We start from the raw sequence: 115343 nt of genomic DNA on the forward strand, positions 1-115343 counted from the left end.
CAGGATGTAACGGGCAGCAGCGCCATACTTTACTTTTCGGTCGTCGGTGCCATAAGCTCCGTAGCCACTCAGTTCCAGCTTATCGCTAAAGCTGGCATTGGTTTTCAGTCCTGCCTGCAACCTGTGGCCTTCTACATTGTTATAAGCATAAGTATAAGGGTATGGCCCTATACTCACCTTCCCCACTTTTTTGTAGCCGGTAGCCAGCACCGTTGCAAGGTTAGTGAAGCGCTCTACTTTCGGAGAGGTTTTTATCGATTCAATGGTAGAATAGATCTGCTTGTCAGCCACACTGAGCGTGTCGTGCCGGTGTTGTTCCCAGTATGCTTCGGTGCTTGAGTTGGCTTTCACTTCCAGGGTGATCGGCTGATCGAAGAAAGCGGCTTTGTTCGGCTGATTTACCACTACGTTCCGGGCAGAAGTGGTCACTTTGGCAAAAACGCCCGGCCTGTTCTCGCTCAGCTTCGCGATCTTCATGCGTGCTTCTGTTTTCACCGGCAGCCAGGCCCCTGCTGCGGTTGGCAACGACTCCTGGAACAGGCGTATACTTTCTACAAAGTTGATATTGGCTGATTTGCTCACGGCCACATCTATTTTGCGGAGGGCGTAGCTCTTGCTTGTGATCCAGATGTGGCCGTTGAAGGCCAGGTCCTGCGGTCGCTTCTGCTCAACTTTTATTTTATAGCACCAGTCATCGCCCACATACATGCTGTCGAGCAGCTCGTAGTTATAGGACAACTTCCAGCCGTCCGCGATCGGGCTGATAAAGTCTTTCTGCAGCACGCTTACCCAGTTCTGGTAAAAATTGTAATCCTGGTAGGAGTTGCCGATGACCTGCGCAATCAGGCTGCCGTCCTGTATGCCGATGCCGGATATCTTTGATGCTTTGATGACCTCCTTTGTCTTTTTAGGATCGCGGTTGTAGTAAAAATCGGATAAGGATTCGGAAAGGAAGAAAGGCAGCACTTTTTTACCCTCTTCACCGGTCACAAACATGGACGTATCCACGATGGACGTAATAGCTGACTTTAGTCCTACTTTGCGTTTTTGCTTCGTCAGGTTGTCTACATCAAACTGCATTTTGGTGTAGGCTTCGTACTGGTAGGCGGTCAGTTTGCGCTTGTCATGCTGCTTCTTGTTGTCCACCACACGCCGCATAATTTCCCAGGCTGGGTTCTCGCCCGGTCGTATGACCACCTCCTGCAGTTTCAGGGCTCCGGAAGATAACTTGAAATCGATCACCTGCGCCTGCAATCCCTTTTTTACCGGCTGGCTTTGGGTCTGGTACCCAACATAAGAGACTGTAAGCGAATCGGGTACATTTGTGAGCCGGATGTTATAAACCCCGTTCTCGTCGGTAGAGGTGCCAATGGAGGTATGCCTGATGTAAACACCCACAAAAGGCAGTGCCTCGCCGGTAGTCGCGTCCGTTACCTTGCCCGAGATGCGCGTCTGGGCGTGGCTGGCAAGGGAAGTGAACAAGACAATCAGGAAAAGTATAGATTTATTCAAATCAATCAAAATTAAATGCGGGCGCAAAAGTAGTTTTTTGATTTCTGAAAAACTATAGTCCTAATCATGAACACCGGGTTGTATTTTTTCGATTTACACCCAGTTCTTTCTGTAAGCCAGCACAGCAGTTACAGCAACACTTTTAGAAAATTCTATTAACAATACTGCTCTCTGCGAGTTATACCAAAATACCTGTGCCGGTGCCCTGAAAGTGCTGTGGTAATGAGGAAGTAAAAATTAAATGTATAAACACGGATTTAAACAAAAAGCCTTACTTTTGCCGCCGAATGAACGTTCAATTGAATTAAGTTGCTAAACTTATGCTGATGGAAAACCCTGCTGAAAAGAAGAAGTTGATACTGGAGAGCACCTTGGAATTGGTGAAGGATTTCGGCTTTCATGGTACTCCCATGAGTGCAGTAGCCAAAAAAGCCGGCGTAGCTGCGGGCACCATTTACCACTACTTTGACAGCAAAGACACCCTGATCTGTGAGCTGTTTAACTACATCACGGGCAGCATCATCCGGTGTGTTTTCAGTAACGATGACGAAAGCCTGCCTTTTAAGGAGCGTTTCTTTCGTGTATGGAAGGGCCTTTTTTCTTTTTACAGGCACAACCCCAGCGTTCTGGTCTTTTTCGAGCAGTTTGTTAACTCCCCTTACAACAAGTACATCGAAGCTGCACCGCAGAGTATTTTCACTTCCCTGAATGCCTTCTTTCAGCAAGGTATAACGGACGGGTACCTGCAACCCGTAGCCCCTGAGATACTCACGGTGCTTACGCATGGAAGCATTACCAGCACTGCAAAAGTCACGATCAGGGGCAAGATTGAAATCGGTGAACCGGAACTACAGCAGATCATCGGTATACTTTGGCAGGGAATGGCCATAAAATAAAGTAAAGCAATTACATTAACATATTTAAAATCAGCGAGTAACTAAGCTGGTACAATTGTCACCTAAACCCTATACCATACATAAACTATGAATTAATATTTTACGTCGGAAACACATGACCCACGCAAGAAGATTACCAATTACCAAAAGCATCACACAAAGTACATGAGCATACCAACATACATAAGGCCTATAGTACTGGGCTTTCTTTTGTGGCCCTCCCTCCTGCTGGCCCAGTCAAAAGAACGCGTCCTTCCGGACAGCCTCACGCTGGAGCAGTGCATCGAATATGCGATCAGTAACAAACCCGATGTAAAACAAGCCAGAATAGATGAGGCCATCGGAGAGCGCGACATAAAAGCAAGCCTTTCCGACTGGTTACCACAGGTATCGGCACGATACACGCTGCTGCATAACATCAAGCAGCAAACGACCGTGTTTGGGGATAACGTAGTAACAATCGGCACAAAGCACAACTCCAATATCTTATTTGAGGCCAACCAGACCCTTTACAGCAACGATGTACTGCTCGCCTCCCGCTCGGCAAAGTACAACAGGCTGCAGCTCGACCAGAATACGCAGGATGTGAAGATCAATGCGGTGGTAGACGTGAGCAAAGCATTCTTTGACATTCTGCTTACCCAGGAGCAGCTTCGCATATATGACGAGAACATTGCCCGCGAGGAAAAGCAATACAAAGATGCTTTTGCCAGGTTCGAAAGTGGGCTTGTCGATAAAACCGACTACCAACGCGCAAGCATTACACTGGCTAACTCCCGGAGCCAGAGAAGAGGAACAGAAGAATCGCTGAAGGCCAAGTATACTTATCTGAAAGAGTTAATGGGCTTTCCGGCAAATGCAAAGCTGCAGCTTGTGTTTAACAATGCACTGATGCAGCAACAGATCCAGATCGATACTACCCAGCAAGTGGCATATGCCAACCGCGTGGAGTACCAACAACTGGAGGCGCAGCAGCATGTACTGAAGCTGAATACCAATTACTACCGTTATGGTTTTCTTCCTACTGTTAACGCCTTCATCAATTATAGTCCGGTATACTTTAATAACAACTTCAGCGATCTCTACAATACAGCCTATCCTACTTCTACGGTCGGGTTGCAGGCTTCCATTCCTATTTTTCAGGGCACCAGAAGAATCCAGAACCTGAAGCGGGCACAATTGCTGGAAGAGCGCCTGGTCATAAGCATGGAGGATACGCGCAACCGTATCAATACAGAATACCAGACAGCCCTTGCGAACTACAAAAGCGATCTTGTGGAATGGGAAACACAGCGGGAGAATGCCAAGCTTGCCGAAGAAGTTTACGACGTAATTAAGTTGCAGTACGACGAAGGTGTTAAGGCGTATGTAGATCTGATCGTGGCTGAGACCAGCCTGCGGGCTGCCCAATTAATCTATTACAATGCCCTCTATCGGGTGCTGGCCAGCAAGCTTGACCTCCAGAGAGCATTAGGAACTATAGAAGTACAATAAATTTATCGCAATTCACTCATACAGCATGAAGAGATATTTCTCACAGCTTTTAGTTTTCATTATTGCCCCGGCATTGCTTGCTTCCTGTGGCGATTCTAACTCTGCACAGCAACAGAACCCCGCCGCTACTGCGGTACCGGTTAATGCCTTTAAAGTAAACACTGAATCCGTAACAGGTAAAGACACTTACCCTGCAACTGTGGTTTCGCTCAATGAGGTAGAGCTGCGCCCGCAGGTATCCGGTTATATTACCAACATTTTTGTGCAGGATGGGCAGAAAGTAAAGAAAGGACAAGCTCTTTACGAGATAGACAGAAGCAAGTACCAGGCATCGTACCAGCAGGCAAACGCCAACCTGCAGAGCGCCCGAGCTAACCTGGCCCGAGCTCAGAAAGACCTGGAACGTTATGAACGTCTGGCAGCAAAGGAGGCTATTGCCACCCAGCAGGTAGATTATGCCCGTGCTGATGTGGTAGCTGCACAATCGCAGGTAAAGGCTGCCCAGGCACAGGTCCGAAGTGTCTCCACGGATCTGGGCTATTCCGTGATCAACGCGCCTTTCTCTGGTACCATCGGTATTTCGCAGGTAAGAGTAGGTGCTCAGGTGTCGCCGGGACAGCCGCTGCTCAATACCATCTCTTCCTCCGATCCTATTGCCGTTGATTTTGTGATCAACGAACAGGAGATCGGCCGCTTTGCTGACTTACAGCACGGCGATCAGCCGGATTCGCTGTTTACCATCCGCCTGAACAATGACATGATCTATCCCCATACCGGTAAGATCCTGGCAATTGACAGGGCCATTGGCCGCCGGACAGGTACAACCACTGTACGGGTGCAATTCCCCAACCCCGAAGGCATGCTGATACCTGGCATGACCGTAGACCTGCAGGTACTGAACCAGGACATTGGTAACCAGTTGGTAATCCCTTTCAAAGCAGTAACAGAGCAGCTCGGGGAGTATTATGTATATGTGATACAGGGCGATTCTGTGGTGCAGCAGAATGTAACACTGGGCACGCGCGTGAACGCGGATGTAGTGGTGCGCGAGGGCTTAAAGGAAGGCCAGCAGATTGTAGTGGAAGGCATACAGCGCCTGCGCCAGGGAGCCAAAGTACAGGTTGGTGCCGCACAGCCGCAGGCTGCCAGCAAATAATTATGGGCCAGTTTTCGAACAAGATCTAAGAGAAGTATGATTTCAGAAGTATTTATAAGAAGGCCCGTCACTGCCATGGTCATCTCAATTGTGATCGTGCTGGTAGGTTTGCTGGCCATGATGAACCTCCCGGTTACCCAGTATCCGGATATTTCACCGCCTACGGTTGCGGTATCTGCAAACTATACCGGCTCTGATGCGCAAACGGTGGAGCAGACAGTAGCCACTCCCGTCGAGACGCAGATCAACGGTACGCCGGGTATGGCTTATATCACCTCTACCAACACCAGTACCGGACAGATGAACATGTCTGTTACCTTTGATGTGGGCACCGACATAGATATTGCCACACTTGATGTACAGAACCGGGCAAGTATAGCCGAGCCCAGCCTTCCCGAAGAAGTAAGGCGACTGGGAGTAACGGTGCGCAAGCGAAACCCGAGTATCATGATGGTGGTGGGCATTTACTCGCCCAAGAAAAGCCACGACATTCAGTACCTGGACAACTATACCAATATTTTTGTGAAAGACGCCCTGATGCGTGTAGAGGGTGTTGGCGATATCGTTTCCATTGGCCAGGATTTCAGCATGCGCCTCTGGCTGCAGCCGGACAAACTGGCACAGTACAACATCAGTGCAAGTGAGGTAACGTCGGCCATTCAGGAGCAGAACCTGCAGGTGGCAGCCGGTACAGTCGGCAGCGCGCCGCAGTTTACGACGCAGGCTTTCCAGTACCCTATCACGGTAACCGGCCGTTTGCAAACGCAGGAAGAGTTTGGTGACATCATTGTGCGTACAAACCCTGCTGACGGCTCTGTTGTGTACCTGCGCGATGTGGCCCGGATCGAGTTTGGCCGGTTTGACTACGGCAGAGAAGCCAAAGTAAACGGAAACGAGGCTACGATGATGCTCATTTACCAGGCTCCGGGCAGCAATGCCCTGGAAACTGCTGATGGTATCTATGCTGCGCTTGAAGATTTGAAGAAGACCTTCCCTGCCGATGTCGATTACGTCGTTTCCTTTGAGTCTGTCTCGGTAGTGCAGGTGTCGATCGAAGAAGTGGTGCGCACGCTTGTAGAGGCCCTGATTCTGGTGATCATCGTAGTGTTCCTGTTCCTGCAGAGCTGGCGCGCAACGCTGGTTCCTGTACTGGCAATCCCAGTGTCTATTATCGGTACGTTCATCTTCTTCATCCCGCTTGGCTTCACCATCAACACGCTTACTTTGTTTGGCTTCGTGCTAACCATTGGTATTGTGGTGGACGATGCCATTGTGGTGGTGGAAGCGGTGCAGCATTATATTGACCATGAACGGCTTTCAGCGAAGGAAGCAACCCGCAAGGCCATGCGCGATATCACGGCACCGGTAATTGCCATTGCGCTTATACTTGCTGCGGTGTTCATTCCGGTTGGTTTTATACCTGGTATCGTGGGTCGCCTGTACCAGCAGTTTGCCATTACGATCGCGATCTCTGTACTTATATCGGCTTTTGTCGCGCTTAGCCTGACGCCGGCACTTTGCTCGCTGATGCTCAAGCCGATGAACGTGAACAGAAACTCCCGGGGCCTGAACAAATTTTTCTACAAATTCAATAACTGGTTTGCCCGAGCCACCCAGTCCTACTCCGGTGGCGTACGCAAAAGTATAAAAGCAGCTCCCCTGGTACTTATCCTGCTCATCTGTATCTATGTAGGCACGGCAGGCATGTTCGTAACCAAACCTTCGGGCTTTATTCCAACAGAGGACGAGGGACGTCTGTTTGTATCCATCGAATTACCGGAAGGAGCCTCCAGCGTCCGGACAAAAGCCATACTTTCCGAGATGGGAGATATCATGGCTACCGTGCCTGCCTTGCGGAATTATACTTCCATTGCTGGCCTGAACGCGATCAACTTTTCTTTTAAATCGAACAGCGGTACCTTTTTCATTCAGTTACAGCCCTGGGACAAGCGGAAAGACAAGGCAGATCAGCTTGCCGGTGTGATCGCCACGTTGCAGCAGAAGTTTTCCGTTATCAAAGAGGCGAACGTGTTTGTGGTATCTCCACCGGCCATACCTGGTCTGGGGCAGTCGGGCGGTTTCAGCTTTGTGCTGCAGCAGCGTAAAGCCGGCGACGTGAAGGAACTCGAGCAGGTGATGGGGCAGTTCCTGGCTGCTGCCAACCAGCGCCCCGAAATTGCCATGGCTTACAGCTTCTTTACGGCCAAAACACCAGGCTACCACATCGATGTAGACCGTGAGAAAGCAAAAAGGCTGGGCGTGAACGTAGCAGATATCTACACCACCATGTCGACCTACATGGGCAGCCGCTATGTAAACGACTTTACCCGCTACGGCAGAAGCTTCCGGGTGGTGGCCCAGGCAGATACGGCGTACCGGATGGACATCTCCAACCTGAAGCAATACTACGTGATGAACCGGCAAGGGGAAGCCGTACCGTTGAGTGCGCTTATTTCACACCGGATCGTAGAGAATGCGCCGGTTATTTCGCACTTCAACCTGTTCCGCTCTGTCGATATCAACGGAAACGCTGCGCCGGGTTACAGCAGCGGGCAGGCACTGCAGGCCTTGGAAGAAGTTGCGGCAGAGGTGCTACCGGCCGGGTATGGCTATGAGTTTACCGGCCTCAGCCGTGAAGAGAAAACAGCCGGAAGCAGCACGATCTATATCTTCTCGCTGTCGATTATACTTGTACTGCTGCTACTGGCCGCCTTGTACGAAAGCTGGTCAGTGCCGTTCTCTATCCTGTTTGCGATTCCGCTGGGTATGTTCGGAGCTATCCTTGCCTTAACCTTGCTGCCTAAACTGGATAATAACATCTATGCCCAGATCGGTATGATCACGCTGATCGGTCTGGCTGCAAAGAACGCGATCCTGATCGTGGAGTTTGCCAAAGAACGGGTGGACCATGGCATGGAGCTGATTGAAGCAACCATCGAGGCAGTGAAGCTGCGTCTGCGTCCGATCATCATGACCTCGCTTGCTTTTATACTTGGCGTGGTGCCACTGGCGCTGGCAGGTGGTGCCGGAGCGGTTGCCCGCCAGACCATTGGCTGGACTGTGATCGGTGGTATGCTGGCGGCGACCTTCCTGGCTATTTTTGTGGTGCCGGTGCTGTTTGTGGTAATTACCCGATTGGCTTATGGCAAACAAAAGCTGGCCGAGCTACAGGCCAACTACAAACCGGAAGACTACGACCACGACTTTACGTACGGCAGCTCACAGGAGTAACGTATAAGTATACTTTAGTTAATTATAGCGAGGCCCCGGGTAAAAATCCGGGGCCTGGTTGTTTTTAAGCACTAGATAGCAACCTCTCGCCTGCTCACTGAACTGCTATGGTATTCATTTTCAAGGTTATATTTCAAAATACTAATGGAAGTCAGGAAAAGAAGTGACGTAAATCACCGGGCCCTATGATGTCCATCATCTAAATTCCGGACGTGCAGGTGTTTATTTGTATCAACGAAAACATCTAACCCGGATCCTTATGAAAAGGTCATCTACACACAAATTGGTACAGCTATTAGCCGTGGGCATCTATGGCCTGGGCATATTAGCATCCTGTAGCTCTAAGGCTACAACAAACGCCGAAATTTTAAAATCAATCGAAGAGGCAAATCCGAAGGAGATGGCTGTTATAGAGGCAGAACTGACGGATGCTCCGTTGGTACCGGCTCCTATTACCCGCAAGACTCCTGCAAAAGTGGTAGTGCGCCTGGAAGTAACGGAAGTGGTTAAGAAGATGGCTGATGGCGTTGATTATACTTTCTGGACCTTTGGTGGTTCGGTGCCCGGTAAGTTTATCCGTATCAGGGAAAACGATGAAGTGGAGTTTCACCTGATGAACCACCCCGACAGCAAGAACCCACACAACATTGACCTGCACGCGGTAACCGGACCAGGTGGTGGCGCTGCTTCTACTTTTACTGCTCCCGGCCACGAGACTGTGTTCAATTTCAAGGCGCTGAATCCCGGCCTTTATGTATACCACTGCGCGACAGCCCCGGTAGGTATGCACATTGCCAACGGCATGTACGGGCTTATACTTGTAGAGCCTAAAGAAGGCCTGCCAAAAGTAGACAAAGAGTACTATGTAATGCAGGGCGACTTCTATACCAAGGGAGCTTTTGGTGCACCTGGCCTGCAGCCTTTCGATATGGAAAAAGCGCTGGATGAGAACCCTTCTTACGTGGTGTTCAACGGCTCTGTAGGTTCCCTGACCGGCGATAATGCCCTGACTGCCAAAGTAGGCGAAACCATCCGTTTGTTTGTAGGTAACGGCGGCCCTAACCTGGTTTCTTCCTTCCACGTGATCGGTGAGATCTTCGACAATGTGTACACTGAAGGTGGTACCAAAATACACAACAATGTGCAGACCACGCTGGTACCGGCAGGCGGCTCTGCCATTACAGAATTCAAAGCGGATGTACCCGGTAACTATGTGCTGGTTGACCACTCTATCTTCCGGGCATTTAACAAAGGTGCCTTGGGCATGCTGAAAGTAGAAGGCGGTGAAGACAAGAAATTATACTCCGGTCTGATCGAAGACAGGATTTACCAGCCGGAAGGCTCTACCGTGCAGGAAATGCCGCAATCAGCTACTCCTAAGGCTGCGATTGCCTCCAACAAAGACATGCGACTGGAACTTGGTAAAACGCTGTATGCCCAGAACTGCCAGGCTTGTCACCAGGCCGAGGGCCAGGGTATAAAAGGTGCCTTCCCTCCGCTTGCCAAATCCGACTTCCTCAATGCCGACGTGAATAGAGCCATCGGTGTAGTAGCTCACGGCCTGGAAGGACAGATCAAAGTAAACGGCGAGCTTTACAACAGCACCATGCCGAAGCTGAAGCTGACTGACGAGGAAATTGCCAATGTGATGACCTTTGTGATGAACAACTGGGGCAACAAAGGTGGTGAAGTAAACCTCGAGCACGTGAAGAAAGCAAAGGCTTCTTACAAGCACTAATCTAAAGTATAAAGCACCAACATCATGATCCGACGACTTCTCACAGCAATTCTGATGCTTGGAGCTTGTAGTATGGCTGCAGCACAAAAGGGCACTCCCACTGACATGGTTCAGGTAAAAGGAGGCACTTTTGTGCCGCTTTACGGCAGCGATGGTGCTGCTGTAACCGTGCAAAGCTTCCGGATGGACAAATACCCGGTTACCAATGCCGAGTTTGAAGCTTTCGTAGCCAAAAATCCGAAGTGGAAGAAAACAGCTGTGAAGAAGCTTTTCGCAGATGCCAATTACCTGCGCCACTGGACTTCAGAATCAGGTATAGGTGCCAATACTGATAAGTTAAAGAACAGCCCTGTAACCAATGTATCCTGGTTTGCTGCAAAAGCTTATTGCGAGTGCGAGGGCAAGCGCCTGCCAACCGTAAGCGAATGGGAGTTTGCTGCACTGGCCAGCGAAACAAAGGCAGACGCCTCCAGCGATCCGAAGTTTTACCAGCGCAGCCTGGACTGGTACAGCCAGCCTAACCCGAAATATCTGCCGCCGGTGCAGCAAAGCTTCCGCAACTACTACGGCCTGCACGGCATGATCGGGCTGGTGTGGGAATGGACCTCTGATTTTAACTCTGCCCTGATCATTGGAGAATCGAGAGCTAATGCCAGCCTCGACAGGCAGCTGTTCTGCGGGGCCGGATCAAATGGTGCCAGCGATGTGAAGAATTATGTGGCTTTTATGCGGTATGCCTTCCGCTCCAGCCTGAAAGCAAATTATACGGTTGCCAACCTTGGCTTCCGGTGTGTGCAGGACCAGAAAGTACAAACGATTGCTAAAAAGTAAAAGATGAATATGATGAAACGCTATACCGCCTCTGCCCTTTTGCTTTTAGCAATTGTAATTGGCGCCTGCCAGCAGGGAGAAAGTATTGACAACCTGGAAACTGAAAAAGCAGCCATTGCCTCTGTTTCAGGTACAGCTGAGTTATCGGATATGTCGCTCTATAACCTGGAGTCGGAATGGCAAAACCAGGAGAACGAAACTGTGAAGCTGCAGCACCTGCAGGGCAAGGTACAGCTGGTGGCCATGATCTATACCAGTTGCGAATACGCCTGCCCGCGCATTGTAGCTGATCTTAAGCGCATCGAATCTTCTTTGGAAGAAGTAAAGCGCGAAGATGTAGGCATTGTGCTGGTAACCATGGACCCGGTGCGTGATACACCGGAAAAGCTGAGCGCGTTTGCGGCAGAAAACAAACTCAGCTCCGACCGCTACGAGCTCCTCACCAGCAAGCAGGAAAACATCCAGGAACTGGCTGCTTTGCTGAACATGAAGTATAAAATGTCGCCTAACGGAGAGATCGCCCACTCCAACATCATCTCTGTGTTGAACGCACAAGGCGAGATCGTACACCAGCAGGAAGGCCTGGGCAAAGACCCTAATGAAACGGTTGAAGCTATTAAGGGTTTATTGAAAAAGATGTAGCAGGCCAGCCGGAACAGAAAACAAGAAAGGCTGCACTAATAAAAGTGCAGCCTTTCCTGCTGTTATATCCAGCGGTATAATCTTTACCTCTCTACCTTTCTAACTTTTTAACTCTCAACCCTGTCCTTTCCCTCGCATCTGTTTTTCCATGGCATCCCACATTTCCTGCGGAATCTGGTCGAAGGAGTTAAACTCGCCGGCGCCATAAAGCCATTCGCCGCCATCTATGGTCACTACTTCACCGTTCACAAACGATGCGTAGTCAGACACCAGGTAGGCAGCCAGGTTTGCCAGTTCCTGGTGCTCTCCGAACCTGCCCACCGGTATGCGTTTAACTGGATCAAGTTTATCGGCCAGTTGCTTTGGGAACAGGCGCGTCCAGGCGCCTTCTGTCGGGAAAGGCCCGGGTGCAATGGCGTTGGAGCGGATGCCATACTTTGCCCACTCGGATGCCAAGGAGCGTGTCAGGGCCAGCACACCAGCTTTGGCGCAGGCAGAAGGCACCACGTAGCCCGAGCCTGTCCAGGCATAGGTGGTAACGATGTTAAGTATAGTAGCCTGCTGTTTTTGCTCAATCCAGTGTTTGCCTAAGGCCAGTGTGCAGTTATAGCTGCCCTTCAGCACAATATCCGTAATCACGTCGAAAGCCTTGTGGCTGAGCCTTTCCGTAGGGCTCACAAAGTTACCAGCAGCATTATTTACCAGCACATCCACCCTGCCGAACTTGTCTAAGGTAGCCTGCAGCATGGCTTCGATCTCGTTATACTTGCGCACGTCGCAGGCGATTGGAAGCACCTGCCCGCCTGTTTCTTCCGTCAGTTCACGGGCAGTTTGTTCCAGCACTTCCATTTTGCGGCTGCTGATCACCGCGTTGGCGCCTAGCTCAAGAAAATACTTTACCATGGAGCGGCCAAGGCCAGTTCCGCCGCCTGTTACAATGATCGTTTTGCCTTTCAGGGCGCCTTCTTTCAACATGGGTTCTGCTTTCATACTTTTATTTTGTTTCTTACGATTTCGCATTGCCGGCTACAGGAGCAGGTGCATTTACATAAAGATAAGAATAGCGTAGTATATCCTTCAAGAAAAGTCGTATTCTTAACAGAAACAAATTGAAGCTATGGATATTAAACAAATTGAAGCCGAACTGAAAAAGGCATCGAATGGCTTGCTGATGATGAGCGAGACAGATGAGCCGTTTGAGTTCTATTATGATGAAGAACATGTTGCCAACAACCTGGATACAGAGAACGTGCTGAAACTCGCAGGTATGCCAGCTGAGTATCCGGCGGAAGTGGTTGACCTGGAATATTTTTTCAGGAACATGACGCGTCCAGATGTAGCCGGAGAGCAACAGGCACAGGGTTTTCAGCGCCTGCAAGCCACCCTGCACGAGCTGCTGCAGGATGTGAAAGTTTACCGTATTGGGGAGAACAGGATAACAGTTTTTATACTTGGTAAAACACCGGATGGCAAAATTGCCGGTCTTAAAACTGTTGTTGTAGAAACCTGATAAACGAAACTGACCATAAAAAAGCCTCTGCAGGAGAACCGGCAGAGGCTTTTCATGTGAACGATAGAAATTACTTATTGCGTCGGGCCGCTGTCAACGCGTGCCTCAATAACGCTCTGCACATCCGAAGCCACATTCGATAACAGGTTGTAGCCCATTTTGGCTTCAATGGCATCCACGGTGGTGCGGTAAGACCCCCAGCTGGTGCTGATAGAAGTGGAGTTCGGTGTATCAACGGCAATAACACGCGTACTCGTTGTAACGCGGCTCACGTCGCTGGTACCTACAGGCAATACCACAATCACTTTCCAGATACGGTTTGGTACAGTTACTTTGCCGCTGGCCAGCGTTTCTTTATACCCATTGCTGCCTGTTCCGCCTTTGCCATAGTTACCCATGATGATGTAGAGCTCGTTGCCCTGGCTAACCAACGTACGGCAGTAATTTTCCAGGTTTGCCCAGGTCTGCTGGTTATTTGTAGGCGCCTGCGGAATCATGTTCGACATCAGGAAAGTAGCCGAATTATCCATTACCGTAAGTGTTCTGTCTGCTGAAGGGGTGTTGTGCCCCCGGTCGAAGCCGCTGCCGGTATAGTCGGAAGGCTGTACCCGGTAAAAGCTACTCGGCAGTGAGTTGTCGGCACGAAAATCGTCCTGGCGGGGCGTGCTGCCGAGCCAGGCGCTGCTCAAATGCCAGCTCACCCAGTTCGGAGTGCCCCGGTAACTGTTGTAGGACATGGAATACTGGGCCTTGTTGATCAGGTAATTGGAATAGCTGGTACCTGCACTGCTCGGGTTACCCATCGCCATGTTGTTGTCCTGCGTGGCCGTGGCATTGGCTGCTACACTAATCGTAGCAATGTCACGATCATCGGGATGAACGTTGTCCTTAGAACAGGAAACCAGCATCCATCCGCCAACGGAGAGATACAAAAAGCGTCGTAAAAGTTTGTTCATAAAAAATATAGAGTTTGGTTATATAGCAAATATCTATATTCTTTATGGCTCAAACATTAACCAAAAGTTATATTTTATATACTTGGAAAAGATTCCTTAAGCCGCTATAAATGAAATGATTAAAGTGCAAGTATAAGATGTTTGCACATTGATAAGCTGCTCTCCGAAGTATACTTTACTGCGTGGGTCCATCGTCCTTTTTTGCCTCCAGTACATCCTGCATGTCATCGGGTACATTGCTCAGCAGGTCATAGCCGGTCTTTGCTTCGATAACATCCACAGTGGTGCGGTAGCTGCTCCAGTTTGTTCCCACTGAGTTGGCATTTGGCGTATCTACAGCAATAACGCGTGTACCAGTGTTGATCCGGTTTACATCGCCGGAGCCAAGGGGTAGCACTACGATCACTTTCCAGATCCGGTTAGGCACTGTTACCTTGCCGCCAGCCAACGTTTCTTTGTAGCCATTGCTGCCTTCTCCTCCTTTTCCATAGCTGCCCATGATGATGTACAGCTCGTTTCCTTGCTCTACCAGTTCCCGGCAATAGTTCTCCAGACCAGCCCAGTTTTTCTGGTTATTATTCGGAGCCTGCGGGATCATGTTCGTCATCAGGAAGGTAGCGGAATTATCTTCTACGCTGCCGGTCCGGTCAGCTGAGGGGGTATTATGGCCTCGGTCAAAACCACTGTTGGTGTAGTCGGAAGGTACTACTTTGTAGAAAGCAGATGGAAGCGTTTGATCAGCCCTGAAATCGTCCTGTCGTGGTGCTTCGCCGAGCCAGGCGCTGCTCAGGTGCCAGCTTACCCAATTAGGGGTGCCCCGGTAACTGTTGTAAGAGAGCGCATATTGTGGTTTCTCTACCAGGTAATTGGCATAGGCTTTATCGGCTTCGCTGGGGTTGCCCAGTGCCAGGTGGCTGTCGCGGGTGGCTGAGTTTGTCGGGCTTACCTCTTCCACGGAACAGGCAACGGCCATCCAGCTGATAAAGGAAAGGTAAGCGAAACGACGTAAGAATTTGTACATGAAAGAATTTATACTTTAGAGACTGCCTCATATTGCCTTCGAAACTGAAGCAGGCGATTATTTAACTGCACAAAAGTAGTTATAGTATAGCCGGAAAATAATTTATGTGCTTGTATAATTAGAGATGGTCCTGGGTAAGTTTGTGCACGGCTATGACCCCGCTGAGGCAAACACCCACTATTCCCTGCCCCGGGTAAACCGTATCGCCGCAGAGATAGGCACCTTTATGGTCGAGGCGTGCATCCTTCATCTGCCAGGGCTTCAGGTGCCGGTACTGCGGGTACCCTCCTACCATGCCAAATGCACGCTTTGTCCAGAATAACCAGGCTCCGGGCGTAGCTGCCTGTTTATACTTTATACTTTCGCGTTTGATGATCTTTTTCTCATCCAGCAGTTTTATCACAGCTTCCTCGATCTGTTCCTTATCGGTGATGTAGTTCTTGGCGGGATCCTTTACGTGCGTGCTGATGGAAACAACTGTTTCTCCGGCAGCAGCACGAGTAATATCGGCAGGATGGCTGAAGCTGATGAATATACTTTTGCTTCCGATCTGGGGCAGGCCTTCCGGTACATGCACCTGGTGATGCAGCACCTCCTGGGGCGGCGCATGCTCCAGTACCAGTCCCATCGTAAAAGCTCCGTTTAGTTTCTCAGACGGGAATACATACTTCTGAAGCTTCTGCAGTAACTGTTTATCCTTAAATAGTTGCAAAGTGTTATTCAGCGGAATGCCACTGATCAGGAACCTGCTTTCAAACTTGTCTTTTGAAGTATAAACAGTATAGCCTTCCGTTGTTGGTATAACCTGCTCTACCTCCTGCCGGTACAGCACCTCCGAGCCATTGGATTCGATGTACTGCACAACCGGTTTTACCAGGTTGATCAGGCCTCCGTTCACGTAGTAGTTGCTGTACAACGTATAGCAAAGCGCCGTAGCACCAAACAACTCATTCACCTCCTGCATGTGGTTCTGTGCTGTAATCAGCAGTTGCTCGTTCACAAAGTCTGCGAACAACTTATTCTGTAGCAGGTCATACTTTCGCAGCAGGTCTTCCATGGTACGGAAGGCAGCGGGTAGCAAGCTTATCTGTGCCGGTTTTACCTGTAAGGCCGATCGCAGCAGGTCTTTGATGCTGGAGAAAGGGAAATTGCGCTGCTGCAGCGAGGTGCGCCATACTTCCCTGCTCAGGCGGTAACAGTGTTCCCAGAAGGGCCGCTGGTTATACGTGCCGAACACCCGCTCTGCTTCTGCTATCCAGTCACTTAGCTTTGTATAGCGGGTAAGTGTTTGTCCATCCGGTAAATGCACCTGCATGGGCACATCCAACTTACGGAGCGGTACCTCTATGCCGGTTTCATCGAGTAGGTAACGCAATGGCATATGTTCGTCCAATCCTACCATGGTGGTGGCACCCGACTCAAAACAGTAACCTTTTCGTTTAAAGGATGAGGCGCAGCCGCCCGGGTACGCTGCCTGCTCCAGCACACATACCTTCAACCCTTTTTTCACCAGCAGGGCTGCTGCCGTAAGCGAGCCGAATCCGGAGCCAACAAGTACCACATCATACTTCATTATTTCGTTACTTTGCACGGGGCGCTACAGCTATTTATACTTTATCTCAAGCTAAACAGCAAGCCCTGCAGATTGTTAACGTATAGCTTGCTCTACCACAGGACAAGTATAAACAAGCAAACGAGTAATACAGGAAATGGAAGAAAAAGCTGATATCAGCATCATGGGTTGCGGCTGGCTGGGAATGCCGCTGGCAGACCGGTTCATAAACAGTGGTTACCGCGTAAAGGGCTCCACCACCACTCCTGACAAGCTTGCTACACTGCGCGAGAAGAAAATAGAACCCTACCTGCTAAACCTTGCCGGGGAAGAAACGGACCAAGAGGCACTTGCCGACTTCCTGAATGCCCGTGTACTGATCCTCAACATTCCGCCCCGTTTACGAACCGGCGATGGAGACAACTACCTGCAGCAGCTTCATCGCCTGCTCAAAGCCATGTGCGAGTCGCCTGTTAGCCGGGTGTTGTTTGTCAGCTCCACCTCTGTTTACCTGAACCTGAACCGCGTGGTAACGGAAGAAGACATTGCCTTTACCCAGGAGCAGGATCCTCATAATGCATTGCTGCAGGCTGAAAAAATGTTCCAGGACCGGGAAGACTGGGTGTGTACAGTGGTGCGGTTCGGAGGCTTGGTGGGGGGCAGCAGGCAGCCCGGTAAGTTTATGGCCGGCAGAAAACATCTGCCGGACGGAGACGCACCTGTTAACCTGATTCACCAGGACGATTGCATAGAGATCCTGTTCCGGATCGTGGAAGCGGAAAAATGGGGATATACTTTTAATGCCTGTGCCGACGAACACCCGCTCCGGAAAGATTTTTATACCAAGGCAGCACTCGCCCTGGAGATGGTTGCGCCTCAGTTTGATGCCATGGAAGAGACGCAGTTCAAACTGATCAACAGCCAGAAGCTGAAAGATGAACTGTCATATGTGTTCATCCACCCCGACCCTATGCTTTTCTTTTAGTAACTTTACAGAAACTTGTTGATTGCTTTTTGCTGGAGTTCGACAGGAGGTCTTTGGTGCCTTTGTTTACCAGAGATCAATTAGCAATCAAGTATCATCAATCAACTAAATGAAAGTAGTAGTTATAGGCGGCGGGGCGGCTGGCTTTTTTGGCGCCATTGCGTGTGCAGCAGCTAATCCAAAGCTCCAGGTTACCTTGCTGGAGAAGACAAACAAGCTGCTGTCTAAAGTGCGCGTATCCGGAGGTGGGCGCTGCAATGTTACTCACGATTGCCTGCAACCTACTGTTTTCTCACAAAACTATCCGCGCGGTGCCAAGCAGCTGAAAGAAGCCTTTAAACTGTTTGGTGCTGAAGAAACGATTCGGTGGTTTGAACAGCGGGGCGTCTCTTTAAAGACAGAAGCCGATGGCCGCATGTTTCCAACTACAGATAACTCAGAAACCATCATCGAATGCCTGCTTCGGGAAGCGCGGAAAGCTGGGGTTGAAGTAAGAACGGGAACGGGTGTAGAGCACATCACCCCACCACAGGCAACTGGCTCCGGCACCTTTATACTTCAGCTTACGAACGGGCAAACCATAACGGCAGATAAAGTACTCATCTGCACCGGCGGCAATCCGAAAAGCCAAGGTTATGACTGGCTCCGTGTACTCGGCCATACCATACAGGAACCGGTTCCTTCGCTCTTTACTTTCAACGTACCGGGTTCTCCTTTCCAAGAACTGCAGGGTGTGTCGGTGCCAAAGGCGCGGGTGCGTATTGCGGGCCTGAAACTGGAATACGAAGGGCCTTTGCTCATCACTCATTGGGGGTACAGTGGCCCAGCCGTGCTAAAGCTTTCTGCCTGGGGCGCCCGGGTGTTTCATGACCAGAACTACAACTTTACCGCGCTGATTAACTGGGTGCCCGAACTTACAGAAGAAAGCCTGCGGGAACAGCTGCAGCAATACCGGCAGGCTCATCCAAAGAAAGTAGTGGCCACGAACCCGCTCTTCGGCTTACCCCAGCGCTTGTGGAAAGCAATGGCTGCACTGGCCCAAGTACCGGCTGATACAAAATGGGCAGAATTGCCGGCTAAGAATACCAACAAATTAGTAGAGGCATTGCACCGTGCTCCTTTCGAGGTAAAAGGCAAAACCACTTTCAAGGAAGAGTTTGTAACTTGTGGCGGCGTTGACCTGAGCCAGGTGAACATGAAAACAATGGAAAGCAGGCTGCAGCCAGGTCTATACTTTGCCGGAGAGGTGCTGGATATTGATGGAATTACGGGAGGTTTTAATTTTCAGGCAGCATGGACAACCGGCTACCTGGCTGGCCAAGCCATTGCAGAATCAAGTATGAATCCATAGCAGGAAACAAAAAGTACCATTATGCAGTACATCAGCATATAAGAACTATAATATAGTAAGACTATGGAAATCAATAAAGAAGTATACTCAACAGTGCACCATCTCATTGAGCGATGCAAAGATGGGGCAAAAGGTTACGAAACAGCAGCAGAAGATATCGAGGATCAGGATCTGAAAGAACTGTTCAGAAAGTATGCTGTTCAGCGCGATAGTATGATCACGGAGCTGCAGGACCAGCTGCACCGCATGGGCAAAATGGATGATGAAACCGGATCGCTGGAGGGCACCATGCACCGCGCCTGGATCGATTTGAAATCAGCATTGACTGCCCGAGACAGAAAACGTGTGCTGGAAGAGTGCGAGCGCGGTGAAGATTACGCCGTAAAAGCGTATGAAGAAGCCTTAGCTAAGAATTTGCCTACACAACTGCATCAGATCGTGGAGCAACAGTACCGCGATGTAAAACACGCCCATGACCATATCCGCTCGCTACGTGATGCGGCAAGAAAGGCATCATAAAAAAACTATAAGTATAAACTAAAGGAGCTTCGGCTCCTTTTTTGTTTCCCTAATGAACAAGGAGGCACTTAAAAACAATAAACCTGGCATCCGTCTGACGCCAGGTTTATGTGCTCTATCTGCCAAGGACAGGTAGAAAATCTTCCAACCTTTTTATGATATCGTTTTTTACGGCGACTGCTTTTAAAAGTTACAGCCTTAAAAGCAAATAGGCCGACGTTTTAAGCCGGCCTATTCTAACAGCTTTAGAAGTTTTCATCCTTCTGGTCTGTTATAGTTTATTTTACGGAAGTAAAATGCTGTTGTTACGATTCTTAGAATCTTTTTCTACGGAAGCCACGGCTGTCTCCGCCACGGTCTCCGCCTCTGCGGTCGCCATCACGATCGCCACGGCCACCGAAGCGGCTACCGCCACCACCGTAACCACCTTCACGTCGGCCTCCACCGAAACCGCCTTCGCGACCTCCGCGGTCACCGCCGAAGCCTCTGCGGCCACCACCGTCTCTGTCACGGTCTCTTCCGCCAAAACCTCTTTCTTCTTTGGCACCGGCACCTTTCTTGTCCGATTTCTCAACTACAACCATGCGGCCGTCCACTTCGATGCGGCCTACTTTTTCAAGTATCTGGGCTGTATATTCAGAAGGTACTTCCACAAAGCTGAACTTGTCGTACAAGTCGATGTCGCCTACTTTGGAGGCAGGTATGTCGGAGTTCTGGCTTAGCAGATCGATCAGATCCTTCGGGTGTACACGGTCTTTTTTACCGATGGTAATGAACAAGCGGTCAAAGCCTTCTTTGGCAACACCCAGACCTTTTTCAGCTTCTTTGCCGGCTTCTTTTGCTTTTGCCTCTTTCAGGCTCATTTTCAGAAGTGCTGCGGCAATCTCAAGCGAAGTATAATCTTCGTTAACCAGCGATTCGATTTTGGCAATGTGCTTTGTAAGATTTCCTTTTTCCAGCACTTCGCGCACTTTGCCAAGGAACATGCTTGTTCTAAGCTCGTTTACGTCTTCGTAAGTAGGTACCTGCTGCAGCACAATATTCGCTTTGGTGTAGCGCATGATGTCTTTCAGCTTGTAGATGTCCTGACGTCCGGAAACGAAAGAGAAAGCCTTACCTGATTTACCGGCACGGCCAGTACGGCCAATGCGGTGCACGTAAGCTTCTTCGTCCTGTGGCAAGTCGTAGTTAAACACAGCTTCCACATTTTCAACGTCCAGACCACGGGCTGCTACGTCTGTAGCAACCAGTATCTCCAGCTGTCCGTTACGGAATTTGTTCATCACGTTGGTACGCTGGTTCTGGTTCAAATCGCCGTGCAAGGCATCAGCAAAGTAACCGCGCGCCTGCAGGCTGCTTACCAGCTCATCTACCATGCGTTTGGTATTACAGAAGATGATAACAGACTTCATGTTGTGCATATCCAGTACTCTGGAAAGCACTTCACCTTTCATGCTGTTACGCACTTCAAAGTATACCTGATCGATGTTGGTAACTGTAAGTTCTTTGTGAACTACCTTTACAATAACCGGGTCGGTTTGGTAGCGTTTGGTAAGCTCCATGATCGGCTTGGACATGGTAGCTGAAAAGAAGATCGTCTGGCGCTCTTCCGGCATCTGGCTCAGCACGAACTCAATGTCTTCACGGAAGCCCATGTCAAGCATTTCGTCTGCTTCGTCCAGGATGATCTTTTTTACTTTATCCAGCACAAGTGTACCGCGCTCGATGTGGTCCATTACACGACCCGGCGTACCGATAACAATCTGCACACCCTGCTTAAGCGCGCGCAGCTGGCGCTCGTAAGGCTGGCCACCGTAAATAGGAACTACGCTAATGCCTGTTTTATACTTGGCAAGTTTCTGAATCTCACCTGATACCTGGATGGCAAGTTCACGTGTCGGGCAAAGTACAAGCGCCTGTACGCTACGGTCGCGCTCGTCTATACTTTCTATGGTAGGAATGCCGAAGGCGGCAGTTTTACCGGTACCTGTCTGGGCCTGACCAATAATGTCGCGACCTTCTAAAACAACCGGAATAGCTTCTGTTTGAATGGGAGAAGCTTCTTCGAAACCCATGTCAGCGATAGCACGCTGTACTTCCGGCGATAGCGGAAGCTCATCAAATCTGATTTTGTTCATCTAAATACTTAATAACTAATTATGACACATCTGGAGGCAGCCTGTTTCCAATCTCGTCTCTTTTACGCTAAAGAGGACTCTTGACGACAAAGAGTGTAACTAAAAAACTAGGATAAGCCAACGACAGATGGTGTAGCCAGTTATAAAAGTGATCAGACTGATTCCAAATCGGCTGCAAAGGTACAAATTATTTCTGAGGATAGCACTACACCTTGTTTAACATTCCCCCTTTGCGTGCATTTCTTAACAACATCTGTAAAGCCATTTCTGGTTCAGAACCGATGCAATGTTTATTAGATAAATTTTTTTCAGAAAAAATTAGACTTTTTGTGCGATAATTATCTATATTACCACAATTAATTTATAAAAAATATAGGAATTAGTAACAACTCTGGTACTTTACTCGTAAAAAGAAATGTTTCGCCCTTAAAAACCAGCTATTTACTTCCAATTTAATTATAACAATAAAACTTTATAAAATTTACACGTAGTATACAACTCCAAGCCGAACCAAAACCTAAAGACTGCATTACCCTTATGAAAAATATAAACCACTTAGGAACATTCTGGTTTCCTTTATCCCTGGTGTATAACTCCGCGTGACGAGCCTTTACAAATGTGATTCGTTTTTGTTTCCCTGCTTTTCAGCAAAAGCCGGCAGTGTTTTTTGTGCAATTTCTTAGTCTAAATTCAACCAACTTAAACCTCTCATTATGCTACACTTCTCCAAGATCTCGACACAACAAGGAAAGGATTTTAATTTAATTGCTTCCGGGGCGTTAGCCTTTAAAATCCAGAACAAGATTCTGAAGGATGACACCTTCCTGCAGAACACAAAGGTCACCCGCAACCTGTTGCCTCCTAACGGGCAGCACACGCGCAACGCTTCACAGGATCAGAATAAAGTCTTTTATGTGATCATCTCTGACCTTGACAAGATCAACACCGAGGCTCTGTGCAAAATGATTTCACGTGAACGAGCAAACGGTAGCTATGCTGTGTGTCAGGTGATCCCGATGTACTACAATGAGCCTTCGTTTAAAGCCCTGAAAATGCTGCGCCAGAATTTTGATGAGGTATTGGAGCTGAACAAGTTTAACCTGGGTAGCAGCACAGCCCTCATGAATGCCGAACAACAGCATTGCGTTATCACAGATTATTCTATCTCGATGGCTCGTATCATGTACCACGTTTGCATAAAGGATTTTGCCACCAGCAAAACGGCTGAAGAGAGAAACACGGTATCTGCTTATGCATAAGGCATAGCCGTTGCACACCGGATAGAAAGCCCCATCCTGAACCTGTTCCGGAGGGGCTTCTTCTTTTATAAGCCATGGCTTCTGTGCTTGAGGCTAATATTGCTAAAAATTTTAGGTTTATACTTGGCAAAGGTGGACTGCACCTAGTATCTTTATATGCTCTGATATTACAGGCTTCCTTGTTATGCCCTCTACTTTTAAAATATACTCTTCGTCAGCCGGATCCGGTAAAACCTACCACCTTACGAAAGAATACCTGAAGCTGGCGCTGCACACGCAAGACCCCGACTATTACCGCTCTATTCTGGCAATCACGTTCACCAACGATGCGGCTGCCGAAATGAAGGAGCGTATACTGGGGGCACTTCGTGGCTTTAATGATCCGAACCAATCGGAGAAAGAAAAGGCGAAGAGCGAACAACTGCTGGAAGGTATAACAAAAGACCTGCAGGAAGAATACCCTGAGGAAGGCTTGACTGTGGAGATTATCCGGGAGCGTGCCGGCAAGCTTTTCACGCAGATACTTTACAATTACAGCGACTTCTCGGTCAGCACCATCGACAGCTTCGTGAACAAGATCGTGCAGGCTTTTACGCGCGAGCTGAACATCCCCTATAACTTTGAAGTTGACCTGGACTCGCAGACGCTGGTGAATACGGCCGTGCAGTTGCTGCTGGATAAGGTAACTAACTCCAAAGGCGATCTGTTGTCGGAGACACTGGAGCAGTATGCGCTGGAGAAAGCCCGCGAAGGCCGTAGCTGGAACACCCTGCCCGAAGACCTGGCGGATTTTGCCAAAAACCTGCTGAACGAACAGGTATACGAAGCGGTGACCGACATCCAGAGCCTGACGCTGGAGGACTTTAAAAGTATACGCGCCCAGCTGAAAGACTTGCAGAAAGGCATAGAAGAAGCCGTAGCTAATGACGCAGTCAAAGCCTTAGCTGCCATAGACAATGCCGGCCTCTCTCCTGCCGATTTCTTCCAGGGCAACCGCGGCATCTGGGGCTACTTCAACAAGTTCTCAAAGGAAGCAGACCTTACCTACGGCAACAACTACGCCCGCCAAAGTATAGAAGACGACAAGTGGTACGCCGGCAAAGCCAGTACTTATACCAAAAGCCAGATCGACAGTATCAGGCCGCAACTGACGGAGCTATACTATAACATCGAAAGTATAAAAGAGCAGTACGCCGCCTCCTTCACGCTCATCAATGCCATAGTGCCGCACCTGTATAAAGTATCAGTACTGAACGAGCTCGAAAAATGCCTGCAGGAGATTAAGCGCGACAAGAACACAGTACACATTTCGGAGTTCAACAAGCGCATTATTGATATTGTGTTGCAGGAGCCGGTGCCGTTTATTTATGAGCGCCTGGGCGAGAAGTATAACCACATCCTGATCGATGAGTTTCAGGATACTTCGGTGCTGCAATGGAACAACCTGCTGCCGCTTGTAGACAATGCGTTGGCTTCCGGCCACTTCAGCATGGTAGTAGGCGACGCCAAACAAGCTATTTACCGCTGGCGTGGTGGCGAGATGGAGCAGATCCTGCACCTTTACAAACGCAACACCGAAAAACTGTACCAGAACCGTCGCCACGGAAGTATAATCCGCGAACGTTACGAGTCGGTAAACCATGCCCTGGATCCCGATGATCTGCAGATCAATTACCGCAGCCGCGCTGAGATCATCGACTTCAACAACGAGCTTTTTACCTACATCAGCAAAGAGCACAAGGCGTTTGAAATGTTCGCCTCGATCTACGATGAGAAGTTTATACAGTATGTACCGGAGGGCGACAAAAGCGGCGGCCATATCCAGATCATGTTCACTTACCCGGATGATATCAACTATAAGTTTGACCTGAACGGCTGCACCCGCACCGAAGAATTGTACGAGGGCTATGCCCACGAGAAGATCCTGAGCTACGACGAAAGTATGCTGAACATGGTGCTGCAGCTGGTAAAGCAGGGACTGGAAGATGGTTATACGTTGAAGGACATGGCCATACTTTGCCGCACCAACAGCAAGAGTAAGCTCATTGCCAATTTCCTGAAGGAGCGCAAGTATGATATCATCTCGCAGGATTCGCTCTCGCTGCAGTTCGCTGAAGTGATCAACCTGATCATTGCACTGTTCCGGGTGTTCAATCGACCAAACGATACGCTGGCAAAGTCGGAGGCCTTATACTTAGTATGTGCCGTGGCGCTGGAAACGATTCCGGATACGGAGATGACGCAGACCATTGCCCGCATTGCCAACGAGAAAGATCCGCAGGCCTTCTTTGACCAGCTGCGCATATTGGGTTTTGATGTGAAAGAACGCGAAACCGGTAATCTTTCTATCTATGAGCTTACGGAACAACTGGTGCGCATTTTCGACCTGCTGGGCCACAACAACGAGTGCGAATACCTTTTCCGCTTCCTGGACCTGGTGCTGGAGTATAGCCTCAAGAACAGCAACAATCTGAACAATTTCCTGGCCTACTGGGAGGTGCAGAAAGAGCGCCTCAGTATAAACACGCCGAAAGACCGCAACGCCATTACCATTACCAGTATCCATAAATCCAAAGGCCTCGCCTACCCGATCGTGATCATCCCGTTTGCCGACTGGAGCACCGAGCCGCAGACACGGGCGCTGATGTGGAGCCAGCTGCCTGAAGAAGTGAGTGTAACAGGTAAGCTGCGCAGCGTGGCAGTTAACATAAGTTCTAAACTGGAGACAACAGTGCTGGGGCAGCAGTATAGCACCGAGATTGAGAAGACTTTTATCGAGAACCTGAACATGCTCTACGTGGCCCTCACCCGCCCCATCGACAGGCTATACCTGATCGGCAACGGCAAAGACCTGCAGGATGATAAAAAAGCAGCCAAAGCGCTGGAAGGCACTGCCAAAAACGTAAGCCACCTGCTTTACCGCTACCTGGTGTACAAGGAAATGTGGCAACCGGGGCAATTCTGTTACCAGCTGCACAAAGGCAAAGAACGCCAGCACCACACGCAGCTCAACACAGAAAACACTTACTTTCTGGAGCACCTGGTAACCACCGACTGGGCACAGCGCCTGCAACTGAAGCAGCACGCCAACAACGTGTTCGATTTTGAGACGCAGACCAAACAACGCGTACTGAATAAAAAGCTGCACTATGCTTTGTCGCGAATCATTACCACTCCGCAACTTGATACAGTGCTGCGCCAGATGGTGTATGAGGGTATCATCAGTGAAAGAGAAAAACCTGCACTACGCGAGCGTTTGCAGGAGGTGATCAATCATCCGAAGCTGCGATATTATTTCTCAGGCAAAGTGGTAGTAGAGCACAAAAAAGAGCTACTCGACGCCCGCGCTTACCTCTATAAACCAGATCGTGTGGTTTTTGACGGCAACCAGGTAGTGCTGATCGAGTTCAAGTTGCCGCCTCCGCAGGCCGAGCACCGGAATAAATTAGATCATTATGCCGTGCGCTTCAAGCAACTGGGCCACGAAAAGGTAAAATGTATACTTTACTATTTCGATACGGAAGAGATTCTGGAGTGGAGCTACGGCGGCAAGAGTTTGCAGATGGGGCTGGCGCTTTAGTTTATTACGAATTACAAATTATGAAAGAGTAGCCTTCAGCTATACTTTAATTTCAATCAATCAAGTTAAGTCTCTAAATAAAGGACTTCCCGCCTCAGACTACCTAGAACGCGAGTTCGAAACTAGCGAGCGTAGCTCTGAGGGGCCTGGAGTGGTTGGAAGATTACTCAATAAACAAACAAGTAGAAAATATTAAACCAGTATATGGAACAACGCATTACCCTTATAACCCTTGGTGTAAAAAACCTGCAGCGCTCAAAAGACTTTTACCAGAACATACTTGGCTGGAAGCCACTGGAGAGCAGCAACGAAAGTATCGTTTTCTTTCAGCTGAACGGTCTGCAACTGGCCCTCTTCCCACAGGAATCTCTAGCTGATGACGCAGGTGTTGAAGCTGACGGCAAAGGCTTCAGAGGCTTCTCGCTGGCATACAATGTACGCTCAGAAAAGGAAGTGGATGAAGTGGTAGCTTCTTTGGAAGCAAAAGGTGTGAAGGTGCTGAAACAACCTCAAAAAGTTTTCTGGGGCGGCTACAGCAGCTACATCGCTGACCCGGACGACAACCTGTGGGAGATCGCTTATAATCCATTTATGTCCTTGGATGTTAATGGTAATGTTTCGGAGTCTATAGATTAATATTATCAGTAGATCTATGATCTCGACTTATAGTTAGGCACTAAGACTTACATTAGCTACACCTATTATCCTACTTGCTACTTTGATATTAATGGGTGGTGGGCATGGATGGTATGAGCCTGCTATTCTTTTGCTGGCATTTGGATTTATAACTACCATCATGACAGACTCATTGAATGCTATGTCTGTTATACTGGCAGCCTTACAATTTCCACTATACGGTCTCATTATAGATATTGCGAAAAATAAAGGCAAACTAAAATGGGCAGTGCTGTTTATTGCTGTTTTGCATTTAGCACTCGCAATTTCAATACTTATACTTAGGGACGAAACCTGGAGCTAATTCACTCATTCACTCAATCACTCATTCAAAATTAATTCCGTGCAGACTTTCCTGGAGCTAACGGCGAAATACGTTTACGAGAAGTATAAAGAGAACATCAGCGAGCTGTGTATTATTCTGCCTTCACGTCGTGCGAGTTTCTTTTTTAAAAATGCGCTGGCGCAGGCGGTACCGGAGCCTATCTGGTCGCCTGAGGTGTTTGGTATGGAGGACTTTATTACGCGCCTTGCCAAAACCGATGTGCTGGAGCCGATCAACCTGCAGCTGGAGCTTTACGACCTCATGCGCGAACAGGATCCGACGCTGGATTTCGACCAATTCGTGACCTGGGGTGGCACCTTGCTCGCTGACTTCAGCCGGATAGACCAGAACATGGTGGATACCGGTAAGCTGTTTGAGTACCTGAGCGAGGCAAAGGCACTGGAGCGCTGGGACCCGAAGTACCTGGGCAAGGAGCTCTCTCCTACCATGAAAAAGTACTTCAGCCTCTGGGACAACATCGAGAAGACCTACCACAACCTGCGCAAGCGCCTGCTTAAAAACAAGCAAGCCTACACTGGTATGGCTTTCCGGAAGGTGGCGAATGACATTGAAAGTATAGCCAAAGAACCGGGTTGCGCGCAGTACATCTTCATTGGCCTCAATGCCCTTACCAGCTCTGAAGAAAAGATCATCAAAACCCTGCTGAAGCACGACAAGGCGGAGGTGCTTTTTGACAGCGATGATTTTTACATGGAAGAAGGCACACCTAACCGGGCGGGCAGCTTCCTGCGCAAGTATAAATCCGGATGGAAACTACCGGAATGGCGCTGGCAGCAAAATTTGCTGCTGACCGATGAGAAGGAGATCAACGTGATCGGAGTAGCCAATGCCAGTATGCAGGGCAAACTGGCCGGGCAGCTATTGCAGGAGATTCGTCAGCAGGACAAGCACGCGCAGGTGGCCATCATCATGCCCGACGAAACGCTCTTGTTGCCGGTGCTGCACTCCATACCGGATGAGGTACCGAATTATAACGTAACCATGGGTTTGAGCTTTAAAGGTACACCCCTTGCTAACCTCATCGACCTGCTGTTTGACGTGCACCTGACAGGCGTAACGCAGCTACAGGAGTCGGGCTACAAAGTATACCAGTACCACCATTTGTCAGTAACGAAGCTGCTCACGCACCCTTTCATCCGCAGGTATGAACTATACTTAAACGAGCAGCCGGAGCAAGTCAAATTTCATGGCTTTGTACAGAAGGTGCTCGACAAGATCGTGCAGGACAACCGGGTGCTAATTACGGCAAACGACCTGCTGGAAATGGGCAATCACCAGCCGCTATTCGAAACGCTTTTCAAAAGCTGGCGCGACTGCGACGACATCATTGCCTCGTTGTACAGCCTGATCGATATGCTGCGCGAAGTATACAGCCACCAGCCCAACACCATCGAGACGGAGTACCTGTACATTTTCTATACCATCGTTAAGCGCCTTGACACCATTTTCGACTGCCGTGAGCAGAAGATCTCGGTGCGCAGTTTTCGTAAGTTCCTGAACGAACTCATCGCCTCTACCCGACTGCCATTCAGCGGCGAGCCGATCTCGGAGGTGCAGATCATGGGTATGCTCGAGACGCGTGCGCTTGATTTTGAGAACGTGATCATCCTATCGGTGAACGAGAACACGCTGCCGGCACCAAAGCGGCACGAGTCGCTGATGCCCTACGACGTGCTGAAGCAATTTGGCCTGCCAACTTATGCCGAAACCGAAGGCGCTATGGCTTACAATTTCTACCGCCTGCTGCAGCGCGCCAAGCGCGTGAACCTGCTGTACGTGCTGCCTTCCGACACTTACGGCTCTGGTGAGAAAAGCCGGTTTATACTTCAGCTACAGAACGATCTGGCCCTGCGCAACCCAAACATCAGGTTCCGCGACCTGACGGCCGCTGTGAACCAGAAACAGACGAAGAAGTATGACGAGGACATTGTCATTCAGAAAGATGAGCAGACGCTGGAGCAACTGAAGAAAGAGCTGCAGCGTGGCCTCTACCCTTCGCATCTGAACATGTACATTAACTGTTCGCTGCAATATTACTTCAGCCGCATTGCCAAGTTAAAGGAGATTGACGAGGTGGAAGAACAATTGGGCGCCGACCAGTTTGGTACCATTGTGCACCAGGTGCTGGAAGATTTCTTCCGTCCATTTGAGCAAAGCGGAAAGCCCATTGAAAAGCCGCATGTAGAGCAAATGCTGGAGCAACTGCCAAAGCAGGTGGAGCTGGAATTCAGGAAAGTGACCCGTGGTGCCACGCCGGAACGCGGCATGAATTACCTGCTCTTTAAAGTAGCCGTGCAGGTGCTGGAGAAATACCTGGATAAGCTGAAGGATTCAGATGAATTGCCGCTGTACGTTTTGCGCCTGGAAGAGCAGATGGAGGCTATACTTCCGGTGCAGGTGGGCGACGAACTTATACCCGTGAAAGTAGCAGGTAAAGCCGACCGCATTGACCTGACAGGCCACGACCTGCGCGTGATCGATTACAAGACCGGTAAAGTTGAACAGAACCAACTGCGCATAAAGCCGGAGGAAGTAGAACTGCATTTCACCACCGATCCGAAGTATGACAAAGCTCGTCAATTGTGGCTGTACGAGTATATCCTGCACCGCACCTTGCAGCAAAATCCCGAAACTATACTGCGTAACGGCCAGCATGTAGATCCGAGAAGTATAAACCCGAAGTCAGGTATACTTTCGTTCCGTAACCTCGATGCCGGTGTGCTCTCGTCGGAGTTTCCGTTTGTGGCTTCTTCTGGAAAAGATTTTGTGGAGGCTTCAGAAGAGATACTATCTAACTTCGTGCGCCGCCTGCTGGACCCCGAAGAGCCGATCCATAAAACCAATGATCTGGATGTATGCCAGTACTGTCCGTACAGAGGGATTTGTGCGCGATAGAAAACTATAATAACAAAAAGAGCAGCCACACGAATGGGCTGCTCTTTTTGTTTACTGGCAGTTATAGGTTAGTTGCAGATGCCTTATATTACACATTCACGTTTTGCATTTGCTCCTCCCGGTACCTGCCGCCGGCCGCTACTCCCTTTGGAGCAATCTGCTCGATCTGTTGCAACTCTTCCACGGTCAGAGATACATCCAGTGCGCCCAGGTTTTCCTCCAGGTACTTTCTGCGTTTGGTACCCGGTATTGGTACAATATCATCGCCCTGAGCCAGCAACCACGCCAAAGCCAGTTGCGAAGGCGTGCATCCTTTCTGGCCGGCCAGTTCTTCAATCTTCTTCACCAAATCCAGATTCTTCTGGAAGTTTTCACCCTGAAAGCGTGGCGAGTGGCGCCTGTAATCGTCTTCAGCCAGGTCTTCAAAGCGCTTGAACTGTCCTGTCAGGAAACCCCTGCCCAGCGGACTGTACGGCACAAAACCTATTCCCAGTTCGCGGCAGGCAGGCAGTATTTCATCTTCCACATCGCGGCTCCAGAGCGAATATTCTGTCTGTAGCGCCGTGATTGGATGTACGGCATGTGCTTTTCTGATCGTTTGCACAGAAGCTTCGGATAAGCCTAAAAATCGCACTTTGCCTTCTTTTACAAGGTCTGCCATTGCTCCGACAGTTTCTTCAATGGAAGTATCCTTATCTACCCGGTGCTGGTAATACAGATCAATGTAATCGATTCCTAGGCGTTTCAGGCTGGCTTCGCAGGCTTTTTTTACATATTCAGGCTTGCCGCTGATCCCTAAAAAGCTGCCATCCTGCCCCCGCACGTTTCCAAACTTGGTGGCAACAATCACCTTATCCCTTCTGTCCTTAATGGCTTTTCCTACCAGCTTTTCATTTTCGCCTACCCCATACATGTCGGCTGTGTCAAGGAAATCCACTCCCAATTCGAGTGCCCGGTGTATGGTTGCCACAGATTCATCATCGTTGCGGTTGCTGTAAAAGTCAGACATGCCCATGCAGCCCAGGCCCAGTGCAGCTATTTCCAGGCCTTGTTTTCCTAGCTTTCTTTTGATCATAGTATAAGTTTTAAATTTTCCTGATTACCATATCCTGATTATGCTCAAGCCTCCTCATCGAATTTTGAACCAGCTTCAGCCAAGCCAGGCATACTGTTTCTGATACGAATGTCTGCGCCGGTGCGGGTAAAATTCATTTCGTATTGTACCGGCTTTGCTCAAACTATATGTAACCATAGCAACAAACAAGGCTTTATATCCGAACTAATAGGGCTTACAGTTGTAATCGGCATTTATGAAAAGATTTGTGATTTCGGATAGCCATGGTGGGTACAAGGCTTTGGTACAATGCCTGGAGCGGTCAGGTTTTGATGCAGCGCAGGACCAGCTTATTTTTATCGGTGATGTGGTGGATGGCTGGTCGCAGACAAAGGAAAGCATTGCGTTGCTGCTCTCGTTGAAGCACCTGGTATACCTGCTGGGCAACCACGACCAATGGGCTCTGGAGTACTACACCGGCAAACTAGACGACAATGGCTCTGTGCTTAGGAGCTGGCTCTGGCAGGGAGGTGCTGCCACCATCGAATCCTACGGGCTGGGTAAACCAATGCCGCCAGAACAGTTGAATCTCCTTCAAAATGCGAAACTCTATCTTGTTACAGAAGATAATATCCTGTTTGTGCATGCTGGCTTTGATACCCGGAAACCTGTTGAGAGTACGGACGCCTACACCTTGCTCTGGAGCAGGGATTTTATTGAAAGCAATTACCTGCAGTATACGCAGCATAAAACCATACACATCAGCCGGTATAAAGAAGTATACATCGGCCATACGCCTACAATCGCATTAAACAAGCATCAGAAAAAGCCTTTGCATATGGGAAATCTTACCTTAATGGACACGGGCGCAGCATTTACAGGCTGCTTGTCTATCATGGATATCGACAGCAAAGAAGTATGGCAGTCGGATCCGGTTATGACATTGTACCCGGACGAGCCCGGCAGAAACGGAATCAGTTGGAATGACAGTAAAAATCTGGAAGTATAAGGCTAAAATTACTATCTAAGGGAACAGATTTCTGTTCGTAATGTATTATAAAATTATATCTTCAAATTTGCGCAATCGGTAATGTCAGCATAAGTAAATTACAACACTTGAACATATTCATTTTATTTCTTTCCAGGCTCAGGCTATCGCTGCAGATCGTGAAAACGGCGCTGGCAGCTGCCATTTCGTGGTTTGTAGCTACCAACCTGCTTCATGCCGAGTACCCCTACTTTGCTGCGTTGGCTGCCATACTTACCGTGCAGGTAACTGTCGCCGACTCTGTCGAAAAAGCAACGCAACGCATCATCGGCATCATTGGGGGCGTGATGCTGAGTATGCTGATCGGGCACTGGTTCCAGATCGGAGGGCTCTCCATTTTTGTTGTGATCCTGCTTGGCATGTGGATCTCGAAGGCGCTCCGCATGAACCCTCAGATCATTTCGCAGGTGGCCGTGAGTTCTTTTCTTGTGCTGGCGTTCGGGCAATCTGAAGAAGGGTATGCCTTCGACCGGATCATAGAAACCATCATAGGGTCCGCTATAGCCGTTCTGATAAATGCCGTGATAGTCCCGCAGGATGCCATTCCGGAAGTAGAACAAAGTATACTGAGGTTGAGCAAAATAGCATCCAGCACCCTGAAAAGCCTGCACGTGATCCTGGACGTAAGCGGCAGCAGAAGAAAAACCGGAAGGTCGGAGGTAGACGCGCTTATACTTGAAACGGAAAACTGCCATAAAACCCTGAAGCTGGCCGAGCAAAGCCTGAAGTATAATATTTTCCTGACGCACAAGCGCACCCGGCTCAGCCGCCTGGCTGTAAGTATAAGCAAGCTGGAGCATATCACCGTTCAAATCAGGGGTATCCGGCGTGGTCTGGCAGATTTGCAGTTAGACGAGACCTTTCAGCTGGAGTTCTCGGATCTGCAACAGCTTAAACGGGCAATGGATGCCACAGCCAACTGCATAACGGCTTTCGGCGAAACCATGATACATGCCTCTGAAGCCAACCTGTTACAGCTCAGCAAAGCAATCGAGCTGGCCCGGTCAGAGCAGGCACTTTGCCTGCTTGAACTTAGAAATATTGCCTCTTTGGAGACGCTGCGCGATGTAGGAAGCGTACTTACCGACCTGAGCCGCATTGTTGCCGAAACCGAGCGCCAGAACCTGAGCCGGGAAATAGCCAAAGTGAAGTAAAGCTCCTGGTCCACGAAGTATAGTTTGATGATACTTTATCTTTTCCGGATAATTTCACCTGCTTAACTTGCCTGTGTAAGCTTTTATCAAATGGCCGAAGAATATTTACCCACTTACCAGATTCAGGACTTTGATGCCCGTCGGCAGAAGGAATGTTATTTTTATATCAGCTCTTTTGCTGCACACCTGAAAGCCCATAAGTTTATACAGAAACCGCACAAGCACAACTTCTTCATCGTGCTGATCATCACGCAGGGCACCGGCATCCATACGGTTGACTTTAAAGAGTACCAGGTGGAGCCCAATACAGTGTTCTTCATGGCACCCGGACAGGTACACAGCTGGCAGCTTTCTGATGATACGGATGGCTTTATCCTGTTCTTTACGCCTGAATTTTACTTGCTAACCTACCCGCACAAAAAGCTGTTTTCTTTTCCTTTTTTCAATGGCTTGCTGCACAGCCCGGTGCTTACATTTGGAATACCTGAGCGCGATTTGCTACTGGGGCTGGTAGGCAGTATGCAGCATGAATTTATACAGCAACAGTTGTTGAAAGAAGACGTGCTTCGGGATTACCTCGATATCCTGCTCATCTCCCTTACGCGCATGTACAGGTTGCACTACAAAGAGGAGTTCTTTGCCGTTTCCTCGCTTTCACAGTTACAACTACTCGAGAACCTGATTGATCGCTATTACAAAGAACATAAGCCGGTAAGCTTTTATGCTGAAGAATTGAACCTGACCGCTAAACAGCTCAACGAGATCAGCAAACGGAGCACAGGCAAAACCCCAACCGAACTGATACAGGAGCGCCTTGTACTGGAAGCGCAAAGGTTGCTGGTTCATTCCGACCTGACCGTGTCGCAGGTGGCCATGGAACTGGGATACTTTGATAATGCGTACTTCTTTCGCTTCTTTAAAAAGCATGTAGGCAAAACGCCAGAGCAATTCAGAAATACCCACAGCTGATTTATTTCCAGGGTTTCTGATGCACTTACCAGTTAAAACCGTACTGCTATGCGGAGGTACATTTGTGCAGTATTTGGGAGTATAAGTCCAGTACTTCCGGTATGATGCTTGCATACCTTTGTAGTACACTAGTTCTTGTAAGAGATGAGTTGGAGAGACACCACGCTTTATAGCATTCTGAATACCAAGTGCCCCCGTTGCCATGATGGTGACATGTTTCCGAAAGGCACGCTTTATAATTTTCGCAAGTTCTCAGACATGCATGAAAAATGCGACTGCTGCGGCCAGCCTTTTGAGCCGGAAACGGGCTTTTACTATGGGGCTATGTTTGTGAGTTACGGCTTCAGCACTGCTATCTTTATCGCAGTATGGATCGCGCTGAGCCTGCTTACAGAAGAAGTGACGATGTTTATGATGATCGTTGCGCTGGTAATATCTGTGGTTGCCTTGCTCCCGTTAAACTTCAGGCTGTCGCGCAGCATCTGGATCAATTTCTTTGTCCGGTACGCCGGCCCTTGTAAGCAACAAAAGGCTCAGCTATAATCCGGGTTGTTATTTACCCTGATAGCGGAGTTTTTCAGATAAAGCAATTATTACATTTTGCCTCCTCTCCAACTACAAGTTTTAGTTTGGGGGAGGCAATTTTTTTGTTTTTTTCTTTTGTTGCTACCTGCTTCAGAACGATTGAATTACGTCTGTTAACACCTTTTTTCTTCCCTCTTAGGCCCGTTTTCCTGTAATTCCCAGCTTAACCCTGCAGGGCAACTTCCGTAAAGGCGCAAGGGAGTAGCTGGCCTAGTAACCGCTTCATGAATATACTAAGCGCCAAATGTTCCCGTTAAACTTATAAATTACTATATTTGATATTATAACAGCAACGCCTCGTCGTAAGCACGTTGCTGCTTGGCTTCGATCTGTCTGATCCATCAATAAACATATATTGTTTTGCGAAAACTTTTACTTTTTTTATTTCTGATTGTTAGTACGCTGCAGGCTTATAGCCAGAGCAATTACCTGCATGTAATTGCCAAGCCTGGAGATGGAATTTATACGTTGCTTCGTCGCCACGGGCTCAATCCGTCGGAGCATTTAAAGCATTTTCTGGAGCTTAACCAGGATAAGATTGGTGACAACAATAGCCTGGTAGTAGGCAAAAAATATCTTCTACCGCCGGTAACTTCAGCAGCGGCAGGTTCAAAAACAAAACCTGTTACAGCCAAAACAGCCAGTGTAGAAACTTCCAACTCTTCACGCGTACTTAAAGTACCACTTTTTGGAGACAAGTATGAGCGGATAGAAGTAAGAAGCCAGGCATTGAAAGGTGCTGTGTACTACCTCTCTTCAGGCCACGGTGGTCCGGACCCTGGAGCGGTAGGCAAGTATGGCCCCTACGAGCTTGCTGAGGATGAGTATGCCTATGATGTAACCATCCGGCTGGCCCGCCGGCTGATGGAGTATGGCGCTACGGTTTACATGGTGGTGCAGGATGAGAACGACGGTATCCGGGACGAAGGCGTGCTTAAAATGGACTACGATGAGGAGCACCACGGAGGCAAAAAGATATCCACGAGCCAGAAGTACCGCTTACGCGAGCGCACTGCTGCCATCAACCAGTTATACTACAAACACAAAGGTGCTTACCAGCGCATGCTCTCAATCCATGTGGACAGCCGCAGCATAGGTAAAAACATCGACGTGTTCTTTTACCACCACGAGAACAGCGCGTCCGGCGAGAAACTGGCAAAAAGCATACATCAGGTATTTACGTCTAAGTACAAGCGCTACCAGCCCAACCGCGATTACTTTGGCAGCGTTTCGCATCGGAGTAGCCTCTACGAGGTTAAGTACAGCTACCCGCCCAATGTCTTTATTGAGCTAGGCAACATCCGCAACAGCCTCGACCAGCGCCGCTTCGTTATTGCCGATAACAGGCAGGCCCTGGCTAACTGGATCGCCGACGGCATCATCAACGACTATAAATCGAAGTAAAACAAAAAGAGCAGGATGAAGTACCTGCTCTTTTTGTTTTCAACTATGCGTTATTTCTTCTGCTGCTCCGCTTTCAGGAAATCATACTTCAGCAAGTTGATAATTGCGTTACGGTGCGCATCGGCCGACATTGTTTCGGCATCTTTGTTTACCATTTCGTCGGTGCCTATGAGCAGTTGCCGCTTCACATTATCCGGGTCTTTTTCTCTGGAGAAATACAGCGCTACATAATCGCGCTGGCCAAAATTTCCTTTCACCCCGATGCCCATTCCGTTCAGGATACCGTCCAGCACGTCTACAACGCCGGGCTCAGATTTTGAAGCAAAGCCAAAGTACTTAAAGCCTGCATCTGTTACCATTTTATGCCGTGGAAAGTCTTTAGCCAAGCCTTGCTCAAAGCTACGCTCCTGCTCTTTATCATCAAATCGATACAGTAATACAAAGTTGTTCATAGCTTATTATGGTTTAATTTACAAAAGAGTGTACTATACTTAGCTACGTGAGGCCCTCTCATTAGTTAGTCGCCCCGGAGCTATACTAACCCATACCTTGCTATTTAAAAGACTGATTCTGATTCGATTCCTGTTCTAACCGGCTTTATTTGATGCAATTTGAAAGACATTCGGGTCTATGTTTTATACTTACCCAGATAGCCAGACAAGAGCCTCTGACAAATCATCCAGTAAATAATATACCCGAAATGCTACCTACAGCAGCTTTGTCACGTATTAAACCTCACCTAACCAATGCAATTTTGAAGCACCCGCTTTAACTTATTTTAATCAGTATTACCGCTTTTATGGCAAACAACACCTCTCCTATGCAGCTGCAGTTTATTGGTGCGGCTGGCGTTGTAACGGGTTCCAAGACCCTGCTGCAAACAGACAAGTATAAAATTCTGATCGACTGCGGTCTTTTTCAGGGAAATAAATCGGAGCGAAAGCTCAACAAAGTAAAGCGGCTACCTTTTAAGCCTTCTGAGTTGGATGCCGTTATCCTGACGCACGGCCACCTTGACCACACGGGCTATCTTCCGGCGCTGATAAAGAAAGGATTTACAGGTCCCATTTATGCCACCACTCCTACCCGCGACATCACCGAGATCATACTTCGAGATAGCGCTAAAATTCAGAAGGAAGATGCACGGGAAGCCAACAAACGGCTGCGGGAAGGAAAGAAACCGATCCGGCCCCTTTACCGCAATAAGCACGTTTCGCAGACGATGGAATTATTCCGAACCCATGAAGACGGCCAGTGGATCAGTATCAAAGATGATCTGAAGCTCCGTTTCCAGAAGAGCGGCCACATCATCGGTTCTGCTTCCGTTGAGTTGGAGTACCAGGAACGGAGATTCGTATTCTCCGGCGACATCGGCCAGCGCGACCCGCTTATACTTGACCCACCTTCCCGCATCCACACCGCAGATTACGTGGTGATGGAATCTACCTACGGAAATAAATTGCATGATAACAGTGTGTCTCCTTTCCAGGCGCTTCAGGATGTGGTAAACAAAGCACACGAAAAAGGAGGATCGCTGGTGATACCGAGCTTTGCTGTGGAACGGGCGCAGGAAATCATCATGCTGCTTAACAACCTGATGGACGAAAGGAGCATTCCGCGCCTGCCTATTTACTTCGACTCGCCGATGGGCAGCAACATCACCAAGGTTTTTCAGGAGCACGAAGATTGGCACAACCTCTCCGAGTCCGAAACAAACAAGCTCACTGAAAATGTACACATCGTGGAGAGCTTTAGCGAAACCCTTACCGTGCTGGATGAGAACGGACCTAAAAGCAAGATCATCATAGCCGGCAGCGGTATGGCAACTGGTGGCCGCGTACTGCATTACCTAAAGGAGCTGGTGGGCGACGAGAAAAATACCGTTTTGCTGGTAGGGCACCAGGCAGAGGGTACACGCGGACACCAACTGTGCAACAATGCAGCGGAGATCGAGATAGACAATGAGAAGTATAAAGTATGCGCAGAAGTATGCCAGATCGGTTCCCTTTCTGCCCACGGCGACCAGAAGGACCTGCTGTGGTGGCTGAAGCGTTTCAAAGAGGCGCCAAAGCAGCTGTTTCTCAACCACGGCGAAGGCGACGCTGCCGAAACGCTGAAGCAGAAAATAGAACAGGAGTTTGATTGGCCGGTAACGGTGGCGGAGATGAATAAAATATATGAGCTTTAATAAGCCCTACCTCCTTCTGCGTGCTTCCCGTGAAAAGAGGTAGATTTTATTCTTAAAAGTACTAGTGTCAGACCATCTCTCCGATCACCACTTTTCAGGCTACTGTCACTTGTTAGTAACCTATTGTCACTCAATTGTTTAAACATTAGGTATTACTTGCCGTTACAACGGTAAACAATATTAAAATGATGTTTAAGTAAAGCGGATGAGGGCGAGAGATTATGAGAACAATACTTTTACTCCTATTGCTGTTTACAGCTTCTACAAAGGCCATTTCACAGGATACCCTTCAACTACCCGCAACTTCAGCACCCGGTGAGGCAGACGTGTCCATAGCTAAAGGCAACTGGCTGGTAGGTGCCATAATTGGTTCAACTGGTTACAACTTCAGCACCGATACTTATAGTCTGCTTGTCAATCCGAGGGCTGGTTATTTCATTGGTCAAAACTTTGTTCTGGGCGCAGAATTTCTTGCAAACTTGGAGAGCCTTGATGAAGAAACTAACTTCCGGTACGGGATTACACCATTTGTTCGTTATTACTATACTCAGGGCGGTGGGCCATCGGGGCGTATTTTTCAGGAAGGCGTAGTCGGTATAGCTGGTAGCTCGGTTGAAGGTGCGGACGATGAGCCGGTTTCTTTTGTGATAGGTATCCGGTTTGGATATGCTCATTTTATTGCGCGAAATGTGTCTATAGAACCTATTCTAGGCTATACCTATACCAAAGCTGATATTGGTGATAGTTCTGGTGGCGGCGGTCTTGCTTTAGCTTTAGGTCTGCAGATTTACCTGCCTGGCAGAGGCACAAGCGGAGAATAAACAAAACAGTCCCGGTACCAAAAGAGCCACCTGCCTAACAGCGTGGCTCTTTTGGTTAAACAACACCCTTAACGGTAGTGCCTACTACCACCTCTCTTCTTAGAATTATATGTACGCAAGTGAAGTGTTCAGCTTAAAAGTATAACTTGCCCGTTATACTTTGTTTCACTTCAACTACATGTTCAACACAAAGCTTATACTTACCGCTGCCCTGCTGGCCGTCGGCGCCAGCGGCTTTGCCCAGGAGCAACTGCCCATGCCGCGCAATATCCAGCAGGCTTACGAAAAAGGCACCCGCTCCGCTAGCGGCGTACCCGGGCAAAACTACTGGCAGAACTCGGCCGATTATACGATCAAGCTCAATTTTGACCCGAATACCCGCCAGTTGTCCGGCACCGTTGCTATTGATTACGTGAACAACAGCCCCGATACGCTCCGGCAGATCTGGTTTAAGCTCTACCCGAACTTTTACAAGAAAGGAGCTGCCCGCGCCCGAAGTATAGATCCGAAAGATGTAACCGACGGCGTTCAGATCCAGCAACTAAGTATAAACCAGCAGGCCGAGGATGTTGCCAAGCTGCGCATCGACGGCACCAACATGCCGGTAACCATCAAACCGCTGGCTCCGAAAGGCAGAGCTAAAGTATCCATCACGTACAGTTATACTTTAAATGAGGGCTCGCATAACCGTACCGGTCAGGTAGACGAGGGTTCGCACTTTATCGCCTACTTCTTTCCGCGCATTGCCGTTTACGACGACATCGATGGCTGGAACCGCTTTGCCTACAACGGCTCACAGGAGTTTTACAACGACTTCAGCAACTTCAACTTTGAGGTGACGGTACCAAAGAATTTTGTGGTCTGGGCTACCGGCGATCTGAAGAATGCTTCGGAGGTGCTGCAGAAAAAGTATGTGAAACGCCTGCAGGAGGCTGAGAAAAAAGACAAGATCATCACCGTGATCGACAGCACCGATCTGAAGCGCAAAGACATCACAGCACAAAACGCCACCAACACTTGGAAGTTTGAAGCAAGAAATATAGTTGATTTTGCCTTTGCCACCAGCGACCGCTACATGTGGAAGTCGACCAGCCTGGTAGTGGACCCGAAAACCAAACGCCGCACCCGCGTAGATGCCGCTTTCCTGCCTAAGCAAAAGGACTTTTACGAAGTGGTAGACTTTGGCCGTAAAATCGTAGAGGCCATGAGCTATACGTTCCCGAAATGGCCTTTCCCATACTCGCATATCTCCGTGTTCCAGGGGCTGGACCAGATGGAGTACCCGATGATGGTAAACGACAACCCAATGGAGGATCGTGCTGATGTGATCATGCTTACCGACCACGAGATCTTCCACACGATGTTTCCATTTTACCTGGGCACAAACGAAACCAAGTATGGCTGGATGGATGAAGGCTGGGCCACGATAGGTGAGTGGATCATCTCTCCTATCATCGATCCGAAAATTGTAGACGACTACGGTGTGGCTCCCTATGGCGCTGCAGCAGGCACCGAGGTCGATTTACCGATCACGACGCTGACCACGCAGCAAAGCGGCACTTCCATGTTCCTCAACTCTTACCCTAAACCGGCGCTCGGCTACCTGTATGTAAAGGACATGCTGGGCGATGCGCTCTTCGAAAAGGCGCTGCATTTTTACATCGAAAAGTGGCAGGGCAAGCACCCGCAACCCTACGACTTCTTCAACGCCATAAACGCCGGCTCGGGCCGTAACCTTAACTGGTTCTGGCAACGCTGGTTCTTCGATGCAGGTTACCCCGATTTAGCAATTGCTAACGTGCAGCAGCAGAACGGCGAGTACCAGGTTACAGTGGAGTCTGTCGGCACCAAGCCGGTGCCGGTAGACCTGGTGATTACGTATGCCGATAACACCACTTTCACCATTCATAAAACGGTGGAGGTGTGGGAGAAAGGAAACAAAACCGTGCTGCTGAGCTTTAAACCACAGAAGGCTGTAAAACAGCTGGAACTGAAAGGCACCCATGTGCCGGACAGCAACAAGCGTAACAACTTATACCAGGTAACCCAACCGCAATAACCCCAGAAAAGCAGCTCCGAAAAGGCTGCTTTTTTGATGTACTTGTGCGCTGAAAGCGTATATTAGTTTATGCAATAAGCCACACCCAAAAGTATAAAACTATGATCGATACCTCCTCTTCTGTGCAGCTTCGGTTCTTAGGCGGTGCCGGTACCGTAACAGGCTCCAAAATCCTTGTTAAAACAGACAAGTACCAGATCCTCATCGACTGCGGCATGTTTCAGGGGCTCAAGCAACTGCGTTTGCTGAACTGGCAGAAGCTCCCGATAAATACAGAAGAGTTGGACGCGATCATTCTCACGCACGGTCACCTCGACCATTGCGGTTACCTGCCGGTGCTGGTGAAGAACGGCTACAACGGACCCATTTATGCCACCACGCCTACCCGCGACGTGACCGAAATCATACTTCGCGACAGTGCTAAAATTCAGGAAGAAGATGCTGCCGAAGCTAACCGAAAGGGCTTCTCAAAGCACCACCCGGCCAAGCCGCTCTATTCCCTGCCCGACGTTGACCTTACCATGCCGCTCTTCGAGACGCATGACGACAACGAGTGGGTGATCATTAACGAAGACTTTAAGTTCTGCTTCCGTAAAAGCGGCCATATACTGGGTTCGGCAATCGTAGAGCTCAGGTGTCAGGGCCGCAAATTTGTTTTCTCCGGCGACCTGGGCCGGCGTACGCCGATCCTGATGGACCCGCCTGTTTTCATAAAGGAAGCTGATTACCTGGTGCTGGAGTCTACCTACGGTGACCGATTGCACGAGCAGGTCTCGCCTTATGATGAGTTGCAGGAGGTAGTAAACCATACCATTGAGAAAGGAGGCGTACTGGTGATTCCGAGCTTTGCGGTGGAGCGGGCGCAGGAATTGCTTCTATTATTGAATACTTTGCGCGAAGACCGCAGCATCCCTCCTATCCCTATTTACCTGGACACTCCCATGGGCATCGACGTTACCGAGCTCTACCTGCACCACCGCGACTGGCACAATTTGTCGGATGCCGAGTGCCGCACCATGATGCACAACGTGCATGTGATCCGGGAATTTGAGCAGACCCTGCACGTGCTTGATAAAGCCGGTCCTAAGATCATTATAGCGGGTAGCGGCATGGTGACAGGCGGCCGCGTACTCTATTACCTGGAGCAGCTGTTAGGGGATTCCAAAAACACAGTCTTATTAGTTGGCTACCAGGCGCCGGGCACACGCGGCAACCTGCTGCGCAGTGGAGCAACCGAGATCAAGATGCAGGGCGGTTACTACCAGGTGCAGGCCGAAATCCGGCAGATATCTACGCTCTCGGCACACGGCGACCAGTCGGACCTGCTCTGGTGGCTGTCGCATTTTAAGGAAGCGCCGCAGCAGGTGTTTCTCAATCACGGCGAAGCGCAGGCACTGGAGGCGTTGCGTCTGAAAATTACCGACACCCTGGGCTGGCCGGTAACAATTGCTGAAATGGGGACGACTTACGAACTATAGCCATCGGTATGAAAACATTTGAAACAGACGAGATCAAACTCATCCCGCTTACCGAGGCGCAGGTGGTTGTGTTTAACAAGGAGCCGGAGAAGATCATAGCCGATCTGGGCGTGAACAACAAAACCCTCTTTAACCCGGACGTGCTGCAGGAGATAAATGACAAGGTGGTTCTGCCACGCTTAAGGGCTGCAACTGCTGAGGAGGCTGTCTTCCACACGCGTTGGCTGGCTGTAGATAAGGCTACAAACCAGGTGGTGGCTGAGCTGATGGTAAAGCAGGGACCGGATGCGACAGGAGCAATTGAGATTGGATATGGGGTTTACCCGGAGTTTGCAGGACAAGGCTGGATGACCAAAATAGTGGCTGCATTCCTGCAATGGGCAAAGCAACACCCTAAAGTTAAACTTGTATGGGCTGAAACAGCCAAAGATAACCTCTCCTCTATCCGGGTGCTGGAAAAGAACGGCTTTGCTAAATTTCGGGAGAATAGTTTGTTCTACTACTGGCGTGTAAGTATTGAGAAGTAGACATGATTCAAGTATAAACTGCTACTTAATAAACAGCCGCTTATCGAACTCAAACGGAATTGTGTCGACCACCTGTACTTTGCTGAATTCGCGGTGTCTTGGGTTGATGAGGTAGTTGTGCGTTCCCTGTACAGTAGCAGAGGGCACTTTCAGCACCAGGTGCTCGAAAGCAGCCACAAAGTTATCGCCCATTTCCTGTGTTACGTTCGGGTGCGGAAACGACTTCCACTCGACAGGCAATGTATCTTCTCTGATCTCCGAGATAGACACATCATCCGGAATCTCGATCTGCACCAGGTGGTAATCTTTCGGCACTATACCCAAGGGCATGTGCACGGCCACTTCCACGGTACAAAGGGCTATCGACTCGCTGGTGTAGAGCATGGCCACTCCTTTGCTGTTCCAGCGGCCGCCAGCCAGTTCGGCGCCTTTTCCGGAGAGGTCGTTGCGGTACATGCCTTTGCTGAGGCGGTATACGATCATGCCAATACGCCGTGCTCGATACGCATCAGTTCATCGCGAAGCAGGCCGATGCCAAAGGTACTGTCCAGCAACTCTTTTGGCCGGATACCGCCCAAGGCAACATTTTTGGCTTCCAGCCAGGCGTCAAAGTTGTCTTTATCGCCAAACACCTCAATACCTTTATTGTAAACCAGTGTAATCTCCAGTATCTTCTCGGAATGGAGCGGATCGAAGGTGCGCTTCTCTTTTTTGTAACGCTGAAAGGTGCGTTCAGACAGGTGCAGGTAATTAGACCACTCACTGGTGCTGAAAGGGCTCTTGTCGGCAATGTTCTGGAACATGTTATACTTTATCCCTTCCCGTACCGTGCTGATCAGCATAAATACATCTTTATCGTCGATGAGCTTATAGCTGAGGCTATCGCTTGTTTTTAATGCTCGTCCCATGCCTGTGGTGTTTGTTTTATCAAATATACGAAAGTTGTCGATTAAATAACGCCAATTGTCGCAATAAAAGTTTTGGGGGAGCAGGAAGTATAAGTAGAAAACAGTACCAACCTGGAAAGCTATGGCAAGTATGGCATCAAACGCAGTTGCACCTTCATTATAGAAAGTATTTGCTCCTGTCTTGCCGTTTGCTGTACTTTAGCAGCCGCTGTGTCGTTACTAGTGCTAAACTACAGACAAACATGCACAACTGGATAGTGGCAGTTCTGATCATACTTGGTATCAGCGCCTGCAACACCCACCATACTCTACAGAAAAAAAGCCAGTGGCCCAGCAGGGAGAAGGTAACAATGGCACAGATTGTAGCCCTCGAAAAACCTAAAACCCCAAAGGCACGGCAACAGCAGGACCGGTTTATAAAAACAAACATTAAACGTTTTAAATCGCGGCACAAAGCAGGTGCCTACTACGTGGCAAATGCAAAGCGCACGTTTAACGAACACAAGCTCGATTCGGCACACTACCTGTTTGGCCGCGCCTGGCTGATCGACAGCACGAATAAAGATATTTACTGGGGCTATGGGTTGGTTTATGGAGAGCAAAAGCAATACGACAAAGCGCTGTTTGTGCTCTACAAAGCCCTCGAGCAGGACAAGCAGAATCCACGCCTGCTCACAGACATCGCTACCAGTCACCTGGGCAGGTTTTATGTAGATAGTAACCCCAAAGACCTCCTGCAAAGCAAAAAGCTGCTCGAAAAAGCCGTTAAACTCTCCCCGGATAGAGCTGACGCTTATTACAAACTGGCCATCAGCAATTACTATCTACGTGATTACAGCAAGGCCTGGGAGTATCTGCACAAGAGCCTAAAGCAGGACCAGCAGGCGGCCGACAGGACTTTTATCGCTGCGCTTTTGCAGAAACAACAGGATCCGCTGGGGGTGTACGACCGCAAGAGCGTCAGGTAATCTTGCAATTGTATCGTTTTTAGGTTATTTTTAGCGTTCAACTTACGCACTAGTAGAACCTAACCTACCTGACCTTTACATGAAGAAGTTATTTTTTTCGGCTGTGGCCTTCCTGATTGCCACTACCTTTACGCTGGCCCAGGAACAACAGGCCCAGCCTGACCCGAAGGTGCTGCCAATGTTTGGCAAGATCCAGAAAACCGAAGAGCAGCAACTGAAAGACCAGCGCTTTCTGGCCAGCTGTGATGCCAGCTTTACCACCCGCCAGGAGGCAAGCAACTTCTTTATGCAGCGTGGCTGGGAGTTCTTTAACGAAGGCCAGGTAGATACAGCCGTTTACCGTTTTAACCTTGCCTGGCTCCTGAACCAGGATAACAGCGATACCTACTGGGCTTTTGGCCTGGTAACGGCTGCTAAAGGCAAGTCGGCAGAGGCAATAGAATATTACGAAAAGGCGCTAACGCTCCAGCCATCCAATTCGTTGCTCTTATCTGATGTTGCTTCTGCGCACCTGACACTTTACACAGAGAAGAACAAGAAAAAGAACCTCAAGCAGGCCAAATCATACCTGGAGCGGGCTATTGCGGCAGATGCTAAAAATGCGTACGCGCTGTACACGCTCTCCAGGGAACAGTATTACGAGAAGAAGTATGACGAGGCCTGGAAACTCCTGCATCAGGCCCGCGAAATAGACCTGTCGCACCTGGATTATGCTTACCTGGGCCAGTTGATGGAGAAAATGCCGGACCCCACCGGCCTGTTCAAAAATAATTAGTGATCTAAACTTCTTTAGAAAAAGCGCCTCAGAAACGGGCGCTTTTTTTATTGTTTACAGCTCTCCCTGTAGAGTCGGGTAAGTGTAGGTGGGAGAAATCAGATAACGACTTTTTAATTATACATACTTTACTATATTTGTTCTGATAGTAACTGGAAATCAGTATTTATTGGATATATGAAAAAAAATCTATTTAAAGCATCAGTCTACCTGCTGGCAGGTACCATGGCACTCTCTTCGTGCGTTGTATCAAAGAAAAAATACGAGGATTTGCTGGCCCGTAAAAATGCGCTGGAGGTAGATAAATCTGGTCTGGAGCAACAGAAGCAATCGCTGGAAGAAGAAAAAGCAAGACTGGAGCAGGAACGTGCAGAGCTGGAACGCCAGAAAGCAGAATACGAGCAAAGCCTGCAGCAGGCACTGAAAGAAGGAAAAGCCCTGGGCGAGAACCTGAACCTGAGCAAAACCCAGATCGATAAGCTGAACGCAGACCTGAAAGTACGCGAAGATCGCCTGAAGGAACTGCAGCGTATCCTGGATGAAAAAGACCGTGCTGTAAACGCACTGCGCTCTAAAGTGAGCAATGCCCTGCTCGGCTTCAACGACAAAGACCTGACAGTAAATATCCGTAACGGCAAAGTATACGTGTCGCTGGCTGAGCAATTGCTCTTTAATTCCGGCTCTACTAAAGTGGACCCGAAAGGTGTGGAAGCGCTGAAGAAGCTGGCTGCTGTACTGAAAGAGCAGAACGACGTGAACGTGGTAGTGGAAGGCCATACCGATGATGTTCCGATCGCGAAAGGCACCGTAGGCATGCAGGACAACTGGGACCTGAGCGTACTCCGTGCTACCGAAATCACCCGTATCCTGACGCAATCTGGTGTGCAGCCGGAGCGCGTAACGCCATCCGGCCGCAGCCTCTACGTGCCACTGGATAACGCCAGAACCAAAGAAGCACGCCAGAAGAACCGCCGTACCGAAATTATCCTGACGCCGAAACTGGATGAGCTGTTCCAGATACTGGAGTCAGCGTAAACTATACTTAAATCAAACAGAAAAGCCAGCTTCCTGAGAGGCTGGCTTTTCTGATTATATAGCTAATAGATAGATTTTTACGCAATACGGTATAAGGTTATACTTTACATACTTTTCTGGTAAAGGGATTATACCTGAGCCTTAGCAGCCGGTACATCAGCAACAGCATCCGGCTTAGGCAACACCTTATGCAGCAACGGTAATAAAAGGTAATAAAGCAGCACACCGACCGGCAGCGCCAGTAGCGCCCAAACCAGTATACCTGCCAGATTCGCGAACCATAATTGATTCAGTGCTTCCAGCCAGTCCATCCGGAACATGGAGATCATTTCATCGAGCGAGAGCTTTAGTTCGTTCAGTCCCAGCAAATAGATTCCCGCCTTCACAAAAGGGATTAATAAGATCAACTGGAGCGGTTGCACCAGGTAACTGATCAGCACGGTGGCGGCAATGTTCAACCGGAAGCGGGCAGCAAGAGCCGTGCCCATCACCGTGGTCACGCCCAGAGCGGGCACTACTCCTACCACTGTACCTAACGCCACTGTCACCGCCAGCTTATGGGGCGTCATGCCCTGTTTTAGCAGGTTAAGTATGGGCTGCAAAATTCTACGCCTGAAAAATCCGGAGATAACGCTGGTAAACAATTTCGTGATGGTAGGAAAGTATAAATTATTAAAAATAACCTGCAGGCTTTTTAAGCAAGACGCCGCTCAAAGCGAAACAGTTGCATGTGCTGTTAAATAAAAACTGCTCTGGAGCTTACCTCTTTTAATACCTGCTTAGCGCCATTGTAACCTGACAAAATCAATTATGTTTTGAGTTTTATAAAATATATATTTAGATGAAAACAAGGGCACAACCAGAAAGCATACGGAACACTCGCTTGCCTTTTAGTATACATTTAACGTGATAATCATTATGTATTGTAAACCACCTAAATATAACAATGGTAGGTTTTTGGGTGCAATGGCGGTTAAGTATCTGTAATCCTTCAGGTAGTCTGAACGTACATGTTATAGAAGCCGCTTCATCCTTTGAATTTAAGCCATACTTTTTCCATTAACCTGCCAAACAGTAGCGCTATGGTAAATTTCGACTTCTCAAATAAGATCGTATTGGTAACCGGAGGTAGCTCCGGCTTAGGGTTTGCCACAGCAAGGGCCTTTGCAGAAAGTGGTGCCACCGTTGTGATTGCTTCCCGAAATCCGCAGAAAGCACAGCAGGCACTTAGTGCTATCCGGGGTGAGGTCGAATACATACAAACCAACCTGGAGCAGCTAGCAGATGTCCGGTATCTGTTTGAACAAATAGAGGCACGCTTTAACCGCCTGGATATTGCGGTAAACTGTGCTGCTGCTGAAAGCGGTGTAGGCAAACCGCTAACGGACTTTACCGAAGCTGAATTTGACAGCACCATTAATATCAATCTCAAAAGCTTGTGGCTCTGCATGAAGTATGAAATTGAACTGATGGGGAAAGATCCCGAGGCCAACACGCACATCGTAAACGTATCTTCTGTGAACGGTTTGGGTGGGGTGGAATACGGCGCCTTGTATGCGGCTTCCAAAGCAGGTGTGATTGCCTTGTCAAAATCTGCTGCGCTGGAATTGGTGAAGACCAATATCAGTGTGGATGTAATAGTGCCGGGTGCTTTTGATACGCCGATGCTGCTTAAAGCCATGGAGATGCAGACGGGAGGAGACCCCAATAAGCTTTCTGCTGTGAGGCAACAGTATGAGCAGATGATACCAATGGGACGTGTTGGTTACCCCGACGAATTTGCAGATACCGTGCTGTGGATGTGCTCAACCAAAAGCCCTTACCTGCTAGGCCATACGTTTATTATAGATGGAGGCTATAGCAGCAGGGTAAGGTAGTACAGGCTGAAGTATAAATCATCAGTTCGTCAGAAAACTCACTGATGGGTTTAAACTAGACTGGCAGCGGAAGTCGTTTGTGTAAAAGGTAAAACAACAGGGGACTGCAATACTTTGGTAAACAGAGTACCCTCCTGACCAGCATAGGCAAGTATAAAAAAGCCTCATAACTTTTTAGCAGGGTTATGAGGCTTTTATTCCTGATTTCTTTCAGACTAGTTTTTGTTTCAATTTGATGCGTCTCCAGGAAAGCTGCCGTTCAGGTATACTGTACAACACAAGTCCTCCTGTTACCACAAGCATACCCAGTGTACCGATCCAGTTAGGCCAGGCGATGCCAAGTAGCAGCACCTCCCCGATCATGGTCATCAGGATCTCCACTGCCTGTGTTGCCTCCACAGCTGCCAGCCCGTGTCCGTCGGCTCTGGTAATATGCATGGCCTTGAAAAACAGGATACAACCAATTACTCCGGAACTGACAGCAATGGTAAGTATGCCGAGCAGTTGTTGCTGGTCAGGCAGGCCTGCCTGCGAATAGCCGTACCCCATGAGCAGAAACTGTACTGGTATGCTGCCGATGGCAGTGCCTGCTACCCGTTGCATGGCGTTGAGTTCAAACCCATGTTTCTCCACATGCAGCATCAGTTTGCGGTTTGCCAGCGGCCACAGAAAAGCTGTTGCCAGCACCAGTACCACGCAAAGCAGGAGTTGCTCCAAGGTATAGCTGCCGCCTTTCTGGCTCCACTGCATCAGGGCAATGCCGGCAAGTATAACTATAGATAGCAGCAAAGCCCGCATCGGGATCTTAGCACGGTGGTCTTTGTAAATGAACGGCGACAGCAGGATGCCGGCTACGATCGTGAACTGAAAAACGCCTGCAATCAGCCAGCCGGGACCAAAAGAGGCCGCATAGGTCAGGAACAAATAAGTAACGCCAAATGCTATGCCTCCCCACAGCACCCAGGTCCGGATGTGCTGCTGCATCACCTGTAAAAGTGGTTTTAACTGGCCCTTCACCTGTAACATGGCCCCTAGCATCAGCACCAGGAAGAACGAGCGCATCCCGGCCGTCCAGGCCCAATGACCGCCATTTACAGCCAGGAAGCTGTTTACAATATAGGTAGAGCTGAAAAACACACTGGCCAGGGAGCCAATGGCAATCGCTTTCAAATTATCCGTCTTCTGCATAGCTATCCGAAATTTATGTAAAAGTACAGCTTCGTCAGGTTCAGGTCACGGGACGTTCACCTGTATGAATGGTACTTTCGGAACCACTATGGCGCAACTGAGCAGGCGTTGTTCCCGTCATGCGCTTAAAAAAGCGAACAAAATACGAATCATCTTCAAAGCCTAAAGTATAGGCAATCTCTTTTACCGACAGGCTGCTGAAGTATAAGAGGCGCTTGCTTTCCACAAGTATGCGTTCGTGCTGCATGTCGGCAACGGTGGTTTGCAGGTACTGGCGGCACAAACTGTTGAGGTGCTTGGGGGTAATACCCAGTAGGTCAGCATAGAAAGAAATGCTTCGGTGATCCCGGTAATGGCTCTCGATCAGGCTGCTCAGTTTAAAAAGGCGTTCGCTGTGGCGGGCGGGCGTCAGCTTTTCGATCTGGTAATAGCACTCCCGAAGCAGGTGCTGCAACAGGATATAGAGGTAGCGCGAAAGGATCGCCATACTTGGTTGGGGCTCCTGAAGTTCCTGCTGCATAAGTGCCACCAACTGCAGGAATGTTCTCTTTAGTTTGTCGTGCAGGTCCAGATAGGGGTGCTGGTACACCGAACTGAAGATCACGAAGGCATCCTGCACGCTGATACCGGTGGTTTGCAGGAACTCTTCGGAAAAGGAAACAAGTATGCCCCGCTCCTGCTTAGCCGTCCGCTGGTGGGCCTGCCCCGGGCGCAGCATGAACAATCTGTCTGCTACCAGCGGGTAGCGCCGGAAGTCGATCAGGTTTTCTCCTCCCCGGGTCTCCTCCACCAGCATCAGCATGTAAGCGTCGTGCCGGTGAGGCACCTCAGAGAGTTCGCTCGAGTAACCTTCCAGCGACACAATGTTCAGCGGCTGCTGGTTCAGCAGGTCCTGGGTAGGAAGTTGGTTGCCACCAGGTATTTTCATCTGTATGGGTTATGCCAAAGCAATATAAAGTAAATTCAACTTATAGCTAGCGAAGCAGCCGTTATCGAATGTATACTTGTGATTGGAACAAGCATAAGTATACATTCTTTAGAAGTCTTAACTGAATCTGGGTTCTTCAATTACATTGATGATGTTTCGGATAGGGACGTAGGTTATAATACAGTAAAGCATTTTCAGTGCAGATTTATACTTCGAGCCAGGGCATCTTAAAGTAAACTCAATCCCTTTTCAGACTAGATTACAAGAACAGATTGGGCGGTTCTTGATTTAAATAATTACGATAATAAAGTATAAGTATGTTTCTGTTTTGTAGCTGCTTACCACTTAACTAAGTGGGTTTACTATCCAATGTATACTATTGGCTCAAATACCAATAGGGGCACCAACAATTGTGCGCTTACGATGACTTATTTGTAAACTCCTGATGTTCTATCGTATGACCCAATATGCTGATAACTTAAAAGTTATCAGCGCTTTTCCTCCCCGCTTGCCCTTATTACAGGGGTTTATGCTTTGCCATGTTTCTACAACCTATCTATTTATTCCATTATGAAAAAAAACATGGGAACAACCGACCGGGTCATTCGAGCTACTATCTCGGTAATTTTTCTGATCCTCTACATCACTGGCATGGTTACCGGCACCCTCGGTATCGTACTGCTGCTTGTTGCAGGTATGTTCTTGTTGACTAGTATAACTGCCTACTGCCCTATGTATGCCCTCTTTGGGTTGAGCACCATCCCTGGCGAAAGAAAACACAGGCATGTTGTATAAATTTTCCCTGTAAAGGCGAACGGGCCTTTACAGGGAAAAAATTAAACTCGAACAGGTATACTTTCCTTGTTAACATCCGCTGCATTTAGATAGAATGCATTTATAAGTATAAAATAAGCCTGGGAGTACGAACATCAATGATTTGGTTTAAAACTGGGATGTAGCTCCCGTGCTTAGCTTACTTAGATGTAAGGTATGGGACGGTTAAGACGCAAATCTGCGTACCTTTGTAACTGACCATTATCAACCATGCCCACATTTAAAGATCTGCAACTCCGCCCTGCCCTGTTGCAACGCCTCCAGGAACTGAATTACCATACCCCTACTTCTATTCAGGAAGCTGCCATTCCGTTTATACTTGCCGGAAGCGATATTGCAGGCCAGGCCGAGACCGGCAGCGGTAAAACAGCAGCTTACGGTCTTCCCGTTCTGCAAAGTATAAACACAGACCTGCAGCAGATACAGGCGCTTGTGGTGGTGCCTACACGGGAACTGGCGGTGCAGGTAAGGCATGAGCTAAAACAATACGCCCAGCAGTTGCCCAACCTCAAAATAAGCGCTTTTTACGGAGGGCACGCTTTTTCGCAGGAACGCGCATCGCTGGCATTCCCCCCGCAGGTGCTGGTAGGTACGCCCGGCCGCCTCGTTGACCACCTCAACCGCAAAACGCTCACCTTAGGACAAGTAAAGCAGCTGGTGCTCGACGAGGCTGACAAATTGCTGGAGATGGGCTTTCAGGAGGAACTGGATCAAATCATAGACGCACTGCCCCAAAAGCGGCAGGTGATACTTTTCTCGGCTACCATGCCCGAGCCGGTAAAGGAACTCATAGCTGATTCACTCCAGGAACCACAATTTATAGAAGCCACTGCCAATGCCATACCCGGGCAGGTGAAGCTGATTGGTATAAAGGTGGAGCAGCAGGAAAAGCAGGCAATACTCTCGGGGCTGCTGCGTACCCTGCAACAACCCGGTATTGTGGTGTTTGTGAACACGCGCAAAGCTGCCGATGATGTGACGGATTACCTGCAAACGCAGCAGGTTGCGGCAAAGGCTTTGCACGGCGGCATGGAGCAACAGGACCGGGACAGAGCCATGACGCTTTTCCGAAACGGCACTACCAACGTGCTGGTAGCTTCAGACCTGGCAGCTCGTGGCCTCGATATAGCAAACCTAGCCACCATAATTCAATACGAGCTTCCCGACAACGAAGCAGCCTTCCTGCATCGGAGCGGACGCACGGGACGTGCAGGTAAAAGTGGCACCGTTTATACGTTGATCTCTACGCAAGACGAACGGCAGTTCCGTGACTGGAAACAAACGCAGATCGATGAATGGCTGCCGGCAGATCGCCTCAAAAATCAACAGGTACAGAAAACACAGCCAGCTGCTACGGCTTTTGCTACCCTGCACATCAATGCCGGTCGCAAAGATAAACTAAGCCCGCGCGACATTGTGGGTGCACTGATTGCAGAGGGTGGCCTGAAAGCGAATGAGATCGGGAAGATAGAGGTGCAGGACCGCCAAAGTTTTGTAGCTGTACCAGGCGACCAAGCTAATGTACTGGCCGGTAAGTTGAGCAATGGCAAAATCAAAGGCCGCAAGTATAAAGTAACCCTGGTAAGATAGACCGGGGTAAAGGTATACTTGATTATAAGAATTATAGCCTCTCTACTATTGAGGGATTTATACTTGTATTCGTAAGTATAGTTTCTGCTAATTGCTGTTTTAGAAACGCCCTCCAATGGTTATTAAATACGAAGTAAAGCAATATACTTCCGCCATAATCATCGAACCAAAGTATAACGAGGTTAGTCTGCTAAAACTAATTTTATTAGCAAAACAGTAGCGGTAAATACTAAAAAAGTATACCTTTACCCTATGGAGATAATCGTAGCGATAGCCGCCTTTCTGGCTGGGATAGTAATTGCCTTACTGGCATCCAGATCGAAGATGAATGCGTTGCAGCACACAGCCAACCAGGCTGCTGTTGCGCAGGGGGTGCTACAAGGGCAGCTGCAGGACAAACTTAATGAACTACATATTGTAAAGGAAAGCCTGAAGCAGGAAAACGCAAAGGTGATCGATCTGCATGCTGAGCTCACGAAAGTTGAGACCGATCATTATCACCTGAAGCAGCGCCTGGATGAGCAGAAGCTGGAGCTGGAACAACTCCGTGAGAAGTTCCTGCAGCAGTTCCAGAGTGTATCCAACCAGGTACTGGTATCCAATGCCGAGCACTTCAAAAAAGCTTCTGCCGAAAACCTGGAGCAAATCCTTTCTCCCTTAAAAGAGCGCATCCGCGAGTTTGAAGCAAAGGTTGATCAAACCTATGAAAAGACTTTAAAAGAAAGCGTATCACTGAAAGAGCAGATCACGCAGCTTGCCTCCCTGAACCAGCAAATGAGCCAGGATGCCCTGAACCTGACCAAAGCATTGAAGGGCGAAAGCAAAACACAGGGCAACTGGGGCGAATACCTGCTCGAAAGCCTGCTCGAAAAATCAGGCCTCCGAAAAGGCGTGCATTTTGAGCGGGAAGAAGTGCTGCTCAACGATGAGCGACAAGTATACCGCCCGGATGTCATCATTCGTCTGCCCGAAGGCAAGCACCTGGTGATCGACTCTAAGCTTTCTCTGGTGGCCTACGAAGCTTATTGCAGCTGCGAGGACGATAGCCAGCTGGAAGTATACCTGCGCAGCCATATCAACTCCATCCGAACACACTTCACCGATCTGGGGCGTAAAAATTACCACCGCCTCAACGGCATCAATTCCCCGGATTTCGTGATGATGTATATCCCGATTGAGCCTGCCTTTAACCTGGCTCTGCAGCACGATCGCGACATCTTTACCGATGCTTTTGATAAGAACATTGTGCTGGTAACCACATCTACCCTGCTGGCTACACTACGCACCGTGGCAGGCGTGTGGCGACAGGAAGACCAGAAACGGAACGTGCTCCGCATAGCCGAGGAAAGTGGCAAGCTGTACGATAAGTTTGTGGGTTTTGTAGAAGACCTTAAAACAATAGGCAAGCACCTGGAAAACAGCCAGAGTTCTTACAACGCTGCCATGAACAAACTTACGGATGGCAAAGGCAACCTGATCCGCCGGGTGGAGATTCTGAAAGAGCTGGGGGCCAAAACCAGTAAGAACATTGATGATAACCTCCTGCAGGAAGCGCAGGTTACCGGCCAGATTGCTGAATCAAATACCTGATCAAAAGGCTCCCATTAAAATCTATAAGTATAAAAGATTGTCAGCACTTTGAGCTTGGGTAAAAAAGAGGCGCCCCTCTCAGAAGGGCGCCTCAACTTTTATAGTTAATGAACAGGTTTCGAAAGACTTCTTACATTAGTTGCAGTCGCTACCAACAGAAACAGTTCTTGTAACCTCGAACGGAGTAGAAGCCATGCCTGCATTGCCTTTTACAATACCACTAACTGTAACAGTATAAGTACCAGCACCCAGGTTGTAATGTAATTGATCAACCTTCGCAACAGAGGCGTTACCGCAGGCAGAAGTGCTGCTGTAAGCGTTTTTAGCAATGATTTCACCCATCGTCATGTCAGTCAACAATGAACTGGTGGCACGGCCGAAAGTACCAGCGTTTGCTGTGTAAAATACATCTGCCAGGCAATTGTTGGTTTCATCACCCACAACAACACCAAAAGCAGGATTGATCACATCTTCCTGTCCGGTAACCTGTACTTTCAGGTCGCTGATGCGGGGATTGCCCTCACTATCCAGTAAAGTGAAGGAGTATTTGGCGTTGCCTTTATTCACCACTACCGACTGACCAGCAATCGTAATATCTACAGTTACGTCAGAAGTAGAAGCACCACCAGTTGTCGTATACGACCAGGCAGTTTTTGGAGCAACAGTTCCGTCGCCAACAGGTGTAACTGTTACTTTGCCATAACTTTTTGCTTCCAGAACACCTCCGTTATAGAAAGTACATTTCTGGCTTTGTGCAGCAGCATTTCTAAGTTGTGGAGTACCCCCTGTAAAATAAGTATCAGCCGTAACATTGTCGAAATGCCAGGTTCCGTCTGCTTCAATAACAGGGGCATTTACTGCAATGTCCAACATGATGGACTGGGCCGTTTCGGCAGCAGCTTTAGAGGCTTCACTTACTGCGCTTGCTGTCAAAGCATTGTCATCCAGTTCTTTTTCGCAGCTGCCAAGTACGAACATAGAGGCTACAAGAGCCGCAATAAAAGATGAATTACGATAAAATTTTTTCATTGTAATGTTAGATTATAATAGTTGGGTTATAAGAAGTTAGATAAAAAAAGCCCATGAAATAAAAGAGTTGAGAAACATGCAAGATGTGCTGCCAGAGCACATTTGTAGCATCCTATTCAAGTGAAACTGTCTTTAAGTTTATGTGAAAGAAGGGAAAGGGAGTCTACTTAACACCTGTAAAGTGGTATTCTTTAAAAGAATTACACAAATATACGGAGTATTAAATATAAAGATACAGTTATATTAAAATATTTATTTATTATAAGATAAATAGATGACAGGACGTCCCTGATATTTCTAGGATTGTCTCATTCTCAGGTAAAACACAGGGTTAGTAGATAAAAAGCAGAGGGAACTTATATCACAATAGAATACGAATAACCAATGTTATGACAAATTTCTTAGTGAGTGCGCTTCCATTAATTACATTTTGCAGAGCTGTCATTTCAGGTAACTTAATCACTTGGAAACATTTCTTGTATACTTCGTTAAAAGATGGTTAATTCAGCTTAAGCTTAACAAGAGGTAAATCACCCGTAAACATTCTAACAGACCAACTCAAAGCATGAAAAGAATATTTGTTACCGGCATGACTGCAGCCATACTGCTTTCCTGCTCTACTCAGAAAACCACCTCCACCACAGACACAACAAGCACCACTACCCAAACGCAAGCACCTGAGGCTCCTGATCTAAAGCAACAGGCCCAAACGTTTATCGATAACTATTCAAAGCAATTCCAGCAGCTTTATACAGCTTCGGCAGAGGCAGAGTGGCGCTCCAACACCCACATTGTGGAAGGCGATGCCACAAATGCAGCGGCCACACGTAGGGCTAACGAAGCACTGGCTGCTTTCACGGGTAGCACGGAAAACATTCAGCAGGCGCGTACATTTATGGAACAGAAAAACCAGCTGGATGACCTGCAGGTTAAGCAACTGGAAGCTATACTTTATGCAGCCGCCAACAACCCGCAAACAGTGCCCGATGTAGTTAAAGCGCGCATCAAAGCTGAAACGGAGCAAACTGAAAAGCTATACGGCTACGACTACAAACTAAACGGCAAGTCCGTCTCCACCAACGACATCGACAACATCCTGAAGAATGAAAAGGATGTGAAGAAGCGTCTGGCGGCATGGCAAACCAGCAAGGAAGTAGGTAAGAACCTGCGCGAAGGCATCCTGAACCTCCGCGATCTGCGCAACAAGACCGTGCAAAGCCTTGGCTACGATGATTACTTCAGCTACCAGGCTTCTGATTATGACATGAGCCGGGAGGAAATGATGAGCCTGATGCAAAAGATAAACGAGGAGCTTCGCCCGCTCTACCGTGAACTGCACACGTACGCCCGTTATGAGCTGGCTAAAAAGTATGGCGTAAAGCAGGTGCCGGATTACTTGCCTGCCCACTGGCTGCCAAATCGCTGGGGCCAGGACTGGAGCCCGATGGTAGAAGTAAAAGGCCTTGACCTGGACGCCGCTTTGAAGCCGAAGGGCGAAGAATGGCAGGTAAAACAGGCAGAGCGGTTCTATGTTAGCTTGGGCTTCCCGAATCTGCCAGCTTCTTTTTACGAGAAATCAAGCCTCTACCCTTTGCCGGCTAATGCCAAGTATAAAAAGAATAACCACGCTTCTGCCTGGCACATGAACCTGGAGGATGATGTGCGCTGCCTGATGAGCGTTGAGCCAAATGCCGAATGGTATGAGACCACCCATCACGAGCTGGGCCATATCTATTATTACATGACATACACCAATCCGGATGTGCCGGTATTGCTTCGTGGTGGAGCAAACCGCGCCTATCATGAGGGAATCGGCAGCTTAATGGGGCTTGCAGCCATGCAGAAACCGTTCCTGGCTAACCTGAACCTGATCGATAAGAATGCTAAGACAGATGAGATACAGACCCTGCTGAAAGAGGCCTTAAGCTACGTAACTTTTATACCTTTTTCTGCGGGCGTAATGAGTGAGTGGGAACACGACTTTTATGCTAAAAACCTTCCGGCAGACCAGCTGAATAAGCGTTGGTGGGAACTTGTAAAGAAGTACCAGGGTATTGTGCCGCCAGCGGAGCGTGGTGAACAGTTCACCGATGCCACTACCAAAACGCACATCAACGATGACCCGGCTCAGTACTATGACTATGCTATGTCGTACGTGATCCTGTTCCAACTACACGACCACATCGCAAAAAACATCCTGAAGCAGGACCCGCACGCGACCAATTATTATGGCAACAAGGAAGTAGGAAATTTCCTCCGCGACATCATGTACCCGGGTGCCTCTGCTGACTGGCGCAAGATGCTCAAAGACAAAACAGGAGAAGAGCTTAGTGCACGCGCCATGGTAGCTTATTTCCAGCCGCTGATCGATTACCTGAAGGAGCAAAACAAAGGCCGTAAGTATACGATCTAAACGAAAGCTTTAAATATACTTCATACTGCAATGCTTAAGCAAACAAAAGGGGCGATGGTATATATCGCCCCTTTTGTTTATACTTTAAGTAAGTGGTTGCTACATATTATACCTCAGTAATTTACTTCCAGCGCAGGCACGTCTACAAGGATAAGGGATGCTGCAGAAGTAGCATGGATTGAGACTACTTCCTGGTCATCAAGACGTATCTGATCATGCCGGTCTGCCTCAATGCTGTTGATCACCAAGCTTCCGTCGAGCACATAGATCAGAGATCTTCGGATCTTGAACGTACGGAAATCTATATTCTCGCCCTGGCCCAGAGTAGCGTGGTATACCGTAGAATTGGAGTTCATGAAAAGTACATCTTCCAGCACTTTTTGCCCGGTTACCAGCGGAACGAGTTTGTTTTTAGTATCCGGGAAGTCCACCTTCATCTGTTCATAAGAGGGTGCCAAACCGCGTTTGTTCGGCAGAAACCACAACTGCAGTAAATGTGCTTCCTTGTCCGATTCGTTGGTGATGGAATGCGTGACGCCAGTACCGGCTGTGATTCGCTGTACTTCGCCAGCAGCAAGCCTCGATTCGTTACCCAAACTGTCTTTGTGGGTCATCTCTCCGTCCAGCAAAATGGTCACAATTTCCATGTCGGCGTGCGGGTGCAGCGGAAAGCCTGAATGAGACGAAACAATGTCATCATTGAACACACGTAGCGGACCGAACTGCACATTAGACGGGTCGTAGTAATCGGCGAAAGAGAACAGGTAAGCTGACTGCAGCCAGTCTCCTACACGGGCTTCGTGGCGTTCGGAAGCGTTTATAAGTTTTATCATGCGCTTTCTGGTAAAGGTTTGGCGATAGGTTATCTCCTTTGGATAATGTTGCTGCTATGCCTTTACGCATAAACCGCTTACTTGTTAAGAAACATGCTGTGTGGGCCGCGTAGAGGGTATAAAAGCAGAGATCCTGCACATTGCTGAGCAGGATCCCTCTTTAATTCAGAAGTATGATTAATCTACTTTCTTCAGTTTCTGTACTTCCTTCTGCAGGTCCAGCACGATGGAAGAGAGTTTATCGAGCGACAGATCTGCAATAGGGAAAGTGGAGCTGATGTAGGATTTTGCTTCCCATATCTCCAGGATGTCTTCTACGTGCAGTTCATAAGGCGCATAAACCGGGTTGTCTGAATGCAGGCGCAGCGAAGATGCTTCCTGTATCTTATTATAAACCCTTTTGAAGACCACGCCCTCTTTCTGGCTTACAATGATACAGGGAGTACCATCTTTTATACTGCTCCAGTCTTCGATGTAGCGGCCAACTATGACAGTGCCCGAAGCAATTGGCAGCATGGAATCACCACTGATTTCAAAGGCGCGGAATGTGCCGCTATTGCCGAGCATTGGAAGCCGGAACCGGGGTAGTTCTTCTATAAACTCCGGATCAGCATAACCATTCAAGTAACCGGCACTTGCTTTGTGCGGCACCAGCTCAATGTTTTCTTTCTGATCCTCGTCCACTGTAATGGCCAATACCCGAAGCTTGCCTCCGGTAGCACCAGCCGATCCCACAGATTTTCCTGTTGAACTGGAAAGATCTGCAGTTATCAGTTCATCCAGTGATATATTAAAAAGCTTTGCAATATTTACCAGCGTACTTAGCTTCGGCTCAGCTCTCCCCTCTTCGTATGCGCCTACCAGCGAACGCTTTATCTCCAGTTTTTCGGCCAATTGTGCCTGTGTATAACCTGCATTTTTTCGCAGATGCCTTATGTTGGAAGTTACCATATCCACTGCTTTGCCAAATAAATTAGTTATGTTTTTAGCTCATACTTGTAAATGAGCTGATTAGATGTAAATATACTAAAAACATGTAATATATACTAATCTTTTTAGCAACAAAAGTTTATTTGTAGCATTTTATTGCAGTAATATTCCTTAAATATTGTTAAAGTAGATTTATCTTTCTTTAAATAGTTATATTCAAAGATTGTATTCTTTTCAGAGGATTTAATTTGCTAGATAGATACAAATTAAATTAAATTTAGAGGAGCATCTCAAGATATGTGTACAAAGAATATGCGCTAATAATGCGTCTATAGGGCACTCTATGTGTTCAATGGCCTCTTATTAGCTTTAAAAGCATTGTTCTTGCTAAGAAAGGTGCAATAAGGCGTTGTTCTAAACCAATTTTCAAGGAGCAAAAATTTATTTTTCCTAATTCTTCAAAGTATGAACTAATTGAGAATTGATAAGGTTACGGTAACTGTCAAAAAAAAGTTAAACGATAAAGAAATTTTTCAACTTAAGCCAAAATCTATGAGTACGTTTACAAAAGCTATGTCTTGCGTTGTGCTTGCTTCTGCATTAGCATTGACAGGATGCCAGAAAGAAGAATTAATGGATGAGCAGTTTGCTTCGGCTGCTGTGGCATCAGAGAATGGAAAGGCTATCGAAGGCCAGTACATTGTAGTTTTCAAAAATGGAAACGGCCTGAGCGCGGTTAATGTAGGGAACTTATCGACCGGCGAGCGTGCCGCATTCTCAAGCCTTCGTGAAAGTCTTCTGGAAAGTATAGCGTTGGATAAAACATCGCTTCAGCAAACGTACGAAGGAGCTGTTAATGGCTTCGCTGCCCGTTTAAGTGCTGCGCAGGTCGAAAAACTTCGCAGAAACCCGGAAGTAGCGTATGTAGAGCAAGACCGTATTATCACACTTGCTAAACCAACTACTACTTCTGGTTCTACAAAAGGTGGAGGCAGTACCAAAGGCGGTAAAAAAACAACCGAGCCTGCTCCAACTCAGCCAACGGATACTACCACCACAACTACTCCTACTCCAACACCAACCGAGCCGGTACCCACCGAACCAACTCCTACAGAACCGGTAGCTTCTTATACCAAGATCACTCCGGTGGCTGGCGAGCATTTGCCATGGAGTGTGAGCATGACCGGTTACGGTGATGGAACCGGTAAAACGGTTTGGGTAATCGACTCTGGTGTTGACACGGATCATCCGGACCTGAACATTGACCTGGCTCGCAGCAAATCGTTTATCTATGATGTTGCTTCCATTGAAGACGGATACGGCCATGGCACTTCTGTAGCTGGTGTAATCGCAGCAAAGAACAATGGGAGCGGCGTGCTTGGTGTGGCTTCTAATGCCACGATCATTGCTCTTCGCGTATTCGACGATGCTGGTGCAGGTACGGTTTCGCGCGCCATCAACGCTGTTAACCATGTAATTTCAAACGCTAAAGCCGGTGATGTGGTAAACATGAGCCTTGGTACAGGTATATCTTCTACACTGGACAATGCGGTAATGACAGCAGCTGGAAAAGGCATCTTGTTCTCACTTGCTGCCGGTAACAGCGCTGTAGATTGCTCCGGTACTTCCCCTGCTCGAGTAAACGCACCTGGTGTGTACACTATTTCTGCTATGGATAGCTATCAGCGTCTGTGGTCTGGCTCTAACTATGGCTCAGGTGTTGATTTTGCAGCCCCTGGGGTTAACATTACAGTAGCTGTAGTTGGCGGTGCATTTGCAAGCGGTGCTAACGGTACTTCCTTCGCAGCCCCTCACGTAGCTGGCATCCTGTTGCTAAGAGGTAATGTGTATGCAAAAGGTACCATCACTGGCGATAAGGATTCTACTCCGGACCCAATCGCTTCTGTAGAATAAGCGTAACTTTATAATAATAAACAGAGCGGCCACCCGTATTATGGGTGGCCGCTCTGTTTTTATACTTTATACTTCAAAATAAAAAGCTGTAATTACCAGGCGTATTGCTTTTTATACATAGCCACAGATAACCTGATTTTAAAGTACTCATATCTTTCTTCCAGATGCTCAAACAGGTCTTTTAGTTTCGCCTCAGGCCCTAATGCTTCGATTGCTTCTACAATCGCTTTATACTCCCGTTTCGATACAAAGTCCTGCACCGGCACATCGTAGCCCTGCTCCAGTAAGGTGGCCAGGTGCGAATAGATGGTGATCGGGTTAAGGTTGCGCTGCTGTGCTATTTGTTCCGGTGTATAGCCCTGCTGGTACGCTTCCCAGGTGAGCAAGTGCGTGGCGCCTTTAAGTTTGCTGCCTTTTGCCTGCTCTTCGGTTACAAAGCTGATGATCTCGTTGATGAAGTCATGGCCGTAGCGCTCAAACTTCTGCGCACCTACCCCGCTGATAGCCAGCATGGCGATGCGATTGGAAGGCTTTTCGACTGCCATCTCCTGCAGCGTTGTATCGGTAAACACCACATAAGGCGGCACGTTGTGTTGATCGGCAATACGCTTGCGCAACGCACGCAGCCGCTCAAACAGGGCATCTTTGAGTACCTCTTTTTTCGGGCGCGCCTTTATTTGTGGTTCTTCCTGCTGTTTTACCTCTTCAAACTTCACCAGATTGACCCTGCGACCATCAAACAGCACCTGTTTGCTCTGCTCGGTCAGTTTTAAAGTATAATTCTGATCATAGGCCAGATCTATCAGGCCGGCGTTGAGCATCTGGTGCAGGTACCGTTGCCAGTCCATGGTGCTCACGTCGCGGCCGGCTCCGTAGGTCTTGATCTTATCAAAACCGGCAGAAAGCACCTGGCTGTTTCGGGAGCCGCGCAGCACGTCTATCAGCAAGCCCATGTTGGCCTGTTCCTGGGTACGGGCAATGGCAGAAAGCGCTTTCTGTACTATAACGGTTCCATCAAAAGTGGTGGGCGGGTTACGGCAGATGTCGCAGTTGCCGCAGTCTTTCTCCATAGTCTCGCCGAAGTACTGCAACAGGATACGGCGCCTGCAGATCGAGGCTTCGGCATACTGCTGCATGCGGTCCAGCTTTACGAGTTGCAGTTCCTGCTGGCCTTTCTCTCCTTCGGTCAGCATCGAGCGCAGGTTCATCACATCCGCGAAACTGTAAAACAGCAGCGCCTCCGAATTAGCGCCATCCCGACCGGCACGACCGATCTCCTGGTAATAACTCTCTATGTTTTTAGGCAGGTTGTAGTGGATCACCCACCGCACGTTCGACTTATCGATGCCCATACCGAAAGCAATGGTAGCGCATACAATCTGAACGTTATCGCGAAGAAAAGCTTCCTGTGCTTTGGCACGCTCCTGCGGCGACATACCGGCATGATAGAACGTAGCACTGAAGCCGTTCGATTTCAGTTTAGCCGCCAGGCTCTCCGTCGCTTTACGGCTTAGGCAATAAATGATGCCCGGTTGCTTGTGATGACGCTCCAAAAAATCAGTGATCTTGTTGAAGCGGTTCTGTCCGGGCTTCACTGTTAGATTAATGTTGGGCCTGTCGAAGGAGGCGACAAATACTTTGGGATCTTGTAAGTATAGCTGCTCCTGGATATCTTTTTGCGTGAGCCTGTCGGCGGTAGCGGTAAGCGCTATTACCGGCACCTGCGGAAACTGCTGCTTCAGAACTTTCAGTTGAGTATACTCCGGTCGGAAATCATGGCCCCAGGCCGAGATACAGTGGGCCTCGTCTACAGCAAAGAGCGAAACCTTGATGTGCTTCAGGAAAGAGAAAAAGCCCGGCGAAAGCAGTTTCTCCGGAGACACATACAGCAGCTTCATCTTACCGGCCACACACTGGCTTTCGATCTGGCGCTGTTCTTCCGCTCCCTGCGAGCTGTTCAGGTAAGCAGCCGGTATACCGTTTGCAAGCAGCGCTTCTACCTGGTCTTTCATCAGCGCGATCAGCGGCGATACGACCACGCAAATGCCTGGTTTTACAACCGCAGGCACCTGGTAACAAACCGACTTGCCACCACCTGTCGGCATGAGCACCACCACGTCCCTGCCCTGCAGTACGTGGGTGATGATCTGCTCCTGCATGGGCCGGAACTGTTCGTATCCAAAGTATAACTTAAGTGCTTCGCGCGCCTCTCTGATATCCATAGGTAAAGTTTAATTGCAAGCGCCGGGAATGCCAGCTACTTGTCTTTTTCAATATTCAAAGTTAACCATAAAATCTGTGATCCGGGTTCAGAAACGGTACCTGAAAGCAGATCAAAATAACTAACTCCCCCTGACCCCGTATTTTTAAATCATTGATAACCTATAAAGTATAAACTATGAAATCTGAGAGAACCAACCAACTGGAGCACATCCTTGTAAAATGTATGACAGCATGCGAGACGTGCGCTACCATGTGCCTCCAGGAAGACGATGTAAAAATGATGGCACGCTGCATCATGCTGGACCGCGACTGTTCTGATATCTGTACCATTACTGCGCGTTTTGTTGCCCGCGACTCGGCGCATGCCAAGCACGTAATGAGAGAGTGTATCGAGATTTGCAGATTGTGCGAGGAAGAGTGCCGCAAGCACAAGCACGACCACTGCCAGAAATGCGCCGACGCCTGTGCCGAATGTGCAGAAGCCTGTGAAGCCTGGATGGCAGGCCGCTAAGTATAAGCTATACTGATAACTCTATAAAAGCAGCAGGGCCGGAAGTATAACCTCCGGCCCTGCTGCTTTAAGTATAAATCTTATTAAAAGATCAGGTCAAGTATAGCTCCGATCACCGACATGACCAAACTAAAGATCAGCGCCCAGATAAATCCATCGACATCAAAGCCTGCCACCAGGTAATCTGCCAGCAGTATGATGAGCGCGTTGATAACGAGCAGGAACAGACCCAGTGTCAGTATCGTGACAGGTATGGTCAGGAAGATCAGAATAGGTCTGACGATCGCATTAAGCACTGCCAGCACTAGGGCCAATATCAAGGCAGTTACAAACCCGTCGATCTGAACGCCCGGTAAAATATAGGCAGCCAGCATGGCGGCTACACCTGTCAGTAATAGTTTTACAATAAATCCCATAGTCTTATCTTTCAGATATATAGTGTAAGTATAGTATATTCTTACTGCAATATACGGAAAGGCAAGCTGTAAGGATCAGAAACCAAGCTGTAAGGATCAGAAACTATGCTTCCAGTCGCTTCTGCGATACAGCCATCCAATTGCAAAGCTTGTACAGCAAGCGGGCTCCTACGTTACCGTTCCACTCCGTGTCGCCTGGTGCTACTTCGCAAAGGTCAAACCCGATGATCTCACGGCCCGATTTTACCAATGCTTTGATCAGGTACACAGCCTGCTCAAACTCCAGGCCACCCGGAACCGGTGTTCCCGTGCCAGGGCATAGCTTCGGATCAAGGCCATCGATATCGAAGCTGATGTATACTTTCTGAGGCAGTTGCGCGATTATCTTTTTGCACTCTTTTTTCCAGCTGTCGCCCTCGTACTGGTTTTCCTTCATCACAGCATCGTAGAAGATCGTAACACGACCATTTGACTGTTCGGCCAGTTCTGCCTCAGATTGCGCCAGGTCACGAATACCTACCTGTACCAATTTTTTTACCTGCGGCAGCTTCAGGGCATTGAACATGATGGAAGCGTGCGAATACGTGAACCCTTCGTAAGCATCGCGCAAATCGGCATGGGCATCGATCTGAAGTATACCATACTCTTCGTGCTTCTCAGCAAGTGCATGCATCAGGCCCAGTGGCGTGCTGTGGTCTCCCCCGATCACACCTACCAATTTACCCTGCTCCAGGTATGCCAACGATTTTTTCTTCAGCCACTGCAGCAATTCCTCTCCATGCCGGGTTACTTCAGCTCCCAGGTTTTCAAATTGTTCTTTGCTTTCCTCCGGGCTACCCTCTTCCAGCCAATTGATGTAGGCTTCTGCTTTCAGGCGCAGTTCCGTGCTGAGCCCTTCCCACTCTTCGGAGATCTCTTCCATGGCTATGCCCAGCTTCCAGGCATCTTTTATACCTGGTTCGAAAAGGTCAAGCTGCGGGGAGGCTTCCATAATAGCCTGTGGCCCACCGGCCGTACCGGCGCTGTAGGAAACCGTTACTTCCCACGGAATCGGGATCAACACAACTTCCGCTTCGTCTATTGTAAAAGGAAGGCCAAAAAGACCCGCATTCACGTCACCTACTCCGTTCGGGTCGAAGCTGGCAATTTTCTGTTCTTTGCTCTTAGTTGGTTGGTTCTGCGGAGTATTCATCGGTAACGTTCGTTGGTTTTGAATTTAACAGCTCGCGCACAAAGTTCGGCAGTGCGAAAGCGGCCATGTGTATGTCTTCGTTATAGTACTTGAGTCCGTGCGTTTGTGAGAAACGGGCGGCTGCTTCGCGGTCGTAGCGCAGCGGGTGTGCCTCTCCTTTAGATGAGTAAGAGAAGCTCCAGGTACCGGTCGGATACGTTGGAATAGCAGCCAGGTAGCAATGCACCTTTTCTGATCCGAAGATCTGCTTGTAGGTGTCGTATATCTCAACAAACACGCCTGAATTGAAACGTGGTGACTCGCTTTGCGTGATCATTACGCCATCTTTGGTGAGACAGCGGTATACTTCCTGGTAGAAAGAGGCCGTGAACAAGCCTTCGCCAGGGCCTACCGGATCGGCAGAGTCGATAATGATCAGGTCGTATTGCTCGTCTGCGCAGTCTTTGATGTATTTTATACCATCCTCAACCAGCAGGTTAAGGCGCGGGTTATCAAATGCGACAGCTGTTTCAGGCAAGTGCAGTTTGCAGGCTTCGATCACAAGTTCGTCAATCTCTACCAGCGTAACTTCTTCGAGTTGCTCGTAACGCAATAGCTCACGAACGGTTCCACCATCGCCGCCGCCAATAACCAAAGCCCGCTTTGCTGTCGGATTGCTGAACATCGGCACATGCGTGATCATCTCGTGGTAAACATACTCATCTTTCTGCGTGCACATCACCATACCATCCAGCGTCAGCATGTTTCCGTAAGCAAGGGTTTCGTATACTTCCACACGCTGGTAAGGCGAGTCTTTCTTGTATAGCTGGCTGCCGCTGTGCTTCAGGGAGAGGGCAATATTCTCGTCACGCTCCGTAAACCATACATCCCGCGTAATGGTACCTGCCTTTTCAGTTGGCTTAGGAGAAACATCACGGAGCGACTCCAAGTTGAAATCAAGGCGATTGAGCAGGTCCAGCTGACCCCGGCGACACTCCATCGCGGAACCATGGCTGGCTTCGAAAGCATCTTTCAGGTACCTGTACGATACCCATGGATCAACAGAATCGCCGCAGGTAAAAAGGTCTACTGCTGCATAGCCATACTCTGGCCAGGTATGTATAGCCAGGTGGCTTTCCTGAATTACCACCACACCAGACACGCCATAGGGCGAGAAATGGTGGAATGTACTATTGATAACAGTAGCTCCGGCTGTTTCGGCAGCGGCAACCATGCTATTTTCAATATGAACGACATCGTTCATGAGCTCAGGAGAGCAGTTGTAAAATTCTACCAGAATGTGTCTTCCTAAGGCGTTCATTAATGGGTATGAAAGGTGAAAAGATCTAATTTTGGCAAAAAAACGAAATCTATAGGTATAATCAAATATTAAACAACGTGGTATATCTTTAGATAGTTGTCCCTCATTAGGTTACACTTCAAAGTATAAATTCACAGAATCAACGGCATTGTACGTCATCCGACATACTTCTCTATAGCAGTTTTCCTGCTATAGTAAATCTACGTCATCAACAGATTATTGGCTGCTATTAGGTGTAGGCTAATAATGGTAGTTGTACTTACGAGGAAAGGTATAAAGGAGAAGTTATACTTGCTGCCAGGCAGAGATGCAGGCAGTACTATAAACTAGCCAGTAGTATAGATAGGAAATCAGTGTGAAAACTACTGATGAAGATTCCGGTTATCGAAACTGTAACCGGATACAGCATTAAATATATCCTGAGACTTTTATACTCAGTATACTTCAGTATGATCTTTTAAATGATTGATTCTGAAGAAGCTCAATCTTATACAGAGCATAAAGGCTTATCCAGCACATACTAAATTGGGGCAGCCGGGCTGCACATAACAGTGCTCTTTACGAATCAACAAGCACACTTTTTTTGTTGGGCACTTGTCCAAACTGCACCCATACTTGTATGAGAAGCGATTCTATGCTCCATCCTGCATGTCTTTTCTATCGATCATTAAAGTGCGGATAATATCCAGAATCTTAAGCAGCGTGTTCGTATCAAAGAACAGCAGCAAAGGCAACTCCACCTTCTTGAAATTATGGGTAAACTGGGTGATAACCGTGAACACGAGGGGTTGAAACAATGGATGCTGAACCAGGATATCCTTTAAAGAATCGGCTATGTGGCTTTTGGGTGCCCGTGGCGGAGAACCGTAGATGTTGGCCTTTAAGATATTGGCAAGCTGGGTAACCAGCGCACCAGTAATGATGTTGCTTATTTCCAGCAGCAGAGATTCCTGCATAACAGAAAGCTCTCCTTTCTGTACATCCAGCATGTTCAGGCATACTTCAGACAAACGTGCTATATGGTCGTCAGAGAACAGCATGAGCGTAGCGCCATTAAAGTCACCTTTGATATCGGACTGGATGATAACGTGGGTGCTTTCATACTTTGATACCAGTTGCAACAGCTCTTTTACCTCGATCAGCTGGATATCCGGTACTTTCAGCAGCACTTTATCTTTGGCAATGGCTGCAAAGGAGTCGGCTGCCCGCGCCAGGCCAATATTCAGTATCTCCTTGATGATATCTCTTTCTAGCTCCGATACATGAGGATCCATCATTGTAGTCATGTTAGTAGTTTTCTCTTCCATCCCTGCAGTGCCTATCTTCTGTTTGTAAAATAACGGGTTATAGCAGGTACATCCAGCACTAGGCATACTTTGCCTGTTCCCAGAAGTGTTACGCCACCATATAAGTCAATTTTATCAAGCGGCTTGCTAAGTGGCTTTACCACTATATCCTGCTGCCTGTACAGTTTGTCAACTATTAAGCCAAGTTTCCTGTTGTTGTAGGACACAATAATAATGTCCTGCACCTGCCCTTTTAATTTGGTCTTATCACCAAGGCGCATAGCAGTTTCTTTGGCATTTAAGAGCTCATGCAGGTAAGCTACCGTGATGGTCTCCCCTTTTATGTTCGCTACCAGCACATCGCCAACTTCATGTAGTTCGTCTTTATCCAACGAAACTACCGACTCGGTGTGCATAAGCGGAATTGCATAAAAAATTTCATCAACCTCAAACAACAACGCCCCTTTTACGGCGATTGAGGTTGGTAGTTGTAACGTCAACGTCGTGCCTTTACCCTTTACGGAGTCAACGCTGATCCGGCCGCCTATTGAGTCAATTGCATTCTTAACCACATCAAGGCCAACACCACGCCCGGAAAACTCCGTAACTTCCTTCGCCAGCGAAAAGCCAGGCTCAAATAAGAAAGAAAGCGCTTCTATATCGGGTAGTTCGTTGGCAACAGCGGCAGAAAGTAAGTGACGATCCACTGCAGCCTTTTTAACCTGCTTCAGGTCAATGCCTTTGCCATCGTCGGTTAGTCTGATGATTACGTTATCGCGATCGCTGCGGGCAGTAAGCGAAATCTGTCCCTCCCTTGGTTTTTCTTTCTTGATGCGCTCTTCTGGCTTTTCGATGCCGTGCGTAATAGCATTGCGTACCAGGTGCAGCAAAGAGTCTGTAATGATCTGAAGTATATTACGGTCGATCTGAATATCCTGACCAGATAACTCAATATTTACTTCCTTCTTTTCTGCAACAGCGATATCGCGGACAATGCGTGGGAATTTGTTGAACAGTGAGCCAATAGCAACCAGGCGCGCGTCCATTACACTGTATTGCAACTCTTCTGTGATGCGATACAGATGCGAGCTTACACTCTTCAGGTCATCGTTTTCAAGCTCACGGCTAATGGAAAGAATACGGTCTCTGTCGATCATGAGCTCCCCTACCAGGTTAAGCAGGTGGTCCAGCTTTTTGATCTGTATATAAATCAGATCCGAAAGCGACAGATTTCTGGAGGTATTGTATTTCTGTACTTTCGCCAGTTCTATCGTGCTGTCAGAAAGACTGTCTACGATAATATCGAGGTTGCGCAGCAGCACCGGGTCTGCTTCGCCGAAGCTGTCATTATCAATGTTGTTGATCAGGTCGCCCAGCAGGTCGATGCCATCAAAAAGCACTGTAACTACTTCGTCGCTGAAATTAAGCTCCTTGTTACGGATAAGACTGAAGGCTGTCTCAAGCTTATGCGACACATCCGAGATCTGCAGGTAGCCGATCGCCTTAGCATTAGCTTTCAGATTATGGAGCAAACGGAATATCTCCGCAAGAACCTGATCGTCCTGCGGCTTTCGCTCCAGCTCACTGATGTGCCTGTTCAGCGCATCGTAGTACTCGAGCGCCTCTGCTATAAATATTTCTTTATATTCCTGTTCTCTCGATTTCATGTAATGCTGTCAGTTGCACTGACCTCGTGCTGCTGCGCCATAAACCCGTTTATAAAGTGCGGGATATCTGACAAAGGCAGCACTTTGTTAATGTAGCCGCTTTCGATAGCGGACTTCGCCATACCAAAGATGGCAGAAGATTCTTCGTTTTGAGCGATGATGATGCCTCCCCGCTCCTGAATAAGACTGGCACCAACGGTACCGTCTTTACCCATACCGGTCAGGATGATGCCGATAACATGCTTCACCTGAGTTTTAGCCACCGATTTCATCAGCAAATCAACCGAAGGCTGATCAAAGGTAACGGCTGGCTCATCTGTAAAACCAATCATTAAATTGTATGGGTTACCCAAATGGGCTTCAACAACCATGTTGCGCCCTCCTGGTGCAACTATAATTTTGCCTGGCTTAAGTGGCAGACCGCTTTTCCCTTCCATAACCTTCAGCGGAGTAAGCTCCTGAAGTCGCTTAGAGAAAGTTTTTGTAAAGCGCTCCGGCAGGTGAACTGCCACCAGCACGGTTGCCTTCAGATCTTCTGTAAGCTGGCGTACGATACTTTCAATTGCCTGTGTACCTCCTGTAGATGCACCTATCACAATGACCGTGTCTGCTGCAGCTGTTTTGCGATGTACATGCTGTTCCGGAACAAGTACATCCTGCTCCAGCAACTGTATGCGCCGCTCCACGTCCCAGTATTCCGATTCACGAACAGCCCGTACTTTCTGGATCAGCTCATCTCCAACATTGCGGTAATTGGGGCGCATTTCAGGTCCAGGCTTCAAAACGATGCCGTAAACTCCGACCTCTGTTGCTTCTTTTATCAGGTCCAGGGTCAGCTTTTCCTTTTCGATCAGCAAAAGTATAGGTGCAGGAGCTTCGCTGAAAACACGCTTTAGGGTAAACAGTCGTGAGTTCTTGGGTAGTTTATAATCAACAATCACCACATCCGGCTGTACAACTTTCAGCTGCTGTAAAAGCTCATCGCCATCGGCTGCCATACCTGCTATGGTAATGTCAGATTCCGAGCCTAAGATATCTTCCAGCACCAACCTTGTGTAACTCGATTTGTCTGCAATAAATACCCTAAGCTTTTGTACTTGATCCTTCACTGCCAAAAATCACTCAATAAAAACAAGAAGAGGCTTAGTTCTTCCCGTTGCCCTCTAGCACTTTATTCACAGTTTCCAGCACCTTCTCTTCAGAGAATGGCTTCACGATATAGGATAATGCACCATTTTCGATGGCTTCATTTACGATCACTTCCTGGCCAACGGCACTTACGATGATCACCTTCATGTCCGGCTGCTCGGCTTTGATGCCTTTCAGAACATCCAGCCCTGTATTATCCGGCAGGATTACATCCAGCGTAATAAGGTCCGGTTTAGTTTCTTTTGCCAGCTCAAGTGCTGTCTGTCCGTTAGGAGCCTCACCTACTACTTCATAACCTGCGTCTGTGAGCATGTTTTTCAGCATGGTGCGCATGTAGAAGGAGTCATCTACAATCAGTATTCTTTTCATACTTTGAGGTATAGCTTCTGTATCTGTTATAAGCTTAATCTACCAGTTCCTTTATTTCATCGTTTGTCAGGATCTTGTACATATCCAGCACGATGATCAGGCGGTTTTCTAATTTGGCAATGCCCTCGATATAATTTTCGTGCACATTGATGTCCTGTAAGAACGCAGGCGTTTTGTCTATTTTAGACATGGTCAGGTTAAGCGACTGCGGTACTTCCCGCACCACTACTCCTATTTTGTAATCCTTCGCCTCAATTACGAGTGTATAGGTAATATTTGGATTTATACCTTCCGCAACCGGAGCAGGACGTATGCCGAAACGCTCTTCCAAATCCATGATGGCTATGATATCACCACGGATGTTGGCTACGCCGCGCACGAAATCAGGAGTTCGCGGCATACGGGTTATACTTGGCGTAACCGTTACTTCCTTTACCTGCTCAATCTTGATGCCGTACTCTTCGCTCCCGAGCTTAAATGTGATAAGGTGAATTGTTTCCTCGCCTGATGCGCCTTTTGTTGCTGCTTCCAGGCTGCTAACCTCTTTGGATTCAGAGGGTGGAGCCACCTCAGTAGCTGACTCCACCTGAATTTCTGTTTCCTTTTCTTTATCTTTCTTCATCTAAATCAAGATCTTATCTGGAAGACTTGCCATCAATCGATCTACCGTTTGCTGCCCCTGTATTTCCAGTAGCCAACCGGCTATTGCCTGTTATAGCTTTTGTCTGCTTGCTTCGAGCAGGTACAGAAGTCAGTCGACGGGCTTTATTGTTATTAAATACCAGGTTTCCGTCAACCAGCTTGAAGGCTGAAATACTGATCTGCAGATCTGCAGCAATGTCGTTCAGGTTCTGAGACGAAGATGTCAGCTCCTGCATGGAAGTGGAAAGCTGCTTAGCTGTACCCGCTACCTGCTGTGTACCGGAAGCTGTTTGCTCTGCAATGGCTACTACTTCCTCCACATACTTCACTACGTCACCGATAGAAGATTTCTGTACTTCGGTCGCTGTCAGGATGTCCTGGGCAGTGCGAAGCGTTTCACCACTGGATGCGGCAATGTTTTTGAAGGCGCCGGATGCTTCAAACGTAGCATTCTTACCTTTCAATACACGGCCCTCCATCGTAGATATCGCTGTCGCAGCAGAAGCTGTATCTTTCTTCACGTCTTCTACCAGCGTGGCAATCTCACTGGCCGACTTGCGGGAACCTTCAGCAAGCTTTCTGATCTCTTCGGCAACCACCGCGAAACCTCTACCCGCCTCACCTGCTCTGGCTGCCTCAATAGCAGCGTTCAGGGCAAGCAGGTTAGTCTGCGAAGCAATGTCAGTGATCACACCCAGCGACTTGGATATTTCCTGAGAACGAGCGCTCAATACTTCAATCGTTTTGGCAGTTAAGGCCGCAGAGCTGGAAATTTCTTCCATGTTCTTCACCACTTCCGCCACAGTTTTCAGACCCAACTGAGAAGTTTCCTCACCCAGCAATGCCGACTTGTTCACTACTTCCGCACGGTTCGCCGTGTCTTTCGTAGTTTTCATGATCTCTTCAATCAGTTTAAAGGCCTGGTCTGTCTTGAGTGCCTGGTTCTGAGCACCTTCCGCCATCTGTTGCATGGCAAGGGCAACGTCCAGTGTCACACGGTTCATTTCAAGACCTTTGGCAGCCATTTCTTCCGAAGAGCTACCAACTACCAGTGAAGAATCGTTTATTTCTCCAAGCAGCGTATTCAGGTTTTCAACCGCAAGGTTCAGTGCGTTTGCCATGTCTAAGATATCACCAGCAGTCTGTGCCTCTACTTTCTGGGTCAAATCACCCTCAGAGATCGCACGTACTACGCGGGATACGTCCAGCACCGGCGTTACAATGGACTCCAGCAGATCGTTCAGTGTATCTACCAGTTCTTTCCAGCTGCCGCCAACACCTTGCAGTGTCGCACGCTCGGTCAGTTTACCTTCCACACCCGCTACTCTGGCCACACGGCTAACTTCACCAGCCAGACGGTTCAGGTCAACCACCATGGTGTTGATTGTATCAGCCAGATCAGCCACCTCACCACGGGCTTCCAGTGTCAGCTTCTGGGTAAGGTCACCTTTTGATACCGCTGTTACTACTTTTACTATACCTCGTACCTGTGTTGTCAGGTTGGAGGCCATCGTATTTACATTATCTGTTAAGTCTTTCCATACACCGGCTACGTTCGGTACAATCGCCTGGCCACCCAGCTTACCTTCGGTACCTACTTCCAGCGCCACACGGGTTACCTCACCGGCAAAGATGTTAAGTGAGTCCACCATTCGGTTGATGTTTTCCTTCAACTCACCCAGCTCACCTTTCACATCCACAGACACTTTCTGAGTCAGGTCGCCTTTCGCTACCGCAGTCGCAACTTTTGCAATGTCACGTACCTGAAGTGTCAGGTTCGACGCCATCGTGTTCACGTTGTCGGTCAGTTCTTTCCAGGTACCACGTACTTTAGGTACATTGGCCTGGCCACCCAAGCGTCCTTCAGTACCTACTTCACGAGCCACTCTTGTTACCTCATCCGCAAAGATGTTCAGGGAGTCCACCATCTGGTTCAGGTTTTCCTTCAGATCCAGGATCTCACCACGGGCTTCAACCGTGATCTTCTGGCTTAGGTCACCTCTCGCAACCGCTGTGGCTACTTTGGCAATATCACGTACCTGAGATGTCAGGTTAGACGCCATGTAGTTTACGTTATCCGTAAGGTCCTTCCAGGTTCCACCTACGTTAGGCACATTGGCTTGACCGCCCAGTTTACCTTCCGTACCTACTTCACGTGCTACTCGGGTTACCTCGCTTGCAAACGAGCTCAGCTGGTCCACCATGATGTTGATCACGTCTTTGATCTGCAGGATCTCGCCACGCACATCTACCGTGATCTTCTGGGTCAAATCGCCACTTGCAATCGCAGTAGCCACTTTCGACACGTCGCGCAGCTGCACCGTCAGGTTACCTGCCATCGCGTTCACGTTATCGGTAAGGTCTTTCCAGGTGCCGGCAACACCCACAACATTGGCCTGGCCGCCCAGCTTACCTTCTGTACCCACTTCACGGGCAACGCGTGTTACCTCACTTGCAAACGAGCTCAGCTGGTCCACCATGATGTTGATCACATCCTTGATCTGGAGGATCTCGCCTCTTACATCTACCGTGATCTTCTGGGTCAAATCGCCACTTGCAATCGCAGTAGCTACTTTCGACACGTCACGCAGCTGCACCGTCAGGTTACCTGCCATCGCGTTCACGTTATCTGTTAAGTCCTTCCAGGTACCGGCAACACCAACTACTTTGGCCTGGCCGCCCAGCTTACCTTCGGTACCCACTTCACGGGCAACGCGTGTTACCTCACTTGCAAACGAGCTCAGCTGGTCCACCATGATGTTGATCACATCCTTGATCTGGAGGATCTCGCCTCTTACATCTACCGTGATCTTCTGGGTCAAATCGCCACTTGCAATCGCAGTAGCTACTTTCGACACGTCACGCAGCTGCACCGTCAGGTTGCCTGCCATCGCGTTTACGTTGTCGGTAAGGTCCTTCCAGGTACCGGCTACATTTGGTACGTAGGCTTGGCCACCCAACTGGCCTTCGGTACCTACCTCAAGTGCCACACGGGTTACCTCACCGGCAAAAATGTTCAGAGAGTCCACCATCTGGTTCAGGTTTTCCTTCAGATCGGCAAGCTCACCTTTTACATTTACAGTTATTTTCTGGCTCAGGTCACCTTTCGCTACCGCAGTCGCAACATTTGCAATGTCACGTACCTGTGAGGTAAGGTTGCTGGCCATGTAGTTTACGTTATCGGTCAGTTCCTTCCAGATACCGGCCACGTTTGGCACGTTTGCCTGACCACCCAGAATACCTTCGGTACCTACCTCACGTGCTACACGCGTTACTTCCGCGCCAAACACATTCAGTCGGTCCACCATGTCGTTCAGGATGTCTTTCAGATCACCTAACTCGCCTTTAACATCAACTGATACTTTCTGCGTTAAATCGCCCTTCGCCACCGCAGTTGCTACATTGGCAATGTCACGTACCTGTGAGGTCAGGTTACCTGCCATCAGGTTTACATTGTCAGTAAGCTCTTTCCAGGTACCTTCTACATTCGGTACTTTGGCTTGTCCGCCCAGTTTACCTTCTGTTCCTACTTCACGGGCAACGCGGGTTACCTCACCGGCAAAGATGTTCAGAGAGTCCACCATCTGGTTGATGATGTCTTTCAGATCGGCCATCTCGCCTCTTACATTCACAGTGATTTTTTGGGTCAGGTCACCTTTCGCTACCGCTGTAGATACGTTGGCAATGTCACGCATCTGAGAGGTCAGGTTACTGGCCATGGTGTTCACGTTGTCGGTGAGGTCTTTCCAAACCCCGCCTACGTTCGGCACTTTGGCCTGGCCGCCCAGCTTACCCTCGGTACCAACTTCACGGGCCACACGGGTTACCTCGTCCGCAAATACGTTCAGGGAGTCCACCATCTGGTTCATGTTGTCCTTCAGCTGAGCAAACTCACCGCGTACATCCACCGAAATTTTCTGCGCCAGGTTACCTTTCGCAACGGCAGTTGCCACGTTAGAAATGTCTCGTACCTGAAGGGTCAGGTTCGAGGCCATGGTATTTACATTATCGGTAAGGTCTTTCCATACACCGGCTACGTTTGGTACCGATGCCTGGCCACCCAGCTTACCTTCCGTACCTACTTCCAACGCCACACGGGTTACCTCACCGGCAAACAGGTTCAGGTTGTCGATGGTACGGTTGATCGTTTCCGCCATGACCTTGAAGTCACCGGAAACCGGGATCTGGAATGTCTCGTCCAGGTTACCGCGGGATATGTTCTTAAGTACTTTGCCTACTTCCAATACCGGAACGGCAATGGAATCCACAAGACCGTTGATGTTGTTGATCATGTCCTTCCAGAAACCGGAAGCGTTTTCGGCAGAAGCACGGGCCTTCAGGTTACCTTCCACACCCGCCACTTTCGAAATACGGGACACCTCCCCACCTACACCACCGATCATTTCCACCATCGAGTTGTAGGCTTCAGCGATCTCGGCAAAGATGTCGTTGTTCTGCTTGGTTAGTCGCACAGAGATATCGCCTTTTTTAAAGGCATCCAGTGCGTACAACACTTTGTTCAGTTGTTCGCTTATATATTCCTGGTTTTGTGGCAGCACCTGGGCTTTGGTAGCTTTTCCGTTTCCACTGCTCTTCAGAGGAATGGTAGCAGGAGGAGCTACTTTTACTTCAGGAGCCTCTTCCTTAACCTCGGCAGGTTTGACGGGATCATCCACTACAGTAGCAGTAGAAGCGCCGCCATTATCCTGTTTTGCCTTTGCGGCAGGTGCTTTTTCAGGATTGGCTTCTCCTTCACGTATGAGCTTGTCTTTGCTCAACTTCAAATTTTTACCTAAGGCCATATATAGTTTTGTTGATCTGGTTTTTTGCAGAAAATGTCAGGCAGCTACAAACTCAGTAAGTATAAACCTGATTTCATAGTGTGCATTTCCTGTAAAAATCAATGCAATTTAATCAAAATAATCCAATGTAGAAAATTGCTGCTAATAGCAAAACAGCTTATGCTCTTACAAATTCTTCAGCCAGTGCTTTGTAGTCTTTTGCTCCGTTCGAAGAGCCGTCGTAATCAATCACACTTTTGCCGAAAGAAGGAGCTTCAGCCAGTTTTACATTAAGACGAATGTGGCTGCTGAATATTTTCTCTTTCAGATTTTCCCTCAGATACTCCAGTACTTCCAGGCTCAACTTCCTTCTGATATCAAACATCACCACTACGATGCCTTTGATTTTAAGTTTTGGGTTAAAAGCCTTTTTTACTTTCTGCACCGTATTCATAATCTGATCAAGGCCTTGCAGCGTCAGCACTTCCATTTGCAGCGGAACCAGGACCTCCTGTGCCGCAGTCAGTGCATTTAATGTTAGCACCGAGAGCGATGGAGGGCAGTCGATCAACACATAATCATATCCCTTCAGTTCAGAAAGTATAGTTTTCAGAAAATTTTCCCGGTCAGGCTGCGACACGAGTGAAATTTCTATATCGACCAGGTCGTTCGATCCTGGAGCAATCCACAGGCCATCCTTCTCCACGAGTATATCCTGCAGTTTTTTGCTGCCCAGAAATACGTCTGCCAGTGTCGCATCTGTACCCGAAACTGCCAGCGAGTAAGAAAGATTGCTTTGCGGGTCCAGGTCAAGCAAAAGCACTTTTTTGCCGAGTTTGCTAAGTGCGCTGCCCAGGTTGATGGTGGTGGTGGTCTTACCGGTGCCGCCTTTCTGGTTTATAACGGCCACTACAGTTGTCTTCATGCGGTGTTGCAGTAGGGTAAATCTTGTTTAACCGCTAAATCTATTAAAAATATACTTAATACTAAAGTTTATCATGCGCCCTGATCAGGCTTGAGAAATGGCCTGATGTTGAATGTGACCTAATGTATAGTATATTTCCTCCCACTTTTCCAGGTCAAGCGCTACTGCTATTACATCGGCGGGCTCCATGTACGCGATGTGTTTATCGGTAAGCGTGCGTGCCAGGGCAGTTATACCTGGGTTATGCGCCACCACCAGAACAGTCGTAACCGAATCAGGTAATTCTGCCAGCGCCTTCAGCAACCGGGATTCCCGTGCGTTGTACAGTTCGGGGTCGTAAGAAATCTTTTCTTCGTCAAAGTATATCTTTTCAGCTACCAGGCGGGCAGTAAGGCCGCTTCGTTTGGCAGGGCTTGCCAACAAAAGATCTACTTTTCGGTAATGTTCACGTATCCATTGGCCTGTGTTGCGGGCTTGCCCAATACCGGTCTTGGTCAGTTCCCGGTCAAAATCAGGTTGTAAGGGATAAGGCTCATGCGTTTCGGCATGGCGACAGAGCAGCACGTGTCTTTGCATATTAATTACAAAAGCGTCCGTATAGGTAAATATTATAGTTTGTATCGTTGATGTACAACGTTTTAGCTGCAACTTAAACCTATACTAACCGATTTGGGTTGTATTTGTTGAAAAAAAAATTTGAACTTTGGGCAAAATTGGCTTTACCGCCAGTAAAAATAGAGGATGATAAAAAACTTAGTTATAGTAGAGTCGCCAGCGAAGGCCAAAACGATAGAAGGTTATCTGGGGAAAGATTTTGTGGTGAAGTCGAGTTTCGGCCACGTACGGGATCTGCCTAAGGATAACAACGCCATCGATATTGAGCACGGCTTCAAGCCAACCTATGTTATCACAAGCGATAAAAAAGAAGTGGTGGCACAGCTGCGTAAGCTGGCAAAGGAGGCGGAAACCGTGTGGTTGGCATCGGACGATGACCGCGAGGGAGAAGCCATATCCTGGCACCTGACAGAGGCTCTGAATTTAACTAACGAGAAGACACGCCGGATCGTGTTCCGCGAAATTACGAAGAACGCCATTCTGAATGCCATCAGCTCACCGCGCGGCATCGACATGGATCTTGTAAATGCGCAGCAGGCACGCCGTATACTTGACCGTTTGGTTGGTTTCGAGTTGTCACCTGTACTCTGGAAAAAGATCAAGACAGGTCTTTCGGCCGGGCGTGTGCAGTCGGTGGCGGTGCGCCTGGTGGTGGAGCGCGAACGTGAGATCGAGCGTTTTAAATCGGAGGCTACTTTTAAAGTAACAGCCGTATTTGATGTACAGGGTAAAACCTTGGAAGCCGAACTGCCAACCAAGTATAAAACAGAAGAAGAGGCCCAGGCCTTTTTGCAGCGCTGCATTGGTGCAAACTATACCATCGAGAACCTGGAAACCAAGCCGCTGAAGCGCAGCCCGGCTCCTCCGTTCACGACCTCTACCCTGCAGCAGGAAGCCAGCCGGAAGTTATACTTCTCGGTTGCCCAGACCATGACCATCGCGCAAAAACTGTACGAATCCGGTAAGATCTCCTACATGCGTACGGACTCCCTGAATCTTTCAGAGGAGGCGATTCAGGGTGCTGCCAATGCCATCCAAAGCTCTTTTGGCGATCGTTTTGTGAAGACGCGCCGCTTTAAAACAAAATCGCAGGGAGCACAGGAGGCGCACGAAGCCATTCGCCCTACCGATTTTGGCGCTATGGTGGTGAGCAGCGACCGCAACGAGCAGCGCCTGTACGAGCTGATCTGGAAACGTGCGATTGCCTCGCAGATGGCAGATGCCGAGATCGAGAAAACAACAGCTACCATCAGCATTTCCACGCAGCCCGAAAAGCTGACAGCTACCGGTGAGGTCATCAAGTTTGAAGGTTTTCTGAAAGTATACATCGAATCGAAGGATGACGAAGAAGGAAGCGATGAAGATGTGAAAGGGATGCTGCCTCCGCTCAGTATCGGTCAGCAGCTGACCCTGCGCCAAATGCAGGCTACGCAGCGCTATTCCCGTCCGGCACCGCGCTACACAGAAGCCAGCCTTGTAAAGAAACTGGAAGAAATGGGCATTGGGCGTCCGTCTACCTACGCTCCTACCATCTCGACCATCCAGAAACGTGGGTATGTAGAGAAAGACAGCCGCGAAGGCAAAGAGCGCCCGTACCAGGTGCTGACGCTGAAGCAGGACCAGATATCCAAGCAGACTAAGACAGAAATTACCGGAGCCGAGAAAGCCAAGCTCTTCCCGACCGATATGGCCATGGTGGTGAACGACTTCCTGGTAGAGCACTTCCCGAGTGTGATCGATTACTCCTTTACAGCCAACGTAGAGGCCGAGTTTGATGAGATTGCACAGGGCCAGAAAGAGTGGGAAGACATGCTGGATAACTTCTACAAGAAGTTTCACAAGCGCATCGAGTCAAGTGAAAGTATAAACAGAGCGGATGTATCCGGTGCACGCGAATTGGGTGTAGACCCTGTGTCGGGGCAGAAAGTGATCGCCAAACTGGGCAGATTCGGTCCTTATGTGCAGATGGGCGAAGAAAACCCGGAAACCGGAACCAAACCAGTGTATGCGAGTCTGCGCAAAGGTCAGTTCCTGGAAAGCCTGGCACTGGAAGATGCCCTGGAGTTGTTCAAGCTGCCGCGCATCGTAGGCACCTACGAAGACAAGGAAATGAAAGCGGCCATCGGTCGTTTCGGTCCTTACATCAGCCACAACAGCAAGTTCTACTCGCTGCCAAAAACAATGGACCCGCATACGGTAACAGCCGAAGAAGCCATTGCTTTGATCGAGGCCAAACGCAAGGCTGATGCCGAAAAGATGATCAAGACGTTTGACGAAAACCCGGATGTGCAGGTGCTGAACGGTCGTTACGGACCGTACATTGTAGTGGGTAAGAAGAACGTGAAGATCCCGAAAGGCAAAGAGCCGGCCGAGCTAACGCTGCAGGAGTGCCTAGACCTTGCCGAGCAAACGCCTGAGAAAAAAGGCCGGGGTGGTTTCAAGAAAAAAACTGAACCAGCCGCAGATAAGAAGCCAGCAGCTAAAAAGGCAGCTACTACCAAGAAACCTGCTGCTAAAAAAGCGACTGCTGCCAAGAAGAAGTAATAGCCTTAAGTATAAAAAAGCCGCCTGCTACAAGGCGGCTTTTTCTTTTTCAGAAGTATAGATTGGTAAAAGGAAAGTATAAACCCTCGGACAGCGCAGGCGTTATACTTTACAGTTTGATTATATACCTCAGCAAGTATGGAACAGAAGAAAAAACTGGTGGTGCTAACAGGTGCCGGAATCAGTGCGGAAAGCGGTATTGCTACCTTCCGGGATGCAAACGGCCTGTGGGAAGGACATGATGTAATGGAAGTTGCCTCGCCCCAGGGCTGGCGTAAAAACCCCGAACTGGTGCTTGACTTCTATAACCAGCGCCGGAAAAATGCGAAAGACGTGCAACCCAATGCAGGCCACAAAGCCCTAGCAGAACTGGAGAAGGATTTTGACGTGCGCATCATCACGCAAAATGTTGACGACCTGCACGAGCGGGCCGGCTCTACGCATGTGATTCACCTCCACGGCAAACTGTTTGAAAGCCGCAGCACGCTTGATCCCAAACTGGTGTACCCCATAGAAGGCTGGGAATTGAACTTGGGAGATAAATGCGAACGTGGTTCGCAGCTGCGACCGAATATCGTTTGGTTCGGAGAGGCTGTACCGATGATGGAAAAGGCGGTGGAAGAAACCATACAAGCGGACATCTTTCTGGTGGTAGGCACCTCGCTGGTGGTGTACCCTGCTGCCGGCTTGGTTGATTATGTATCGGAAGATGTCCTGTTGGTTGTGGTAGACCCGAAGTTGCCTTATGTGCGTCCGCGGCCTAACCTGCACTTGTATGAGGAGAATGCCACCACTGGCATGCAAAAAGTTGCCGAGTTATTGCTGCTAAAGTATAAATAGCCTGACTATACTTTAGCAGCAGCTTAACTTTAAGTATAACTTATTCAGATTCAATAACTTTATACTTCAGTGTGCTGCTTGTATTTCCTCTCACAATCGAGTAGAGTTGAGGCAGAAGTATACTTAGGTAAACTATAGCCGTTGTAGCTGATTCATGCTTTCTCACCTACTCTTTATTCGGTCTCGATTTCTAACTGGAAGCACAACAACTACTTGATTTATTCAATCCCTTCCTTCGCTCTGCCGAGGCTTTGAAACTTACGCGCTATACTTTTCCCCCAGCTATTCTGAGCTATTTTTCCAATTCTGTAAGCAAGTAGCAGCACCAACTTCAAGTCCATAAAAATATTCTAAAAGGGATTAAACCTTCTCCCCTTCCCTGCTTCTAAGAAGTTCAGAAACTAAAAAAGATTATCTGCAAACTACAACGAAGCCAATGCGTGCTGCACCTGTATCAGGCGTTCCGATGAAGCTTTAATCCGCATTAATACAAAGAAGACTACAACCAATAATTTGCATACATCTACCAAATGAGAAAGCTATTCTCCCTGCTGGTCTTACTGATCAGTGTTTCACAGGCCTACGCGCAGGCGGTTTTTGGCACCGTACAGAGCGGAACTGACAAAAGCCCATTGCCCGGAGCCAGTGTAGTTCTTAAGCCAACAGCCGAAGCCGGCATGCTTACCACCGTTACCGATACAGAAGGTGCTTTCCGGTTCGACCGGGTAAAAAGCGGCGTTTATACGTTGGAAGTAAGGTTCCTGGGCTTCAGCGTGCTATCCAGAAATGTACAGGTACAACAAGGTGCCGTTGATGTTGGGGTGCTGGCTTTGCAGGAAGAAAACAACAAGCTTAGTGAAGTTCAGGTAGTAGGCCGGGCGCAGTTAGGCGAACAGAAAGGCGACACTTCCCAGTTTAACGCAAAAGCATTTAAAACAACCGCAGATGCCAGTGCCGAAGACCTGGTAACCAAAATGCCTGGCGTTACCATACAGGATGGCAAAGTACAGGCACAGGGCGAGGATGTGAAACAGGTGATGATTGACGGCAAACGCTACACCGGCGAAGATGTAAATACAGCCATTCGCAACCTATCTGCCGACATGATTGAGAGCGTGCAGGTGTTTGACGGGCAAAGCGACCGCGCAGCCTTTAGCGGCTTCGACGACGGCAACCGGGTTAAAACACTCAATTTCACCACAAAGAAAGATCGACGCCAGGGCTATATGGGCAAAGCGTCTGCCGGCTATGGTACCGACGACCGCTACATGGTTGGTGCCAGCGTAAATTACTTCAACAACAACAGAAGAATAACAGTAACCGGCCTGACCAACAACATCAACATGTTTGATTTTTCGGTAGGTGAAACACCAGGCGGCGGCATGCGTGGACGCAGAGGCGGTTGGGGCGGCGGCTCACCGACGGGCATCATCAACACGAATAACTTTGGGTTGAACTACAACGATATGTGGGGCAAGAAGATCGAAGTAAGCGGCAACTACGACTACTCGAGTCGTGATATACTCAACAAACAGTACCGTTACAGACAGAACATCTCCGGTGACCGCCTGGGGCAGATCTATACCGAGAACAGCGAAAATGACAACACCGAAGAAAGCCACCGCTTCAACTTCAGGCTGCAGTACAACATCAACGAAAACAACCGCCTGCTGGTAACGCCCAACATCTCGGTGCAGCGTAACGACAACGCTACAAACCGCAGTGCCAACACCGTAGACGGCGAAGGGACTATGCTTACCGAGTCGCAAAACCGGAACAATGCGGATAACAACAGCCTCAACTTTAACAACAACATTCTTTTTTCGCATCGCTTTGGTACCTCAGGCCGCATCCTGACAACGAACTTCAATACAAGGTATAACCGTTTCGACGGAGATGCGTTCCAGTTAGAGAACACGCAGAACTTTGAAAATTCTGACCTGAACGTAAACCGCAACCAGTTTATCAAAACAGATCGAGAAAACTTCTCCTGGTCTGGTAACATGGATTACTCCCAGCGCCTGGGCGAAAATTCACGTTTGCAGCTGGAGTATAGCATTGGCAATCAGCAGAACGATTCGGACAGAAGAACCTATGATTTTGTTGAAAACGAAGGCCGGTATTCGGACCTAAATACGCCTTACAGCAACACGTTTAAGAGCGATTACCTCTCGCAAAACTTCGGGCCTAGCTACCAGTACCGTACCGAGAAAACAAGGTTCCAGCTGAATGCCCGGTACCAGTATGCTACCCTGCAAAGCGAGAACCAGTTCCCGAGAGATTACAGGCTGAAGCGTAACTTCTCTAACCTGCTGCCTTCCGCGGAATACGAGTACAAGATCTCGAAGAACACGAACCTGAACATAAACTACCGCACTTCTACGGATGTGCCTTCAGTAGAGCAGTTGCAGGATGTGCTGGATATCTCCAATCCGCTGCAGGCGCGAATCGGTAACCCGGAGCTGGACCAGGATTACCAGAACAGGCTGAACATCCGCTTCAGAAGATTTGATCCGGAAACTAATCGCGTGTTCTTTGTAGGTATGTTCGGCTCCATGACACAGAATTATATTGCCAACAGCGTGTACACCGGCGAAGTACCTTTTGCCTTACCTGCCGATTATGTGCGCCAGCCGGGTGCCCGTATCACACGCCCTGTAAACATGGACGGTTACTGGAACGTGCGTTCGTTCTTTAACTACGGGCAGCCGATCAACTTCATCAGCTCAAACCTGAACGTGCATGGTTCGGTGGGTTATTCCCGCATACCGGGTATGATCGACGAGCAGGTGAACTATGCCAACAACACCAGCCTGGGTGCCGGCATCAACCTGAGCAGCAACATCAGCGAGAAAGTAGACTTCACTGTCTGGACCAACTCCAACTATAACCTGGTGGAGAACACGCTCCGTACCAACCAGAACAACAACTATTTCACACAGAACACCAACCTGCGCTATAACTGGATCATCTGGAAGGGCCTGGTATACCGTACCGAGCTGAACCACCAGTATAATTCGGGTTTGTCGCAGGGAGTGGACAACAGCTACCTGCTTTGGAACATGAGCCTGGGCAAGAAACTGTTCAAGAACCAGCAGGGTGAGATCAGCTTGAGTGTGAACGACTTGCTGAAGCAAAATGTGAGCATCCAGCGTAACATCGCTTCCGATTATGTAGAAGATGTGCAGTCTACCGTGCTGCAGCGTTTCTTTATGGTTACCTTCACGTACAACATCCGCAAGTTTACCAGCGGCCAGGCGCCAGATATGGAGCAGGAAAACCGTCGAGGCCCGGGAGGCTACAAAGGCGGCGGCTACCGTCAGCACTAAAAAGAAAAAGGCCTGCAGCAATGCAGGCTTTTTTCTTTTTATATAACAACCTGGTTTATACTTGATGATTCATACTTGCGGAAGCCGTAATTAAAACTAAGTATAAAATGTATTTACGATTTTCCTAGTCTTCGATGTTCCCCCACTCCTGTTGCTGATCGTACCACAAGGCACCGTCCCTGATTTGCAATGGTGAGGTGATGTTGTTGTGATACAACTGCCCGGTTCCAAGCCCTTGCGGCATGGTAATGTTGTAGTTGGCCGTAAACTGGCTGATCGCATTCAGCCCGATGTTCGATTCCAGCGCCGAGGTCATCCACCACCCGATTCCGCGCTTCTCTGCCCTGCTGATCCACTGTGCACTTGCTGCCAAGCCTCCAACCAGTGTAGGTTTAAGTATGATGTATTGCGGCTTGATCTGCTCCAGTAAGGCAATTTGGGCAGTTTCTTCCTGAACGCCGATGAGTTCTTCGTCGAGCGCGATCGGTACGGGAGTATAACTGCAAAGCTGCGCCATCTCCTCCCATTGCCCTTGCCTGATGGGCTGCTCTATGGAGTGAAGATCATACTTTGCCAACCGCTCCAGTTTCCGGAAAGCTTCTTCCGGTTTAAAAGCACCGTTGGCATCCACCCGGATGGTCAGCTCGTCGGCACCGGCGGCCTCCCGTATACTTGCCAGCAACTCCAGCTCTGTTTTGAAATCAAGTCCGCCAATCTTCAGCTTCAGGCAATTGTATCCTTCGCTGAGTTTCTTCCGGATCTGCTCCTGCATAAAAGCTTTATCGCCCATCCAGACCAACCCGTTGATCGGTATGCCTTTTACACCCCGGCTGAAATCATTTTTATACAGTACTCTGTGTCCTCCGTGTTGCAGGTCCAGAAGAGCTGTTTCAAGTGCAAACCGGATGGCGGGCCAGGCGGTCAGATCCGAAACATCGCTCAAAAGATTGCCCGCTTCAGCTGTTACTTCAGCTTTACTTGCATTAATTAATGCGCAAATTTTGTCCAATTGCTGTACCAGGTCCGGCCGGTGGTCGATGCTGAGGCCTGCCAGCGGGGCACACTCTCCTATACCCACAACAGCAGGATTCTCCTCGTCCCAGAGCTTCAGATAATACACCTGGTGTTCCCGGATAGCACCCCGTGAGGTGCGGGCGTCGAATTTAAAGCGAAGTGTATGAGGTATGTAAGCAGCTTTTAAGTGCATCTGTAACTGTATTTTAAGGGTAAGTTAAGTATAAACGTGTAATATTTTGAAGAAAGAGAATCAGATAAAAACTAAAGTAAAGAGAAATTAGTACAATACCCTCGTATACTTATACAGAACGCAGCAACCTTACTGAGGCTGGAAAAGCAACTCCTTACAAGAGAATAGTTTACATTCCTCGGTCGTCTCATTTGATATACTACAGAAGTAGTGGTTAACACAAACCCATATAAGCCTTACTATGAGCAGCCAGACAGCCTCTATTCCGTTCGCTACAATACAGCAATACGAACAGATACGTGAACGCACCGAATACATTTGCCTGCCACTCGAACCGGAAGATACTGTGGTACAGCCCATCGTTGATGTAAGCCCTCCGAAATGGCACCTGGCTCATACCACCTGGTTTTTTGAAACGTTTGTGCTCAGGCCTTACCTGCAGGGCTACAAAGTTTTTCATCCAAAGTATGGCTACCTCTTCAACTCGTACTACAACAGTGTTGGCAACCGGGTGCAGCGTTCCGCACGAAGCACCATTACCCGGCCTCCGCTGAGCGACATTTATGCGTATCGCCAGCACGTAGACGAAAACATTACCAAGTTGCTGGAAAGTATAGACGAAGATAAAATTAGCGAGGTGATGAAAGTGCTGGAGCTTGGCCTGCAGCACGAACAGCAACACCAGGAGCTTTTACTCACCGACATCAAGTACATACTTAGTACGAACCCATTGCTCCCGGCTTACAAAGTATCCAAACCACTACAGCCCTTTGAGACCGAACCCGAAGTAAAAGCTAAGTATATGGATGTGCCCGGCGGTATTTACGAAATTGGCTACCAGGGCAAGAAGTTCTGCTTTGATAACGAACTAGGTGTGCATGAGGTGCTGCTGAACGATTTCCAGATCATGAACCGCCTGGTTACCAACAAAGAGTACCTGGAGTTTATGGAAGACGGTGGCTACAGCGACTTCAGGCACTGGCTTGACGAGGGCTACACAATGGTAAAATCGGAAGGTTTAAAGGCGCCGCTCTACTGGGTGCAGGAAGATGGCGCCTGGTACCGTTTCACGGTGTATGGGTTGGAGTTGGTAGATATGAACAGCCCGGTAACACACATCAGCTTTTACGAAGCCGATGCTTTTGCCAACTGGTCGGGCAAACGGTTGCTTACCGAATTCGAATGGGAAGCTGCCTCCCAGGTTTATAAACCCAGGACAGGCAACTTTGCAGAGACAGAGCTGCTTGAACCAGCTCCTGCCATTGCAGGCGCGAAAGGTGTGCAGCAATTGTACGGCGACACCTGGGAATGGACCTACAGCGCCTACCATCCGTACCCTGGCTTTACGAAAGCGCCCGGCGCTTTGGGAGAGTATAACGGCAAGTTCATGATCAACCAGATGGTATTGCGCGGCGGCTCCTGTGTTACACCCCAAAGTCATATCCGAACTACCTACCGCAACTTTTTCCATCCGGATAAACGATGGCAGTACAGCGGTATACGATTAGCCAGGTAAGGTATGAATTTAACTTCTACGCTCCTCCCGCTGATCGATCTTAGCCGGAAAGATGATGGCTCAATCGCTAAAACAGCATTTGTCCAGGATGTGGCAGAGGGCCTAGGGCATGACCCTAAACACCTTTCTTCACGCTACTTTTACGACAGTACAGGAAGCAGGCTTTTTCAGCAGATCATGGAGCTGCCGGAATACTACCTTACACGAGCCGAATTCGAGATCTTCACCAGGCAAAAGCAAGGTATAACCGAGCATTTTGCCTCCGGCGGATTCTTTCACCTGATCGACCTGGGTGCTGGGGATGCACTTAAAACAAAAATACTTCTGCGCCACCTACAAAGCGAAAAGCAGCAGTTCGACTATGTGCCCGTAGATATTTCGGGCGATGCCATGCAGCAACTGACTACTAGCTTAAAGGCAGAAATGCCGGGTATGCAGCTACAGGCCGTCGTAGGCGAATACTTCGAAGCCCTGGAATGGCTGCATGAACATAAATCGGAACGAAAAGTGGTTCTGTTTCTGGGCTCCAACATTGGCAATTTTAGCCCTTCACAAAGTATAATTTTTCTCAAAAAGATCCGGAGCTACCTGCAATCCGGCGATAAGTTATTGCTTGGAGTGGATCTGCGAAAAGATCCGAAAACCATACTTAGTGCTTATGACGATGCTGCTGGTGTGACAGCCGCATTCAACCTGAACCTGCTTGAACGCATCAACCGGGAACTGGGCGCTAATTTTGATCTAGGCAAGTTCCGCCATTTTGCTACCTACCAGCCACATGAAGGTGTCATGAAAAGTTACCTCATCAGTCAGGAGGAGCAGCATGTGCATATCAAGGCGATCGACAGAATTCTAAAGTTCAGTGCCTGGGAAGCAATCCACATGGAAAATTCATACAAGTACTCGCTGCAACAGGTAAAAGAACTAGGGCAGACGTGTGGTTTTAATACAGAAACAGTATTTAAGGACAGCCAACAGTACTTTGCAGACATTTTATTTTCAGTAAATTGAACAACTGTTGTTTGTACACTTCTGTATGCATAGTTTATACTTTCCAGATCATCGTAAATGAAATACCTGCCTTTCGTACTAACTGCTGCTCTTCTTCTGATTGCTCTTCCTGCAAAGGGAGGTAAAAAGAAACAGTAGCCTGACCAGGTTTCATCTTCAGAAATCACAGCAGCAACCCAGCTTTATTCTGGCTTTCTCATTAGATGTGTTGTGCGTCTGCTCATCCTGTTAACTAATTATCTGTACCCGTATATCGGTTAGGTTGGCAAAAAGCGCTAATTTTGCAGGCCTTTCCTTATGACGCTGGTATGAGATCTGAAGAATACAAAGAACACTTTTCCAAAAATTTCCTTTTAGCTTATCCTGTAGTATTGAGTCAGCTGGGGCATATTATGGTGAGTGTCTTTGACAGCCTGATGGTCGGTCAGATCGGTACGGTTCCATTGGCCGCCGCCTCTCTTGGCAACAGTATCTTCATGATCGTGATGGTGTTCGGATTTGGGGTATCGTTCAGTATAACCCCACTTATTGCTGCTGCCGAAGGTCGTAAAAACTACACGCGTATCTCGTTGCTGCTGCTAAACGGCTTGTTCTCCAATTTACTGCTGGGCATACTTCTTTTTGTGGTCGGTTACTTTTTGTCGCCCTACATCACCTACCTGAACCAGCCTGCTGAGGTCGTAAAACTGGCCGTACCGTACATCAACGTGCTGTTCCTGTCCATGGTGCCGCTCATGATCTTTCAGGCATTCAAACAATTTGCCGAAGGCCTTTCGTTTACAAAGCAGTCCATGTACATTACCATTTTTGCCAATGCGCTGAACATTGGGCTGAACTACGTCCTGATCTGGGGTAAGCTTGGCTTTCCGGAAATGGGTATGGTTGGTGCGGCCTGGGCGACACTGATCTCGCGTGTGATCATGGCTGTGATGATGGGCATCTTTGTGCTGTATGCAAATCGCTTTGAAATATTCCGCCGCTTTATAACTTTCCGGCACCTCTCCTTCATCCACATGTACCGCATCTTTAAGCTAGGCTTGCCGATTTCCGGTCAGATGCTGTTTGAGATGGGGGCTTTCAGCTTTTCGGCCATCATGATCGGCTGGTTAGGTGCTAAAGAACTTGCTGCGCATCAGATTGCAATCAATGTAGCCTCGGTTACTTACATGATGGCAAGCGGCATAGCTGCAGCAGCCACCATACGGGTTGGTAACCAGAAAGGCTTGCGAAATTTCAGAGCCATGCGCATGGCCGGCCTCAGCAGTTTTGCCATGGGAGCCATCTTTATGACAGTCAGTGGCCTGCTCATGGTGCTCGGCAACGATCTCATTCCAATGCTGTACATCGACGATCCGGAAGTGATTCGTATCGCTTCTTACCTGCTCATCATTGCGGCCTTGTTCCAGATATCCGATGGAGTACAGGTGGTGGGCCTTGGAGCGCTGCGCGGGCTGGAGGATGTACGAATCCCGGGTCTTATTTCGTTGATTGCTTACTGGGTGATCGGTTTGCCGGTAGGTTATGTACTTTGCTTCAAAGCCGGCTTCGGTGTAAATGGCATCTGGACCGGACTTTTGGTAGGCCTTTCTGTTGCCGCAGTTTTACTGTTCTGGCGCTTCCGACGGCTCAGTTACCGCTTAAGCAAAGTATAAATTGCCTGTTGGGCACCATTTGTACTTAATGCATGTTGCCACCTGTACAGACAATAAAAACTTTTAGCCAATGTTTTTCTTTACCCTGTTTTTGTCGCTACTGACAGGCCTGTTTTCGCCTGCAGCGGCACCAGCTGTAATTGCCACAAAGTTAGCTCCTGCTAAAACTGAAGATCGAACCAACAACGACAAGCTTGCCTGGTCGCCTGCCCGGAAGCTGAGTTGGGAGGATTTCAAAGGAAATCCCGACGACCAGAACCCGCACCATGCCCTGACAGCAGCTAACCTGGCTGTGGACGCAAAGTGTAACAACAATAAATTCATGTACGAGGTGAAGTGTGTTTTTCTGCCACAGGAGTCCTGGTCTAAAAACAAGATGTCGAAAAAGCTGCTGCAGCACGAGCAACTGCACTTCGATCTGACAGAAGTACACGCCCGCTTGTTGCGCCAGAAGCTGGTAGGGATCGGCACCTCCTGCGCCAGTGTAAAAAAAGGCATGCAACAGGAAGTAAATGCAGCTTTTGCCGCCTGGAAAGCAGAACAGGACCTGTTCGACAAGAAGTCAAACCATGGTCTTGACTCAGTGGCGCAGCAGCAGTGGGCAGCAAATATAGAGCAACGCCTGCAGCAACTGGAGGCCTGGAAATAAAAAGCAAAGCCCCGGTTAAAAGTATAACCTGGGCTTTGCTAATCTATACTTTGCTTTTACTCGGTCGGGCCCAGATCTTTCACCGCCGGACCGGTAATGACGCGGCCATACGGATCGAAACGCGAGCCATGGCACGGGCAATCCCAGGAGCTTTCAACATTGTTCCAGCTAACTACACAGCCCAGGTGCGTACAGATTGCCGAACATTCGTGCCGCACTCCATCCTGGTCGCAGTACACGGCCACTTTGGTCATACCTTTGCGCATAACAGCGCCTGTACCCGGCATTAACTGCATCGGGTCATCCACCTCTCCTGCTGTTACATACTCTTTGAATTGAGCCGCCACGTTCAGGTTTTCTTTCAGGAACTCTCCGGAAGATTTCAGGCTGACACGAGCCGGGTCGTACAGCTTCTCCCACGCATTTGGCCGGCCCATGATCAGGTCCGTTATCAGCATACTGGCAATGGTGCCGTGCGTCATACCATGCCCGGAGTCGCCGGTGGCAATGTATACATTATCCGCATCGCCCGGATTGCGGCCAATAAATCCCAGGCTGTCTACTGGTTCGTATACCTGCCCCGACCAGCGGTATACCACTTCGCCGGCCATCGGAAATTTAACGCGCATCCAGGTTTCAAGCGCCTCGAAGTGCTTGTTCAGGTGATCGTCCTGCCCTGTCTTGTGATCTTCGCCACCTACTATAAGCAAATCTGTACCATTGTCCCCTTCTGTTCCATCCGCTTTGCCTTTCAGCAGGCGTACGTAGTGGTATGGGTCCTGCATATCCCAGTACAAGGCATCCGGCACCTCACCGCTTCGCACAGCCGCTGCAACTACATAGGTGCGGTAAGGGGCCTGCTTGGTGTGCATGGTCACCATGTCATTAACGGGAGTGTTGGTGGCTACTACCAGATGATTGGCAGATATTGTATGGCCGTCTTCCGATATCACCGTGATCACCGGCCCAGTCTCGAACCGCTCGATCTTGGTTTCAGTGAAGATCTGTCCTCCGTTTTCAAGTATGGCACTGCTGAGACCTGCCAGGTATTTTAACACATGAAAATGCGCCTGGTTAGGGAAGTGCAGGCAAGGCAGAGATGTTAAAGTAGGTACCGGGCTCTCTTTGCGTAGCACGACATCAAGCCAGCCTATTTTTTGAAGCGCTTCCAACTCCTGCAGGAGCTCATCTTCTTCCTTTTTGTCGTTGGCAAAAAGATAGCCGTCTACACGCGTAAAATCGCAATCGAGCGTCAGGTCTTTGATGTTCTCTTCTATTCTGTCGATAGCGCGGCCATGGCTTTGTGCTGCTTTAAGGGCTCCGTCAACACCAAACAAGCGGATCAATTCTGAAAAACGATCGTCGAGCGCGTTAGACAGGTGTGCTGTGGTGCGTTGCGTTTCGCCGCCTGCAATTTTTTTGGCTTCTACCACCACTACGCGTTTTCCTTCTTTGGCTAGCTGGTAAGCAGTTGAAATTCCTGCCATGCCGGCCCCTACCACACATACGTCACAGGTTATATTTTCACGGAGCGGATTGGTTACTGGCATGGTAACGCCTTCTACCCACACAGGCAAGCTTGCGCCAGATTCTCTTTTCATAGTTTTGATTTTAAGAGGCTTGAAATACGTCAGGTATCTAGTTTTGATGTATGCTACCTGACTGCTTAGGAGTACGGCGAGCTAAAACCTTATGTTGCTGCTGCTATATTCGGAGGAGTTGATAAAGGCCCAGCATCGGAATGAAATACATTTGGCAGTGCATGATGAACTAACCGTTATTGTAGTCCGCTTTAGTCGTTAGTTCATACTTACCATCCACTATAAGGCGGAAGATTGCTCGTTTACGTCAATTCCACTTTCCAGAACGAACCTATAGAAATATTATAAGCACAGTAACAGCCACTGCGTCTCCAATCATATCCTAGGACAAACTGTGTAGTCATACTAAGATTGTAAAAAAGGTAATCGAAACCCACCTGCTTTGCGAGCAAAGATTTCAGTATCTTTAGCCGGATTCGGAAAGTGCCGTATTTTTTGGTTTGTAGGAGGAACATAACCTGCAGTATATCTGGAAGCTGTAAAGAATAAGCAGCTAAATGCTATACCTGGTTACCATTTACCAAAAGTTGTACTGGTATTAGATCCGACCTTAAAACCGGACTGCAGGCGAAGCTGGCAGCAGCTGCAACCTGGTTCAATTACATTCTCTTTTTTTGGATGGAAAAACTACACACCCTGTACTATGTGCTGGAAATGGCAGGCACTTTTGCTTTTGCTATAAGCGGGGCAACAGCCGCACGAAAACGCAACCTTGACCTTTTTGGGATCTGCGCTATTGCATTTATTGTTGCCTGCGGCGGCGGAATCATACGAGATCTTTGCATCGGTGCTACTCCACCTGCCGGAATATCAAACTGGCAGTATTTGATTGTAGCCATTATCGCTACCGGGTTAACCGTCGGTTTATTTTCTGTTGTAGAGCGGCTCAACCGCCCGGTATTGTTTTTCGATGCTGTAGGTTTATCCCTATTTGCCGTAACAGGTGCAGAAAAAGCGCTGCACTTCGGCCACAATGGTGAGGTAGCTGTTCTGTTGGGTATTACGACGGCTGTTGGTGGCGGTGTAATGCGCGATGTTTTACTTACGCGGGTACCTGTAATTCTGGAAAAAGAGATTTATGCTTCGGCGGCGCTTACAGCAGCTGCCATTGTTGTTTTAGGAAACTACCTGAACTGGATTTCAGGCGACTGGGTAGCGATCATAGCCTTGATTGTATGTTTTACAATACGCATCTTAGCATTGCATTACCATTGGAACCTGCCTACACCAGTAAACAGGAAGAATAAACTAACTAAATAATACCCTGTAAATTTTCACTGTTAAACCTGAATGCGGCAAAGCATATACTAAGGTATGGCAACGCTAATACTTTGATACAGCCTGATTAAAGGCAGGAAGAGATTCAGCTTAACTTCATGTTAAAATAACATAACAGACACCACATGCAAACCGCACCTGAAACTACAGAAACGATCTCCTGGCAACATTTTGATCAGACAGATATTCGTGTGGGAACGATCGTTGAAGTAAATGATTTTCCGGAGGCACGAAAACCTGCCTACAAACTGCTGGTAGACCTGGGTCCGTTAGGTCTGAAAAGATCCAGTGCACAGATCACGAAACTTTATACCAAAGAAGAACTGGTAGGCAAGCAGGTGCTCTGCGTAACCAATCTCGGTAAAAAGCAGATCGGGAAGTATATTTCGGAGGTACTGGTAACCGGCTTTGAAGATGAAAACAAGGATATTGTACTAGCACAGCCTGCCTCTAAAGTTCCAAACGGAAGCAAGCTTATGTAAAAGGCAAAACGTCAGGTAAGTTGAAAACGCCTGCCAATACAGAGAGCTGATGTATTGCTATTATTGCGAACGTTCCATTCCGGCAGAAGTATCTGCCGGAACTGGCTCCTGTCCTGCCTGTACCCGCGCCTTTGATTCGCGCACACTTAGTGTGTCAATGATGATCTCATACAGCTTGTCCATTTCCTTCAGATTGTCCAGGTAATAGTTGTAGGTATCCCTGAACTCCTGTTCTGAAATCTTGTGCTTTTTGAGTATCTGCTGCTGTAAGTAGTTGAAGGTCATCAGGGCTGTGTCCGGGTACACTACCTGGTGCTCAACGGTTGCCTCGGCGGTGTGCACGTCTGCCAGTATCTGTATCATCTTGTCACGCGAAAGCAGATGCTCCGGTTTTTGTTGTTCTTCCTGGCTGCACCCCAGCAGGGTCAGGCAAAAAAGTATGTAGAAAAGTCTTTTCACGGATGTAAATTACGGGAATATGTCCTAATTTTAAAATCTGACGCGAGGGCACCAGGCAATGAAAGAGCTTGTACAGAAGCTGCGAAAATACGAAATACGCATCAGGAAGGCAATCAACACCCAGATGCAGGGCGATTTCCACTCCGTGTTTAAAGGCAACGGGTTGGAATTCGACGACGTGCGCGCTTACCAGTACGGCGACGATGTGCGTTCTATTGACTGGAACGTATCGGCCAAAGGCCATGGCACTTTTGTAAAAACATACCGCGAGGAAAAAGAGCAATCAGTCTTTCTCATGCTTGACGTGAGTGCTTCCCAGACAATAGGCACAGGTAAACAACAAAAGATAGACGTAGGCAAAGAGATATGCGGTGTGCTGGCACTATCTGCAGCTCGTCAGCAAAGCCAGATCGGCATTATCTGTATCAGCGATCAGAAAGAGAAATACATCCGGCCGGCCAAAGGCATCGAGCAGGCTTATACCATCATAAAAGCGCTTTCGGAGCTGCAGCCAAAATCTTCTAAAACTAATCTTGCTGCGGGCATCAAACTCACACTCGATATCATCAAACGGAGGAGCATCGTTTTGCTTATCTCCGACTTTATTGATGTTAACTACGAAAAAGAACTGGCCATGCTTGCCAAACGGCACGATCTTATCGTGATACAGTTGCAGGACCTGCGCGAAAGAAAAATTCCAGGACTTGGTATTGTGCCCGTTGTAGACAAGGAGTCAGGTCGTACGGTGTGGCTGAATACGTCCGGTGAAGACTTCCAGCTACGCTACTTTACCCAATATGCGCACAACCAGAACAAGGTGGTGCGCATCTGCCAGAAGTACCAGGCCAATTACCTTGCCATACAGACCAACGAGGACTATGTGCCACAGTTGGTTAATTTATTCAGGCTCCGGAACAAGACATCGAAAAAGAGTGCGTAACCTGACCTTTTTTATACTTTTATACTTGTTTTCGTGGTCGTCGGCCTTAGGTCAGCAGGTGCCGCAACCTGTCGGCCACTTCAGCCGCGACACGGTAAAGCTGGGCGAACTTGTACAGTATACGCTGGTACATCATCACCCTTCTGCCCAGGAAGTCGTTCTTCCCGACTCGAACTACACGTTTGCTCCCTTTGAGTTTGTGCGCAAGCGCTTCTATCCTACCGTTACCAAAGGCGGTATCAGTACAGATAGCGCCGTGTACACTTTGCGTACTTTTGAAACCGAACCCGTACAGCAACTTGCTCTGCCGGTGTATGTGCTGCAGGGCAAAGATACGGCAGAAGTGCTGGCTCGCCCGGATGCCGTCGTACTTCGGCAATTGGTGAAGCAGGTAAACGACCCGCTGCAATTCAGGTCAGACACAAAGCTGGTCCCGGTTGAGGAACGCTTTAACTGGCCTGTCTTAATCCTTTGGCTTACTTCGGTTTTTGCATTTTTTGGTTTGATCTGGATCATCTTCGGGCAGGCTATCAGGATAAAGTTTAAACTGTACCGCCTGCGCAAAGACCACCTGTATTTTACCTCCCGCTACTCTTCTCATGTAGACCGCTTTGTGAAATCAGGCTCCTCGCAAAGTATGGAGAAGGCAGTATCGTTATGGAAAAATTACCTGACCAAGCTGGAGCGAAGTGCCATCAACTCCTTCACGACAAAAGAAATCGTGTTGTTCTACCACGACGATGAGGAAGTAAACACCGCGCTTCGCCTCTGCGACAAGGCCATTTACGGTAACCTGCTTACAGAGGCCGACAAAGAGACCAGCGAGGCCCTGCACATGTTGCGCCGTTTTGCTAAACGCCGCTACAAAACGCAACGAGAATTTACCCGAAATGCTAAAAATAAGCGATGACATGTTGGATTGGCTGAACCTGGAGTGGTTCAGTTACAGCACCCTGCGCTCCTTCGATTGGGTATACCCGGCTGTGCTCTACGCATTGCCAGTGGTACCGCTGTTGTTTTTGCTTAAATGGCTCTTTACGCTCAACACCCGCAACCGGCTCGATATGGCCATGTTTGAAGGTAAAATGCAGTGGCAATGGACGAGCCTGCTCCGCTTCTTGCCTGACCTTGCATTTATCCTTTTCATCATGCTGGTGCTGGTGGCTTTGGCAAGGCCTCAGCGTGTGAACGAGCAGGTAGAACAAACAGCTGAAGGCATTGATATAGTTGTAGTAATGGACGTGTCCGGTTCTATGGAGCTAAAGGACTTTAACCCCAGTCGCCTGGATGCCGCCAAAGATGTAGCGCTGAATTTTATTGATGGCCGTGTACAGGACCGTATAGGGCTGGTTGTATTTGCCGGCGATGCATACTCTGTTGCCCCGCTCACAACCGACTATCAGCTGCTCCGTGAAAGTATAAAATCCATCACGTTTAAGATGATTCCCAACGACGGGACAGCAATTGGCAGCGCACTGGCGATCGCGATCAACCGCATGCGCGATTCCGATGCGAAAAGCAAAGTAGCCATTCTCATCAGCGACGGTGAAAATACAGCCGGCAGCCTGGACCCGATCATGGCAGCACGGCTGGCTTATGCCCACAACATCAAAATTTATACTATAGGTATAGGCAAAGACGGCGAAGTGCCTTATGATGTGGATGATAAAGGTAATATACTGTATGTCGAAACTGAGATGGACGAGACAACCTTACGTGAGATTGCGCGCATCGGGGAAGGACGTTTTTTCAGGGCAGACAGCAAGGACGCGCTGCAGGAAATCTTCCGGAACATAAACCTTTACGAGCGAACCGAAGTAAGCGAAAAGCGCTTCCGTGACACACAAGACCACTACCAGGTATACCTGAAATGGGCAATTTTTATGTTGCTGATCTGGATGTTACTGAAGAACACATTTGTTACCAACGTACTGGAAGACTAGGATAGTTAGAAAGTTAAATAGTTTAGGAGTTAGAAAGGTGAAGTATGGCTGATATGAATTAGCAATTTAACTTTCCAACAATTCGCTTAGAACAACTAATACAGATAAAACTATGTCCACGATTGCAGATAACATTTTATACTTTGACGAAAGGCTGCGCAACACCCCCTGCCGGCTTGTAGCTGTAACCAAAACACATCCTGTCGAAAAGATCATGGAGGCTTATGATGCAGGACACCGGCTGTTCGGCGAAAATAAAGTACAGGAGCTGGTCGAGAAACGGGAGCAACTACCCCACGACATTGCCTGGCACCTGATCGGCCATCTGCAAACAAATAAGGTAAAGTATATCGCTTCTTTCATCGATACCATCCAATCGGTAGATAGCCTGAAGTTGCTGGCAGAGATCAACCGCAGGGCTGAGCAGGTCAACAGAACTTTCCCTGTTAACTGCATGCTGCAGATCTCGATAGCCGATGAAGAAACAAAGTATGGAATGGACTACGAAGAGGCCGTGGCGCTGCTGCAGTCAGACGAGTACCGCAACATGCATTACATCCGGATAACAGGCGTGATGGGCATAGCCACCAACACAGATGACCAGGAAAAATTGCGCCAGGAATTTCGTTACCTGCGCAGCTGCTTCGAAAAACTGCGGGATACGTTCTTCATCTCAAACCCGGACTTCCGCGAGATCTCCATGGGTATGACCTCCGATTGGGAACTGGCCCTGGAAGAAGGGAGCACCATGATTCGGGTAGGAAGCGGAATCTTCGGAGCGAGGAATTACCTGAAAAAGTAAAGCTGTGTTGCTTTGCAAAAGCTTATCTAGGTAGTTTGCTAAACGTAGGAAATATGTTTTGCAGTTTCTAAGTATAGATATAGGGAACATGCAGTATGCACCTTCGACAGATTTTCGCTTTCGTTATACTTTGTTTGGCTTATACTTCAGCCGGTTTGCCTCCCCTTATGGCTCAGACTCCTGCATTTAAGAAAGACCTTCCACAACTACCCACTTTCGACACCGAAGGGCACCGGGGCGCTCGCGGCCTGCTGCCTGAAAATACCATCCCGGCCATGATCAAGGCGTTAGAACTTGGTGTAACAACACTGGAGATGGATACGCACATCACAAAAGATGGTCAGGTTATACTTTCACACGATCCCTACATCAATCGGGAGCATGAACTGCTACCCAATGGACACGAAATTACGGTTAAAGACAAGAAAAAGTATGTGCTCTATCAGCTCGATTATGATAAGGTGAAGGCTTTTGACGCAGGGTCTAAACAACACCCAAAGTTTCCGGATCAACAAACCCTTGCAACCTACAAGCCCCTGCTTTCAGAGGTCATCGATTCAGTGCAGGCTTATATCAAGAAGCACCAGTTGCCGCAGGTGTTCTACAACATCGAAACCAAAACGAAGCCTTCAACAGATGGAAAATACCACCCAGAGCCTAAGCAGTTTATAAAGCTGTTGATGGATGTACTGGAGGAGAAAGAAATCAGGCAATGGGTGATCATCCAATCGTTTGATGTACGTACGCTGCAGGTGCTACACGATAAATATCCGCACATGCGCACATCGCTTTTAGTAGAGAACCTGAAAGGTCTGGAGCGCAACCTACAGAGTTTGGGATTTAACCCTGACATCTACAGCCCTTACTACAAACTTGTGATACCAAAACTGATAGAAAATTGCCACTGCCTCGGCATTAAAGTTATTCCCTGGACAGTGAATAACCTTGAGGAAATGAAGCAGTTAAAAGCAGCAGGCGTCGACGGCCTTATTTCAGACTATCCAAATCTGTTCAAGGAACTATGATTTTCTGAAATAAAATAAGTAATTGTAAAAAGGAAGAGAACAAAACTATAATTATTCTAATACGTTTTAAGGCTTATTCCTTCCCGTACGTTTATATAGTATCAATTATGATACCCTTAGGTAAGTATACCTGGTGGGCATTAACTTTATGAATCGCTAAACTGCTAACAACATGCAACAAGAATCCAGGGACATTGAAAAGAGATACCAGGACTTTATAACAGAGGTAGTGGAAACAGAAACTGTCTGGGGATTGACCCACGAGGACACCTGGGCAACCTCCAGTTCTTATGAGTTCGAGGATACGGAAGTTATACTTTTCTGGTCTGACAAAGCTGGTGCTGCTGCCTGCGCAGAAGACGACTGGGCCGAGTACGAACCTGAATCAATCTCGCTAGTGGAGTTTCTGGAAAACTGGTGTGTTGGCATGTATGGCGATGAACTGCTGTTAGGCGCGAACTGGAACACCGACCTGACCGGTAAGGAAGTAGAGCCACTGGTAATAGCCCTGGAAATTATAAATGAGCTGAAAGAGCATGGTAAATCGCTGGAGTTTACCCAATATGACAGTCAGGAGGAATTCGAAGAGCAGGTGATCGAAGCGCTGGAAGGCGGCGAAGAATAAGCACTACATCATGACTTTTTGATTAATCCGGAGAAAAGTAAGTAAAATTACACCTGCAGCTATACCTTTGCTGCTTTCCGTAGGATTGATCAAACTTTAAAATTCCGATACCTTGACGCAAAAAGCCATACTTCTTATTGCCAGTGCACTAGGCGCCCTTTCTGTTATGATTGGCGCTTTCGGAGCTCATGCACTTGCCCCCTTGCTGCAGGCCACCAACCGCACCGACACGTTCGAAACGGCGGTAAAATACCAGATGTATCATACCCTGGCACTGTTGGCTGTTGGCTTGCTCCTTTTCCGCGTAGAACATCCGGCCCTTCAGATAGCTGCCTGGGGCTTCTTTATCGGCATCCTTATTTTCTCAGGCTCGCTTTACATACTTTGCCTGACGGGCGTTACCTGGCTGGGTGCGATTACGCCCATCGGAGGCACGGCTATGATTGTGGGCTGGGGAGCCTTGTTTTATGCGATCCTGAAGGCGCTGTAAGACTTTAAACTCAGCTACATTTGAAGTAAGTATAAAAAAAGCCCCGCCTAAGCGGGGCTTCTAAGTTTTACGGCTGCTTTGGCTTACTTATTTGCCTTAGCACCAGCAACACCTTTTTCTTTGATGTTGGTCACAATGTACACATAAGCAGCACCGTCGGCCGCATTAGAATGCACTGTGATTGATTTTTTCTGCTGACCTAATTTGCCTGCGCTGTTAAATTTAGCAGTTACAAATCCGGTCTTGCCTGGCATTACGGGCTCTTTCGTCCAGGCTGGCGTGGTGCAGCCGCAGGTTACGTCCACACGCTCGATTACGAGCGGCTGGTTGCCTGTGTTGGTGAACTTGAACGTGTGCTCCACCACATCACCCTGCGTAATGTCGCCGAAGTTAAACTCTTTTTCTTCGAAGGTGATAGCTGCACCTGCTTTAGCTTGCTCCTGAGGTGCGGTAACCTGTGTTTTTGGTTGTTGCTGAGCCATAGTGCCACCGGCAACCATAGCCGCAAATGCGAACGATAAAAAGATCTTTTTCATGCTGTATAAAGGGTTATGATCTAATGCTACGCTAATCTAAAGATTATAGTTTAACAACGCTTGTACGCCGTTGTTTCTTTTGTCAGCTAACTAATAATTGCGGATTAAAGTTCAGCAGGAACAGCTCTTCCGACGACCTTGTAAGTGCCGTATAAAGCCAGCGGGCAAACTCCTCGTTTACCATATCGTCTTTCAGAAAACCCTGGTCTACAAAAACGGCTTTCCATTGCCCACCCTGCGCTTTGTGGCAGGTCAGAGCGTAGGCAAACTTCACCTGCAGGGCATTCAGGTATGGGTTTTTCTTCAGTTCCTTGCTACGCTCACGCTTGTTCGGGATGTCCATGTAGTCCTGCAGCACCTCTTCGTACAACTTCTTGTTCTGGTCGGCTGGCAGCGCCGGCGCATCCGAATAAAGTGTATCGAGCATGATCTTGACCTCCTGCTCCTCTGCATCCGGATAATCGACAAAACGAAGGCGCACATCGGCAAAACGGAAACCATACATGTCTTCGAAGCTGATGATCTTGGTGATCTCCACGAAATCGCCGTTAGCCATAAAACCAATGTCCGAATCTTTGGGAAGCCAGAAGTAATTGTTCCGTACGATCATCAGGTAATCCCCCACCCCAATCTCATCCTCTGAAAAGAAGATTCGGCGGCGGATGTGCTGGTTATACAGGTTAGCTGTTTTATTTGAGCGGCAGATAACAATGGAGTTCTCGATCCCAAACTTGTCGTAGGCATACCGCAACCCATCCTCCAGCTTTTCGCCCGTCATTCTATACATGTCGCGCCAGCCTTTGGTGGTCAACTGTATCTCCAGTTTTTCCCCTCCCAACTGGTTGCGCAAGTTCGTTGCGTTCATCAGAATGCCCGAAGCTTCTGCCTGACGCATAACCTGTTTCATTTCGATCTCGCTTACCTTGCACTTAAAGTTATGCTTTAAGTAAGTGGACTCAAGCGATGGACTAATAGCCTGGTTAACAGGAGGTAGCTGTGCCGTGTCACCGATCAGTAAGAGCTTGTTGTTTTTTTTGTCGAACACATAGCTCAACAGGTCCTGCAGCAGCCCGTTCTCGCCAAAGCCACTCTCATCCGAGATCATGGAGGCCTCATCTACGATATAAAAGGTGCTTTCCGATTTATTCGGCTGCCTTGTAAAAGAGAGACCTTCGGAGTATGGATTGGCCGTTTGGCGGTAAATTTTTTTATGGATTGTAAAAGCAGGCTTGCCGCTGTAAGACGACATAACTTTAGCTGCTCGCCCGGTAGGTGCCAGCAGCACATACTTGTACCCGAACTTGTTCAGGATCTTTACCAGCGAAGTTACCACGGTAGTTTTACCTGTACCGGCATACCCCTTCAGGAGAAATACCTGCCGTTCTTCCTCTTTGGAAAGTATAAACTCGTCGAGCTTCGCGAAAAGCCGTGCCTGGTCTTCGGTTGGTTCAAAAGGAAAACTGGTTCGCAGCGCTTCTACTGGACGCATTTTATTAATTATGAATTATAAATGACGAATTACTAATGTAATACAAAGTATAAAGCGGTCTGACTTATCTCGAATGTATACTTTGCAGCTACACTTCAACATTCAATAGCACAAGTATAGTTTAACTTTCCAACTCTTTAACTCTCTAACTTTCTAACTTCCTTGCGATGTCTTCCGGGGTGATGGTGGCCATGGTAGTGGTAGCTTTGGCAATGAGCAAGGGCTGCTCCTCTCCTTTCATTACGTATACTTCTGCCTCGCAGAAATTAAGCTTCCGTCCCTGCTTGATCACGTACCCTTTCGCCAACAACTTATCGCCCACGCCCGGATGAAAGTATGATACCTTGATTTCGGCGGTTACCACATGATGATCTTTCGGTACCAGGCTAACTGCCGCAAAGCCTGCTACAATATCGGCCAATGTTGCAATAACACCGCCGTGCGTAAAGCCTTTGTGTTGCTTGTGCCGCTGTTCCAGCAAAAGTTCCCCTTCAACGCGGCCAACTTCTATCTTTGTCACTTCAAAGCCCATGAGTTTCATAAACTCCTGGCGCTCTAATTTTTCGCGAATATCCAGCTTAAAATCCGGATTAAACGTTTGTATCATGCTGTAAAGCTACGACCAATACATTAGCTTAGCAAAATGAAAAACCTTAACCCAAATATAGCTGCTTACACAGATAAAGTACGCGTTCGTGTGTGCGGCATTTGCATTGAGCAGAACAAATTGCTGCTGGTAAGGCACCAGGCTTCTGTGGGTAACAGCATGTTCTGGGCACCACCCGGCGGAGGACTAAATTACGGTGAAACGGTAGAGGATTGCCTGAAACGGGAGTTCCTGGAGGAGACAGGACTTCAGATCCAGGTTAACAGGTTCCTGTTCGTAAATGAGTTTCTACAAGAGCCGCTGCATGCCATAGAGCTTTTCTTCGAAGTAAGCACAACCGGAGGAAGCCTTTTAACGGGTATAGATCCTGAAGCTACTGAGGAGAACCAGATCATAGAGCAGGTACAATTCCTTAGCCTCAAAGAAATACAGCAGGTACCTAAACAGGACCAGCACTGCATGTTGCATCACCTGTTGTCACTGGATGATCTGTTGGGCATGCCGCACCGGTTTTTAAGCTAACGTCTGCTGCCGGATATGGTATATTTTTTTTATACTTGCAGGATAGCAATGCATCACTACCCTGATGTTGCAGCTATAAACAAGCACCTTCTATACTTTGAACACAAGCAGCACACACTTCCGGCTGGCGCACAAAATTTACGACGAGGCATTTAAGCCCTCGCAAGCGCCCTCATGCAACCTTTACCTCTATGTAAGCCCCAAGTTTATCCGGGTGGGTGTGGCTGATATGAGCCGAAACAAGTTTGTAGCGCTGGAAGATTATGAACTGATCTCTGTTTTCACGCCGGTGCAATTATCGGAGCAATTGAGCTTGATTGCAGAAGGCAGCTCGCTTTTACAGGATCATCGCTGGCAAACGGTACGGGTGTCTATCAGCAACCAGCATTTTACACTTGTACCGGAAACGCTTTTTGACCCGGCCCACCAATCGGATTACCTGCGCCTGCACAGCGAGTTCAGCTCACAGGAAGACGTAGTGCTGAACTACAAGCACAATGGCTTAGAAGCCGTTAATATATTTGCTGTGGAAGGTGTTGTGTACCGAATGGTACAGAGCCTGTTCCCGGAGCGACCTGTGCAGTTTGTGCACCTGACCAGCACGTTGATAGGAAGCGTTATGCACCAGTTTGGTCCTAATACCGAGCGCAACCTTGCCATTTACGTGGAGCGGAACTATGTTACCGTTTTGGTGGTGAGCGATCAGGGGCTGGAATTCTGCAATATATTTCACTACCTAAGCCCGGAAGATTTTATTTACTACATCATCTTTGTGATGCAGGAGCAAAAGATGAATCCGGAACAAGGCACAATTACTGTCTGGGGCGATATCACCCACGACTCCAGCTTATTCTCTATTCTGCAGAAATACATACGGCACGTTCGGTTCGGCAAAAAACCAATAGATGTTGAGTATAGCTATAAATTCAACGATCTGTTCGAGCATCGGTACTTTGAGATCTACAGCCTACATTTTTGCGAGTAGTGAAAAATGTAGGCGTATTAAATGAGTGATGGGAGATTCTATATTAACCTATCGTACCGTTCATTTATCTCAATATGATTCTCTATAGTATAAACCACACCTACTTACTCATTCAGTTAATCACTCATTCAAAACTTATAATATGAAACGTATTGCTCTGTTCCCGGGCTCTTTCGACCCTTTTACCAATGGCCACCTGGATGTGGTATTGAGAGGAGCTTCGCTTTTTGATGAGGTAATCATTGCTATTGGCAACAACAGCAGCAAGCAGCGCTATATACCCGTAGAGCGCATGATTGATGTGATAGCAGATCTGTTTAAGGACAATCCAAATATAACGGTACAGGCTTACAAAGGATTAACTGCTGAGTTTGCCAGAACAGTTGGTGCGAAGTTTTTGCTCCGTGGCCTGCGCAATACCACCGACTTCGAGTATGAAAACACTATTGCGCAAGCCAACCGCCACGTAAATAACGAGCTCGAGACCGTTTTTCTGATCACTTCACCCCCACTGGCGGCCATCAGCTCGTCAATTATCCGGGAAATTCACCGCTTTGGCGGCAACGTAGATGATTTTATACCTTTCCCGATTTCAGCGATTGTAGATAGTGCCGGATAACAAAAGAAATAGACGTATACGCCTTCGGTAACACTTCCAGTACTTCTTCCGGTGTCATCCAGCGAACTTCCTCGATAAACTCCTCGGCCTGTGGCTTCATCAGGCTGTCATCAGTGCAGTTCATCAGGTACCAGGTAGTCTTTTTCAGGATCTTGTTGCCCTTATAAGCATATGAGTGCCAGGTTTTTGGCAGCTTGTCCAGAATCTCCACTTTAATGTTACACTCCTCTTCAACCTCGCGCAGGGCCCCCTCTTCTACATCCTCTTTCTTGTTGAGCTTGCCTTTCGGAAGGTCCCAGGTACCTAAGCGATAGATCATCAGGATTTTGCCTTCCTTCACTACCAGGCCTCCGGCAGCTTTGATGATCTTAAACTGATCTTTCAGGTGTAGGATCAGTTTTTTCTTTTTAGCGGTAACCAGCGTCAGCGAGCTCAGCTTCTTCAGCTTTTTGACTTCCATCAGCCGTACCAGCTTGTCAATTAGCGGGATATCCGCATCCCGGAAAAGCACATCGCCCACAAGATCCTTGGAAGAGAAATGGTCATCAGCGTCCATTACCACGTCGTAATGGTGCCTGTATACCTTCTCATTCGACTTTTTAAGGATCAGGGGAATATCGTTAATGAAAACGTTCATGGGTTTAGGTGCTCTTTATAAAGAATGAAATTATACAAATCAATAAATAAATCTACGCAAACAAAACACAGGGGCTCAAAAAGGTTGAATATTTATGTAAATTCGCTCATGGATTCTACTACTACAGCACATCAGGTAGCCTCTTTCCTGCTGGAAACAGAGGCCGTAAAGCTTAGACCGGAGCAGCCGTTCAAATGGAGCTCGGGCTGGAACTCACCTATTTACTGCGACAACCGCGTAACCCTTTCGTTTCCGTACATCCGCAGCTACATCAAAGATGCGTTGGCGGCTCTTATTAGAGAGCATTATACGGAAGCCGAAGCGATTGCGGGTGTGGCTACAGCAGGCATCGCTCAGGGTGCCCTTGTGGCCGACCTGTTGGAGATGCCTTTTTTATACGTGCGTCCGCAGCCTAAAAGCCACGGCATGGGTAACCAAATAGAAGGCCGATTGTTGCCAGGGCAAAGAGTAGTGCTCGTGGAAGACCTGATCTCTACGGGGGGTAGTTCCCTGAAAGCTGCCGAAGCCGTTAAAGCAGCCGGTGGCGAAGTGGTAGGTATGGTAGCCATTTTCACGTATGGCTTCCCGGTAGCAGAAGAAAATTTCCGTAAAGCAGGTATCCCATTGTACTGCCTGAGCAATTATAACGCACTTACAGAAGCAGCACTTGCTAATGGCTATATACCTGAAAGTGCTATGGAAGCACTCGCCAGATGGCGTGAGTCTCCGGAAACCTGGGGTGTTTAGTTAACTGAAAATAAGTATTAGAGGGGAGATGAAGCAAAAGCTTCATCTCCTTTTGTTTTACAGCCTATTGTTTGATTGCAGCTGTCGGATTGTTTCATCTTTATTCTCTCCTTTTACTGGCTACTCTTGAGCTGCGAACTTAAGAGAGGTTTGATCTTTTACAGATTTAAGTATAAACCTGCCTCTCCCGAGTGGGGAATTCTGCCTTTGCTTTAGCTGGAATTATACTTTCATAGTTGTTCCTGTTGTCAAACCACTCCTGCCCCTCAGAGCTACGCTCGCTAGCATCGAACTCGCTTTCTTGCTAGTTTAAGGAGGGGAACTCTGACTCTGCTATACATCAAGTATAAGTTTTATAGTTGCTGCTGGTCATCCCCCTACCCCCTTCAAAGGGGATTTTTTCTGCTTCTGCTATCTTTAATGTCATCCTGTAAGGATCTTGTGGGCTGGGAGGTTAAGCCTTTGCTTTAACACACCCCTGCCCCTCTCAAGAGGGGAATCTTTGCTTTTGCTATGTACAAAGTATAAGTTTCATAGCTGCAGGTATAGCGCGGACAGGTCGCGACCTATCCCTACACAAGGCTCCTGTTGCATAGTGGCTTACGAAGCAGTGTCTTTTCCTGTCCTTGGGTTGAGCGCCTTTGATTTGTTGCGGTGCTGAGCGACAGCGAAGCAGCCTGCAGGCGCAGCCGATGGCAGCTTCAAATCAACAGCGCGATGCCCAAGGACGAGGCCCCGCGGCCGTGAGCAAACCAAAGTATGAAATGAAACAATAGCCTTTGTAAGACTGAGGAAACAAGTAGCTACGAAGCAAAGGCTTGCCGGCAACAAGTATAAACTTCAGCTATAGAACTGTATCAGATTTCTCGCTCTGCTCGAAATGACAGAAGTAAATTTGGTAACTTCAAATACCGTATTTCTGTACCTTTATCTGCAGTATAAAACTCAATAGCATGAAAATAGGCCTCCTCTCCGATACCCATGGTTATGTAGATGATCAGATATTGCGTTTGCTCGGCGACCGCGATGAGATCTGGCATGCCGGAGATTTCGGGACCCTGGAAGTTTCGGAAAAGCTTAGCGAGGTTGCTCCCCTTCGTGGTGTATATGGCAACATCGATGACAAGGACATCCGGCTGATCCACCCGAAAGTACTTCGGTTTAACGCCAATGGACTGGAAGTTCTCATGACCCACATTGGAAGTTACCCGGGTAAGTATCATCCAGATATCAGGCAGGAGATCAAAACGAACCCACCCCAGCTATTTATCACAGGTCACTCTCATATCTTGAAGGTTATGACAGATAAGAGCCTGCACAACCTGTTGCACATCAATCCGGGGGCGGCTGGGAAGCACGGCTTCCACAAGATCAGAACCATGGTGCGGTTTAATGTAGAGGAAGGTCAGGTACGTGACCTGCAGGTAATTGAGCTTGGCAAAAGGGCATAAAAAAAGCGTGCCTGCGAGGCAAGCACACTTTGAAATCTTTTGAAAACCCGCCAACCGAAGCTTTCACAGCGTTGGCAGGCAGATGGTTTACTTAACCGTAATAAGATTACTCAGCTGAAGCTTCTTCTACCTTCTGGTTTTTAGGGGCTTCGCCGAACTGAGCACGCAGCTCGTCCATGTCAACATTCTTGATAACAGGCGTTAACAACAATTGCTTAATTCTGGCTACTTTGTTGTTTGCTCTTGCCTTATTTTTACGGTCTTTTCTTTTAAGTCTAGTAACTCCCATCGTTGCAATTTTTAAATTTGAAGGGCAAAATTAAGTTTTTATTTTTACAAAGTAAAGTATTTATAGAATCAAATTACTCATGCAAATAACAGATTTAAGATCCGATACCGTTACCCGGCCCACTCCTGAGATGCTAAGCGCCATGTTTGCAGCCAAAGTAGGTGACGATGTGTATGCCGAAGACCCAACTATAAATGAGTTGGAGCAGAAAGCAGCTGCCATGTTTGGTATGGAGGCTGGCCTCTTCTGCCCTTCCGGTACCATGACAAACCAGATCTCCATCAAAGCGCATACAGAGCCCATGACAGAAGTGATCTGCGATATTACCTCGCATATCTACCAGTATGAAGGCGGCGGCATCATGTATAACTCCATGGCTTCTGTTGCCCTGGTGCATGGCAACCGTGGTAAAATGACTCCGGCTCAGGTAGAGGCACATTTCCGTCCTTTGGATAACGTGCACTATCCGCCAACCAGGTTGGTATCGCTGGAGAACACCTGCAACAAGGGTGGCGGTGCTTATTATACGATCGAAGAAATTGCTGCCATTTCTGAAGTATGCAAGCGCCACAACCTGCCCCTGCACCTGGATGGAGCCCGTGTATTTAACGCATTGGTAGCTTCCGGCAACAAGGCGAAAGATTATGGTTTATACTTCGACAGCATCTCTGTTTGCCTTTCAAAAGGCTTGGGTGCGCCGGTAGGCTCTGTTCTGCTCGGCAGCAAAGATTTCATCAAGAAGTCGCGCCGCATCCGTAAAGTACTCGGTGGCGGTATGCGCCAGGCAGGTTACCTGGCAGCAGCCGGCATTTATGCACTGGATAATAACATCGAGCGCTTGCAGGAGGATCACCGCAAAGCCAAAGCCCTGGAAGAAACGTTGCTACAGGCGGATTATGTGGAGAGCGTGCTTCCGGTAGAAACGAACATCGTTATTTTTAAGCTGAACGAGAAGTATAAAGACCTTGACTTTGTAGCAGCCCTTGATGAACAAAACATCCGTGCCTCAAGCTTCGGACCGCAGATGATCCGCTTTGTAACGCACCTTGATATAACTGAGGAAATGTTGCAGCATACGCTACAGGTACTGCACTCGCTGAGCAAGCAGCAGGTAGAAGTATAAAATTAATTTCCTGCCCCTGCCTTCGGCAATTTATCAAAGTAGCTGTAGGAGGGGTAGGTTATGTATACTTTGTCGATCCTTTCAGCCCACCCAATCCATATAAAACTATGACCCACTCCTCTCCTAAGCTTCCTTCTTCTGAAATAATGGCTGTACTAGCCAAAGATCCTATCATAACTGCTATAGTTAGCCAAGGCAGGCCCTTGCAGTCTTCCAGGTCTGAAGATTTATACTTTAAGTTGCTTGGTTCTATCGTCTCACAGCAACTTTCAACCAAGGTAGCGGCTACTATCTTCAGGAGGTTCACAGAACTATATCCCGAAAGCTATCCGCACCCGCACCTGGTACTGGAAACACCAGATGAGATTTTGCGCAGCGCTGGATTATCGTTTCAGAAGATTGGGTACATCCGGAATGTGGCAGCCTTTGCACAAGATGGGAACCTGGAACATGCCACGATTGATGCCATGGAAGATGAAGAGCTAATCCGACACCTGACACAAATTAAAGGGGTAGGCCGCTGGACCGTAGAAATGTTGCTGATGTTTGCCCTGGAAAGGCCCGACGTTTTCCCGGTAGATGATTTGGGCATACAGAATGCCATGAAGCGCCACTATAGTTTAGAAGAGACAGGAAAACCACTGCGCCTTCGTATGCAGGAGATAGCCGAATACTGGCGCCCCTACCGTACCATTGCCAGCAAATACCTCTGGCAGTCGCTGGATAATATGCCTAAGTAAACTCTTTTAGCAGAGCTTTGAAGTTGCTCCTGTTGCAGATGTATAGATCAATTACTATATTGTATAGATACTATACAACTGCTATACATGTTTCCCTTAACAAAACAATTAAACAAACTTCCATACTTATTACCCCTGGTGCTGCTTAGCTCCTGTTACACTGCCGAATCCCCTGCTGAAATCAAAGGTAAGGTATTAAATATAGATACGAATGCTCCTGTTGCGGATGCTACCGTTCATGTTACAATAGCCAACAGCTTAACTCCGGACTACTCCTTATCCCAGCTTATCACTGCACCAACTAAAACAAATAAAGCTGGAGAGTATAAAATTGTTGTTACACCTGCTGAAAGCAGGAAAGCTTTTATGGTAAAACCATCAAAATCCGGTTACCTGCATTTAATAAAAGATGATACAAGCGCTGTGTTTGCTCAACTACACCAAAATAACAACCAGGACTTGTATTTAGCCAAGGGTTCTTTACTCAAAATAAGTATAAACAAGGCCAAAACCGATCTGGTTGAGAATGCACTGGTCAGGCTTATTTATACTTCTGATGAAATACAGCCGGCGCCATCAGGACAGGTGGAAATTGTGGATACTTTAAAGTATAAACCAACCTCAGAAAACGCTACGTTTATGAAGTTGTTCTATTTTAAGCATACTTCTAAAGTGAAGGTAGAATGGCAGAGAACAGTGAACGGTGCCCCGGAAATAAAGAACCAGACTGTTTCATTAGTAGAGTACGACACAGCTCATCATGTAATTAAATACTAAGTTCAGGCAAGTATAAGCTTCTTCTAAGAATGTAGTTTAAATAAAGATAGCCATTATAATGGCAGCGTAACTATTCAAAAGAACAATAGCTGCACAAGCAAACCATTTAGTAGTATACCACGCTATAATAACATTTAAGATATGTAAAACTTAACTTTCCTTATAAATCAAAGATGTTATTATGGAACACAAATCTGCTACTGACTTGGTTAAAGAAGCCAAACAGCAAATCGAGAACCTAACTCCTGAACAGGTGCACGAAGAATTATCGAATGGCAAAGCAACGCTGATCGATATTCGGGAGAGCGAAGAGCTGAAGCAAAATGGTAAAATTGCCGGCTCTGTGCATGCTCCACGGGGCATGTTGGAGTTTTATGCCGACAGCTCGTTACCTTATCACCGTCCGGAGTTCGATAAAAACAAACGACTTATTTTACACTGTGCTTCCGGAGGGCGCTCGGCACTGGCTACCGCTACATTAAAAAAGATGGGCTACGATAACGTGGCACACCTAGATGGCGGATTTAAGGCATGGAAGGAATCTGGAAAACCGGTTTCTGAAGAAAAGTAAATTAGTATTTAATTTAGGGAGTGGAGGGTAGTTAGGTATTTATACTTCCTGCTCTCCATTCATAAATCCTTTACTTCACCTTCGCCCGCTTTACCAGGTAACTATACAGCACCTTATCAAAAGGCTCGCTGATATCGACGGGCACAAAATCGATCTTATACTGTCCGCACTTTAATTCCAGGTCCCGCTTATACTTCTCTACAGCGGTGCGGTAATGCTCGCGCACCTGCGATGGCTGTAGCTTCAGCTCCTGCCCTGTTTCCATGTCAACAAAAACGTAAGGCCGCTCGGCAAAATCAAACTCTTCCTCGGTTTTCCGGTCCATCACATGGAAAAGCAACACCTCATGCTTCTGATGTTTTAAATGCTGAAGAGCCGCAAACACGGCATCGCTGTCATCGTGTCTGCTGAGCATATCGCTGAAAATAACCACCAGCGAGCGCTTGGGTATCTGCTGCGCAATCTGGTGGATTACGTCTGAAACGTTCGTGTCGCGGGCTGTTGGCTTTAGATCCAGTTGCTTTTGCAGGAGCAATAACAACGTATGCAGGTGCGATGCCGTGGATCGGACCGGCGTCTGAAGTTCTATTTTATCTGAGAAGGTAACAAGGCCAACAGCGTCGCGTTGCTTGCGAAGCAGCGTTGCTAGAGCCGCAGCGCACAGGGCACTGAACGTAATTTTCCCGTTGTTCTCGGTTGGGTAATACATAGAAGGCGAGACATCCAGCAACATGTGACAGCGCAGGTTCGTCTCCTCCTCAAACCGCTTTACAAAGAGCTTATCGGTGCGGGCGTATACTTTCCAGTCGATGTGGCGGGTACTTTCGCCGCTGTTGTAGAGGCGGTGCTCAGAAAATTCTACCGAAAAGCCGTGATACGGCGACTGATGCAAGCCTGTGATAAAGCCCTCCACCAGCTGCTTTGCCAGAAATTCCATGTTCTCAAATTTCTGAACGTCGGCAAGGGTGAGAGGCTTTTTCATCGGTATCTATTCTGTCTTAACAGGGGTCTTCTCTGAAACGATCAGAGAGGGATCTTGTTGCTCCTTTGGCTCTTTTTCCACTTCCTGCAGTCGCACGGTGCCTATGCCGGCTCGAACAATGTCGAGTTCTTTGGCGGCTGCCCTGGACAGATCGATAATGGAACGACTTCTGGCAGACAGGCGGTCGTTGATCTTGACAATGACAGTTTTGCCATTTTTGAGATTGGTAACCAGCACACGGGTATTAAAAGGAAGTGTGGCGTGAGCGGCTGTCAGCAGCGTTTTGTTGTAGCGCTCTCCACTGGATGTACGCTGCCCCTGCATTCGGTCGGAGTAATAAGATGCCTTACCGTCCGCTGAGTAAAGGGCTGTGCTGTTAAAGAACGAGAAAAGATAAATTAGTATAAGAGAACATAAATTCATGATATACTATATTTGGTCCGGGGCAAATATAGAAGTTAATATTTAGAGCGTCCCAATTATGGAAATTTTAAATTCAAAAATTTTTATATATCAAATTAATATGTTACTTTTAGGTTCACAAAGTTGAATTTAACGTCTAAAAACGGTGGAAGAGAACAACGAAAAAGCAGAAATTTTTTCCCAAAGGGTAAGAGCTGGAAAGAGAACGTATTTCTTTGATGTGAAGTCAACTCGCTCGAACGACTTTTATGTGACGATCACAGAAAGTAAGCGCAAGTTCAAAGACGAGACTTTCTCATATGAGAAGCACAAGATCTTTTTGTACAAGGAAGACTTCGCCAAATTCATGGAGGCTCTGCAGGGAACGATAGATCACGTTAAATCAGAATTGCTGACAGAAGAGGCACTGGCCGCTCTGGAAAACCCAGTGGCAGAAACAGAGCCTTCGTTTGATGACGAACTTAAGTGGGAATAGAAGTTCTACTCCCTTTATAGAATACAGAGCCTGTGCCGTGCACGGGCTTTTTTATTTTATACTTCTATTCATGCCCCTACCATACTTGATAAGCAACTTCTATCCTGCTATGTTCAGTGGCAACCAGCATCTGAGTATAACCATAACTGTGATCTATGTAGCTAACAAGTATGTTGCTTTGTAGCTGCTGTTCATCCTCAGGCTAATTTACTTATACTTTCATAGCTACATTTTGTGCGCTCAGGGCCGCGGGGCCTCGTTCTCGGGTATCGCGCTGTCTAGCTTTCCTTTGCTCCTGCGTCGCAATATCGCTGTCGCGATACCGGAAAAACTCGCATAGGCGCTCTTTAAAGAGGGCCCCTACCCCCACCCAAGGACTGGAAACAACACGGCTTCGTTAGCGGCTATGCAACTGGAACAGAATTGTAGGGACAGGTCGCGACCTGTCCGTGCTATACCTACAGCTATGAAACTAATACTTGAAGTATAGCAGTAGCAGAGATTCCCCTCCTTGG

Annotated in this window: 100 protein-coding genes (1 of these 100 cut by a window edge); 62 read left to right on the forward strand and 38 right to left on the reverse strand. The window is 48.3% G+C overall.

Annotation, left to right across the window (positions count from 1 at the left end; all coding sequences use genetic code 11):
• Positions 1–1521: the 5' portion of a DUF5686 and carboxypeptidase-like regulatory domain-containing protein gene (locus MJ611_RS11285; RefSeq protein ID WP_250429877.1), read on the reverse strand. Its footprint begins 978 nt before the window's first position; 1521 of the gene's 2499 nt are visible here — the first part of the coding sequence; it begins with the start codon at positions 1519–1521; the stop codon falls past the left edge of the window.
• Between the two features lie 317 nt (positions 1522–1838).
• On the opposite strand from MJ611_RS11285, the gene MJ611_RS11290 reads away from it, so the two are divergent.
• From MJ611_RS11290 to MJ611_RS11320, 7 genes are all read left to right on the forward strand, one after another.
• A complete protein-coding gene (locus tag MJ611_RS11290; RefSeq protein WP_250429878.1) occupies positions 1839–2408 on the forward strand; it encodes a TetR/AcrR family transcriptional regulator in 570 nt (189 codons plus the stop codon).
• Between the two features lie 165 nt (positions 2409–2573).
• Positions 2574–3902: a TolC family protein gene (locus tag MJ611_RS11295; RefSeq protein ID WP_250429879.1), complete on the forward strand. Its 1329-nt coding sequence runs from the start codon at positions 2574–2576 to the stop codon at positions 3900–3902.
• A 25-nt stretch (positions 3903–3927) separates the two neighbouring features.
• A complete protein-coding gene (locus tag MJ611_RS11300; protein ID WP_250429880.1) occupies positions 3928–5058 on the forward strand; it encodes an efflux RND transporter periplasmic adaptor subunit in 1131 nt (376 codons plus the stop codon).
• Between the two features lie 36 nt (positions 5059–5094).
• Entirely contained in the window at positions 5095–8289 is a 3195-nt protein-coding gene (locus MJ611_RS11305; protein WP_250429882.1) for an efflux RND transporter permease subunit, read from the forward strand.
• Between the two features lie 259 nt (positions 8290–8548).
• Positions 8549–10027 (forward strand): copper-containing nitrite reductase, encoded by a 1479-nt coding sequence (gene nirK, locus MJ611_RS11310; RefSeq protein ID WP_250429883.1) that lies wholly within the window; start codon positions 8549–8551, stop codon positions 10025–10027.
• 24 nt (positions 10028–10051) lie between these two features.
• Positions 10052–10858 carry a formylglycine-generating enzyme family protein gene (locus MJ611_RS11315; RefSeq protein WP_250429884.1) on the forward strand — a complete coding sequence of 269 codons (807 nt, stop codon included), beginning with the start codon at positions 10052–10054 and terminating at the stop codon, positions 10856–10858.
• Between the two features lie 9 nt (positions 10859–10867).
• Positions 10868–11500: an SCO family protein gene (locus MJ611_RS11320; RefSeq protein ID WP_250429885.1), complete on the forward strand. Its 633-nt coding sequence runs from the start codon at positions 10868–10870 to the stop codon at positions 11498–11500.
• A gap of 114 nt (positions 11501–11614) precedes the next feature.
• On the opposite strand, the gene MJ611_RS11325 is transcribed toward MJ611_RS11320, so the two are convergent.
• A complete protein-coding gene (locus MJ611_RS11325; RefSeq protein ID WP_250429886.1) occupies positions 11615–12490 on the reverse strand; it encodes an SDR family oxidoreductase in 876 nt (291 codons plus the stop codon).
• Between the two features lie 127 nt (positions 12491–12617).
• Between MJ611_RS11325 and MJ611_RS11330 the strand changes: the two genes are divergently transcribed.
• Positions 12618–13010: a nuclease A inhibitor family protein gene (locus MJ611_RS11330; protein WP_250429887.1), complete on the forward strand. Its 393-nt coding sequence runs from the start codon at positions 12618–12620 to the stop codon at positions 13008–13010.
• A gap of 74 nt (positions 13011–13084) precedes the next feature.
• Here the strand turns inward: MJ611_RS11330 and MJ611_RS11335 are convergent, their stop codons facing one another.
• From MJ611_RS11335 to MJ611_RS11345, 3 genes are all read right to left on the reverse strand, one after another.
• A complete protein-coding gene (locus MJ611_RS11335; protein WP_250429888.1) occupies positions 13085–13966 on the reverse strand; it encodes a DNA/RNA non-specific endonuclease in 882 nt (293 codons plus the stop codon).
• Between the two features lie 175 nt (positions 13967–14141).
• Positions 14142–14987, reverse strand: coding sequence for a DNA/RNA non-specific endonuclease (locus tag MJ611_RS11340; RefSeq protein WP_250429889.1), 846 nt, complete (start codon positions 14985–14987; stop codon positions 14142–14144).
• Positions 14988–15105: 118 nt separating this feature from the next.
• Positions 15106–16578 carry a phytoene desaturase family protein gene (locus MJ611_RS11345; protein ID WP_250429890.1) on the reverse strand — a complete coding sequence of 491 codons (1473 nt, stop codon included), beginning with the start codon at positions 16576–16578 and terminating at the stop codon, positions 15106–15108.
• A gap of 118 nt (positions 16579–16696) precedes the next feature.
• On the opposite strand from MJ611_RS11345, the gene MJ611_RS11350 reads away from it, so the two are divergent.
• The 3 genes from MJ611_RS11350 to MJ611_RS11360 all read left to right on the forward strand — a co-directional run bounded on the left by MJ611_RS11350 (position 16697) and on the right by MJ611_RS11360 (position 19394).
• A complete protein-coding gene (locus tag MJ611_RS11350; RefSeq protein WP_250429892.1) occupies positions 16697–17524 on the forward strand; it encodes a Rossmann-fold NAD(P)-binding domain-containing protein in 828 nt (275 codons plus the stop codon).
• Between the two features lie 109 nt (positions 17525–17633).
• A complete protein-coding gene (locus tag MJ611_RS11355) occupies positions 17634–18875 on the forward strand; it encodes a BaiN/RdsA family NAD(P)/FAD-dependent oxidoreductase (RefSeq protein WP_250429894.1) in 1242 nt (413 codons plus the stop codon).
• A 63-nt stretch (positions 18876–18938) separates the two neighbouring features.
• On the forward strand, positions 18939–19394 hold the full coding sequence (locus MJ611_RS11360) for a ferritin-like domain-containing protein (protein ID WP_250429896.1): 456 nt from the start codon (positions 18939–18941) through the stop codon (positions 19392–19394).
• A gap of 314 nt (positions 19395–19708) precedes the next feature.
• Here MJ611_RS11360 and MJ611_RS11365 read toward each other — a convergent pair whose 3' ends face one another.
• Positions 19709–21532: a DEAD/DEAH box helicase gene (locus tag MJ611_RS11365; protein ID WP_250429898.1), complete on the reverse strand. Its 1824-nt coding sequence runs from the start codon at positions 21530–21532 to the stop codon at positions 19709–19711.
• Between the two features lie 713 nt (positions 21533–22245).
• Here MJ611_RS11365 and MJ611_RS11370 point away from each other — a divergent pair.
• The 5 genes from MJ611_RS11370 (at position 22246) to MJ611_RS11390 (ending at position 30287) form a co-directional block, all read left to right on the forward strand.
• The gene (locus MJ611_RS11370; protein WP_250429900.1) at positions 22246–22791 is read left to right on the forward strand and encodes a hypothetical protein; all 546 of its coding nucleotides are present in this window, start codon (positions 22246–22248) and stop codon (positions 22789–22791) included.
• A 184-nt stretch (positions 22792–22975) separates the two neighbouring features.
• Entirely contained in the window at positions 22976–26371 is a 3396-nt protein-coding gene (locus MJ611_RS11375) for a UvrD-helicase domain-containing protein (RefSeq protein WP_250429901.1), read from the forward strand.
• 204 nt (positions 26372–26575) lie between these two features.
• Positions 26576–27007, forward strand: coding sequence for a VOC family protein (locus MJ611_RS11380; protein WP_250429903.1), 432 nt, complete (start codon positions 26576–26578; stop codon positions 27005–27007).
• Between the two features lie 82 nt (positions 27008–27089).
• Positions 27090–27350: a hypothetical protein gene (locus MJ611_RS11385; protein WP_250429904.1), complete on the forward strand. Its 261-nt coding sequence runs from the start codon at positions 27090–27092 to the stop codon at positions 27348–27350.
• Between the two features lie 39 nt (positions 27351–27389).
• Positions 27390–30287, forward strand: coding sequence for a PD-(D/E)XK nuclease family protein (locus MJ611_RS11390; protein ID WP_250429906.1), 2898 nt, complete (start codon positions 27390–27392; stop codon positions 30285–30287).
• A gap of 88 nt (positions 30288–30375) precedes the next feature.
• Here the strand turns inward: MJ611_RS11390 and MJ611_RS11395 are convergent, their stop codons facing one another.
• Positions 30376–31362: an aldo/keto reductase gene (locus tag MJ611_RS11395; RefSeq protein ID WP_250429907.1), complete on the reverse strand. Its 987-nt coding sequence runs from the start codon at positions 31360–31362 to the stop codon at positions 30376–30378.
• Positions 31363–31597: 235 nt separating this feature from the next.
• Here MJ611_RS11395 and MJ611_RS11400 point away from each other — a divergent pair, with 235 nt between their 5' ends.
• The 5 genes from MJ611_RS11400 (at position 31598) to MJ611_RS11420 (ending at position 36501) form a co-directional block, all read left to right on the forward strand.
• Positions 31598–32350 (forward strand): metallophosphoesterase, encoded by a 753-nt coding sequence (locus MJ611_RS11400; RefSeq protein ID WP_250429908.1) that lies wholly within the window; start codon positions 31598–31600, stop codon positions 32348–32350.
• A gap of 107 nt (positions 32351–32457) precedes the next feature.
• Positions 32458–33543, forward strand: coding sequence for an FUSC family protein (locus tag MJ611_RS11405; protein WP_250429909.1), 1086 nt, complete (start codon positions 32458–32460; stop codon positions 33541–33543).
• A gap of 90 nt (positions 33544–33633) precedes the next feature.
• Positions 33634–34512: a helix-turn-helix domain-containing protein gene (locus tag MJ611_RS11410; protein ID WP_250429910.1), complete on the forward strand. Its 879-nt coding sequence runs from the start codon at positions 33634–33636 to the stop codon at positions 34510–34512.
• Between the two features lie 144 nt (positions 34513–34656).
• Positions 34657–35055, forward strand: a complete 399-nt coding sequence (locus MJ611_RS11415) for a DUF983 domain-containing protein (RefSeq protein WP_250429911.1) — start codon at positions 34657–34659, stop codon at positions 35053–35055.
• A gap of 402 nt (positions 35056–35457) precedes the next feature.
• Positions 35458–36501, forward strand: a complete 1044-nt coding sequence (locus MJ611_RS11420; RefSeq protein WP_250429913.1) for an N-acetylmuramoyl-L-alanine amidase family protein — start codon at positions 35458–35460, stop codon at positions 36499–36501.
• 50 nt (positions 36502–36551) lie between these two features.
• Here the strand turns inward: MJ611_RS11420 and MJ611_RS11425 are convergent, their stop codons facing one another.
• Positions 36552–36953 (reverse strand): hypothetical protein, encoded by a 402-nt coding sequence (locus MJ611_RS11425; protein WP_250429914.1) that lies wholly within the window; start codon positions 36951–36953, stop codon positions 36552–36554.
• Between the two features lie 347 nt (positions 36954–37300).
• On the opposite strand from MJ611_RS11425, the gene MJ611_RS11430 reads away from it, so the two are divergent.
• The 5 genes from MJ611_RS11430 to MJ611_RS11450 all read left to right on the forward strand — a co-directional run bounded on the left by MJ611_RS11430 (position 37301) and on the right by MJ611_RS11450 (position 43574).
• Positions 37301–38689 carry an MBL fold metallo-hydrolase gene (locus tag MJ611_RS11430; protein WP_250429915.1) on the forward strand — a complete coding sequence of 463 codons (1389 nt, stop codon included), beginning with the start codon at positions 37301–37303 and terminating at the stop codon, positions 38687–38689.
• 221 nt (positions 38690–38910) lie between these two features.
• Positions 38911–39510 (forward strand): hypothetical protein, encoded by a 600-nt coding sequence (locus tag MJ611_RS11435; protein ID WP_250429917.1) that lies wholly within the window; start codon positions 38911–38913, stop codon positions 39508–39510.
• A gap of 178 nt (positions 39511–39688) precedes the next feature.
• Positions 39689–41569, forward strand: coding sequence for a M1 family metallopeptidase (locus tag MJ611_RS11440; RefSeq protein WP_250429919.1), 1881 nt, complete (start codon positions 39689–39691; stop codon positions 41567–41569).
• A 101-nt stretch (positions 41570–41670) separates the two neighbouring features.
• Positions 41671–43047, forward strand: coding sequence for an MBL fold metallo-hydrolase RNA specificity domain-containing protein (locus tag MJ611_RS11445; protein ID WP_250429921.1), 1377 nt, complete (start codon positions 41671–41673; stop codon positions 43045–43047).
• An 8-nt stretch (positions 43048–43055) separates the two neighbouring features.
• Complete coding sequence (locus tag MJ611_RS11450; RefSeq protein ID WP_250429923.1) at positions 43056–43574, forward strand: GNAT family N-acetyltransferase; 519 nt, start codon at positions 43056–43058, stop codon at positions 43572–43574.
• A 21-nt stretch (positions 43575–43595) separates the two neighbouring features.
• Here MJ611_RS11450 and MJ611_RS11455 read toward each other — a convergent pair whose 3' ends face one another.
• Positions 43596–44057, reverse strand: coding sequence for an RES family NAD+ phosphorylase (locus tag MJ611_RS11455; RefSeq protein ID WP_250429924.1), 462 nt, complete (start codon positions 44055–44057; stop codon positions 43596–43598).
• Positions 44054–44482, reverse strand: coding sequence for a type II RES/Xre toxin-antitoxin system antitoxin (gene parS, locus MJ611_RS11460; RefSeq protein WP_250429925.1), 429 nt, complete (start codon positions 44480–44482; stop codon positions 44054–44056). Before parS ends, MJ611_RS11455 begins: the two co-directional genes overlap by 4 nt.
• Before the next feature lie 242 nt (positions 44483–44724).
• Here parS and MJ611_RS11465 point away from each other — a divergent pair, with 242 nt between their 5' ends.
• The 3 genes from MJ611_RS11465 (at position 44725) to MJ611_RS11475 (ending at position 47260) form a co-directional block, all read left to right on the forward strand.
• The gene (locus tag MJ611_RS11465; protein WP_250429926.1) at positions 44725–45450 is read left to right on the forward strand and encodes a tetratricopeptide repeat protein; all 726 of its coding nucleotides are present in this window, start codon (positions 44725–44727) and stop codon (positions 45448–45450) included.
• 79 nt (positions 45451–45529) lie between these two features.
• The gene (locus MJ611_RS11470; protein ID WP_250429927.1) at positions 45530–46225 is read left to right on the forward strand and encodes a tetratricopeptide repeat protein; all 696 of its coding nucleotides are present in this window, start codon (positions 45530–45532) and stop codon (positions 46223–46225) included.
• Between the two features lie 177 nt (positions 46226–46402).
• Positions 46403–47260, forward strand: a complete 858-nt coding sequence (locus MJ611_RS11475; protein ID WP_250429928.1) for an OmpA/MotB family protein — start codon at positions 46403–46405, stop codon at positions 47258–47260.
• A gap of 128 nt (positions 47261–47388) precedes the next feature.
• On the opposite strand, the gene MJ611_RS11480 is transcribed toward MJ611_RS11475, so the two are convergent.
• On the reverse strand, positions 47389–47904 hold the full coding sequence (locus MJ611_RS11480; protein ID WP_262921642.1) for a DUF2062 domain-containing protein: 516 nt from the start codon (positions 47902–47904) through the stop codon (positions 47389–47391).
• Positions 47905–48342: 438 nt separating this feature from the next.
• Between MJ611_RS11480 and MJ611_RS11485 the strand changes: the two genes are divergently transcribed.
• Positions 48343–49137: an SDR family NAD(P)-dependent oxidoreductase gene (locus tag MJ611_RS11485; protein WP_250429930.1), complete on the forward strand. Its 795-nt coding sequence runs from the start codon at positions 48343–48345 to the stop codon at positions 49135–49137.
• Between the two features lie 210 nt (positions 49138–49347).
• On the opposite strand, the gene MJ611_RS11490 is transcribed toward MJ611_RS11485, so the two are convergent.
• A complete protein-coding gene (locus MJ611_RS11490) occupies positions 49348–50325 on the reverse strand; it encodes a DMT family transporter (RefSeq protein ID WP_250429931.1) in 978 nt (325 codons plus the stop codon).
• A 40-nt stretch (positions 50326–50365) separates the two neighbouring features.
• The gene (locus MJ611_RS11495) at positions 50366–51253 is read right to left on the reverse strand and encodes an AraC family transcriptional regulator (RefSeq protein WP_250429932.1); all 888 of its coding nucleotides are present in this window, start codon (positions 51251–51253) and stop codon (positions 50366–50368) included.
• 582 nt (positions 51254–51835) lie between these two features.
• Between MJ611_RS11495 and MJ611_RS11500 the strand changes: the two genes are divergently transcribed.
• The 3 genes from MJ611_RS11500 (at position 51836) to rmuC (ending at position 55267) form a co-directional block, all read left to right on the forward strand.
• Positions 51836–52048 carry a YgaP family membrane protein gene (locus tag MJ611_RS11500; protein ID WP_250429933.1) on the forward strand — a complete coding sequence of 71 codons (213 nt, stop codon included), beginning with the start codon at positions 51836–51838 and terminating at the stop codon, positions 52046–52048.
• Positions 52049–52297: 249 nt separating this feature from the next.
• A complete protein-coding gene (locus MJ611_RS11505; RefSeq protein WP_250429934.1) occupies positions 52298–53677 on the forward strand; it encodes a DEAD/DEAH box helicase in 1380 nt (459 codons plus the stop codon).
• 252 nt (positions 53678–53929) lie between these two features.
• Entirely contained in the window at positions 53930–55267 is a 1338-nt protein-coding gene (gene rmuC, locus MJ611_RS11510) for a DNA recombination protein RmuC (protein WP_250429935.1), read from the forward strand.
• Between the two features lie 135 nt (positions 55268–55402).
• On the opposite strand, the gene MJ611_RS11515 is transcribed toward rmuC, so the two are convergent.
• A complete protein-coding gene (locus MJ611_RS11515; RefSeq protein ID WP_250429936.1) occupies positions 55403–56296 on the reverse strand; it encodes a hypothetical protein in 894 nt (297 codons plus the stop codon).
• A 565-nt stretch (positions 56297–56861) separates the two neighbouring features.
• Between MJ611_RS11515 and MJ611_RS11520 the strand changes: the two genes are divergently transcribed.
• Positions 56862–58709, forward strand: a complete 1848-nt coding sequence (locus MJ611_RS11520) for a M2 family metallopeptidase (RefSeq protein WP_250429938.1) — start codon at positions 56862–56864, stop codon at positions 58707–58709.
• A gap of 113 nt (positions 58710–58822) precedes the next feature.
• On the opposite strand, the gene MJ611_RS11525 is transcribed toward MJ611_RS11520, so the two are convergent.
• A complete protein-coding gene (locus tag MJ611_RS11525) occupies positions 58823–59542 on the reverse strand; it encodes a pirin family protein (protein ID WP_250429940.1) in 720 nt (239 codons plus the stop codon).
• 177 nt (positions 59543–59719) lie between these two features.
• On the reverse strand, positions 59720–60499 hold the full coding sequence (locus MJ611_RS11530; RefSeq protein ID WP_250429941.1) for an XRE family transcriptional regulator: 780 nt from the start codon (positions 60497–60499) through the stop codon (positions 59720–59722).
• A 525-nt stretch (positions 60500–61024) separates the two neighbouring features.
• Here MJ611_RS11530 and MJ611_RS11535 point away from each other — a divergent pair.
• Positions 61025–62386: a S8 family serine peptidase gene (locus MJ611_RS11535; RefSeq protein WP_250429942.1), complete on the forward strand. Its 1362-nt coding sequence runs from the start codon at positions 61025–61027 to the stop codon at positions 62384–62386.
• 92 nt (positions 62387–62478) lie between these two features.
• On the opposite strand, the gene recQ is transcribed toward MJ611_RS11535, so the two are convergent.
• The gene (gene recQ / locus MJ611_RS11540; RefSeq protein ID WP_250429943.1) at positions 62479–64608 is read right to left on the reverse strand and encodes a DNA helicase RecQ; all 2130 of its coding nucleotides are present in this window, start codon (positions 64606–64608) and stop codon (positions 62479–62481) included.
• Positions 64609–64784: 176 nt separating this feature from the next.
• Here recQ and MJ611_RS11545 point away from each other — a divergent pair, with 176 nt between their 5' ends.
• On the forward strand, positions 64785–65120 hold the full coding sequence (locus MJ611_RS11545) for a four-helix bundle copper-binding protein (RefSeq protein ID WP_250429944.1): 336 nt from the start codon (positions 64785–64787) through the stop codon (positions 65118–65120).
• A gap of 83 nt (positions 65121–65203) precedes the next feature.
• Here MJ611_RS11545 and MJ611_RS11550 read toward each other — a convergent pair whose 3' ends face one another.
• From MJ611_RS11550 to MJ611_RS11600, 11 genes are all read right to left on the reverse strand, one after another.
• Complete coding sequence (locus MJ611_RS11550) at positions 65204–65536, reverse strand: phage holin family protein (RefSeq protein ID WP_250429946.1); 333 nt, start codon at positions 65534–65536, stop codon at positions 65204–65206.
• 103 nt (positions 65537–65639) lie between these two features.
• The gene (locus MJ611_RS11555; RefSeq protein WP_250429948.1) at positions 65640–66728 is read right to left on the reverse strand and encodes an agmatinase family protein; all 1089 of its coding nucleotides are present in this window, start codon (positions 66726–66728) and stop codon (positions 65640–65642) included.
• Entirely contained in the window at positions 66700–68028 is a 1329-nt protein-coding gene (gene speE, locus MJ611_RS11560) for a polyamine aminopropyltransferase (protein WP_262921644.1), read from the reverse strand. Before speE ends, MJ611_RS11555 begins: the two co-directional genes overlap by 29 nt.
• A gap of 632 nt (positions 68029–68660) precedes the next feature.
• Complete coding sequence (locus MJ611_RS11565; protein WP_250429951.1) at positions 68661–69314, reverse strand: chemotaxis protein CheC; 654 nt, start codon at positions 69312–69314, stop codon at positions 68661–68663.
• Between the two features lie 32 nt (positions 69315–69346).
• A complete protein-coding gene (locus tag MJ611_RS11570) occupies positions 69347–70981 on the reverse strand; it encodes a chemotaxis protein CheA (protein ID WP_250429953.1) in 1635 nt (544 codons plus the stop codon).
• Complete coding sequence (locus MJ611_RS11575; RefSeq protein WP_317233140.1) at positions 70978–72090, reverse strand: chemotaxis protein CheB; 1113 nt, start codon at positions 72088–72090, stop codon at positions 70978–70980. Before MJ611_RS11575 ends, MJ611_RS11570 begins: the two co-directional genes overlap by 4 nt.
• 34 nt (positions 72091–72124) lie before the next feature.
• Positions 72125–72499 (reverse strand): response regulator, encoded by a 375-nt coding sequence (locus MJ611_RS11580; protein WP_250429955.1) that lies wholly within the window; start codon positions 72497–72499, stop codon positions 72125–72127.
• Positions 72500–72533: 34 nt separating this feature from the next.
• Complete coding sequence (locus MJ611_RS11585) at positions 72534–73121, reverse strand: chemotaxis protein CheW (protein WP_250429957.1); 588 nt, start codon at positions 73119–73121, stop codon at positions 72534–72536.
• A gap of 13 nt (positions 73122–73134) precedes the next feature.
• Positions 73135–77943: a HAMP domain-containing protein gene (locus MJ611_RS11590; RefSeq protein WP_250429959.1), complete on the reverse strand. Its 4809-nt coding sequence runs from the start codon at positions 77941–77943 to the stop codon at positions 73135–73137.
• 157 nt (positions 77944–78100) lie between these two features.
• The gene (locus MJ611_RS11595) at positions 78101–78847 is read right to left on the reverse strand and encodes a ParA family protein (protein ID WP_250429960.1); all 747 of its coding nucleotides are present in this window, start codon (positions 78845–78847) and stop codon (positions 78101–78103) included.
• A gap of 84 nt (positions 78848–78931) precedes the next feature.
• On the reverse strand, positions 78932–79423 hold the full coding sequence (locus MJ611_RS11600; RefSeq protein ID WP_250429962.1) for a SixA phosphatase family protein: 492 nt from the start codon (positions 79421–79423) through the stop codon (positions 78932–78934).
• 165 nt (positions 79424–79588) lie between these two features.
• Between MJ611_RS11600 and topA the strand changes: the two genes are divergently transcribed.
• The 3 genes from topA to MJ611_RS11615 all read left to right on the forward strand — a co-directional run bounded on the left by topA (position 79589) and on the right by MJ611_RS11615 (position 86175).
• Entirely contained in the window at positions 79589–82006 is a 2418-nt protein-coding gene (gene topA, locus MJ611_RS11605) for a type I DNA topoisomerase (protein WP_250429964.1), read from the forward strand.
• A gap of 138 nt (positions 82007–82144) precedes the next feature.
• Positions 82145–82846: an SIR2 family NAD-dependent protein deacylase gene (locus MJ611_RS11610; RefSeq protein WP_250429965.1), complete on the forward strand. Its 702-nt coding sequence runs from the start codon at positions 82145–82147 to the stop codon at positions 82844–82846.
• 530 nt (positions 82847–83376) lie between these two features.
• The gene (locus tag MJ611_RS11615; RefSeq protein WP_250429967.1) at positions 83377–86175 is read left to right on the forward strand and encodes an outer membrane beta-barrel protein; all 2799 of its coding nucleotides are present in this window, start codon (positions 83377–83379) and stop codon (positions 86173–86175) included.
• Between the two features lie 124 nt (positions 86176–86299).
• On the opposite strand, the gene MJ611_RS11620 is transcribed toward MJ611_RS11615, so the two are convergent.
• A complete protein-coding gene (locus tag MJ611_RS11620; RefSeq protein ID WP_250429969.1) occupies positions 86300–87382 on the reverse strand; it encodes an o-succinylbenzoate synthase in 1083 nt (360 codons plus the stop codon).
• Between the two features lie 241 nt (positions 87383–87623).
• On the opposite strand from MJ611_RS11620, the gene egtB reads away from it, so the two are divergent.
• The 4 genes from egtB (at position 87624) to MJ611_RS11640 (ending at position 92210) form a co-directional block, all read left to right on the forward strand.
• Entirely contained in the window at positions 87624–88898 is a 1275-nt protein-coding gene (gene egtB / locus MJ611_RS11625; protein ID WP_250429970.1) for an ergothioneine biosynthesis protein EgtB, read from the forward strand.
• A gap of 3 nt (positions 88899–88901) precedes the next feature.
• Entirely contained in the window at positions 88902–89909 is a 1008-nt protein-coding gene (egtD, locus tag MJ611_RS11630) for an L-histidine N(alpha)-methyltransferase (protein ID WP_250429972.1), read from the forward strand.
• A 308-nt stretch (positions 89910–90217) separates the two neighbouring features.
• Positions 90218–91561: an MATE family efflux transporter gene (locus MJ611_RS11635; RefSeq protein WP_250429973.1), complete on the forward strand. Its 1344-nt coding sequence runs from the start codon at positions 90218–90220 to the stop codon at positions 91559–91561.
• Between the two features lie 70 nt (positions 91562–91631).
• Entirely contained in the window at positions 91632–92210 is a 579-nt protein-coding gene (locus MJ611_RS11640; protein WP_250429974.1) for a DUF922 domain-containing protein, read from the forward strand.
• Between the two features lie 56 nt (positions 92211–92266).
• Here MJ611_RS11640 and MJ611_RS11645 read toward each other — a convergent pair whose 3' ends face one another.
• On the reverse strand, positions 92267–93811 hold the full coding sequence (locus tag MJ611_RS11645; protein WP_262921646.1) for an FAD-dependent oxidoreductase: 1545 nt from the start codon (positions 93809–93811) through the stop codon (positions 92267–92269).
• Positions 93812–94465: 654 nt separating this feature from the next.
• Between MJ611_RS11645 and MJ611_RS11650 the strand changes: the two genes are divergently transcribed.
• Positions 94466–95071, forward strand: coding sequence for a trimeric intracellular cation channel family protein (locus MJ611_RS11650; protein ID WP_250429975.1), 606 nt, complete (start codon positions 94466–94468; stop codon positions 95069–95071).
• A 143-nt stretch (positions 95072–95214) separates the two neighbouring features.
• Complete coding sequence (locus tag MJ611_RS11655) at positions 95215–95571, forward strand: tRNA-binding protein (RefSeq protein ID WP_250429976.1); 357 nt, start codon at positions 95215–95217, stop codon at positions 95569–95571.
• Positions 95572–95631: 60 nt separating this feature from the next.
• On the opposite strand, the gene MJ611_RS11660 is transcribed toward MJ611_RS11655, so the two are convergent.
• A complete protein-coding gene (locus tag MJ611_RS11660; protein ID WP_250429977.1) occupies positions 95632–96030 on the reverse strand; it encodes a DUF4296 domain-containing protein in 399 nt (132 codons plus the stop codon).
• 58 nt (positions 96031–96088) lie between these two features.
• Here MJ611_RS11660 and MJ611_RS11665 point away from each other — a divergent pair, with 58 nt between their 5' ends.
• From MJ611_RS11665 to MJ611_RS11695, 7 genes are all read left to right on the forward strand, one after another.
• The gene (locus tag MJ611_RS11665; RefSeq protein WP_250429978.1) at positions 96089–96970 is read left to right on the forward strand and encodes a DUF58 domain-containing protein; all 882 of its coding nucleotides are present in this window, start codon (positions 96089–96091) and stop codon (positions 96968–96970) included.
• Positions 96963–97880, forward strand: coding sequence for a hypothetical protein (locus MJ611_RS11670; protein ID WP_250429979.1), 918 nt, complete (start codon positions 96963–96965; stop codon positions 97878–97880). The genes MJ611_RS11665 and MJ611_RS11670 overlap by 8 nt, the downstream gene beginning before the upstream one ends.
• Entirely contained in the window at positions 97861–98913 is a 1053-nt protein-coding gene (locus tag MJ611_RS11675; protein WP_250429980.1) for a vWA domain-containing protein, read from the forward strand. Before MJ611_RS11670 ends, MJ611_RS11675 begins: the two co-directional genes overlap by 20 nt.
• Before the next feature lie 112 nt (positions 98914–99025).
• A complete protein-coding gene (locus tag MJ611_RS11680) occupies positions 99026–99715 on the forward strand; it encodes a YggS family pyridoxal phosphate-dependent enzyme (RefSeq protein ID WP_250429981.1) in 690 nt (229 codons plus the stop codon).
• 167 nt (positions 99716–99882) lie between these two features.
• Positions 99883–100740 carry a glycerophosphodiester phosphodiesterase family protein gene (locus MJ611_RS11685; protein WP_250429982.1) on the forward strand — a complete coding sequence of 286 codons (858 nt, stop codon included), beginning with the start codon at positions 99883–99885 and terminating at the stop codon, positions 100738–100740.
• A 172-nt stretch (positions 100741–100912) separates the two neighbouring features.
• Positions 100913–101365, forward strand: coding sequence for a DUF2750 domain-containing protein (locus MJ611_RS11690; protein ID WP_250429983.1), 453 nt, complete (start codon positions 100913–100915; stop codon positions 101363–101365).
• Positions 101366–101477: 112 nt separating this feature from the next.
• On the forward strand, positions 101478–101855 hold the full coding sequence (locus MJ611_RS11695) for a DUF423 domain-containing protein (protein WP_377494649.1): 378 nt from the start codon (positions 101478–101480) through the stop codon (positions 101853–101855).
• A gap of 83 nt (positions 101856–101938) precedes the next feature.
• Here MJ611_RS11695 and MJ611_RS11700 read toward each other — a convergent pair whose 3' ends face one another.
• The 3 genes from MJ611_RS11700 to MJ611_RS11710 all read right to left on the reverse strand — a co-directional run bounded on the left by MJ611_RS11700 (position 101939) and on the right by MJ611_RS11710 (position 104487).
• A complete protein-coding gene (locus MJ611_RS11700; protein ID WP_250429984.1) occupies positions 101939–102391 on the reverse strand; it encodes a DUF1573 domain-containing protein in 453 nt (150 codons plus the stop codon).
• 82 nt (positions 102392–102473) lie between these two features.
• On the reverse strand, positions 102474–103880 hold the full coding sequence (locus MJ611_RS11705) for an ATP-dependent DNA helicase (RefSeq protein WP_250429985.1): 1407 nt from the start codon (positions 103878–103880) through the stop codon (positions 102474–102476).
• A 145-nt stretch (positions 103881–104025) separates the two neighbouring features.
• On the reverse strand, positions 104026–104487 hold the full coding sequence (locus MJ611_RS11710) for a PaaI family thioesterase (RefSeq protein WP_250429986.1): 462 nt from the start codon (positions 104485–104487) through the stop codon (positions 104026–104028).
• Positions 104488–104523: 36 nt separating this feature from the next.
• On the opposite strand from MJ611_RS11710, the gene MJ611_RS11715 reads away from it, so the two are divergent.
• From MJ611_RS11715 to coaD, 3 genes are all read left to right on the forward strand, one after another.
• Positions 104524–105009, forward strand: a complete 486-nt coding sequence (locus MJ611_RS11715; RefSeq protein ID WP_250429987.1) for an NUDIX domain-containing protein — start codon at positions 104524–104526, stop codon at positions 105007–105009.
• Between the two features lie 97 nt (positions 105010–105106).
• A complete protein-coding gene (locus MJ611_RS11720) occupies positions 105107–105994 on the forward strand; it encodes a DUF3822 family protein (RefSeq protein ID WP_250429988.1) in 888 nt (295 codons plus the stop codon).
• 142 nt (positions 105995–106136) lie between these two features.
• Positions 106137–106613 carry a pantetheine-phosphate adenylyltransferase gene (gene coaD / locus MJ611_RS11725; protein WP_250429989.1) on the forward strand — a complete coding sequence of 159 codons (477 nt, stop codon included), beginning with the start codon at positions 106137–106139 and terminating at the stop codon, positions 106611–106613.
• On the opposite strand, the gene MJ611_RS11730 is transcribed toward coaD, so the two are convergent.
• On the reverse strand, positions 106570–107250 hold the full coding sequence (locus tag MJ611_RS11730; protein WP_250429990.1) for an NUDIX hydrolase: 681 nt from the start codon (positions 107248–107250) through the stop codon (positions 106570–106572). The genes coaD and MJ611_RS11730 overlap by 44 nt on opposite strands.
• Before the next feature lie 108 nt (positions 107251–107358).
• Between MJ611_RS11730 and pyrE the strand changes: the two genes are divergently transcribed.
• A complete protein-coding gene (gene pyrE / locus MJ611_RS11735) occupies positions 107359–107997 on the forward strand; it encodes an orotate phosphoribosyltransferase (RefSeq protein ID WP_250429991.1) in 639 nt (212 codons plus the stop codon).
• A gap of 953 nt (positions 107998–108950) precedes the next feature.
• Entirely contained in the window at positions 108951–109448 is a 498-nt protein-coding gene (locus MJ611_RS11740; protein ID WP_250429992.1) for a metallophosphoesterase family protein, read from the forward strand.
• A 106-nt stretch (positions 109449–109554) separates the two neighbouring features.
• Here MJ611_RS11740 and MJ611_RS11745 read toward each other — a convergent pair whose 3' ends face one another.
• Positions 109555–109737 (reverse strand): hypothetical protein, encoded by a 183-nt coding sequence (locus MJ611_RS11745; RefSeq protein ID WP_250429993.1) that lies wholly within the window; start codon positions 109735–109737, stop codon positions 109555–109557.
• 79 nt (positions 109738–109816) lie between these two features.
• On the opposite strand from MJ611_RS11745, the gene MJ611_RS11750 reads away from it, so the two are divergent.
• The 4 genes from MJ611_RS11750 to MJ611_RS11765 all read left to right on the forward strand — a co-directional run bounded on the left by MJ611_RS11750 (position 109817) and on the right by MJ611_RS11765 (position 112948).
• Positions 109817–110860 (forward strand): threonine aldolase family protein, encoded by a 1044-nt coding sequence (locus MJ611_RS11750; RefSeq protein ID WP_250429994.1) that lies wholly within the window; start codon positions 109817–109819, stop codon positions 110858–110860.
• 107 nt (positions 110861–110967) lie between these two features.
• On the forward strand, positions 110968–111600 hold the full coding sequence (locus MJ611_RS11755; RefSeq protein ID WP_250429995.1) for a DNA-3-methyladenine glycosylase family protein: 633 nt from the start codon (positions 110968–110970) through the stop codon (positions 111598–111600).
• Between the two features lie 87 nt (positions 111601–111687).
• Positions 111688–112377: a hypothetical protein gene (locus MJ611_RS11760; protein WP_250429996.1), complete on the forward strand. Its 690-nt coding sequence runs from the start codon at positions 111688–111690 to the stop codon at positions 112375–112377.
• Positions 112378–112558: 181 nt separating this feature from the next.
• Positions 112559–112948, forward strand: a complete 390-nt coding sequence (locus MJ611_RS11765; RefSeq protein WP_250429997.1) for a rhodanese-like domain-containing protein — start codon at positions 112559–112561, stop codon at positions 112946–112948.
• A 70-nt stretch (positions 112949–113018) separates the two neighbouring features.
• On the opposite strand, the gene MJ611_RS11770 is transcribed toward MJ611_RS11765, so the two are convergent.
• Positions 113019–113930, reverse strand: a complete 912-nt coding sequence (locus MJ611_RS11770; protein WP_250429998.1) for a DUF58 domain-containing protein — start codon at positions 113928–113930, stop codon at positions 113019–113021.
• 6 nt (positions 113931–113936) lie between these two features.
• Positions 113937–114353 (reverse strand): septal ring lytic transglycosylase RlpA family protein, encoded by a 417-nt coding sequence (locus MJ611_RS11775; protein ID WP_250429999.1) that lies wholly within the window; start codon positions 114351–114353, stop codon positions 113937–113939.
• A gap of 145 nt (positions 114354–114498) precedes the next feature.
• Here MJ611_RS11775 and MJ611_RS11780 point away from each other — a divergent pair, with 145 nt between their 5' ends.
• Positions 114499–114828, forward strand: a complete 330-nt coding sequence (locus MJ611_RS11780; RefSeq protein WP_250430000.1) for a DUF3276 family protein — start codon at positions 114499–114501, stop codon at positions 114826–114828.
• The last annotated feature ends 515 nt before the right edge of the window (positions 114829–115343 follow it).

This window comes from Pontibacter ruber, from assembly GCF_023630205.1.
Lineage (GTDB): Bacteria > Bacteroidota > Bacteroidia > Cytophagales > Hymenobacteraceae > Pontibacter > Pontibacter ruber.

Bases quoted from the DNA above. Each gene is read 5' to 3' on its own strand.
- MJ611_RS11755 (WP_250429995.1), top strand. From the start codon at position 110,968: ATGACCCACTCCTCTCCTAAGCTTCCTTCTTCTGAAATAATGGCTGTA.
- pyrE (WP_250429991.1), top strand. From the start codon at position 107,359: ATGGATTCTACTACTACAGCACATCAGGTAGCCTCTTTCCTGCTGGAA.
- MJ611_RS11325 (WP_250429886.1), bottom strand. From the start codon at position 12,490: ATGAAAGCAGAACCCATGTTGAAAGAAGGCGCCCTGAAAGGCAAAACG.
- MJ611_RS11610 (WP_250429965.1), top strand. From the start codon at position 82,145: ATGGAACAGAAGAAAAAACTGGTGGTGCTAACAGGTGCCGGAATCAGT.
- MJ611_RS11745 (WP_250429993.1), bottom strand. From the start codon at position 109,737: ATGGGAGTTACTAGACTTAAAAGAAAAGACCGTAAAAATAAGGCAAGA.
- MJ611_RS11525 (WP_250429940.1), bottom strand. From the start codon at position 59,542: ATGATAAAACTTATAAACGCTTCCGAACGCCACGAAGCCCGTGTAGGA.
- MJ611_RS11400 (WP_250429908.1), top strand. From the start codon at position 31,598: ATGAAAAGATTTGTGATTTCGGATAGCCATGGTGGGTACAAGGCTTTG.
- MJ611_RS11635 (WP_250429973.1), top strand. From the start codon at position 90,218: ATGAGATCTGAAGAATACAAAGAACACTTTTCCAAAAATTTCCTTTTA.
- MJ611_RS11350 (WP_250429892.1), top strand. From the start codon at position 16,697: ATGGAAGAAAAAGCTGATATCAGCATCATGGGTTGCGGCTGGCTGGGA.
- MJ611_RS11570 (WP_250429953.1), bottom strand. From the start codon at position 70,981: ATGAAATCGAGAGAACAGGAATATAAAGAAATATTTATAGCAGAGGCG.
- coaD (WP_250429989.1), top strand. From the start codon at position 106,137: ATGAAACGTATTGCTCTGTTCCCGGGCTCTTTCGACCCTTTTACCAAT.
- MJ611_RS11585 (WP_250429957.1), bottom strand. From the start codon at position 73,121: ATGAAGAAAGATAAAGAAAAGGAAACAGAAATTCAGGTGGAGTCAGCT.
- MJ611_RS11655 (WP_250429976.1), top strand. From the start codon at position 95,215: ATGCAAACCGCACCTGAAACTACAGAAACGATCTCCTGGCAACATTTT.
- MJ611_RS11600 (WP_250429962.1), bottom strand. From the start codon at position 79,423: ATGCAAAGACACGTGCTGCTCTGTCGCCATGCCGAAACGCATGAGCCT.
- MJ611_RS11580 (WP_250429955.1), bottom strand. From the start codon at position 72,499: ATGAAAAGAATACTGATTGTAGATGACTCCTTCTACATGCGCACCATG.
- MJ611_RS11705 (WP_250429985.1), bottom strand. From the start codon at position 103,880: ATGCGTCCAGTAGAAGCGCTGCGAACCAGTTTTCCTTTTGAACCAACC.
- nirK (WP_250429883.1), top strand. From the start codon at position 8,549: ATGAAAAGGTCATCTACACACAAATTGGTACAGCTATTAGCCGTGGGC.
- MJ611_RS11645 (WP_262921646.1), bottom strand. From the start codon at position 93,811: ATGAAAAGAGAATCTGGCGCAAGCTTGCCTGTGTGGGTAGAAGGCGTT.
- MJ611_RS11765 (WP_250429997.1), top strand. From the start codon at position 112,559: ATGGAACACAAATCTGCTACTGACTTGGTTAAAGAAGCCAAACAGCAA.
- MJ611_RS11700 (WP_250429984.1), bottom strand. From the start codon at position 102,391: ATGAAAAAGATCTTTTTATCGTTCGCATTTGCGGCTATGGTTGCCGGT.
- MJ611_RS11340 (WP_250429889.1), bottom strand. From the start codon at position 14,987: ATGTACAAATTCTTACGTCGTTTCGCTTACCTTTCCTTTATCAGCTGG.
- MJ611_RS11590 (WP_250429959.1), bottom strand. From the start codon at position 77,943: ATGGCCTTAGGTAAAAATTTGAAGTTGAGCAAAGACAAGCTCATACGT.
- MJ611_RS11685 (WP_250429982.1), top strand. From the start codon at position 99,883: ATGGCTCAGACTCCTGCATTTAAGAAAGACCTTCCACAACTACCCACT.
- MJ611_RS11315 (WP_250429884.1), top strand. From the start codon at position 10,052: ATGATCCGACGACTTCTCACAGCAATTCTGATGCTTGGAGCTTGTAGT.
- MJ611_RS11650 (WP_250429975.1), top strand. From the start codon at position 94,466: ATGGCAGGCACTTTTGCTTTTGCTATAAGCGGGGCAACAGCCGCACGA.
- MJ611_RS11410 (WP_250429910.1), top strand. From the start codon at position 33,634: ATGGCCGAAGAATATTTACCCACTTACCAGATTCAGGACTTTGATGCC.
- topA (WP_250429964.1), top strand. From the start codon at position 79,589: ATGATAAAAAACTTAGTTATAGTAGAGTCGCCAGCGAAGGCCAAAACG.
- MJ611_RS11495 (WP_250429932.1), bottom strand. From the start codon at position 51,253: ATGAAAATACCTGGTGGCAACCAACTTCCTACCCAGGACCTGCTGAAC.
- rmuC (WP_250429935.1), top strand. From the start codon at position 53,930: ATGGAGATAATCGTAGCGATAGCCGCCTTTCTGGCTGGGATAGTAATT.
- MJ611_RS11500 (WP_250429933.1), top strand. From the start codon at position 51,836: ATGGGAACAACCGACCGGGTCATTCGAGCTACTATCTCGGTAATTTTT.
- MJ611_RS11440 (WP_250429919.1), top strand. From the start codon at position 39,689: ATGTTCAACACAAAGCTTATACTTACCGCTGCCCTGCTGGCCGTCGGC.
- MJ611_RS11535 (WP_250429942.1), top strand. From the start codon at position 61,025: ATGAGTACGTTTACAAAAGCTATGTCTTGCGTTGTGCTTGCTTCTGCA.
- egtB (WP_250429970.1), top strand. From the start codon at position 87,624: ATGAGCAGCCAGACAGCCTCTATTCCGTTCGCTACAATACAGCAATAC.
- recQ (WP_250429943.1), bottom strand. From the start codon at position 64,608: ATGGATATCAGAGAGGCGCGCGAAGCACTTAAGTTATACTTTGGATAC.
- MJ611_RS11490 (WP_250429931.1), bottom strand. From the start codon at position 50,325: ATGCAGAAGACGGATAATTTGAAAGCGATTGCCATTGGCTCCCTGGCC.
- MJ611_RS11370 (WP_250429900.1), top strand. From the start codon at position 22,246: ATGCTACACTTCTCCAAGATCTCGACACAACAAGGAAAGGATTTTAAT.
- MJ611_RS11520 (WP_250429938.1), top strand. From the start codon at position 56,862: ATGAAAAGAATATTTGTTACCGGCATGACTGCAGCCATACTGCTTTCC.
- MJ611_RS11740 (WP_250429992.1), top strand. From the start codon at position 108,951: ATGAAAATAGGCCTCCTCTCCGATACCCATGGTTATGTAGATGATCAG.
- MJ611_RS11485 (WP_250429930.1), top strand. From the start codon at position 48,343: ATGGTAAATTTCGACTTCTCAAATAAGATCGTATTGGTAACCGGAGGT.
- MJ611_RS11360 (WP_250429896.1), top strand. From the start codon at position 18,939: ATGGAAATCAATAAAGAAGTATACTCAACAGTGCACCATCTCATTGAG.
- MJ611_RS11300 (WP_250429880.1), top strand. From the start codon at position 3,928: ATGAAGAGATATTTCTCACAGCTTTTAGTTTTCATTATTGCCCCGGCA.
- MJ611_RS11555 (WP_250429948.1), bottom strand. From the start codon at position 66,728: ATGAATACTCCGCAGAACCAACCAACTAAGAGCAAAGAACAGAAAATT.
- MJ611_RS11710 (WP_250429986.1), bottom strand. From the start codon at position 104,487: ATGATACAAACGTTTAATCCGGATTTTAAGCTGGATATTCGCGAAAAA.
- MJ611_RS11620 (WP_250429969.1), bottom strand. From the start codon at position 87,382: ATGCACTTAAAAGCTGCTTACATACCTCATACACTTCGCTTTAAATTC.
- MJ611_RS11290 (WP_250429878.1), top strand. From the start codon at position 1,839: ATGGAAAACCCTGCTGAAAAGAAGAAGTTGATACTGGAGAGCACCTTG.
- speE (WP_262921644.1), bottom strand. From the start codon at position 68,028: ATGAACGCCTTAGGAAGACACATTCTGGTAGAATTTTACAACTGCTCT.
- MJ611_RS11470 (WP_250429927.1), top strand. From the start codon at position 45,530: ATGAAGAAGTTATTTTTTTCGGCTGTGGCCTTCCTGATTGCCACTACC.
- MJ611_RS11465 (WP_250429926.1), top strand. From the start codon at position 44,725: ATGCACAACTGGATAGTGGCAGTTCTGATCATACTTGGTATCAGCGCC.
- MJ611_RS11355 (WP_250429894.1), top strand. From the start codon at position 17,634: ATGAAAGTAGTAGTTATAGGCGGCGGGGCGGCTGGCTTTTTTGGCGCC.
- MJ611_RS11320 (WP_250429885.1), top strand. From the start codon at position 10,868: ATGATGAAACGCTATACCGCCTCTGCCCTTTTGCTTTTAGCAATTGTA.
- MJ611_RS11715 (WP_250429987.1), top strand. From the start codon at position 104,524: ATGAAAAACCTTAACCCAAATATAGCTGCTTACACAGATAAAGTACGC.
- MJ611_RS11595 (WP_250429960.1), bottom strand. From the start codon at position 78,847: ATGAAGACAACTGTAGTGGCCGTTATAAACCAGAAAGGCGGCACCGGT.
- MJ611_RS11425 (WP_250429914.1), bottom strand. From the start codon at position 36,953: ATGAACAACTTTGTATTACTGTATCGATTTGATGATAAAGAGCAGGAG.
- MJ611_RS11335 (WP_250429888.1), bottom strand. From the start codon at position 13,966: ATGAACAAACTTTTACGACGCTTTTTGTATCTCTCCGTTGGCGGATGG.
- MJ611_RS11380 (WP_250429903.1), top strand. From the start codon at position 26,576: ATGGAACAACGCATTACCCTTATAACCCTTGGTGTAAAAAACCTGCAG.
- MJ611_RS11770 (WP_250429998.1), bottom strand. From the start codon at position 113,930: ATGAAAAAGCCTCTCACCCTTGCCGACGTTCAGAAATTTGAGAACATG.
- MJ611_RS11445 (WP_250429921.1), top strand. From the start codon at position 41,671: ATGATCGATACCTCCTCTTCTGTGCAGCTTCGGTTCTTAGGCGGTGCC.
- MJ611_RS11365 (WP_250429898.1), bottom strand. From the start codon at position 21,532: ATGAACAAAATCAGATTTGATGAGCTTCCGCTATCGCCGGAAGTACAG.
- MJ611_RS11505 (WP_250429934.1), top strand. From the start codon at position 52,298: ATGCCCACATTTAAAGATCTGCAACTCCGCCCTGCCCTGTTGCAACGC.
- MJ611_RS11430 (WP_250429915.1), top strand. From the start codon at position 37,301: ATGGCAAACAACACCTCTCCTATGCAGCTGCAGTTTATTGGTGCGGCT.
- MJ611_RS11730 (WP_250429990.1), bottom strand. From the start codon at position 107,250: ATGAACGTTTTCATTAACGATATTCCCCTGATCCTTAAAAAGTCGAAT.
- MJ611_RS11550 (WP_250429946.1), bottom strand. From the start codon at position 65,536: ATGGGATTTATTGTAAAACTATTACTGACAGGTGTAGCCGCCATGCTG.
- MJ611_RS11680 (WP_250429981.1), top strand. From the start codon at position 99,026: ATGTCCACGATTGCAGATAACATTTTATACTTTGACGAAAGGCTGCGC.
- MJ611_RS11775 (WP_250429999.1), bottom strand. From the start codon at position 114,353: ATGAATTTATGTTCTCTTATACTAATTTATCTTTTCTCGTTCTTTAAC.
- MJ611_RS11330 (WP_250429887.1), top strand. From the start codon at position 12,618: ATGGATATTAAACAAATTGAAGCCGAACTGAAAAAGGCATCGAATGGC.
- MJ611_RS11305 (WP_250429882.1), top strand. From the start codon at position 5,095: ATGATTTCAGAAGTATTTATAAGAAGGCCCGTCACTGCCATGGTCATC.
- egtD (WP_250429972.1), top strand. From the start codon at position 88,902: ATGAATTTAACTTCTACGCTCCTCCCGCTGATCGATCTTAGCCGGAAA.
- MJ611_RS11455 (WP_250429924.1), bottom strand. From the start codon at position 44,057: ATGATCGTATACCGCCTCAGCAAAGGCATGTACCGCAACGACCTCTCC.
- MJ611_RS11675 (WP_250429980.1), top strand. From the start codon at position 97,861: ATGCTAAAAATAAGCGATGACATGTTGGATTGGCTGAACCTGGAGTGG.
- MJ611_RS11515 (WP_250429936.1), bottom strand. From the start codon at position 56,296: ATGAAAAAATTTTATCGTAATTCATCTTTTATTGCGGCTCTTGTAGCC.
- MJ611_RS11475 (WP_250429928.1), top strand. From the start codon at position 46,403: ATGAAAAAAAATCTATTTAAAGCATCAGTCTACCTGCTGGCAGGTACC.
- MJ611_RS11690 (WP_250429983.1), top strand. From the start codon at position 100,913: ATGCAACAAGAATCCAGGGACATTGAAAAGAGATACCAGGACTTTATA.
- MJ611_RS11415 (WP_250429911.1), top strand. From the start codon at position 34,657: ATGAGTTGGAGAGACACCACGCTTTATAGCATTCTGAATACCAAGTGC.
- MJ611_RS11615 (WP_250429967.1), top strand. From the start codon at position 83,377: ATGAGAAAGCTATTCTCCCTGCTGGTCTTACTGATCAGTGTTTCACAG.
- parS (WP_250429925.1), bottom strand. From the start codon at position 44,482: ATGGGACGAGCATTAAAAACAAGCGATAGCCTCAGCTATAAGCTCATC.
- MJ611_RS11435 (WP_250429917.1), top strand. From the start codon at position 38,911: ATGAGAACAATACTTTTACTCCTATTGCTGTTTACAGCTTCTACAAAG.
- MJ611_RS11665 (WP_250429978.1), top strand. From the start codon at position 96,089: ATGAAAGAGCTTGTACAGAAGCTGCGAAAATACGAAATACGCATCAGG.
- MJ611_RS11565 (WP_250429951.1), bottom strand. From the start codon at position 69,314: ATGACTACAATGATGGATCCTCATGTATCGGAGCTAGAAAGAGATATC.
- MJ611_RS11750 (WP_250429994.1), top strand. From the start codon at position 109,817: ATGCAAATAACAGATTTAAGATCCGATACCGTTACCCGGCCCACTCCT.
- MJ611_RS11295 (WP_250429879.1), top strand. From the start codon at position 2,574: ATGAGCATACCAACATACATAAGGCCTATAGTACTGGGCTTTCTTTTG.
- MJ611_RS11450 (WP_250429923.1), top strand. From the start codon at position 43,056: ATGAAAACATTTGAAACAGACGAGATCAAACTCATCCCGCTTACCGAG.
- MJ611_RS11375 (WP_250429901.1), top strand. From the start codon at position 22,976: ATGCCCTCTACTTTTAAAATATACTCTTCGTCAGCCGGATCCGGTAAA.
- MJ611_RS11395 (WP_250429907.1), bottom strand. From the start codon at position 31,362: ATGATCAAAAGAAAGCTAGGAAAACAAGGCCTGGAAATAGCTGCACTG.
- MJ611_RS11760 (WP_250429996.1), top strand. From the start codon at position 111,688: ATGTTTCCCTTAACAAAACAATTAAACAAACTTCCATACTTATTACCC.
- MJ611_RS11545 (WP_250429944.1), top strand. From the start codon at position 64,785: ATGAAATCTGAGAGAACCAACCAACTGGAGCACATCCTTGTAAAATGT.
- MJ611_RS11640 (WP_250429974.1), top strand. From the start codon at position 91,632: ATGTTTTTCTTTACCCTGTTTTTGTCGCTACTGACAGGCCTGTTTTCG.